Annotated in this window: 78 protein-coding genes, 4 tRNA genes and 3 pseudogenes; 41 read left to right on the forward strand and 44 right to left on the reverse strand. The window is 62.5% G+C overall.

What is annotated here, in order from left to right; all coding sequences use genetic code 11:
• Positions 1–171: 171 nt before the first annotated feature.
• The 3 genes from DU490_RS09860 to DU490_RS09870 form a co-directional block, all read right to left on the reverse strand.
• The gene (locus DU490_RS09860) at positions 172–690 is read right to left on the reverse strand and encodes an Hcp family type VI secretion system effector (protein ID WP_114574130.1); all 519 of its coding nucleotides are present in this window, start codon (positions 688–690) and stop codon (positions 172–174) included.
• A gap of 301 nt (positions 691–991) precedes the next feature.
• Positions 992–2224: an organoarsenical effux MFS transporter ArsJ gene (gene arsJ / locus DU490_RS09865; protein ID WP_114574131.1), complete on the reverse strand. Its 1233-nt coding sequence runs from the start codon at positions 2222–2224 to the stop codon at positions 992–994.
• Positions 2221–3249: an ArsJ-associated glyceraldehyde-3-phosphate dehydrogenase gene (locus DU490_RS09870; RefSeq protein WP_114574132.1), complete on the reverse strand. Its 1029-nt coding sequence runs from the start codon at positions 3247–3249 to the stop codon at positions 2221–2223. The genes arsJ and DU490_RS09870 overlap by 4 nt, the downstream gene beginning before the upstream one ends.
• Before the next feature lie 79 nt (positions 3250–3328).
• Here DU490_RS09870 and hrpB point away from each other — a divergent pair, with 79 nt between their 5' ends.
• A complete protein-coding gene (gene hrpB, locus DU490_RS09875; protein ID WP_114574133.1) occupies positions 3329–5797 on the forward strand; it encodes an ATP-dependent helicase HrpB in 2469 nt (822 codons plus the stop codon).
• A 58-nt stretch (positions 5798–5855) separates the two neighbouring features.
• Here the strand turns inward: hrpB and DU490_RS09880 are convergent, their stop codons facing one another.
• Positions 5856–8630: an HAD-IC family P-type ATPase gene (locus tag DU490_RS09880; RefSeq protein ID WP_114574134.1), complete on the reverse strand. Its 2775-nt coding sequence runs from the start codon at positions 8628–8630 to the stop codon at positions 5856–5858.
• A 365-nt stretch (positions 8631–8995) separates the two neighbouring features.
• On the opposite strand from DU490_RS09880, the gene DU490_RS09885 reads away from it, so the two are divergent.
• Positions 8996–9466 carry a YchJ family protein gene (locus tag DU490_RS09885; RefSeq protein WP_114574203.1) on the forward strand — a complete coding sequence of 157 codons (471 nt, stop codon included), beginning with the start codon at positions 8996–8998 and terminating at the stop codon, positions 9464–9466.
• A gap of 5 nt (positions 9467–9471) precedes the next feature.
• On the opposite strand, the gene hutH is transcribed toward DU490_RS09885, so the two are convergent.
• The 4 genes from hutH to hutI form a co-directional block, all read right to left on the reverse strand.
• Positions 9472–11043 carry a histidine ammonia-lyase gene (gene hutH / locus DU490_RS09890; protein ID WP_114574135.1) on the reverse strand — a complete coding sequence of 524 codons (1572 nt, stop codon included), beginning with the start codon at positions 11041–11043 and terminating at the stop codon, positions 9472–9474.
• Positions 11044–11221: 178 nt separating this feature from the next.
• Positions 11222–12913 carry a urocanate hydratase gene (gene hutU, locus DU490_RS09895; protein WP_114574136.1) on the reverse strand — a complete coding sequence of 564 codons (1692 nt, stop codon included), beginning with the start codon at positions 12911–12913 and terminating at the stop codon, positions 11222–11224.
• A gap of 51 nt (positions 12914–12964) precedes the next feature.
• Positions 12965–13954 (reverse strand): formimidoylglutamase, encoded by a 990-nt coding sequence (gene hutG / locus DU490_RS09900; protein ID WP_114574137.1) that lies wholly within the window; start codon positions 13952–13954, stop codon positions 12965–12967.
• On the reverse strand, positions 13947–15251 hold the full coding sequence (gene hutI / locus DU490_RS09905) for an imidazolonepropionase (RefSeq protein ID WP_114574138.1): 1305 nt from the start codon (positions 15249–15251) through the stop codon (positions 13947–13949). Before hutI ends, hutG begins: the two co-directional genes overlap by 8 nt.
• 348 nt (positions 15252–15599) lie before the next feature.
• On the opposite strand from hutI, the gene DU490_RS17185 reads away from it, so the two are divergent.
• The gene (locus DU490_RS17185) at positions 15600–15770 is read left to right on the forward strand and encodes a hypothetical protein (protein ID WP_181870009.1); all 171 of its coding nucleotides are present in this window, start codon (positions 15600–15602) and stop codon (positions 15768–15770) included.
• Here DU490_RS17185 and hutC read toward each other — a convergent pair whose 3' ends face one another.
• A complete protein-coding gene (gene hutC / locus DU490_RS09910; RefSeq protein ID WP_114574139.1) occupies positions 15771–16487 on the reverse strand; it encodes a histidine utilization repressor in 717 nt (238 codons plus the stop codon). It lies immediately after the preceding gene.
• A gap of 207 nt (positions 16488–16694) precedes the next feature.
• Here hutC and rluF point away from each other — a divergent pair, with 207 nt between their 5' ends.
• On the forward strand, positions 16695–17741 hold the full coding sequence (rluF, locus tag DU490_RS09915; RefSeq protein ID WP_114574140.1) for a 23S rRNA pseudouridine(2604) synthase RluF: 1047 nt from the start codon (positions 16695–16697) through the stop codon (positions 17739–17741).
• Between the two features lie 160 nt (positions 17742–17901).
• A complete protein-coding gene (locus DU490_RS09920; protein WP_114574141.1) occupies positions 17902–18504 on the forward strand; it encodes a DUF938 domain-containing protein in 603 nt (200 codons plus the stop codon).
• Between the two features lie 43 nt (positions 18505–18547).
• Here the strand turns inward: DU490_RS09920 and DU490_RS09925 are convergent, their stop codons facing one another.
• The 12 genes and pseudogenes from DU490_RS09925 to DU490_RS09980 all read right to left on the reverse strand — a co-directional run bounded on the left by DU490_RS09925 (position 18548) and on the right by DU490_RS09980 (position 31366).
• Positions 18548–18769 (reverse strand): hypothetical protein, encoded by a 222-nt coding sequence (locus tag DU490_RS09925; protein ID WP_258801579.1) that lies wholly within the window; start codon positions 18767–18769, stop codon positions 18548–18550.
• Positions 18770–18992: 223 nt separating this feature from the next.
• Complete coding sequence (locus DU490_RS09930; RefSeq protein ID WP_114574142.1) at positions 18993–20252, reverse strand: TRAP transporter large permease; 1260 nt, start codon at positions 20250–20252, stop codon at positions 18993–18995.
• Positions 20249–20794 carry a TRAP transporter small permease gene (locus tag DU490_RS09935; protein ID WP_114574143.1) on the reverse strand — a complete coding sequence of 182 codons (546 nt, stop codon included), beginning with the start codon at positions 20792–20794 and terminating at the stop codon, positions 20249–20251. The genes DU490_RS09930 and DU490_RS09935 overlap by 4 nt, the downstream gene beginning before the upstream one ends.
• Positions 20795–21790, reverse strand: a complete 996-nt coding sequence (locus tag DU490_RS09940; protein ID WP_114574144.1) for a TRAP transporter substrate-binding protein — start codon at positions 21788–21790, stop codon at positions 20795–20797.
• 112 nt (positions 21791–21902) lie between these two features.
• Entirely contained in the window at positions 21903–22391 is a 489-nt protein-coding gene (locus DU490_RS09945) for a GNAT family N-acetyltransferase (protein ID WP_114574145.1), read from the reverse strand.
• Positions 22392–22534: 143 nt separating this feature from the next.
• Complete coding sequence (locus tag DU490_RS09950) at positions 22535–23674, reverse strand: histidinol-phosphate transaminase (RefSeq protein WP_114574146.1); 1140 nt, start codon at positions 23672–23674, stop codon at positions 22535–22537.
• 25 nt (positions 23675–23699) lie between these two features.
• On the reverse strand, positions 23700–24623 hold the full coding sequence (locus tag DU490_RS09955; protein WP_114574147.1) for a DMT family transporter: 924 nt from the start codon (positions 24621–24623) through the stop codon (positions 23700–23702).
• Positions 24624–24628: 5 nt separating this feature from the next.
• The gene (locus tag DU490_RS09960) at positions 24629–26020 is read right to left on the reverse strand and encodes an FAD-binding oxidoreductase (RefSeq protein WP_114574148.1); all 1392 of its coding nucleotides are present in this window, start codon (positions 26018–26020) and stop codon (positions 24629–24631) included.
• Positions 26021–26037: 17 nt separating this feature from the next.
• Positions 26038–27654: an ABC transporter ATP-binding protein gene (locus DU490_RS09965; RefSeq protein ID WP_114574149.1), complete on the reverse strand. Its 1617-nt coding sequence runs from the start codon at positions 27652–27654 to the stop codon at positions 26038–26040.
• Between the two features lie 191 nt (positions 27655–27845).
• Positions 27846–28682 (reverse strand): ABC transporter permease, encoded by an 837-nt coding sequence (locus DU490_RS09970; RefSeq protein WP_114574150.1) that lies wholly within the window; start codon positions 28680–28682, stop codon positions 27846–27848.
• Positions 28679–29655 (reverse strand): annotated as a pseudogene (locus tag DU490_RS09975) (ABC transporter permease). The gene DU490_RS09970 and the pseudogene DU490_RS09975 overlap by 4 nt, the downstream one beginning before the upstream one ends.
• A gap of 153 nt (positions 29656–29808) precedes the next feature.
• Positions 29809–31366, reverse strand: a pseudogene (locus DU490_RS09980) (ABC transporter substrate-binding protein).
• 183 nt (positions 31367–31549) lie between these two features.
• Between DU490_RS09980 and DU490_RS09985 the strand changes: the two are divergent.
• On the forward strand, positions 31550–32236 hold the full coding sequence (locus DU490_RS09985; protein WP_114574151.1) for a GntR family transcriptional regulator: 687 nt from the start codon (positions 31550–31552) through the stop codon (positions 32234–32236).
• Positions 32237–32483: 247 nt separating this feature from the next.
• Here DU490_RS09985 and DU490_RS09990 read toward each other — a convergent pair whose 3' ends face one another.
• Together DU490_RS09990 and DU490_RS09995 are read right to left on the reverse strand one after the other, a co-directional pair.
• Positions 32484–33401 (reverse strand): hydroxymethylglutaryl-CoA lyase, encoded by a 918-nt coding sequence (locus DU490_RS09990; protein WP_114574152.1) that lies wholly within the window; start codon positions 33399–33401, stop codon positions 32484–32486.
• Positions 33402–33420: 19 nt separating this feature from the next.
• Positions 33421–34626 carry a CaiB/BaiF CoA-transferase family protein gene (locus tag DU490_RS09995; protein WP_114574153.1) on the reverse strand — a complete coding sequence of 402 codons (1206 nt, stop codon included), beginning with the start codon at positions 34624–34626 and terminating at the stop codon, positions 33421–33423.
• A gap of 149 nt (positions 34627–34775) precedes the next feature.
• Here DU490_RS09995 and DU490_RS10000 point away from each other — a divergent pair, with 149 nt between their 5' ends.
• Positions 34776–35666: a LysR family transcriptional regulator gene (locus DU490_RS10000; RefSeq protein WP_114574154.1), complete on the forward strand. Its 891-nt coding sequence runs from the start codon at positions 34776–34778 to the stop codon at positions 35664–35666.
• 6 nt (positions 35667–35672) lie between these two features.
• Here the strand turns inward: DU490_RS10000 and DU490_RS10005 are convergent, their stop codons facing one another.
• Positions 35673–36443 (reverse strand): SDR family NAD(P)-dependent oxidoreductase, encoded by a 771-nt coding sequence (locus DU490_RS10005; RefSeq protein WP_114574155.1) that lies wholly within the window; start codon positions 36441–36443, stop codon positions 35673–35675.
• A 261-nt stretch (positions 36444–36704) separates the two neighbouring features.
• Between DU490_RS10005 and DU490_RS10010 the strand changes: the two genes are divergently transcribed.
• The 5 genes from DU490_RS10010 to DU490_RS10030 all read left to right on the forward strand — a co-directional run bounded on the left by DU490_RS10010 (position 36705) and on the right by DU490_RS10030 (position 41579).
• Complete coding sequence (locus DU490_RS10010; protein WP_114574156.1) at positions 36705–37688, forward strand: TRAP transporter substrate-binding protein; 984 nt, start codon at positions 36705–36707, stop codon at positions 37686–37688.
• A 78-nt stretch (positions 37689–37766) separates the two neighbouring features.
• Entirely contained in the window at positions 37767–38306 is a 540-nt protein-coding gene (locus DU490_RS10015) for a TRAP transporter small permease (RefSeq protein ID WP_114574157.1), read from the forward strand.
• On the forward strand, positions 38306–39601 hold the full coding sequence (locus DU490_RS10020) for a TRAP transporter large permease (RefSeq protein WP_114574158.1): 1296 nt from the start codon (positions 38306–38308) through the stop codon (positions 39599–39601). The genes DU490_RS10015 and DU490_RS10020 overlap by 1 nt, the downstream gene beginning before the upstream one ends.
• A gap of 92 nt (positions 39602–39693) precedes the next feature.
• Entirely contained in the window at positions 39694–40161 is a 468-nt protein-coding gene (locus DU490_RS10025; RefSeq protein WP_114574159.1) for a TerB family tellurite resistance protein, read from the forward strand.
• 167 nt (positions 40162–40328) lie between these two features.
• Positions 40329–41579, forward strand: coding sequence for an FAD-binding oxidoreductase (locus tag DU490_RS10030; RefSeq protein ID WP_114574160.1), 1251 nt, complete (start codon positions 40329–40331; stop codon positions 41577–41579).
• A 14-nt stretch (positions 41580–41593) separates the two neighbouring features.
• Here the strand turns inward: DU490_RS10030 and DU490_RS10035 are convergent, their stop codons facing one another.
• The gene (locus DU490_RS10035) at positions 41594–42025 is read right to left on the reverse strand and encodes a hypothetical protein (protein WP_114574161.1); all 432 of its coding nucleotides are present in this window, start codon (positions 42023–42025) and stop codon (positions 41594–41596) included.
• Between the two features lie 131 nt (positions 42026–42156).
• On the opposite strand from DU490_RS10035, the gene pyrC reads away from it, so the two are divergent.
• Positions 42157–43194, forward strand: coding sequence for a dihydroorotase (gene pyrC, locus DU490_RS10040; RefSeq protein WP_114574162.1), 1038 nt, complete (start codon positions 42157–42159; stop codon positions 43192–43194).
• A 56-nt stretch (positions 43195–43250) separates the two neighbouring features.
• Here pyrC and mtnN read toward each other — a convergent pair whose 3' ends face one another.
• The 3 genes from mtnN to folD all read right to left on the reverse strand — a co-directional run bounded on the left by mtnN (position 43251) and on the right by folD (position 45525).
• Complete coding sequence (gene mtnN / locus DU490_RS10045; protein ID WP_114574163.1) at positions 43251–44030, reverse strand: 5'-methylthioadenosine/S-adenosylhomocysteine nucleosidase; 780 nt, start codon at positions 44028–44030, stop codon at positions 43251–43253.
• A gap of 64 nt (positions 44031–44094) precedes the next feature.
• Positions 44095–44568, reverse strand: a complete 474-nt coding sequence (locus tag DU490_RS10050; protein ID WP_114574164.1) for an S-ribosylhomocysteine lyase — start codon at positions 44566–44568, stop codon at positions 44095–44097.
• A 72-nt stretch (positions 44569–44640) separates the two neighbouring features.
• The gene (gene folD, locus DU490_RS10055; RefSeq protein ID WP_114574165.1) at positions 44641–45525 is read right to left on the reverse strand and encodes a bifunctional methylenetetrahydrofolate dehydrogenase/methenyltetrahydrofolate cyclohydrolase FolD; all 885 of its coding nucleotides are present in this window, start codon (positions 45523–45525) and stop codon (positions 44641–44643) included.
• 225 nt (positions 45526–45750) lie between these two features.
• Between folD and DU490_RS10060 the strand changes: the two genes are divergently transcribed.
• From DU490_RS10060 to DU490_RS10105, 10 genes are all read left to right on the forward strand, one after another.
• Positions 45751–45827: transfer RNA gene (locus DU490_RS10060), tRNA-Pro, on the forward strand.
• Between the two features lie 68 nt (positions 45828–45895).
• Positions 45896–45972, forward strand: a tRNA-Arg gene (locus DU490_RS10065).
• 117 nt (positions 45973–46089) lie between these two features.
• Positions 46090–46164: transfer RNA gene (locus DU490_RS10070), tRNA-His, on the forward strand.
• Between the two features lie 55 nt (positions 46165–46219).
• Positions 46220–46294 (forward strand) — tRNA-His (locus tag DU490_RS10075).
• Between the two features lie 296 nt (positions 46295–46590).
• A complete protein-coding gene (gene tig, locus DU490_RS10080) occupies positions 46591–47964 on the forward strand; it encodes a trigger factor (protein ID WP_114574166.1) in 1374 nt (457 codons plus the stop codon).
• Between the two features lie 97 nt (positions 47965–48061).
• A complete protein-coding gene (clpP, locus tag DU490_RS10085) occupies positions 48062–48682 on the forward strand; it encodes an ATP-dependent Clp endopeptidase proteolytic subunit ClpP (protein WP_114574167.1) in 621 nt (206 codons plus the stop codon).
• Positions 48683–48757: 75 nt separating this feature from the next.
• The gene (clpX, locus tag DU490_RS10090; protein ID WP_114574168.1) at positions 48758–50035 is read left to right on the forward strand and encodes an ATP-dependent Clp protease ATP-binding subunit ClpX; all 1278 of its coding nucleotides are present in this window, start codon (positions 48758–48760) and stop codon (positions 50033–50035) included.
• Between the two features lie 155 nt (positions 50036–50190).
• On the forward strand, positions 50191–52590 hold the full coding sequence (lon, locus tag DU490_RS10095; protein WP_114574169.1) for an endopeptidase La: 2400 nt from the start codon (positions 50191–50193) through the stop codon (positions 52588–52590).
• A gap of 175 nt (positions 52591–52765) precedes the next feature.
• Positions 52766–53038, forward strand: coding sequence for an HU family DNA-binding protein (locus DU490_RS10100; protein WP_114574170.1), 273 nt, complete (start codon positions 52766–52768; stop codon positions 53036–53038).
• A gap of 196 nt (positions 53039–53234) precedes the next feature.
• Positions 53235–55052 carry a SurA N-terminal domain-containing protein gene (locus tag DU490_RS10105; RefSeq protein ID WP_114574171.1) on the forward strand — a complete coding sequence of 606 codons (1818 nt, stop codon included), beginning with the start codon at positions 53235–53237 and terminating at the stop codon, positions 55050–55052.
• A 229-nt stretch (positions 55053–55281) separates the two neighbouring features.
• Here DU490_RS10105 and DU490_RS10110 read toward each other — a convergent pair whose 3' ends face one another.
• Positions 55282–56040, reverse strand: a complete 759-nt coding sequence (locus DU490_RS10110) for a UDP-2,3-diacylglucosamine diphosphatase (RefSeq protein ID WP_114574172.1) — start codon at positions 56038–56040, stop codon at positions 55282–55284.
• 79 nt (positions 56041–56119) lie between these two features.
• Entirely contained in the window at positions 56120–56629 is a 510-nt protein-coding gene (locus tag DU490_RS10115; RefSeq protein ID WP_114574173.1) for a peptidylprolyl isomerase, read from the reverse strand.
• Positions 56630–56809: 180 nt separating this feature from the next.
• Between DU490_RS10115 and DU490_RS10120 the strand changes: the two genes are divergently transcribed.
• A complete protein-coding gene (locus tag DU490_RS10120; protein ID WP_114574205.1) occupies positions 56810–58522 on the forward strand; it encodes a glutamine--tRNA ligase/YqeY domain fusion protein in 1713 nt (570 codons plus the stop codon).
• A 1-nt stretch (position 58523) separates the two neighbouring features.
• Entirely contained in the window at positions 58524–59924 is a 1401-nt protein-coding gene (cysS, locus tag DU490_RS10125) for a cysteine--tRNA ligase (RefSeq protein ID WP_114574174.1), read from the forward strand.
• A gap of 52 nt (positions 59925–59976) precedes the next feature.
• Here the strand turns inward: cysS and DU490_RS10130 are convergent, their stop codons facing one another.
• Positions 59977–60972 carry a DUF1853 family protein gene (locus tag DU490_RS10130; protein ID WP_114574175.1) on the reverse strand — a complete coding sequence of 332 codons (996 nt, stop codon included), beginning with the start codon at positions 60970–60972 and terminating at the stop codon, positions 59977–59979.
• A gap of 92 nt (positions 60973–61064) precedes the next feature.
• Between DU490_RS10130 and DU490_RS10135 the strand changes: the two genes are divergently transcribed.
• The 8 genes from DU490_RS10135 to DU490_RS10170 all read left to right on the forward strand — a co-directional run bounded on the left by DU490_RS10135 (position 61065) and on the right by DU490_RS10170 (position 70540).
• The gene (locus tag DU490_RS10135) at positions 61065–61976 is read left to right on the forward strand and encodes an ABC transporter substrate-binding protein (RefSeq protein WP_114574176.1); all 912 of its coding nucleotides are present in this window, start codon (positions 61065–61067) and stop codon (positions 61974–61976) included.
• A 48-nt stretch (positions 61977–62024) separates the two neighbouring features.
• Complete coding sequence (locus tag DU490_RS10140; RefSeq protein ID WP_114574177.1) at positions 62025–63146, forward strand: ABC transporter permease; 1122 nt, start codon at positions 62025–62027, stop codon at positions 63144–63146.
• A complete protein-coding gene (locus tag DU490_RS10145; RefSeq protein ID WP_114574178.1) occupies positions 63143–64084 on the forward strand; it encodes an ABC transporter ATP-binding protein in 942 nt (313 codons plus the stop codon). The genes DU490_RS10140 and DU490_RS10145 overlap by 4 nt, the downstream gene beginning before the upstream one ends.
• Positions 64081–64863, forward strand: a complete 783-nt coding sequence (locus DU490_RS10150; RefSeq protein ID WP_114574179.1) for an ABC transporter permease — start codon at positions 64081–64083, stop codon at positions 64861–64863. The genes DU490_RS10145 and DU490_RS10150 overlap by 4 nt, the downstream gene beginning before the upstream one ends.
• Positions 64864–65082: 219 nt before the next feature.
• Positions 65083–66309, forward strand: a complete 1227-nt coding sequence (locus DU490_RS10155; protein ID WP_114574180.1) for a thiamine pyrophosphate-dependent dehydrogenase E1 component subunit alpha — start codon at positions 65083–65085, stop codon at positions 66307–66309.
• Between the two features lies 1 nt (position 66310).
• Positions 66311–67288 (forward strand): alpha-ketoacid dehydrogenase subunit beta, encoded by a 978-nt coding sequence (locus DU490_RS10160; RefSeq protein ID WP_114574181.1) that lies wholly within the window; start codon positions 66311–66313, stop codon positions 67286–67288.
• 28 nt (positions 67289–67316) lie between these two features.
• Positions 67317–68609, forward strand: coding sequence for a 2-oxo acid dehydrogenase subunit E2 (locus tag DU490_RS10165; RefSeq protein WP_114574182.1), 1293 nt, complete (start codon positions 67317–67319; stop codon positions 68607–68609).
• Between the two features lie 71 nt (positions 68610–68680).
• The gene (locus DU490_RS10170; protein WP_114574183.1) at positions 68681–70540 is read left to right on the forward strand and encodes a protein kinase domain-containing protein; all 1860 of its coding nucleotides are present in this window, start codon (positions 68681–68683) and stop codon (positions 70538–70540) included.
• Between the two features lie 4 nt (positions 70541–70544).
• On the opposite strand, the gene DU490_RS10175 is transcribed toward DU490_RS10170, so the two are convergent.
• From DU490_RS10175 to DU490_RS10190, 4 genes are all read right to left on the reverse strand, one after another.
• Complete coding sequence (locus DU490_RS10175; RefSeq protein WP_114574184.1) at positions 70545–71849, reverse strand: TRAP transporter large permease; 1305 nt, start codon at positions 71847–71849, stop codon at positions 70545–70547.
• 33 nt (positions 71850–71882) lie between these two features.
• A complete protein-coding gene (locus DU490_RS10180; protein WP_114574185.1) occupies positions 71883–72446 on the reverse strand; it encodes a TRAP transporter small permease in 564 nt (187 codons plus the stop codon).
• Positions 72447–72516: 70 nt separating this feature from the next.
• Complete coding sequence (locus DU490_RS10185) at positions 72517–73494, reverse strand: TRAP transporter substrate-binding protein (protein ID WP_114574186.1); 978 nt, start codon at positions 73492–73494, stop codon at positions 72517–72519.
• Between the two features lie 66 nt (positions 73495–73560).
• Entirely contained in the window at positions 73561–73998 is a 438-nt protein-coding gene (locus tag DU490_RS10190) for a VOC family protein (RefSeq protein WP_114574187.1), read from the reverse strand.
• Positions 73999–74216: 218 nt separating this feature from the next.
• On the opposite strand from DU490_RS10190, the gene DU490_RS10195 reads away from it, so the two are divergent.
• The 3 genes from DU490_RS10195 to DU490_RS10205 are packed head-to-tail and all read left to right on the forward strand — an operon-like array spanning position 74217 to position 76626.
• Positions 74217–74969 (forward strand): 5-oxoprolinase subunit PxpA, encoded by a 753-nt coding sequence (locus DU490_RS10195; protein ID WP_114574188.1) that lies wholly within the window; start codon positions 74217–74219, stop codon positions 74967–74969.
• 23 nt (positions 74970–74992) lie between these two features.
• A complete protein-coding gene (gene pxpB, locus DU490_RS10200) occupies positions 74993–75670 on the forward strand; it encodes a 5-oxoprolinase subunit PxpB (protein ID WP_404872844.1) in 678 nt (225 codons plus the stop codon).
• A complete protein-coding gene (locus tag DU490_RS10205; RefSeq protein WP_114574190.1) occupies positions 75667–76626 on the forward strand; it encodes a biotin-dependent carboxyltransferase family protein in 960 nt (319 codons plus the stop codon). Before pxpB ends, DU490_RS10205 begins: the two co-directional genes overlap by 4 nt.
• Before the next feature lie 3 nt (positions 76627–76629).
• On the opposite strand, the gene DU490_RS10210 is transcribed toward DU490_RS10205, so the two are convergent.
• From DU490_RS10210 to DU490_RS10250, 9 genes are all read right to left on the reverse strand, one after another.
• Entirely contained in the window at positions 76630–76851 is a 222-nt protein-coding gene (locus DU490_RS10210) for a hypothetical protein (RefSeq protein WP_114574191.1), read from the reverse strand.
• Between the two features lie 167 nt (positions 76852–77018).
• On the reverse strand, positions 77019–77705 hold the full coding sequence (csiR, locus tag DU490_RS10215; protein ID WP_114574192.1) for a DNA-binding transcriptional regulator CsiR: 687 nt from the start codon (positions 77703–77705) through the stop codon (positions 77019–77021).
• Between the two features lie 124 nt (positions 77706–77829).
• A complete protein-coding gene (locus DU490_RS10220; protein WP_220270481.1) occupies positions 77830–78477 on the reverse strand; it encodes an ABC-type transport auxiliary lipoprotein family protein in 648 nt (215 codons plus the stop codon).
• Complete coding sequence (locus tag DU490_RS10225; protein WP_114574193.1) at positions 78474–79415, reverse strand: MlaD family protein; 942 nt, start codon at positions 79413–79415, stop codon at positions 78474–78476. The genes DU490_RS10220 and DU490_RS10225 overlap by 4 nt, the downstream gene beginning before the upstream one ends.
• Positions 79415–80206 carry an ABC transporter ATP-binding protein gene (locus DU490_RS10230; RefSeq protein WP_114574194.1) on the reverse strand — a complete coding sequence of 264 codons (792 nt, stop codon included), beginning with the start codon at positions 80204–80206 and terminating at the stop codon, positions 79415–79417. The genes DU490_RS10225 and DU490_RS10230 overlap by 1 nt, the downstream gene beginning before the upstream one ends.
• Complete coding sequence (locus DU490_RS10235) at positions 80203–81339, reverse strand: ABC transporter permease (RefSeq protein ID WP_114574195.1); 1137 nt, start codon at positions 81337–81339, stop codon at positions 80203–80205. Before DU490_RS10235 ends, DU490_RS10230 begins: the two co-directional genes overlap by 4 nt.
• A 151-nt stretch (positions 81340–81490) precedes the next feature.
• Positions 81491–82300: an IclR family transcriptional regulator gene (locus tag DU490_RS10240; RefSeq protein ID WP_114574196.1), complete on the reverse strand. Its 810-nt coding sequence runs from the start codon at positions 82298–82300 to the stop codon at positions 81491–81493.
• Between the two features lie 92 nt (positions 82301–82392).
• Positions 82393–83601 carry a 3-oxoadipyl-CoA thiolase gene (locus tag DU490_RS10245; RefSeq protein WP_114574197.1) on the reverse strand — a complete coding sequence of 403 codons (1209 nt, stop codon included), beginning with the start codon at positions 83599–83601 and terminating at the stop codon, positions 82393–82395.
• Positions 83602–83621: 20 nt separating this feature from the next.
• Positions 83622–85145, reverse strand: a complete 1524-nt coding sequence (locus tag DU490_RS10250; protein WP_114574198.1) for a 3-hydroxyacyl-CoA dehydrogenase — start codon at positions 85143–85145, stop codon at positions 83622–83624.
• A gap of 228 nt (positions 85146–85373) precedes the next feature.
• Between DU490_RS10250 and DU490_RS10255 the strand changes: the two genes are divergently transcribed.
• From DU490_RS10255 to DU490_RS10275, 5 genes and pseudogenes are all read left to right on the forward strand, one after another.
• On the forward strand, positions 85374–86525 hold the full coding sequence (locus tag DU490_RS10255; protein ID WP_114574199.1) for an acyl-CoA dehydrogenase family protein: 1152 nt from the start codon (positions 85374–85376) through the stop codon (positions 86523–86525).
• Positions 86525–88126, forward strand: coding sequence for a class I adenylate-forming enzyme family protein (locus tag DU490_RS10260; protein ID WP_114574200.1), 1602 nt, complete (start codon positions 86525–86527; stop codon positions 88124–88126). The genes DU490_RS10255 and DU490_RS10260 overlap by 1 nt, the downstream gene beginning before the upstream one ends.
• Positions 88123–88548 (forward strand): PaaI family thioesterase, encoded by a 426-nt coding sequence (locus tag DU490_RS10265; protein WP_114574201.1) that lies wholly within the window; start codon positions 88123–88125, stop codon positions 88546–88548. Before DU490_RS10260 ends, DU490_RS10265 begins: the two co-directional genes overlap by 4 nt.
• Entirely contained in the window at positions 88545–89933 is a 1389-nt protein-coding gene (locus DU490_RS10270; RefSeq protein WP_114574202.1) for a hypothetical protein, read from the forward strand. The genes DU490_RS10265 and DU490_RS10270 overlap by 4 nt, the downstream gene beginning before the upstream one ends.
• Before the next feature lie 197 nt (positions 89934–90130).
• Positions 90131–90250 (forward strand): annotated as a pseudogene (locus tag DU490_RS10275) (electron transfer flavoprotein subunit beta/FixA family protein); the annotation flags it as partial.

A 90250-nucleotide genomic window follows, 5' to 3' on the forward strand; every position in this document is an offset into this window, starting at 1 on the left:
TGGGTATGGCAAGGGCGAATCGGTCGCTAAGGGCAATGGCTGACAGGACGTGTCAGCGATGTCGTACACGCCGTGATGCCAGCGCTCGATAACAAGCGCTGGCATCACGACGCCGGCTGCGAAACGCCCCGCCCAGGCGGGCGGGACGCTATCGAAGGACTTCGGGCTTCCTTAGCCTTCGATCGGGGCGCGCCAGTCGTCGGAGCCGGAGGTGCCGGCAACGGTATGTTCCCAATCGATCTTGCGGTAGGCCAGGGAGACGTCCATCAGTTGAGTGAATTCAGCCGTGTTCATGTCCTGGGCGTGCGGCATGCGCAGGTTGATGTCGACGATGGTGGCGTCGGTCAGGCTGGTGGTGAAGAAGTGCTCCTGCTTGCCTTCCCCTGAGGTGCGGTACCACTTCAGCTCGACATTGGGCAGCATCTCGCCGGAGGCCAGGGCGTTGTACATCAGCGGTACGGCCTTGTTCAGGGCCACGGTGAAGATCAACGGCTTGTGAGCGCGCTGGCCGGAAGGCTGGCCGGACTGCGGGTCGGTGGGCACGGTGACGACGTGCTTGAATTCCTGAACCAGCATTTCGTCTTCGTGGCCTTCCACGTAGATGTTGCCCACGGAATCCGGGGTAAAGGCGCCAGCGGTGATGTTGCCCTGGGTCTGGCCTTCGATGCTGATATAACAAGGTGTCGGCATGAGTCTGCTCCTTGACGATGTGAGTGAATGTCCGATGGACGGTACTGTAGAAGCAGTAAGCGTGCCGACATTGGATAAACAAAATAAAAACAGATGGTTGCTATGAATTCGCCAACTATGGCTAATCATAATTAGGCAAGATGTTGCCTGAATCGAGCAAGATCTTGCCCGGCGGGCAATAAATTGCCTAATTCAAATTTGGTTTTGGTCGTGGAAATCTTGTCAGAGCAGTAGCTGAGATTGCGTATTCTGATCCTGGCCGTCATCTGTTGGAAAACACAGAGCGCTTTCCTCAATAGAGTCAGGCCTCCTTCGGCAGCGCCAGGCTGATCGCCACCGTGGCTGCCAGCATGGCGCTCGATACCCACAGCGTGGCGGTGAGCCCGCCGGTCATATAAAGCCAGCCAGAGAGCAGCGTGCCGATCAGTCGCCCCATGGCGTTGGCCATGTAGTAGAAGCCGACGTCCAGCGAGACGCCGTCGGCGCGAGCCAGCTTGACGATCAGGAAGCTGTGCAGGCTCGAGTTCACCGCGAACACCGCACCGAACAGCAGCAGCCCACCGAGCAACACGACGTGGGGCTGCCAGCCTCCTCCTGCCATATCCAGGCCCTGTTCTTGAAGACCGAGGGCAATCAGCGCCGGCAGGGTGGCAAGGCCCGCCGCCCACAGGATGGCGGCAGTACGCCCCGCATGACGCCCGGTAATACGAGGCGCCATTGCCTGGACCGCGCCGTAGCCGATCACCCATAGTGCCAGGAAGCCACCCACCCGCCAGCTATCCCAGCCGAACTGGGTGGCCAGGAACACCGGCAGCGCAACCACGAACCAGACGTCGCGAGCGCCGAACAGGAACAGCCTGGCCGCCGAGAGGATGTTGATCGCCGGGCTCTTGGAGAGGATCTCGCGAAATTTCGGCTTGGCCTTGGCGCGGCCCAGGTCGGCATCGAGCCTGACCAGCGAAAGTGCCAGCACGCCGGCGAGCATCACCGCCATCACCAGGATCGCCCCCTGGAAGCCGATCAGAGTGAGCAGCAGCCCGCCGAGGAAGAAGCCCACGCCCTTCAGCGCGTTCTTGGAGCCTGTGAGCAGCGCCACCCAGCGGTAGAGCGCCGGATGGCCGGCGTCGCCGGCAGGCACCAGGGTCTTGATCGCGCTCTTGGCGCTCATCTTGTTGAGGTCCTTGGCGATGCCCGAGAGCGCCTGGGCGGCCATCACCCAGGGCACGCTGAGCCAGGCTACCGGCACCAGCAGCATGGCGAGGGCGAATACCTGCAGCCCCAGGCCCATGTTCATGGTGCGGTTGAGGCCAAGACGCGCGCCCAGCCAGCCGCCCACCAGGTTGGTGACCACGCCGAAGAGCTCGTAGAACAGGAACAGCAGCGCCACTTCCAGCGCCGAGTAGCCGAGCTGGTGGAAGTAGAGCACCACCAGCATGCGTAGGGCACCGTCGGTCAGCGTGAACGCCCAGTAGTTGCCGGTGACCAACAGGTACTGGCGTACTTCGCGGGGCAGGGCGGCTACGCGAGCGATCATGCGTCGGCGTTCCCCACCATGGCGGCCAGCTCCACGGTGCGGCAGGCATAGCCGTACTCGTTGTCGTACCAGGCATAGAGCTTCACCTGGGTGCCGGCTACCACCATGGTGGAGAGCGCATCGACGATGGAGCTGCGTGGGTCGCTGCGATAGTCGATGGAGACCAGGGGGCGTTCTTCATACCCCAGGATGCCGGCAAGCTCACCTTCTGCAGCTTCCTTGAGCATGGCGTTGACCTCTTCCACCGTGGTTTCGCGCTGCACTTCGAACACCATGTCGGTGAGCGAGGCATTGGCCAGCGGTACACGCACCGCGTGGCCGTTGAGCTTGCCCGTCAGCTCAGGGAAGATTGCGGTGATCGCCTTGGCCGAACCGGTGGTGGTAGGTATCAGGCTCATGCCGCAGGCCCGTGAGCGGCGCAGATCCGGCTTTTGTGGAGAGCTGGGAGCATCCAGGATCACCTGGGTGTTGGTGATGTCGTGGATGGTGGTCATGGAGCCGTGGCGGATGCCGAGCTGCTCGTGGATCACCTTGACCACCGGCGCCAGGCAGTTGGTGGTGCAGCTCGCGGCGGTGACGATGCGATGCTCGGTCGGGTCGAACAAGTGGTCGTTCACGCCCATCACCATGTTGAGTACACCCTCTTCCTTGACCGGGGCGCTGACCACCACGCGCTTCACACCCTGATCGAGATAGGCCTGCAGTGTCTCGGTCGTCTTCATCTTGCCCGAGCATTCGATGACCACGTCGCAGTCGGACCAGTCGGTATCGCCGATATCGCGGTTCGCGGTGAAAGCGATGTGCCGGCCGGCCACCGAGATGGCGCCCTCGGTCGCCGTGATATCATCGCCGCCACCGGTCCACTGGCCGTGCACCGAGTCGAACTGCAGCAGGTGGGCGAAGGTGGCACCGTCGCCCCCCGGGTCGTTGATGCGCACGAATTCGTGCTCGGGATTCGACCAGCCGGCGCGCAGCGCCAGGCGGCCGATGCGGCCGAATCCGTTGATACCGATGCGAAGGGTCATGGTGCGCTCCTTGTTGCCTGAGATGTCAGATACTGAGATGTGTCGATGAAATGTGCCTGAAATATATGACAAATCGTATATGAAAAATGATGACAATTCGATGACAGCGTCGGCGGCACTGCCTATCGAGACCCGCCTTGATGATATCCGCCTGGCGCTCGCTGGTCATAACCGGGCGGTACTGGTCGCCGAACCGGGCGCCGGCAAGACCACTCGGGTTCCCCTTGCACTGCTCGAGGCGGCCTGGTGCGGCCAGGGCAAGCTGTTGCTGCTGGAACCCCGCCGCGTGGCTGCCAGGCTTGCCGCCGGTTTCATGGCCGAGCAGTTGGGAGAAGCCGTGGGCGCAACGGTGGGCTATCGCATGCGGGGCGAGAGCCGGGTGGGGGCGAACACCCGCCTCGAGGTCGTCACCCAGGGGGTGCTGACCCGAATGCTGCAGGACGACCCCATGCTCGAGGGGGTGGCGGGCGTCATCTTCGACGAGTTCCACGAACGCAGCCTCGAAGCCGACCTGGGCCTGGCGCTGGTGCTTGATGCCCAGTCGGTGCGCGATGATCTGCGCCTGCTGGTGATGTCGGCGACCCTGGACGTCGATGCCCTGCTCGGCGTACTTGGCGACGACACCCCGGTGATCGACTGCCCGGGCCGCACCCATCCCGTCGTCACGCGGCACCATGCCGTTTGCGGGCGCGGCGATACGGCTCGCCAGCAGGCAATGGCGGTGTCGGCTGCCATGACCGACGAGGTCGGTGACGTCCTGGTGATACTGCCCGGGGTGGCCGAGATTCGCCGCCTGGCCAGGGAACTGAGCGCGCGGCGGCCCGACCTTTCGGTCATGGAGCTGCATGGGCGGCTGCCGCTGGATGCCCAGCGTCGTGCGCTACGCCCGGACCCGCAAGGCCATCGCCGGGTGGTACTGGCCACGGCGATTGCCGAATCCAGCCTGACGGTGGAAGGGGTTCGCATCGTGGTCGACGCCGGCCAGGAGCGGGTGCCGGTTTTTCAGCCACGCAGCGGACTGACCCGGTTGGAGACGCGCCGGGTCAATCGCGCCAGCGCCGATCAGCGCCGTGGCCGGGCAGGGCGCCAGGGCCCGGGTCTCTGTGTCCGCCTGTGGCCCGAGGAGCAGCCTCTGGTTCCCCACGGGGAGCCGGAGATTCGCCAGGCCGACCTGGCTCCACTGGCGTTCGAGCTGGCCCGCTGGGGGGTGACGGATATCGCATCACTCGCCTGGGTTACGTCTCCGCCTGCCGGTGCGCTGGCTGCCGGACGGGACCTGCTCCGGCAGCTCGGCTTGCTCAACGAGGCGTTCCATCTCACCGCGCTGGGACGTCGCTGCGTCCGCTGGCCCACCCATCCGCGCCTGGCGGTGATGCTGGAGCGAGCCCATGAGCTGGAGGCACTGCCTCTGGCCTGTGCGCTGGTGGCGGCACTGGAGGGACATGACCTGGAGGGTGAGAAGGACCTGGAGCGTGCGCTGCAGGTCCGCCTCGCCAACGCCAAGGGCTATCGCCAGTGGCACCATGAGGCCCGTCGCCTGGCGCGTATCGGTGGCTGCGGGTTGGAGGTGGCAAGCCTCGCCCCGCTGGGCGAGTTGCTGGCGCTGGCCTATCCCGAGCGAGTGGCGCAGCGTCTTGAGCCGGGGCGCTTTCGCCTGGCCGGGGGAGGGCTCGCCACCCTGCCCGAGCAGCATCCCCTTGCTCATTCCGAGCTGCTGGTGGCCGCCGAGCTGGATGGCCAGGCCAGTGGAGCGCGCATCTTTCGCGGCGTGTCGATTACCCGCGAGCGCCTCGAGGCGCTCTTTTCGGAAACTGCGGAGTGGCGCGCGAGCCTCGAATGGTCTGACGCCCAGGGCCGCCTGACCGGCGAAGAGGTGCGCGGCCTGGGGGCGGTGGTGCTCGAACGCAGGGCGCTGAAGTCGCTGCCAGCCGAGGCGGTGCACACGGCTCTGCTCGAGGCATTGCGCCGCCGCGGCGTACTGCCTTTCGACGAGGCGGGCGACCAGCTGCGCGGAAGAGTGGCCCTGCTGCGCCGGGAACTGGGTGACGACTGGCCGGACTGGTCGACATCGATGTTGCTCGACGATCTCGAGAACTGGCTTGGCCCGCATCTTGACGGTATCACCCGGCTCGATGCCGTGGATCGCCTGCCCCTGACGCGGATTCTTCTCGACGTGCTTGACTGGTCGCTGCGCTCGCGCCTCGACGCGATGGCACCCGAGCGGGTGGAAGTGCCCAGTGGCTCCCGAGTCCGGCTCGACTATACGCCCTGCCTGGAGCGGGGGGAGCCGGTGTTGGCGGTAAAGCTGCAAGAGGTGTTTGGCTGGCACGGTTCCCCCCTTGTCGCCGATGGCCGGGTCGCGGTACTGCTGCATCTGTTGTCGCCGGCGCGGCGTCCGCTGCAGGTCACCCGGGACCTGGCCAGCTTCTGGGCTAATGGCTACCCGGAGGTGCGCCGCGAGATGCGTGGCCGCTACCCGAAGCACCCCTGGCCGGAGGATCCATTGGAAGCAGAAGCGACGGCACGCGCCAAGCGGCGTAGCAACTAGTTGCCAGGCGCCTCAGCTTGCGCTGTTGGCCATGCCCATGCCAAAAAGCGTCGACCACTCATTGGGTTGGGGCACTGGCCTTGTCATGGTGCCCTGTCGCCGAACTGTCGGATGACTTGCGCAGGCGCAGGACCCGTTTCTCCAGCTCCACGGTCAGGAAGATTGCAACGCTGCCGGCGAGGATCACGAGCCAGTGAAGCGGCCCCAGGCCGGCACTGCCGAAGATGGCCTGCATGAAGGGCAGGTAGGTCCAGCCAAGTTGCAGCAGCACAACCAGCCCGATGGCGAGCCATACCGGACGACTGCCGAAGATGCCCTGCACAGACAGGGCGCTGTTGACCAGGAAACGGCTGTTGATCAGGTAGGCGGCGCTACCCATGACCAACATGTTGACCGCACCGGTCCGCGCCAGCTCGGCGCTGGCTTCCTGAACGAGCAGGATCCAGGTGAACATGCCGAAAACGCCGATCAACAGCAGGAACGATACGAATGCCACCCGCCACAGCAGGAACAGGTCGAGTAAGGCTGCCGACGGATCGCGTGGTTGACGCTGCATGATATCCGGCTCGGCTTCCTCGAAGGCCAGCGCCAGGCCCAGGGTCACCGCCACCACCATGTTGACCCACAGCGCCTGGAGCGGTGTTACCGGTAGCATGGTTCCCCCGAGCACGGCGAGCATTATCGCCAGGCCCTGGCCGCCATTGGTGGGCAGGATGAAGGTTATGGTCTTGCGAATATTGTCGTAGACCTTCCGCCCCTCCTCGATGGCACTGACGATGGTGGCGAAGTTGTCATCGGCCAGCACCATCTCGGCGGCCTCCTTGGCAGCCTCTGTACCCTGGATACCCATCGCCACGCCGACGTCGGCACGCTTGAGGGCCGGACCATCATTGACACCGTCGCCGGTCATGGCGCAGATTCCGCCCTGTGCCTGCATGGCCTTGACCAGGCGTAGCTTGTGCTCCGGTGCGGCCCGCGCGAAGACATCCACCTTGAGTATCTTGTCTTCAAGTTCCTCGTCACTCATGGATTCCAGCTCTCGTCCGCTCACCACATTCTCGGTCTGAGCGAAGCCCAACTGGTTGGCAATGGCGCGGGCAGTCACGGCATGGTCTCCGGTTACCATGACCGGGCGAATGCCGGCTTCCAGGCACCGCTTGACGGCCTCGATGGCAGCTTCCCGGGGCGGGTCGAGCAGGCCCACCAGCCCCAGCAGCACCAGGCCTTGTTCGGCATGCTCGTCGTTCAGTTCGCCGGAGATGCCTTCGCCATCCTTCTCCGCTAGTGCCAGCACCCTGAGGCCACGCGAGGACAGCGCATGGATTCGTTTTTCCCACGCCTGCTGATCCAGCTCGGTATCACCACCGTCAACGCGCACCTTGTGACACATCTCGAGCAGTCGATCCGGCGCGCCCTTGACCAGCAGTCGGCTGCCATCAAAGTCGTTGAGCGTGGCCATGTACTTGCGTTCGGATTCGAAGGGAATGGCGTCGTTGCGGGGGTGATCGTCGCGAAGCTTGCGGGTATCGACATCGCCCTTGGTTGCGGCGACGATCAGCGAACCTTCGGTGGGGTCGCCATGTATCGTCCATCGATCTTCTTCCTTGGCCAGCTCGGCGTCGTTGCACAGCACACCGACCTTGAGGAAATGAGCCAATGCAGGGTAGTCCTTGAGCGCGATTGCCTCGCTCTCTTCGTCACTCTCCTTATCGTCCGCTGTGAGATGGAACTTGCCCTCTGGCTTGAAGCCGATGCCGGATAGGCGGAATTCCCCCTGGGGCAACCAGATGGCTTGCGCCGTCATTTCGTTGCGGGTAAGGGTGCCAGTCTTGTCGGAGAAGATGGTGGAAATCGAGCCCAAGGTCTCGACGGCAGGTAGACGCCGTATGATGGCCTTGCGCTTTGCCATCGCCTGTACTCCTAGGGCGAGGGAAATGGTCACGATGGCGGGCAGGCCCTCGGGGATGGCGGCAACCGCCAGGCCGACAGCCGCCATGAACATGGCGCTGATGGCCTGGTCATGAATGATCACCCCGAACGTGGCGGTGAGTGCAGCCGCCGCGAGGATGAAGATGGCTAGTACGCGCCCGGCCCGGTCGAGTTGACGAAGCAGCGGCGTCTTGAGCTGTTCGACATCACGCAGCATCTCGGAAATGCGGCCGATTTCGGTGTGGGTTCCGGTTTCCACCACGAGACCCACCGCCGTGCCCTGGGCGACGATGGTGCTGGCGTAGGCCATGGCGCTACGCTCGGCGAGGTCGGCTTTTTCCTCCACCGGTTCGGTCTGCTTGTCGACCGGCGTGGACTCGCCGGTCAACGCTGCTTCTTCGGTCCGCAGGCGCTTTGCCTTGATCAGGCGCAGGTCCGCCGGTATCCGGTCGCCGCTCTCGACCATCACGATGTCGCCGGGTACCAGCTCCTCGGCATCGATGGTCTGTCGCTTTCCACCGCGCAGCACACTTGCCTGGGGTGAGAGCATGTCCCGTATACTCTCCAGCGCCTGTTCGGCCTTGCCCTCCTGGATGAAGCCGATCAGTGCGATTATGATGACGACGCCAAGAATTGCCAGGGCATCCAGCGTCTGGCCAAGACCCAGGCTGGCCACCGCCGCGACGATCAGGATCAGCATCAGGATATTGTTGAACTGCTCGAGCAGGCGCTTCCACCAGGGGCGACCCTGCTGCTGCTTGAGCTTGTTGCGTCCATATTCGTCCAGCCGTTTCCTGGCGGCATCATCCGAAAGCCCTTCGCGGGAGCCTTCGGCTCTTTGCAGGGCGTCGTCAGCCGACATGGCGTGCCAGGCGGTACGGGGGGACTCTTGGCGTTCGGGCATTCCCTTATCTCCGAAGGCGAATAATGGATGTAGCCATGTGTAGCATAAACCGTGTTGCACTGCAGTGATGCAGGGCAAGTAATGGAATACAACCGGCTGTGCTGCCTTGGGAAGGTGTCCCGCCAGTCACCGATGCATTATGGGTGTTGCCTCCTATAGAAGGCCTTGATGCGTGCAGCGGCTGTAATAGTTAACGATCGTCGAGTTACGTGTATCAGTCACCTGCGACAGGAAGTCGGATGCCGTCAGGGTGGCGATTATCCCGTGACTGGCTCGCAAGTTGTCTTGCAGTGTAGGAGAGGAGAGTCATGAGTAACAACAGCACCCTGGATGCCGAACTTTCTGGACAAGCCGGTGCCGAGCGAATGCAAGGCAAGCGATGCCCGTGTGGCAGTGGCAGTGTCTTGGCCGAGTGCTGTGGCCGTTACCACCGCGGAGCGCCGGCACCCAGTCCCGAGGACTTGATGCGATCGCGCTATAGTGCCTTCGCCCTCGATCTGACCGAGTACTTGCTGGCGTCCTGGCATACGTCGACGCGCCCGCAACAACTCGAGCCGGGTAGCACGACCCGCTGGGTTCGCCTCGAGGTGGTGGCCGCCAGCGAGCAGGGTGAGGGCGACTCGGCCCGCGGCCGGGTACACTTTCGCGCCACATTCCACGAAGGTCGACGTTGGGCGGTGCTGGAGGAGAATTCTCGTTTCGTGCAGGAGGCTGGGCGCTGGGTCTACCTAGACGGCAGTCCCAGCGTGACCCGCCTGAAGCCGGGCCGCAACGATCCCTGTCCTTGCGGTAGCGGTCGCAAGTTCAAGAGCTGCTGTGGCCAGGGCTCACGCTGACGCCCTTATATGTCCCGGTTGGGCTCGGTGCCGTGGCTGGGCAGCAGCGTCACCGGAATCAGCTCATTGAGGGTCCGAGTCTTCAGCAGCTCTGTCGCGGCTTCGATATCCGGGGCGAAGAAGCGATCCTTGTCGTAGTAGGCGACCTGTTCACGCAGGGCCCGGCGGGCCTGTTCCAGTGGCTCGGTGGTGGCCAGGCGTTGACCGTCTGCCGGCTTGCGGAAGTCGAGCCCCTGGCAGGCGGCGAGCCACTCGATGGCGAGAATGCCGCGTACGTTGTCGGCCATTTCCCACAGACGCTTGCCGGCGGCCGGTGCCATGGAGACATGATCCTCCTGATTGGCCGAGGTGGGCAGGCTGTCGACGCTGTGGGGGTGGGCCAGCGCCTTGTTTTCACTGGCCAGGGCTGCGGCGGTGACCTGGGCGATCATGAAGCCGGAGTTGATTCCGCCGTTTTCCACCAGGAAGGGCGGCAGCTGGGACATGTGCTTGTCCATCATCAACGAGACACGGCGCTCGGTCAGTGACCCGATTTCGGCAATGGCCAGGGCCAGGTTATCGGCGGCCATGGCCACCGGCTCGGCGTGGAAATTGCCGCCGGAGAGGATGTTCCCGCCGTCGACGAACACCAGCGGATTGTCCGAGACCGCGTTGATCTCAACCGCCAGCACCTCGGCGGCCTGGCGTAGCTGGGTCAGGCAAGCGCCCATTACCTGGGGCTGGCAGCGCAGCGAATAGGGGTCCTGGACCTTGTCGCAATCGGCATGTGTGTCGCTGATGGCGCTGCGATTGCCGAGCAGGTGGCGATAGGCCGCGGCGGCATCGATCTGGCCGCGCTGGCCGCGGGCGTCGTGGATCCTGGCATCGAAGGGCGAGCGTGAACTGAGGGTCGCTTCCACCGTCAGCGAACCGCACACCGTGGCGGCGGCGAACAGGTCCTCGGCCTCGAACAGCCCCTTGAGCGCATAGGCCGTGGAGACCTGGGTGCCGTTGAGCAGTGCCAGGCCTTCCTTGGGAGCGAGCTTGAGTGGCTCGAGGCCGGCAATGTTCAGTGCTTCCCCGGCCGAAACCCACTCGCCACGGTGACGCGCCTTGCCCTCGCCGAGCAGCACAACGCTCATATGCGCCAAAGGGGCCAGGTCGCCCGAGGCGCCCACCGAGCCCTTGAGCGGAATATGCGGGTAGACCTCGGCATTGACCATGGCCAGCAGGGCCTCGAGCACCTTTCGGCGAATGCCGGAGAAGCCGCGGGCGAGGCTGTTGACCTTGAGCACCATGATCAGCCGTACCAGGGCATCCTCCATGGGCTCGTCGACACCGGTGGCATGTGACAGCACCAGCGAGCGCTGCAGTTCCTCCAGATGATCGTGTTCGATTCGGGTCTGGGCCAGCAGGCCAAAACCGGTGTTGATGCCGTAGACGGTACGGTCTTCCGCCACCACCTGGTTGACGCAATCAACGGCTTTTTGGATGGCCTTGTCGGCACTGGCTGGCAGGCTGACCGTGAGCGGCGCCTCGAACACCTGGCGGGCCTGGGCCAGTGTCATCTTGCCGGATTGGATCTCGAGATGGGGCATGGGATGGTTCTCTTGAAAAATGGCGTTTGCGGTCAAAGCGATGAGCTGTTCCGGCGACAATACATCGTGAGGGCGCTGTGAACCCGTCCCTGGGCGCTACATTCGCCTTCCCTGGCGAATGACCCTCACTACGTCTTGTCCCCGGCGCTCATCGCCGCAAGTATTTGTCGAGCCACGCTTACTTATCGAGCATCGGCAGGTCGAGGCCGTTATCTCGGGCGCAGCTCTTGGCGATCTCGTAACCGGCATCGGCGTGGCGCATTACCCCGGTGCCCGGGTCGTTGCGCAGCACCCGGCCGAGGCGGGCGTGGGCGTCGTCCGTGCCGTCGGCGACGATCACCACCCCGGCATGCTGTGAATAGCCCATGCCCACGCCGCCGCCGTGGTGCAACGAGACCCAGGTCGCTCCGCCGGCAGTATTGAGCAGGGCGTTGAGCAGCGGCCAGTCGGATACGGCATCGCTGCCGTCCATCATTGATTCGGTCTCGCGGTTGGGGCTGGCCACCGAGCCGGAGTCGAGGTGATCGCGGCCGATGACGATGGGCGCCTTGAGTTCGCCGTTGGCGACCATCTCGTTGAAGGCCTGGCCCAGGCGGGCGCGATCCTTGAGGCCGACCCAGCAGATCCGCGCCGGCAAGCCCTGGAAGGAGATCCGCTCGCGGGCCATGTCGAGCCAGTTGTGCAGGTGCGGGTCGTCGGGGATCAGCTCCTTGACCTTCTGGTCGGTCTTGTAGATGTCCTCCGGGTCGCCGGACAGCGCCACCCAGCGGAACGGGCCGATGCCCTGGCAGAACAGCGGGCGGATATAGGCCGGCACGAAGCCGGGGAAGTCGAAGGCGTTGGCCACGCCCTCTTCCTGGGCCATTTGGCGAATATTGTTGCCGTAGTCGAAGGTGGGCACGCCCATCGCCTGGAAGTCGAGCATGGCACGCACGTGCACCGCCATGGACTGCTTGGCGGCCTTGGTCACCGCCGCGGGTTCGGTCTTGCCGCATGCCACGTACTTGTCCCAGCTCCAGCCGGACGGCAAGTAGCCGTGGAGCGGGTCGTGGGCGCTGGTCTGGTCGGTGACCATGTCGGGTTTCACCCCACGTTTGACCAGCTCGGGCAGGATATCGGCAGCGTTGGCACACAGGCCGATGGAAACCGCCTTGCCCTCGGCGGTGTAGCGCTCGATGCGCGCCAGGGCATCGTCCAGGTCGCTGGCTTGCTCGTCGAGATAGCGGGTACGCAGGCGGAAGTCGATGCTGTTCTGCTGGCATTCGATATTGAGCGAGCAGGCACCGGCCAGGGTCGCGGCCAGGGGCTGGGCACCGCCCATGCCGCCGAGGCCGGCGGTGAGGATCCAGCGCCCGGCCAACTTGCCATCGTAGTGCTGGCGCCCGGCCTCGACGAAGGTCTCGTAGGTCCCCTGGACGATGCCCTGGGAACCGATGTAGATCCATGAGCCGGCTGTCATCTGGCCGTACATCATCAGGCCTTGCTTATCCAGCTCGTTGAAGTGCTCCCAGTTGGCCCAGGCCGGTACCAGGTTGGAGTTGGCGATGAGCACCCTCGGGGCGTCCCTGTGGGTCTCGAACACGCCCACCGGCTTGCCCGACTGGATCAGCAGCGACTGGTTGTCCTCCAGGCGCTTGAGGGTGTCGACGATGGCGTCGAAGCACTGCCAGTCCCGGGCGGCGCGGCCAATGCCGCCGTAGACTACCAGGTCCTCGGGACGCTCGGCGACGTCCGGGTGGAGGTTGTTCATCAGCATGCGCATGGGCGCTTCGGTCAGCCAGCTCTTACAGCTGAGTTCGGTGCCGGTTGGGGCGGCGATCCGGCGGCTGGGGTCGTGACGGGGATCGGCAAGGGTAGTATGGCTGTTCATCGGTGTGCTCTCTTATCGTGTTTCGTGTTTCGTGTTTCGATTCGTGTCGGTTCAGGCATCCAGCGTCAGCTGGTGGATCAGGCGCGCCGCTGATTTCGCGGTCCGGCCATCGACATCGAAGCTCGGGTTCAGCTCGGCCAGGTCGACCAGTGCCAGCTTTTGGCTATCACGCAGGCGGACGACCAAGGGCTCGAGCAGTGCCAGCGATACGCCATGGGCGGCTGGGGCGCTGACACCGGGCGCTTCGCTTGCCGGCAGCACGTCCAGGTCGATGGTCAGGTAGATCCGGTCGCAGCCGGCAATAAAGGCGTCGAGCTCGTCGCCGATGGCATCGAGGCTCGCTGCGGTGATCTCGTGATCCTCGCGCACCAGCACGCCGAGCTCGGCGGCGCGCTCGAACAGGGCCGCAGTGTTGTTGGCCCTGCTCACGCCGAGGCAGGCGTAGCGGAACGGCCAGCCGCGGCGCTCGCATTCGTCGGCGATCTGGGCGAAGGGCGTGCCCGAGGAGCCGCGCTGGCCTGGGGTGAGAAGCGGGGCGCGAAGATCGAAGTGCGCGTCGAGGTTGATGATGCCGATGACCGGCGCCGTCTTGCCGGACGCCGCGTTTTCCAGGTGACGAGCCAGGCCCGACCAGCTGCCATAGGCCACTTCATGACCGCCACCGAGCACCACCGGCAGATGGCCGGCGTCGAGCAGCGCGGCGGCCCTCCCGGCGAGCCGCGACTGAGCGCTTTCCATGCCGTCGTCGCTGCCATGGGGGTGGCAGGCGACATCGCCGGCATCGAAGGCGGGCGAGCGCTGGTGCCAGGCCAGGTTGGCCAGTGCCTTGCGTATGGCGCGCGGGCCAGCAGCGGCGCCGACGCGTCCGTGATTGCGGGCCACTCCGGCGTCACAGGCGAAACCGAGCAGAGCGATACCGGCAGGCGTGTTCGTAGCCTTGCCGGCAGCGGGCAGGGGTTCGATCATCTGATGCCAGCGCAGGCTATTCGGTTCCGGGTCCTCGCGACCGGCCCAGGTCGACATATCGATCCACTCAGTCATGGCGGCGTTCTCCTGTATATCGTTCCCCTTGGAACCCTTCCGTGACGCTACCCGCGAACACCCGCTGGCGCAGGCGTCCCGACTGCACGGCGTACGCCAGGGCGGCCGGGGTGTCGGCATGCCACAGGCAGAGATCGGCTGGGGCGCCTTCCACGATTCGACCCAGCCCGTGGCCATGCGGGTGCTGTTCGTGAAGCCGCTCTTCGTGAAGTCGCTCTTCATGAAACCCTATGGCCCGGGCGCCATGGGCGGTCATGCCGGCGAGCGCCTCCCGCGGCGTGAGCCGGAATAGCGTGCAGGCGAAATTGAGCATCAGGGTGGGGTTGAAGATCGGCGAGCTGCCCGGGTTGGCGTCGGTAGCGACGGCCATGGGTACGGCGGCGGCTCGCAGTGCCTCGATGGGCGGCTGCTGCGTTTCGCGCAGGGTGTAAAAGGCGCCGGGCAGCAGCACGGCGACGCTGCCGGCCTCGCGCAGACTTTCTACGCCAGCCTCGTCGAGAAATTCGATATGGTCGGCGGACAGCGCCCCGAAGCGCGCCGCGGCGACACTGCCCCCCAGGTTGGATAGCTGTTCGGCATGGGCCTTGATCGGCAGGCCGTGGGCTCGGGCGGCCTCGAACACCCGCTCGCACTGGGCAACCGAGAAAGCGATTTTCTCGCAGAAGACATCCACCGCGTCGGCCAGCCGTTCGCCAGCTGCGGCAGGGATCATCTCGTTGCATACCAGGCTGATATAGCCGTCGCTGTCGTCCTTGAATTCCGGGGGCAGGGCATGGGCGCCGAGCAGGGTGGTCACCACCCTTATCGGCAGCTCCCGGCCCAGGCGCCGGGCCACGCGCAGCATCTTGAGTTCGTCGGCAACAGTGAGCCCGTAGCCGGACTTGATCTCCACGGTGGTGACGCCGTCCCGCATCAGCACTTCGAGGCGCGGCCGGGCGGCCTCGAACAGCTCCGCTTCCGTGGCCGCCCGGGTGGCGTTCACCGTGCTGAGGATGCCGCCGCCGGTTCGTGCGATTTCCTCGTAGCTGACCCCTTCCAGGCGCTTCTCGAACTCGTCGGCCCGGGAGCCGCCGAACACCAGGTGGGTATGGCAATCGACCAGTCCGGGTGTCATCACGCCACCACGGCCCATTTCCTCGCAGCCGGCTGCGGTGGCCTCGTCGAATTCGGTCATCGGCACGACACGACCGATACGGTCGCCTTCGACCACGACCGCCATCGGCTCGGGCAGGGTGTCCAGGCCATCGAAGAGGATGACGTCTCGCCAGAGTTTGCGCTTCTGCGGGGTGCCGGTCATGGGGCCTCCTGCTGATGATAGTCGACGAAATGTATATACATTTAAACGGCGGCCGCCTTCGCGTCAAGCATGGCGGCGCTATTCCAGGGTGTTGCCGGTGGCCGGCGCACGACTTCTCTTTGCGTATTTTCTATATAGATCTGTTATTTAAGTTTTTATCGGCTTGGCGTGCTCGGGATTCTATTGGCATTCGTCAATGCTGCGACGAAAGTATAGGCGTAATTCCACGGGTTGTCCTGGCTGGGCGATTCATCTTATTGTATATACATTAATGGCAGGCCGTATCGACACCAGACCGGGACCGTGGCGTGTCACGACATTCCGACGACAACAAGAGGAGGGGATTCCATGACGATCCCTCAGCAGACGGCACAGAGTCGCCGTCGACCATCGCTGATGACCGTACTCAAGCTGTTCATACCCAGTGCGCTGGGTATCCTGATCTTCTTCGTGCCGGTGACCATCGGCGAGCGCACGACCATAATGTGCGCCTCGAAGGCGCTGCCGGGCAGGGGATAATCAGGAGCCATGACGATGCACCGACGAGCGCAGCTTGTAGCGTTCGCCGGGGTGGATCAGCCGGGCGTAGCTGATCAGGTGATCGTCGGACCAGGTGCGGCGGATCATGCTCAGGCAAGGGCGGGTCGTGTCAGTGTCCAGGTGGCGTGCGGTGGTCTCATCCACCAGTACTGCTTCGACCACGTGCTCGATATCGCTGATCGGGCAGGCTGCGACCAGCACCTCGTTGGGGGTGTGGCGAGTGAAGTCGGTAGCGAGATAGTCCGGCACCCAGCGAGGGTTGACGTAGCGGTTCTCCAGTTGAATCGGTACGTCGTTTTCACGATGCACGATCAGGGTGTGGAAGACCCGGGTGCCCAGGCGTACGCCGAGGCGAAGGGCCACCTCGTCGTCGGCGTCGATCGCTTCACTGCACAGCACGTCGTTACTGTAGCCGTGGCCACGGCTGCGCACTTCCTCGGCGATATTGTGTACTTCGACCAGCGATGACTCCGCCTTGCGGTCGGTGACGAAGGTGCCGAGTCCCGGCTGACGAATCAGGTAGCCTTGCTGTACCAGGTCGCGTATCGCCTTGTTGGCGGTCATGCGGCTGACTCCGAAGTCCCGTGCCAGCTGCTCTTCCGGTGGTATCTGGTGATGTGCCGGCCAGTCACCGCCGTTGATCTTCTCCAGCAGGTGCTGCTGAATCTGCAGGTAGAGTGGAAGCGTGCTACCCATGCTGCGCTGAGTCCTTCTGGCTGGAAAAGAAATGTCTATACGGCCAGTTTAGCTGCATGCTGCACACAAGGCACCTGCAGCCAACTGCGATGAATAACCGCCGATACGGGCTACCAGTTTCGATTGCTACAGACTGGGACTTTCGCCGATCAGGCGTGGCATGCTTGAATGCCTGCCAATCACCCTATTTCTTCCGGTAAGAGTGCCATGGCCTTCGGTTCTTCGACACGTATCAACAAGTACATCAGCGAAAGTGGCCTGTGTTCCAGGCGGGAGGCCGACCGCTATGTCGAGCAGGGCAACGTGCTCCTCAACGGCAAGCGCGCCAAGACGGGGGATCAGGTATTTCCGGGGGATGAGGTCAAGGTCAATGGTCAGCTCATCGAGCCCCAGGAAGCCGAGGACCTGGTCTTCATCGCCCTGAACAAGCCGGTAGGCATTGTCAGCACCACCGAGCCGAGCGAGAAGGACAATATCGTCGACTTCGTCAAACACGGGGTTCGTATCTTTCCCATCGGTCGGCTGGACAAGGATTCCCAGGGGCTCATCTTCCTGACCAACAATGGTGATCTGGTCAACAAGATTCTGCGGGCCAGCAACAATCATGAAAAGGAATATCGGGTCACCGTCAACAAGCCGATCACCGATGAATTCATCACGGGGATGAGCTCCGGTGTACGTATCCTTGGCGAGGTGACGAAGCCGTGTAAAGTCGTCAAGGAGTCGACCTTCGTTTTCAACATAACGCTGGTGCAGGGGCTGAATCGACAGATCCGTCGAATGGCGGAAAAATTCGGTTACGATATCACCAGGCTCGAGCGAATCCGGATCATGAACGTGTCGCTCAAGGGGCTGGCACTGGGAGACTGGCGCGACCTCACCGCGAAGGAGGTTGGCACCATCATTGCCTTGACCGAGAGTTCCAGGTCTGACGCCACGGCGGAAGGCAGGAAGGCTTCTCCATCCAGGGCGCCGGGCAAGCGCAAGACGGCCAAGGCCGCAGGAGGGGGCGCGGCCGCGGGCAGGCGGGACAATCAGGGCAAGGCGTCTTCGAGCAGGCGTTCCAAGGGTAAGACGTCCACGGCCAAGTCATCCGCAGCCAAGACCTCCAGGGGTGGAATCGCCGGCAAGGGGGCTGGACCGAAGCCGGCGGTCAATGCCAGAAACAAGAAGTCACTGCATGGGAAGCCCAAACCGACCGGCGGCCAGACCGGAAGGGGAGGCAAACCCCGCCGGACGAAGCCGGGGCGGTAGGCCCTCTGCGTAAACAGAGTGAGCAAGGGAGGGCTCTCAGTGCAGCTAACCACGGAAGCGGGAGAGGCAGCGCCGTCGATGGCATCGGGCGATCTGCGTGCTGCACGCGGTTGTTAAAGGCTGCTATCGTGAGCAAAACTGATGACCTCGCTGAGGTGCCATGAGCAACGCCTGCCTACACAGCCCTTCAACAGCACGCAATCGACAGCCGATCCTGGCTGTGTTGCAGGACGTGCTGCCCGTGAAAGCGAACATCCTGGAAGTGGCAAGCGGTAGTGGCGAACACGGCGTCTATTGCGCCACTGCCATGCCGGGGTGGGAGTGGCAGCCCAGCGAGCCGAATCCCCATGCCCGCCGCTCCATCGAGGCGTGGCGGGAGCACGCCGGGCTGCCCAACCTGCGTTCGCCACTGGCGCTGGACGTGACGACGCTCTGTCCGGCGGGGCCGTTCGACGCTATTCTCGCGATCAACCTGATCCATATTTCGCCCTGGGAGGTCACCGAGGCGCTGACAGCCTGTGCCGGGAGACGATTGAGCGAGGGCGGCGTGCTTTATCTTTATGGGCCTTACCGACGGAAAGGGCGCCATACGGCGCCCAGCAATGAAGCCTTCGATGCTGACCTCAAGTCCCGCGACCCCAGTTGGGGTGTGCGCGAACTGGAAGCGGTAGTTGCGCAAGCCGAGCAGCATGGCCTGGTTCTTGAGCGCGTGGTCGATATGCCGGCCAACAATCTCAGCGTGGTGCTGCGCCTGTTGCATTGAGCCAATTGACTATAATGGTGCTCGTCGCGCTGCTCACCTTGGCTTACTCGGCGGCTTCGGGCCTTTCCTCGATCTGGCCCGGGATGCGATAACGCACGCCTTCGGCCTGGCGGTCGTCTTCAAAGCGCCGGGTTTCCTCCTCGGTCGGCACGCCCCAAAGGGTCTCCCGACTGCCGTCCTGGAAGGTATAGGTGGTGCAACCGGTGAGTAGGGTGATAGCCAGCAGAGCGGCAGAGGCTGGTAGTAGGCGAGTGGCTCGAATCACGATGAATCCTTTCAACTGTAGGCTGATTTTCGGCAAGCCTGAGGCCATGAGGGGCGGGCGTCAAGCGCCTGGCTCGGTTAGGTAAGCACTGCATAAATGCCTACACGAGCGAATCGCTGCGTTGCGCGGTGCTCGGAATCCTCACATATACCGCATATGCTCCGGTTCCTGTGCTCCGTGCGCCTTGTACTTCATCTCGCTCGGCCATCTATTCAGTGTTTACCTAGCCCGAGATGCCCAGCATGATCGGCACGTAGACCACCAGCAGCAGCACCGCGATCAGACCCAGGAGATAGGGAATGATGGCACGGGTGATGCGCTCCAGCGACAGTTGGGTCACCGACGAGGCGACATAGAGATTGATCGCCACGGGTGGGGTGATCATGCCAATGGCCAGCCCCACCACGATGATCAGGCCGAAGTGGATGGGGTCGATACCCAACTGGAGCACCAGCGGCAGCAGCACCGGGGTCAGGATGATCAGGGCGCTCGCCGTTTCGATGAACACGCCGGTAAGCAGGATCACCGCCACGACCAGCAGCATGATCACGTAGGGGTTGGTGGAGATCGACAGCACTGCCTGGGCGATGGCGCCGGGCACCTGCCAGCTCGACAGCGTCCAACTGAGTACCGCCGAGGTGGCGATGACCAGCATGATCACTGAGGTGGTGATGGCCGAGCGGATCAGGATGCGGTAGACGTCGGCCACCTTCAGGTCGCGATAGACGAAGAGCGACACCAACAGTGCGTAGTTGACCGCCACCACTGCCGCCTCGCTGGGCGTGAAGATGCCGGAGAAGATGCCGCCGAGAATGATCACCGGGGTCATCAGCCCCCAGCTGGCGCTCTTCAGCGTGCGCCAGATAGTGGCCAGGGAGAGCGCCGTACCGCGTGGGTAGTTGCGCCGGTAGGCCTGAGTGATGGCAATCGCCATCAGCCCCAGCCCCATGACCAGGCCGGGTATGAAGCCGTTGAGGAACAGCTTCGAGACCGATTGCTGGGCGATTACTGCATAGATGATCATCGGTACCGAGGGCGGTATCACCACGCCGATGGTGCCGCTGGCGGCGATCAGGCTGGCCGCCGACGCGGGGTCATAGCCCTTCTTGCGCAGTTCCGGCACCAGGCTCGAGCCCACCGCGGCGGTGGTGGCGGCGCCGGAGCCGGAAATGGCGGCGAAGAACATCCCTGCCAATACCGAAACGATCGACAGCCCCCCCTTGAGGAAGCCGAACAGCGAATCGGCAAAATCGACCAGCTTCTCGCTCACCTTGCCCTGTGCCATCAGGTCGCCGGCGAGAATGAACATGGGGACCGCCACCAGGGCGAAGGAGTTGATGCCCTGGAACATTTGCTGGGTGACCACCATCAGCGGCACACCCTGGGCATTGAGGGCCAGCAGCGTGCTGGCGCCGATGGCCAGGGCGATGGGCACCCCGGCCAGCATGAAGAGGAAGAACAGCGCGAACAGCAGGCCCGTCATGAAGGCGGCTCCTCGGAGGTTCCGCTGCCGATACCGCTGGACGTATCGGGTCCCTTGACGATCAGTTCGACGAGGTCGACAAGAGCGTACCAGGCCATGATGGCGGCGCTGATGGGAATAACGGCATAGACATAGGTCATGGAAAGGCGCAGTGATGCGGACTTCTGGAAGCTCTGCACCTGCATGTAGCGATGGCCGATGATGATCAGCGCGACCATGAAGCCGAGAACGACCAGCACTGCCGCCACGCGCAATAGCTGCTGAAGTCGGCCGGGCAACGCCTCGACCACAAAGGTGACGGCGATATGGCGACCACGCTGGAAGGCCAGCGTGGCGCCAAGGAAGGTGATCCAGATCAGCAGGAATCGCGCGACCTCTTCGGTCCAGCCGACGGCGGAGAAGAAGACGCGCGAGACGACCTGCAGGGTGATCACGCCGATCAATGCAGCCATGCCCGCAAAGACCACGGGTTGGAGGGTGGCATCGAGGACGTGTTCAATGCGCTGCAGCTGTGTGAGCAGCGCACGGGACCGGTTCGACACTTACTCCAGCGCCTCCCGGATGCGCTGCAGGTAGTCGCCGAACTGGTCGCCGTACTTCTCGTAGACCGGTGCCACGGCAGCCTGGAAGGCGTCGAGGTCCGCATCGTCGACGATCTGCATGCCGGCGGCGCGTAGCTCTTCGAGCTGTTCGGCTTCCATTTCGGCGTTGTAGCGACGTTCATGCTCGGCGGCTTCCTGGGCGGCCTGGCGCAGCACGTCCTGGGCAGCCTCCGGTAGGCCGTTCCAGACCGGCATGCCCATGACGAAAATCGCCGGCGCGTAGGTGTGCCGCGACAGGGTCATATGGGTCTGAGTCTCGTTGAGCTTGAACGAGTGGATGACGTTGACTGGATTCTCCTGGCCGTCGATGGTGCCCTGCTGCATGGCGGTGAGGGCTTCGGTCCAGGCCATGGGAATGGCGTTGGCGCCTAGCTCTGTGAAGGTGTCGGTATAGACCGGGTTTTCCATCACGCGGATGCGCAGGCCATCGATATCGGCGGGAGTGCGGACCGCTCGCTCGCTGTTGGTCAGGTTGCGGAAACCGCGCTCGGCGTAGGCCAGACCCTTGAGGTTCACCTCGCTCAGCTTGTCTAGCAGCTCCTGGCCGATGGGGCCATCGAGCACCTCATAGGCGGCTTCGGGCGAGGGGAAGAGGAAGGGAAGCTCGAATACCGCCATCTCCTCGACGAAATTGGCCACCGGACCGTTGGTGATGACGCCCATGTCCACGGTGCCGATCTGCATGCCTTCGAGTAGGGTGCGTTCGTCACCCAGCGAGGCATTGGGATAGATGTCGATGGTGACCGCACCCTCGGTGCGCTCGGCGACCAGTTCCTGGAATTTCACCGCAGCGATATGGAAGCCGTCCTGTTCGTTGACCACGTGGGCCAGGCGCAGGGTGACCGGGTCCATGTCATCGAATTCGGAAGCTTGAGCGGTGGAGACCAGGGCGAGAGAAAGGCCGAGTACCAGCGTGCTGCGTGCAAACGTTTTCATTGTTGGTTTTCCTTTGTCGGGTCAATCCGTCACCGAGCATGCCCCAGGGCGCCCGAGAGGGTCAACGCCAATGACACCGGATGGTTACAAGAGCCTGTTACTCGAGCTGGCCTCACAGGAGGCGGTACATGATATGGGCATCCACCAGCCCCTGTTCGGGATGGCGAAAGGCGCTGGGAAGGGTGCCGACGATGGAGAACCCATGCTTCTGCCACTGCCGGATGGCGATCTCGTTGGTTGCCACTACGATGTTGTATTGCATGGCGGTGAAACCCAGCGCGCGGGCGAGGCCAAGTGAATCCTGGCACATCATGCCGGCGATGCCCTGGCCGCGAGCCTTTTCGTCGACCAGGTAGCCGCAGTTGCAGACATGGTCACCGGGACCCGGCTGGTTGGGCTTGAGATAATAGGTACCGAGGACATTGCCTGCGGCATCCTCGGCCACCCTGACTGCACGGGGCAGCTCCACCCACATGCGGTAGGCGTCTGACTCGCCGATTCCTCGTGGCACGGCATAGGTGGTGCCGGCATGCAGGACCGGCGCCATGAATTCCCAAATGTCGGGCCAGTCGTTGGGCTGATAGGGGCGGATGCGGATCATGTGGTGTCCTCCTTGAACAGTCGGAGCCTGTCGGACTTGACGCTGAGCTGCGAGATCCGGTCTTTCGGCCATCGGTCAAGAATCCGACAGGCTCCTGAGCATCGATCCAAGATTTTACGCCATGTCGATCAGCAAAGGGTAATTCACCTGCCGGCAGCCCCGTCGCCAGCCCCATCCTTCACATTGGCCAACGCCTGCTCCAGGATATCGAATCGACCCGGCTGCAGGGCGTCTTCCACCGCGGTGATGCGCAGGATGTGGCCCAGGTCCGGGTGGGCGGGCCGGGCGATGAGTCGACCGGCCTCCAGCAGCTCGCGGTTGAGTCGCTCCCCCAACTCGGCGCTCGGCAGGCGCAGGGCGATGAAGTTGGTGGCGCTAGGCAGCACCTCGGCCCCGATTGCTGCGAAATGATTGGCGAGCCGCTGGCGACGTGCCTTGACCTCGCAGACGTGTTGACGCACTTCATCGTTGTGATCCAGCACCGTCTCGGCCGCGGCCAGGGTCAGGGTCGACACCGCATAATGGATGCGCACCTTCATCATCATTGCCAGGGTGTCGGGTTCGGCGATGGCATAACCGATCCGCAGTCCGGCCAGGCCATGGGCTTTGGACAGCGTACGTAGCCTGATTACCCCCGGCAGAACCTCGCGACTGAAGGCGGCGTCGGCGTCGTCACGAAAGTCGTGGTAGGCCTCGTCGAGCAGCAGCCAGCAGTCGTCGGGCAGCTCGGCCCGCAGCCGACGGATGGTGTCGTCACTATGCAGATGGCCGCTGGGGTTGTCGGGATTGGCGAGATACACAAGGCGCGCCTGGTTTTCACGGGCGGTGCGCAGCAGGGCGTCCACGTCCGGGGCGAGAATCCCCGGACGCTCTTCGTAGGGTTTTTCGATCAGGTGGCAGCCCTGACCCCGGGCGAAATAGCCAAAAGTGGGGTAGGTGCCGCTGGCACTGACTACCGTACAGCCCGGCGTGGTGGTGGTGCGCAGGGCGAGTGCGATCAGGCTGTCGGCGCCAGCGTCCACCAGGGTCGCCTCCAGCGGGAAGCCATGCAGGGCGCAGAGCCGTTGCCGTACCCCCAGCGCCTCCGAATCACCGTAGCAGTAGACATGCTCGACCATGGCGTCACCGAAACGCTCGCGCAGGGCACGGTGTGGCATGTCCAGGCCTTCGTTGGAACCCAGCCGGTGAGGAATCTCACGGCCGATGCGCCGCTCGAGCACCTTGATGCCGGGAAAGGGGTTGCTGGGGCCGGAGCCGGTCAGGTGGTCGGGGAAGCGAGGCATTCGGGTCTCCCGTTGGAAAATGAACTCATCGTATTGCCCTCTTTCGCTGTGTCATGACGATCGCCACGGCTGACAGGGTAAGGGTGAGGGCCATCGCGATCTGCAGTGTGAAGGGCTCGCCCAGCAGTACGACGGCGCTGCCGACCCCCACCACCGGGATGATCAGCGTACTGATGGTGGATTGGCTGATGGACAGCCGATTGACGTTACGAAACCACAGCATCTGGGCCAGACAGATCGCGAAGACAAGATGATAACCCAACCCCAGCCAGGTGGTGGTTCGCCACTCGGTGGGCGACGGTGGCGACTCGAGGGCTGTTGCAAGCACCAGCATCGGTACTGCACAGATGGCGAATTGCCAGCCGGTGATGACGACCGGATGGCCCTGCCAGCCGCCGCGGCGCTTGATCAGCACGGTGCCCAGGGCCCATGACAGGGCGGCGCAGAGTACGAAGAGGGGGCCGACAAGTCCACCAAAGCCGGCCTGCCAGGCGGCCGGCCCCAGCAGTATCAGCAGGCCCGCCTGGCCAAGCCCCAGGCCCAGCCACTGTCGCAGGGTGACCCGCTCGCCGAGCAGGCCTATCGCCATCAGTAGCGCCCAGCACGGCATGGTGAAGGCGATGATGGCGGCCTGGGAGGTGGGCATGTGCAGCTGGCCGAAGGCGGTACCTACGTTGAAACCGAGGATGGTGAACAGGCCGGCAACCGCCAGCCAGGGCCACTCGTCGATGCCGATGGCAAGCGACAGCTTCCGTATCCAGGCCCAGCCGAGCAGCATCACGGCGCCGGTTGTAAAGCCGATGGCCCTGAGGCTGAACGGGGGAATATCCATCAGGCTGAAGCGCACCGCCGGCCAGTTGCCACCCCAGAACAGGCCGATGGCAGTAATGAGCAGCGCCGTGGAGATGCCGGTGCGCTGAAGCAGAGCGGGGGTGACGGGAGCCGACATGCCGCCTAGGTCTCCGGGGCCAGCACCTTGTGGCGATTGAGCAGGTCCTTGGGGTCAAGCGCCTGCTTCAGCGTGCGCATCAAGGCAATCTCCTCGGGGGTTCGCGATAGCGCCAGGTAGTTACGTTTCTCCAGTCCTACGCCATGCTCTGCGGAAATCGAGCCGCCGAGCTCTGCCAGTGGGGTGTAGACAAGTCGCTCCACGGCCCGACGCGTATCTGGCGCGTCGCTCCCCACGCTGATCGAGACGTGCAGATTGCCATCGCCCAGGTGGCCGAACACCACCATGCGTCCCTGGGGCCAGTCCCGGCGCAGGTCGGCTTCCAGCCGATCCGTGTAGGCCTGCATCTCGGGGATGGGCAGACTCACGTCGAAGGTGAGCAGTGGCGCCAGGTTAAGGATCAACCCCTCGATGTCCTCGCGGATATCCCAGATGCTGCGACGCTGGTTGTCGGACTGAGCCAACACGGCGTCAACGATCAGGCCGGCCTCGAAGGCGGACTCCAACGCCTGGCCGAAGCGGGCGCTGCTGGCCTCGTCGTCGACGCCGAGAGATTCGACGATGGCGTAGAAGGGAGCCTCGGTGGATAGGGGCGGCGTGTGCCGGCCGCTCTCCACGGTAAGCAGGGCATAGTGGTTGCGCCACATGACCTCGAAGGTGCCCAGGCTGCCTCCCAGGGCATGCCGCATCTGCTGCAACAGTCCGGTGAGTGCCTCGAAGGAAGGGCAGGCCACTAGTGCTGTCTGCTCGCTGCTCATTTTTGGCTGAAGCCTGAGTACGGCCCGGGTCACGATGCCCAAGGTGCCTTCGCTGCCGATGAACAGCTGCTTGAGGTCGTAGCCGGCGTTATTCTTGAGCATATGGTTCATGGAACTGACCACGGTGCCGTCGGCCAGCACGGCTTCCAGCCCCAGCACTTGCTGACGCATCATCCCATAGCGAATGACACGCACGCCGCCGGCATTGGTGGCGATATTGCCGCCGATGGTGCAGGAGCCACGCGCTCCCAGGTCCAATGGAAACTGCAGGTCGTATTGTTCGGCCAGTTCCTGTACCCGCTGGAGCGGCACGCCGCCCTGTACGGTCATGGTGCCACTCACCGGGTCAATGGCTTCGATGGCAGTCAGCCGCTCCAGCGAGATGGCCAGTTCGTCGGATGAGGTTACGCTGCCGTGCACGAGGCCGGTTAGCCCGCCATGGACCACCACCGGCTGATCGGCGGCATGGCACAGGCGCATCACGTCGGAGAGTTCGCGGGTATCGCCGGGGCGCACGATAGCCTCCGCCTGGCAGGTGGCGCCGGTCATCCAGTCGACCCGACGTTGGGTGACGTCGCTCCCGGTCAGCACGTTGCCGGGGCCGACCAGGGCTTGGATCTCCTTGAGCAGGGCTTTCATTCGGTTTCCTTGTGCGTTCATGCGCTTTCCAACTCATGGGCGCGGCCGGGAATGGCGTCGAGCAGTTCGCGGGTATAGGCCTCCTTGGGCGCGAGAAAAACGTCCTGGGCGGTGCCCTGCTCGACGATGCGGCCATTCTGCATGACGATGATGTAGTCGCATATCTGGGCCGCCACCCGCAGGTCGTGGGTGATGAAGAGCAGCGACAAGGAGAGCTTCTGCTTGAGGTCCTCCAGCAGTTCCAGGATCTGGGCCTGGATCGAGACATCCAGCGCGGATACGGCTTCATCGGCAACGATCAGTTCGGGATTGAGGGCCAGGGCGCGGGCGATACCGATGCGTTGGCGCTGGCCCCCGGAGAACTCATGGGGGAAGCGATCCACGGCCACGGCGCCGAGGCCCACGAGGTCCAGCAGTTCTCCCGCCTGCTTCATTGCCTTCTCTCGAGACACCCCGTTGGCCATGGGTCCCTGCGCAATGGCATAGCCGACGCGGGTTCTCGGGTTCAACGATGCGTAGGGGTCCTGGAAAATCATCTGCACGCGCCAGCGTTGGCGACGCAGATCCTCGCCGGTGAGCGTGGTGAAGTCGGTGCCGGCGAGCGAAAGGGTGCCGCTGTCGGGGCGTTCGAGGCGTACCACGCAGCGACCCAGGGTCGACTTGCCGGAGCCCGACTCGCCGACGATACCGACGGTTTCGCCAGGTGCCAGGGTGAAAGAGACATCGTCCAGGGCGCGGACCTCGCGCGCCGCCTTGAACAGGCCACCCTTGGAGCGGAATACCTTGTTGAGCCCCTTCACTTCCAGCAGCGGGGCGGGTCGCTCGCCGCCGCGGGCTTCGGGGATGATGTTGCTGGGTATCGCCTCGATCAGGGCTCGGGTGTAGTCGTGCTGCGGGTTTTCCAGCACCTCCTTGGCCGGGCCGAGTTCGACGATCTGGCCGTAGCGCATGACGCAGACCCGACTGGCGACCTCGGCCACCACACCGAAGTCGTGGGTGATGAACATGACGGACATGCCGCGGCGCTGCTGCAGGTCGCGGATCAGCTCGAGGATCTGCGCCTGTGTCGTCACGTCGAGGGCCGTGGTGGGCTCATCGGCGATCAACAGTTCCGGCTCCAGCGCCAGGGCCATGGCGATCATGACCCGCTGACGCTGGCCGCCGGAGAGCTGGAAGGGGTAGGCGCGGATGGCCTTGTCGGGCTGGGGAATGCCGACCTCCTCCAGCAGAGCCAGCGCTTGCTCCTGACGCTCCTTGGCGCTGTACTTGCCGTGGGCCTCGAAGACCTCGGCAATCTGGGCACCGACCCGCATCAAGGGGTTGAGGGCGGTCATGGGTTCCTGGAAGATCATGCCGATGCGCAGGCCGCGGAGCTTGCGATGCTGTTTCTCGGTCAGCGTCAGCAGATCCTGACCATCGAAGATTACTTCGCCGGCAGTGGGGCGCACGCCCTTGGGCAACAGGCCCATCAGGGCGTTGGCCGCCATGGACTTGCCCGAGCCGGATTCACCCACCACGCACATGATCTCGCCGCGCTCCACGTCATAACTGACGTCCTCCACGGCATAGGCGCGGTCTGCGCCCTTGGGCAGGGCGAGGGTCAGGCCGCGAATGCTCAGTACTGGTTCACTCATGGGACTCTCCTTATGAAACACTGCACAAATGCCTGCACGAGCGAATCGCTGCGTTGCGCGGTGCTGGTGCGCCAGCCCGGTCGAAATCCTCACATATACCCCATATGCTCCGGTTCCTGTGCTCCGTGCGCCTTGCGCTTCATCTCGCTCGGCAATTTGTTCAGCGCTTCCCTTAATGACCGTTCCGGCGCTCATGAGCGTTCGCGGGAAAGTTTCGGGTTAAGTGCATCATCGAGCCCTTCACCCACCAGGTTCAGTGCCAGTACCGTCAGCAGGATGGCGAAACCGGGGAAGAAGCTCAGCCACCAGGCCTGACGAATCACGGTGCGGGCGGCGCCGATCATGTAACCCCAGGACATCACGTTGGGATCGCCGAGTCCCAGGAAGGAAAGCGCCGACTCGAGCAGGATGGCGGTGGCCACCATCAAGGAGGCAAGCACGATGATCGGCGACAGGGTATTGGGCAGAATCTGGCGCAGGATGATGGTGCGGTTTGTCTGGCCGACGAGTCGGGCCGCTTCCACGTATTCGCGGTGTCGCAGCGACATGAACTCCGCACGTACCAGGCGGGCCACCGGCGGCCAGCTGACGATGGCGATGGCCAGCACAATGGAGGTCACGCTGGGCTGCATGATCGCGACCAGCACGATGGCCAGGGCGAAGTTGGGAATGGTCTGGAAGAACTCGGTGAAGCGCATCAGGCCATCGTCGATCAAGCCGCCATAGTAGCCAGCGATGGCACCCAAGGGCACGCCGATCGCCAGCGCTACTGTGGTCGAGACCAGGCCGATCAGCAGCGATACCCAGGCGCCGTGCATAATGCCGGCGGCAACGTCGCGGCCCATGGTATCGGTACCCAGCAGGTAGCCTTCCACTTCCATGGGCGCCAGGAAGGGGCGCTGGACCATGCGCCAGGGAGAGTCGGGATAGAGGAAGGGCGCGAGTATGGCCATCAGGATGATCGTCAACAGGATGACCAGGCCGATCAGGGCACCCCGGTTCTGGGCGAAACGGGCGAAGAAGCTCATGAGCCCTCCTTGATACGCGGATCCGCCAGGCGATAGACCAGGTCGGTAATGATGTTAAAGACGATGACCAGGGCGGCCGAGAAGAAGAAGATGCCCAGCAGCAGGTTGTAGTCACGCTGCATCAGCGCCTCGTACATCAGGCGGCCGATGCCGGGCCAGGCGAACACGGTCTCTGTGAGGATGGCACCGCCCACCATCTGGCCTGCCTGCAGGCCGGCCAGGGTGATGATCGGCAGCAGGGCATTGCGTAGGATATGTCGTCGCTGGATGACCCGCGCGCTGAGGCCCTTGGCGCGGGCGGTCTTGACGTAGTCCTGCTGGCTGGCCTCGAGCATGGAAGCGCGGGTCATACGGGTATAGATGGCCATGAAGAACAGCGCCAGGGTGGTGGCGGGCAGCACCAGGTGCTTGGCCACGTCAAGTGCCAGGGCAAAGCCCTCGAGGCCTGCTCCCACGGTGTACATGCCGTAGGCGGGCAGCCAGTCGAGATAGACCGAGAACAGCACCACCGCCATCAGTGCGACCCAGAACAGCGGGGTGGCGTAGAAGATCAGGGCCAGCGCCATGATCAGCGAGCCGGAGGGCTTCTTGACCCGCGCGGCGGCCATGGATCCGGCGACGATGCGAGCGCCAACGACAGCACGAAGGCCGTGCCGGTGAGCAACAGGGTGGCGGGGAGGCGGGCCAGGATCAGGTCGAGGACCGGCATCTGCTGTCGATAGGAGTAACCGAAGTCGAGCATGGCGATGCCGGAGACATAGCGCCATAGCTGTACATAAAGGGGCTGGTCGAGGCCGAAACGCTCGCGCAGCTGGCGCAGGAATTCCTGATCGGTGGCACCGGCCTCGCCGGCCAGAATCGCCGCGGGGTCGCCGGGTGCCATCTGGATCAGGAAGAAATTGAAGATGACGATCATGAACAGGACGACGACGGCCTTGAGCAGCCGCATCAGGATCAAGCGTGCATAGAGCATGCGGGAGCCTCAACAATCGGGATGAAAGCCCTGATCCATGTCGCGCTAGGACACCGCCCATTGATCAGTGCTTTCGATCAGTGCTTTCGATAAGTGCTTACCGGGAACAGCGGGGGCGGCCAGGCCGCCCCCGTCACGCTGCGTTCTAGCGGCCTAGCGGTCTAGCCAGGCATCCTTGAAGCCGTCGTTGACCCCGACGCCGGAAGTGACCAGGTTCTTCACGTCGCAGCGGTAGATGGTCGGGAAGCCGAGTTCCATCAGCCAGCCGACGGGAACATCCTCATGGAGAATTTCCTGGGCTTCGTGGTAAAGCGCTTCACGCTCTTCATCGGGAAAGGCGGTGGCGGCCTCGTTGAACAGCTCGTCGACCCGCTCGTTTTCGTAGCCCCCGACGTTGTTCCAGGGTGAGCCCTTCTCGATGTTATCCGAGAGGTAGGAGCGCGTGATGCCCAGTGCCGGATCCCCGTACTGGTAGAGGAAGGTGAAGGCCAAGTCGTAGTCCCACTCCGAGAGGCGCTGGTTCCAGCCGCCAACATCGGTGGACTGGGTGCGCACGTTGACGCCGACTTCGCGCAGGTTCTGCTGCACGGCTTCGGCCCAGCGGGTCCAGGTCTCGCCGTAGGGTAGCGGCAACAGGCGCACTTCCTCGCCGTCATAGCCCATCTCGTCGAGCAGCTCACGGGCCCGCTCAGGGTTGTGATCGTAGGGATCCAGTTCGTCGTTCTGGAAACGCGCATTGGAACCGAAGGCGGAAAGCGGAACGTTACCGAGTTCGTTCCACAGCACCTCATGAGCGAACTCACGATCCATGGCGTACATCACTGCCTGGCGGAAGCGCTTATCGGCGGTTGGCCCCTCGCGGTTGTTCATCCACAGCATGGCGAAGGGGCTGAAGTACTCGTGGCCCTCGTCGGTGATGCAGGTGTTGTCCATGGCAGACAGACGCGGGATGTCGAAGTTTTCCACCGTGCCGTTGGGCAGGACGTCGACGGTGCCGTTCTCGTAGGCCACAGCGCGGGAGGCGCCATCTGGGATGATGTGCCAGTTGATGCCGTCCAGGTAAGGCAAGTCATCCTCGTAGTAGTCATCGTTGCGGACCAGTTGGATGACGGTGCCGCGGTCCCAGTTCTCGAACTTGAAGGCCCCGGTTCCGATGGGATGGTTGTTGTGCTCGTTGTCACGGAAGTCGGTGCCTTCATAGAGATGCTTGGGCACCATGCATGGTGAAGGTGCCGGCCTCGAAGGAGAGCAGGAAAGGGCCGAAGGGGTCGGAGAGTGTGAAGACTACCGTATGGTCGTCGGTCGCCTCGATGCTCTCCACATGCTGAAGGACGGCACGGGCGCTGGGGTTCAGCTCACGGTGAAAGACATCGGCCGAGAAGACCACGTCGGCGGAGGTGAACGGCTCGCCGTCGTGCCACAGCACGCCTTCGCGCAGATGGAACGTCCAGGTCAGGCCGTCGTCGCTGACATTCCAGGATTCGGCCAACTGCGGCACCGGCTCGAGGTCGGTACTGTAGCGCAACAGCCCCTCATAGATATTGCCGGCCACCACGCGGGTCGGAGCGTTCTGCACCATGCCCAGCACCAGGCCCGGGGGCTCGGGTTGGATGATGGTGTTGATGGTACCGCCGGACCTGGGCTCCTCGGCAATAGCGAACGTGGAGGTCAAGGCCAAGGCGGCGATGGCGGTGGCCAATGGTGTCTTCATCATCATTATCGCGTTCCTTCTTGTTTTGTCGTTGCTGTCGTGAATTATCGATGTTGATTTATTGATGACATTCTTGAGCAATCTTAATGACCATAGCAGCGGTTCCACAAACTGTCGACAGTCGACAGATGGAGCGCTTGCGCCATACTCTAGGTTCAATCCTCCATCAAGAGCCTAGTCAGCATGTCGTCATCCAACGCTATTGGTGATTCCACGGTCATTCAGCAGCGCAACCTGGTTGAGCAGGTCGCGGACTACCTGACTCAGGCGATCATCAGCCAGAAATTCGCGCCCGGTGAGCGCTTGTCCGAGGTGCAACTGGCGCGCGATCTGGGCGTCAGTCGCGCACCGGTTCGCGAGGCGGCACGCCTGCTGGAGAGCCGTGGCCTTCTGGTTTCCCAGCCCCGTCGAGGCTTCTTCGTCCGCGGGCTTGACGCCGCCGAGCTGAACGACATATTCGACCTGCGGCTGTGCCTGGAACGACACGCCATGCTGCGCTTGGTGGACGATTTCGATGCAGACAAGGAGCAGGCGCTTCGATGCCAGGTCGAGGTGATGTGCGAGGTGGCCACCGGCGACAGCGAGAGCCACAAGATTGAGGAGGATCTGGTCTTTCACCGCATGGTGATCGCTTTTGCCGGCAACCGACGCCTGCTCAAGGCCTTCGACGACATTTCCCACGAACTGCGGCTCTGTCTCGCGCTGATTGGCAAGACCCATGCCGATCCCGACACTATCTCCACCTCCCACTGGCTGCTGCTCGATGCTCTGGCCAGCGGGGATCCCGGTTGTTGCCGTGAGGCCATCGACTACCACATCGGCGTGGCGCGGGACTATGTCGTTCAGGGGATCGGCGAGAGTACGTCTTAACGTTTCCTGATTACGTATAAGCCTCAGCAGGCGCCTGGTGGAGGCCGCCGCGGTGGCGGTGACCGTTGGCGTTGGCAATACTGCCAGGAGGCCTGCGGCCTCCCGTCGTGAGCTGAAGCTACTCATACAGCGGCGTGGCAACGTTGGTGGAGACAATCGCTAAGGGAGAACGATGTATAACGTCTTGACCATCCGGGCTCTTTCAGTGTGGCTCAAGATTGGCCCGATGGCTGATCAAGGTGAGTAATCAGGTAACGTTTTGCATGGAATAGCGGCGATCGGCCTTGCCGGCCTTGACCACCTGTCCGGGGGTGTCGTGTCCGACCAATGCGGGCAGGGCGGCCGAGACGGCCAGCAGCGCATCCAGATCGACACCTGTGTTCACCCCCATCTGCTCGAACATGTGTACTAAGTCCTCGGTGCAGACGTTGCCGGTGGCCCCGGGTGCATAGGGACAGCCGCCCAACCCGCCCAGCGAGGCATCGAAACGAGTGATTCCAGCCTGCCAAGCGGAGAGCGCGTTGGCCAGGCCCATGCCGCGGGTATTGTGAAAATGCAGCGTGAAGGGCGTTCCGGGCCAGCCAATCAGGGCCGCCTCGCATAGCCTGCCGACTTGCGCAGGGTTGGCCATGCCGGTGGTGTCGCACAGCGTAATGCCGTCGACGCCGATATCGACCAGCTCGCCAATCAGTTCCATGACCCGTGCCTGAGGCACGTCGCCCTCGAACGGACAGCCGAAGGCGGTGGAGAGCGAGGCGTTGACGAAAACGCCGCTTCCGGCCGTCACTTCGAGAATGGCGGCGAATCGCTCCAGCGACTGGCTCGGCGTCATGCGCAGGTTGGCAAGGCCGTGGGAGTCGCTCGACGACATCACCAGGTTGAGCTCATCTACTCCGCAGGCGAGCGCTCGTTCGCAGCCGCGCAGGTTGGGAACGAGTACGGTAATGCCAACCGCCTTGCGGCGCTGGATGCCGCGAACGACCTCCTCGGCATCCTTCAACTGGGGAATGGCTTTCGGCGAGGTGAACGACGTTGCCTCGATGCGTGCCAGGCCGGTGGCCGACAGGGCATCGATCAGCCGGATCTTATCAGCCGTTGGCACGAAGGCAGCTTCGATCTGCAAGCCGTCGCGGGGTGCTACCTCGTTGATCTGCAAGCGTGTCATGGGGCTCTCCTGGGATTCTTCAGATGATGCCTGCCTGGCGTAGCTTGGCCCGGGTCTCGTCATCGATACCCAGCTCGTCCAGTACCTCGTCGGTATGCTGCCCGAGGGACGGGCCGCCGTTTCCGAGCCTTCCGGGAGTGGCGCTCAGCCTGGGGAGGACACCGGGAACCTTGAGCGGTTTGCCATTGGGCCGGACGAAGGTCTGGATCATCTCCCGGGCCAGGTAGTGGGGGTCGCTGGCAATATCGGCGGCGGTATAGGGATAGCCGACGGGGACTCGGGCGGCTTCGAGGCTCTCGATGATCTCGTCGCGGGAGCGCGCCTGGGTCCAGGCTTCGATCGCGCCGTCGATGTGTTCGGCCTGCCGACTGCGTCCGTCGTTATGGGCGAGAGCCGGCTCCTGGGCCAGGTCGTCCCGGCCGATTACCCCCATCAGGCGCTTGAAGATGCTGTCGCCGTTGCCGGCGATGAGCACATAGTCGCCCCCTCGGCAGCGGTAGGCGTTTGACGGGGTGATGCCGGGTAGGGCGCTGCCGCTGGGCTCGCGGATCTCGCCGCTGGCGTCATATTCCGGCAGCAGGCTCTCCATCATGGCGAAGACCGATTCGTAGAGCGCGACGTCGATGACCTGGCCCTGCCCGCTGCGGGCGCGCTCCTGTAGCGCAAGCAGGGTGCCGATAACGGCATAGAGGGCGGAGAGCGAGTCGCCGATGCTGACGCCCACCCGAACCGAGGGCTCGCCGGGGTGGCCGGTGAGGTAGCGCAGCCCGCCCATGGCTTCGCCGATGACGCCGAAGCCGGGCTTGTCCCGGTAGGGGCCGGTCTGGCCGTAGCCGGAGACGCGCACCATGATCAATGCCGGATTGAGGGTCGAGAGCTCCTCCCAGCCCAGCCCCCAGTTCTCCAGGGTCCCGGGGCGGAAGTTTTCCACCAGTACGTCGGCTTCTGCAGCGAGTCGACGGACCAGGGCCTGGCCTTCCTGGCTACGCAGGTCCAGCGAGAGTGAGCGCTTGTTGCGCGTCTGAACGTGCCACCAGAGCGAGGTACCATCTTCTATCATTCGCCATTTGCGAAGAGGATCGCCGGTTTTCGGCGGTTCGATCTTGATCACGTCGGCGCCGAACTCACCGAGCAGCTTGGTGGCAAAGGGGCCGGCTATCAGCTGACCGAGTTCCAGAACCTTCAAGCCGTCGAGCGGCAGGCACCGGTCTTTCGGGTTCGTCATAGTGAGCACTCCGTGCGCGGATGCCCTTCAGGTTGCGGGACGCAAAGGGCGGCAACAATTCAGGAAAGAGGAAGTCAGGGTTCGTCCATGACGAAGACATGGCGTAAGATTATCTGGCTGCCCAGTAACCGGCCGGAGGATGCCAAGCCGTGCGACGCTTTGATTTCATGACGCTCAAGCTCTTCGTGTCGATTGCCGATGAAGGCCGGCTGACCGCAGCGGCGGAGCGGGAGCACATGGCGCTGGCAGCAGTCAGCAAGCGCATCAGCGATCTCGAGTCGCTGGTCGGTACCTCGCTGCTGTATCGCCGGCCTCGCGGAGTGGAGCTGACCCCGGCAGGGCATGCCTTCCTGCATCACGCCCGTCGCATCCTCGAAGACATCGAACGCCTTCATGCGGAGCTGAGCGAATATGGCGAAGGTGTCAGGGGGCATGTGCGTATCCATTCCAATACCTCGGCGATCATTGCTTTTCTGCCTCAGGACCTGAGCGCCTTCTCGCGACTCTACCCCGAGATCAAGATTGACCTTCAGGAGCGTATCAGCTCGGAGGTGATCGCCGCCGTCCGCGATGGCTTGACCGATGTCGGCATATTCGCCGGGCACGTGGCCTGCGATGCCCTTCAACTGATGCCCTATCGCAGCGACCGCCTGGTCTTGATGACGCCACGAGATCATCCACTGGCGGAGCGGCAGTCGATCTATCTGCACGAGGCCACCGAGCACGATTTCATCGGCCTTCAGCAGGACACTTCCCTGCAGTCCCTGCTGCATGAGCAGGCAGGCCGTGCCGGCAAGACGCTGCGCATGCGCATCCAGGTGCGCAGTTTCGATGCCATCAGTCGCATGATCCATCACGGCATGGGTGTCGGCGTATTGCCGGAGCAGACCATCTATCGTGAGCTTGGGGATCTGCAGCTGAGCAGCATTCCCCTGAGCGACGAGTGGGCCAGGCGAGAACTGGTGATCGGAGTCCGGCAGTACGATGCCCTGCCGGTGATCGCGCGACATCTGGTGGACCATCTCACGGCGCCCGCCTGAGCCGGCTCAGTTGTCACGCACGATGGTAAAGGGCGACCACTGCTGACACAGCGGGGTGACCTCGAGGCGCGTGATGTTGACGTATGGGGGGAGTTCGGCGATATGCAGCGCTTGCTCGGCGACGTCGGACGGCTGGAGCGAGCGGGTGCCTCTGTAATAGTTGGAGGCCTTGTCCTGGTCGCCCTTCATGCGCACCAGAGTGAATTCGCTCTCGGTCATGCCGGGAGCCAGGTCGGTGACGCGCACCCCGGTACCGCTCAGGTCACAGCGCAGGTTGTAGCTGAACTGCTCGACGAAGGCCTTCGAGGCGCCGTAGACGTGGCCGCCGGGGTAGGGCGTGTGGCCGGCGATGGAGCCGATGTTGATCACCGTGCCGCCCACGCCGTGAGCGATCAGCCGGGGCAGAAGCAGCCGGGTCACACTGACCAGCCCCTTGATGTTGGTGTCGATCATGGCATGCCAGTCTTCCAGGCTGGCCTCCTGGGCCGGGTCCTTGCCCAGTGCTACCCCGGCGTTGTTGAGCAACAGGCGGATATTGTCGAAAGGGGGCGGAAGGTCGCTCACCACTTTTTCTATCGCTCGATGATCGGTGACGTCCAGTGGGGCAACATGCACCGGTACCGTATCGCCGAGTGCCTGGCACAGCGCATCCAGGCGTGATTCGCGCCGCCCGGTGAGAACCAGCCCCCACCCGGCAGCGGCAAAGCGGTGGGCACAGGCCTGGCCGATTCCCGAGGTCGCACCGGTGATGAAAGCGATGGGCGTGACTTCGTGCATGATGAATGCTCCGTATGGCGAAATGGACAATCGCGAGACTTCCCTATGTCATTGGCAGCCCATGGAGGGCCTTCTGATATTAGCCTTTGGTCGTATTTGTAGGGCCTGGATAGGGTGGGCGTGGCATGGTGTGGCATTGAGAAGCCATCGCGATTGACGAAGCCTGCCTTCATCAAAGCCGATTTGAGCCAACCCTGCGGTTGTTTCAAGATCAAACCACGACGAAAAGCCCTCAATAACGATAATTGTCAGGAGAGCACGATGCGAAAGTCACTGCTTGGCTCATTGGCCGCTCTGGGAATACTTAGTGCCGCCCCCTTTGCCGCCGCCAGCACCATCGAGATTCAGGTCAACAACACCATGAGCGAGGGCGGTTCGGAAAGTGCCGCCGTCGAACGATTCGCCGAATATCTGGAAGAGCAGGCCCCAGGGCGTTTCAACGTTCGCCCATTCCTGGCCGGCTCCCTGGGGGGCGAAAATGCCGTCCTCGAACTGCTCAATCTGGGGCAGACCCAGATTTCCATCACCGGCGGCAACTGGCGTCAGCAATATGCCCCGGAGTATGACGCCGTCACCGTTCCCTTTGTGTTCTCGACCTGGGACGAGGTCGATGCTTACATGGAGAGCCCTTCCGGCCAGCGGTTGGTCGAGATTGCCGAGGAGAAGGGCGGCATCAAGTTTTTCGGCACCCAGCATCGCGGGCCGCGGCAGATGACCGCCAACAAGGCGATTCATAGCCCCGACGATCTTTCCGGCTTCCGGCTGCGTTTGCCGTCGCTGCCGGTTTGGCTCGAGGTCTGGGAGGAGATCGGTGCCCAAGTGGTCAACGTGCCCGCCCCCGAGATATATCTTGCCATGCAGACCGGCCAGGTCGATGGTCACGAGAACTCGCTCGCTTCGCCCTATACGCGCCGCCTGTGGGAAGTGCAGGACCATATCATCATGACCAGCCATGTGATGTTCCCGTGGAACTGGGTGGCCAGCAAGCGTTGGTGGGAGGGCTTGGATGCCGAGGATCAGGAAGTTATCACCGAGGCCATCCATGTCGCACGTCAGCATGGCACCGAGGTGGAGCGTGAGCTCGACGAGTACTATCTCGAGCAGCTTCAAGCCAACGGCATGACCATCATCGAACCCGATGTCCAGCCTTTCCGAGAGGCGGCCCTTCCTGCCATCGAGCGCATTCTCTCCGAGATGGCCGACGGAGTGATGGACGATGCCCTGGGCGATGCCAACGACGACTGATCGCTCTCGTCACTGACCGAGCCAGCCAGCGGCGCCCTGCGGGACGCCGCTGTCGTTTCTAGCCTGGAGGACCCCAACTTGACGACATCCCCACCCCCCGCCAGCGGTGTCGACCGGCTGGCCTATCACCTGCTCCGGGTCATCACGCGAGCCTGCGACGCCCTGGGCGTGTTGCTGTTGGCCGGGGTATTGGTGTTGATCGTTGCCGCTATCGTGGTGCGTGACATCATCGGGCTCAGCATGCCCTGGACGGAAGAGGTCGCGACCCTGCTGGCGATCTACGCGGTGGGCTTCGGTTCACTCTCGGCCTGGGTGAGAGGCGAGCACCTGCTGGTCGATCTGTTCAGCTATCGAATGGGGGCCCTGGCCCGGCATATCCAGTACCGGCTCGTGGCTCTGCTCTCGGCAGGTTTCTTCGGCCTGGCGGCCTACGGCTCCCTGACTATGTCACTGGCCAGTGCCCATAATCGTACCGTCTCCCTGGGTATCAGCTTCACCTACCTCTATTACGGCATCTTCATCGGCTTCGCCGGCATGACGCTGCTGGCGACCTGGCAGGCCCTGCGTGGCCCGGTGGAATGGAACGCCGTGGCGAGTTCATCCCAGGAGGCGGACTGATGCAGGAACTGATGATTTTCGTGGGCGGGCTGCTGTTGCTGATGGCCATCGGCCTGCCGGTGGTGGTAGCGATCGGTATCACCTCCTTCATCGCACTGGGTGTCACTGGCGCCAGTGGCCTGCCGGTTGAGCTGCTCTCGCTGCGCATGGTGCAGACGCTGAACAACTTCACCCTGCTGGCGATTCCGCTGTTCATCCTGGCGGCCAACATCATGAACACTGGCTCGACCACCACTCGTATCTTCGATTTCGCCACGGCGCTGGTCGGCTTTACCAAGGGTGGCCTGGGGCATGCCAATGTGGTGGCCAGCTCGATCTTCGCCACCATGTCCGGCACGGCGGTAGCCGATGCGGCCGGCCTCGGCAGCATCGAGATCAAGGCCATGAAGGAGCGTGGCTACGACCTGGGCTATTCGGCCGGCATCACGGCGGCATCGAGCGTGATCGGCCCTATCCTGCCGCCGAGCATTGCGCTGGTGGTCTATGGCTGGCTGGCCAATGTCAGTATCGGTGCCCTGTTCATGGCGGGCCTGGTGCCCGGGATCCTGATGGCACTGTTGCTGATGGGCATGACGCTGGTGCTGGGTGCCGGCAAGCGGGTGGCCATGCCGCCGGCGATACCCTTCGATGGCAAGGAGGTCTTGCGCACCGGCAAGCGCGCCATATTGCCGCTGATGATGCCGGCGATCATCGTCGGCGGGATCTGGACCGGTTTCTTCACGCCCACCGAGGCGGGGGCCGTAGCATCGCTCTATGCGATCATCCTGGGCACGCTGGTCTATCGTGATCTCAAGCTTGGCGATCTGTATGCCTCCTTCGTTCGTACCCTGATGTTCAGCGCCGCCATTCTGCTGATCATCGCCGTCTCCAGCTTCTATGGCTGGATTCTGGTGCGCATCGGTATTCCCCAGGCGCTGGCCGGCCAGGTGGCGGGCATCGACATGCCGACGATCATGCTGCTGCTCGCCTTTGCACTGTTCTTCCTGGTGGTGGGCTGCTTCATGTCGGTGATCGAGAGCATCCTCATCTTCACGCCGATCGTCGTGCCAGCGGCGCTGGCCGCCGGCCTGGATCCGATCCACTTCGGCATCGTCATGGTCATCACCCTCTCGGTGGGGGTCATTACGCCGCCGTTCGGCACGGTGCTGTTCCTGATGGTGGGTATCACGCGACTTCGCTACTCCCAGATCGTGATCTCGATCTTGCCGTTCCTGATCCCGATACTTGCAACCATCCTGATCCTGATTGCCCTGCCCGGGCTGGTTACCTGGCTGCCGAGGGTGATGGGGTACTGACTCGCGGGATATCGAGAAGAAAAGGTGGTGATCGGACTGAACGCTGGTAGTCCAGCGCATGTCTGATGTCCGAATACAGCCGGGAGATCGATATGCTTGCCAGCATCACGCGGTTCTTTCAGGAAGCCCTTGCCGAGCCGGAGTCCAGCTCCGATCCTGCGCCGACCCTGGAGCTGGCCACCGCCGCGCTGCTGTGCGAGGTGATGCGCGCCGACTACCACACCGACCAGGCGCAGCTCGATGCCCTGCGACAGCTGCTGCAGCATCATTTCCACCTGCAGGACGCTGCCGTCGAAGAGCTGATGGAGATGGCCAGGGAAGAGGTCGAGACGTCGGTGGATCACTATCAGTTCGTCAGTCTGGTCAAGCAGCACTACTCCTATGCCCAGCGCCGTGAACTGGTCCGGATGATGTGGGTACTGGCCTATGCGGATGCGGAAGAGGGGCATAATGCCCTGGAAGAGCACCGCATCCGCGGGCTGGCCGACCTATTGCATGTGAGCCACTCCGACTTCATCCGTACCAAGCTCCAGGTCCAGAATGTTAAAGGCCCCTCCTGAGTTGCGTTTGCGTGGCACTCTGTCCACGTCTCACCGTTTTATCGATAGCTTGATCCGGGTCAGCCGATGCGGGAAACCGTCGGCGTCATGCAGAAAGCGCTGATAGAATGGAGCCTCGACGTTGGTCGGAAGTCGGGGACACCATTTGCGCAACCTGGAGGAGAGGCATGTCTCGCGAAACCATCGTACTGGGGGCCGGGATGGTCGGGGTTTCCATTGCCTGGCATCTCGCCCGCCGTGGCCGCTCAGTGTTGCTGGTCGACCGCCGCCCGCCGGGCAGGGAGACCTCGTTCGGCAACGGTGGCTTGATTCAGCGTGAAGCCGTGCGTCCCTATCCCTTCCCCCAGGGGGTGGGCAAGCTGTTGTCCGTTCTGCCCAATCGCCGGGTGGATATCCGCTATAACCTTCGCGGCATGCTGCAAGCCGCAGGGCCACTGTTCGGCTATTGGCGTCACTCCATGCCCCGCAGCCATGCCCGCATCATTCCCGAATATGCCTCGCTGATCATGCTGTCGACCCAGGAGCACGAGCCGATGATCGAGGCTGCGGATGCCGGTGCGATGATCAGCAAGGACGGCTGGCTCGAGGTCTATCGTAGCCAGGCCGGGCTGGACGCACGTGTGCAAGAGGCGCGTGACGCCGCCGAGCGCTTCGGCGTTACCCATGAGGCGCTTGACCGGCCGGGTTTGAAACAGCGCGAACCCCTGCTCTCTGACAGGGTTCTCGGTGCGATTCACTGGACGAATTCCTGGGGTGTGGACGATCCTGGCGGGCTCGTGGCGGCCTACGCCGGCAGCTTTGAACGCGAGGGTGGCCGCTTTCTACAGTCCGAGATCCAGGATGTGAGCCGAATAGGCCGGGGCTGGCGGGTGGAAACTGACGGGGGGACCCATGACGCGCAGGATGTGGTCATGGCGCTGGGACCCTGGGCCGGTGGCTGGATGAAGCGCCTTGGCTACCGTATGCCGACCTTCGTCAAGCGCGGCTATCACATGCACTACGCTGCCGATGAGCCCCGGCGGCTGCATTACTGGCTGGCCGATGCCGAGACCGGCTATATCCTGGCGCCGATGCGCGCGGGTATCCGCCTGACAACCGGTGCTGAGCTCAAGCCTCTTGATGCACCGCCCGACTACGGCCAACTCGACGCTGCCGAGCGAGAGGCTAGAAGGATCTATCCTTCCTTGGGCGAGCGCCTTGATCCTGAGCCCTGGAAGGGCGCGCGCCCCTGCCTTTCGGACATGAAACCGGTCATTGGAGCGGCTCCGAGGCACGACGGTCTGTGGTTCGCTTTCGGCCACGGCCACCAGGGCTTTACGCTGGGGCCGGTCACTGGTCGTGTGATGGCTGAAATGATGGAGGGTGAGGTGCCTGCGGTGGAGATGTCGCCTTTCCGCGCCGACCGGTTCGGCAGCTGAAGGCATGCATTCTGTCAAGTGATGCCTGAGCGCTGGCGGCGTTTCCTGAGCAGGTGGTGGATGAACTTGATCACCAGGGTCATGACGTAGACGACCCAGCCGGCCGTGGCGAGTACGTTGAACAGCAGCATTTTCTGCTGTGCGCTGGGCGGGGCGAACAGCGATTCGATCAGGCCGCCGAGCAGCAGAGCCAGAACCATGGGTAGTGCCAGGATATGCATCCACATTTCGGTACGCCGCTTGCGCACGTGATAGCGACTGAGGTGTACGCGAAAGGGACGGTGGACGAAGCTGACCAGTATTATGGCGCCCAGGGCAAGCAGTGCGGCCAGAGTGGGCTCGATGCTGTCGAGGCGAGCGGAAATGCTGATCGACCAGAAGACCAGAAGCCACATCAGTCCGGCCAGGATGGCGACGATATCGGCGTAGTGGCGAACCCTGGGCATGGCAACGTCTCTCGCGGTGAAAACGGCGTCGATGATACGGCAATTCGGATCGGCTTGCTGTGGTTTGCGGTACTTCCGGTATAATGTCGCCCGCGATGCCCTGCCGATCACAGCCGACTACAGGATATGCCTTGAACGCTATTACCCTGACCCGACCCGACGACTGGCACCTTCACCTGCGCGATGGTGACGCGTTGGAGGCCGTGGTGCCAGCGACTGCCCGGCAAATGGGTCGTGCCATCATCATGCCCAACCTGAAACCCCCGGTGACCACCACGGCTCAAGCACAGGCCTACCGTGAGCGCATCCTCGCGGCCCGACCCTCAGGCTCCAGTTTCGAACCATTGATGACTCTCTACCTCACCGACGATACGCCGGCTGAAGAGATAGAGCGCGCCCACGCGAGCGGTATGATTCATGCGGTAAAACTCTATCCGGCCGGGGCGACAACCAATTCGGCTTCCGGCGTAACGGACCTGGCGCATTGCGACCAGGCGGTCGAAGCCTTGGCACGGCTCGGCATGCCGCTGCTGGTTCATGGCGAAGTTACCGATAGCGAGATCGATATCTTCGATCGCGAGGCGGTCTTCATCGAGCGGGTCATGAAGCCGCTGCTGGAACGGCACCCAACACTCAAGGTGGTTTTCGAGCACATAACCACCGCTGATGCTGCCGCCTTCGTGGCCCAGGCCCCCGACAGCGTGGCGGCCACCATTACCGCGCACCACTTGCTGTTCAACCGCAACCATATGTTGGTGGGCGGAATCCGGCCCCATTATTATTGCCTGCCGATTCTCAAGCGCGAGCGCCATCGCGAAGCGCTGCTGGCAGCGGCGACGTCAGGCAGCGCCAAGTTCTTCCTGGGAACCGACAGCGCGCCTCATGCCCAGGATGACAAGGAGTCTGCCTGCGGTTGTGCAGGCGCCTACACGGCACCGGCCGCCATCGAGTTGTACGCCACGGCGTTCGAGCAGGCTGGTGCCCTAGACAGGCTGGAAGGGTTTGCGAGTCATCACGGACCCGAATTCTATGGCCTGCCACGCAATGCGGACACGGTCACCCTGGAACGGAAAACATGGCAGTTGCCTCCTTCGCTGCCTTATGTCTCGGGCCGGCGGATCGTTCCCCTCATGGCGGGCGAAACGTTGGAATGGAAACTGCGCGACTGATGCGACGCAAACGGCCGCCTCGAGAGGCGGCCGTTTCGCAGGGAGAGGTAGAAGCTTTAGTCGACGATGGCTGTCTCGGACTCCCCCTCGCCTTTATTTTTCTGTTTCCGCTGCTGTTCTCCCGGGAGCGATTGATCAGCCAGGCGTGCCACCATGGCCTCGACCATACGCGCGGAGTGGGCTGCCGCCTTAACCAGAAACTCCTCGAAGGAGAGGTGATTGTCGCCTCCACCGGCGATGTCCGACAGCGAACGGATGACCACGAAGGGGCATCCATAGAGGTGGCAGGTCTGGGCAATAGCTGCAGCCTCCATCTCGGCAGCCAACATCGTCGGAAAGCGGGTGCGGGTCTTCAGGACCAGTTCGGGGCAGGCCATGAAGACATCGCCGGTGGCAATGAGGCCTTCCACGACGCGTACCTCACCAAGTGCCTCGACGGACTCCCGGGCGACCTTTATCAGACGTTCATCGGGTATGTACGCCGCGGGCATCATGGGGACTTGGCCATGCTCGTAACCAAATACCACGGCATCGACATCGTGATGGCGTACCTCGCTGGACACTACAACATCGCCGATCTTCAGGCCTTCGCCGAAGCCGCCCGCTGAGCCGGTATTGATGATAGCTTCCGGCTTGTAGGCATCCAGCAGCAAGGTGGTACCAATGGCGGCGTTTACCTTGCCGATGCCGGACTGAAGGATCACAACATCGACCCCATGCAGCATTCCATGGTGAAAGGTGCAGCCTGCGTGAGTGCGGCTGCGGCGTCCTTCCAGCAACGAGGCGAGATACGCGACCTCCTGGGCCATGGCGCCGATGATGCCGATGCGTTTCATTTGAGGGGGTGTCTCCCGAATCGCTGAGCAGAGGTATTGCATGGCCGGAGTAGGCGAGTCGGGTTCACGCCTCGGCTGCAAAGACCTGGGTCCATTCGTCACGCTTGGAAAGAAAGCTGCGTGCGACCTGCTTGGCGCCTTCCAGGCTGTGGCTTGCTGCCCAGCCGCACTGCAACTCATTGCAGGCGGGTACCTCGTCGGCTTCCAGCACGTCCTCCAGTGTCTTCTGCAACAGACTCAGCACGTCGTCATAGTCATCGTGGTTAATCAGTGCCACATAGAAACCGGTCTGGCAGCCCATGGGGCTTATGTCGACGATACGGTCCGAATGATTGCGCGACAGTTCCGCCATCAGGTGTTCCAGGGAGTGCAGCGAAGGCATTTCCATGTGTTCCTGGTTGGGTTGGCAAATGCGCATGTCGTACTTGTGGATAGTGTCGCCGTTGAGCCCCGTCTTGATATCGGCCAGGCGCACGTAGGGAGCCTTCACCTTGGTGTGGTCCAGGTTGAAGCTTTCGACGTTCATTTTGTCGCTCATGGGCGGCCTCGGGGCTGGGTAAATGGAAAGGGGCGTATTTTACCCGAGACGCGAGTCCCTGTCAGGCGCTGGTTAGTCTCGGACAGATAGCCCCTCATGCTCCATGGCGTCATGTATTTCGGCGGCGAGCAGCGTGTTCTCCAGCAGCGAGGCTATGGTCATGGGGCCGACGCCGCCGGGTACGGGTGTGATCCAGGCGGCACGTTCGGCGGCACTGGTGAAGTCGACGTCGCCGACCAGGCTGCCGTCTTCCGCGCGGTTGATGCCCACATCGATGACGATGGCGCCGTCGCGCACCCATTCGCCCTTGACCAGGCCGGGTTTACCTACCGCCACCACCAGCAGTTCGGCACGCCTGACGTGCTCTTCGAGGTTGCGGGTGAAGCGGTGACATACTGTCGTAGTGCAGCCGGCCAGCATCAGTTCCAGTGCCATGGGCCGACCGACGATGTTGGAGGCGCCGACGACGGTGGCATCGAGTCCGCGGACATTGAGGCCGCTGGCCTGTAGTAGGGTCATGACTCCCTTGGGTGTACAGGGGCGCAGCATCGGCAGCCGCTGGGCAAGACGACCCAGGTTATAGGGGTGGAAGCCGTCGACATCCTTGTGAGGCAGGATGTGTTCGAGTATGGGTCGGGCATCGAGGTGCTCGGGCAGTGGCAGTTGCACGAGAATGCCATCAACTCGAGGGTCGGCATTCAGGTCGTCCACCAGCGCCTCCAGTACTTGCTGTGTTGTCTCGGTAGGCAGGACATGCAGGAATGAGCGGATGCCGGCCTGTTCGCAGTCGCGATGCTTGTTGTTCACGTAGATGCGGGAGGCCGGGTCGTCGCCCACCAGTACGACGGACAGGCCTGGGCTCCGCTTGCCATGCGCATGGCGTGTCTCGACCTGGCGAGCAACCTGCTGGCGGACCTGGGCGGCAATGGCCTTGCCATCGATGAGTTGGGCGTTCATCGTTTCTTCCTCGTGCTTGGGTGGTGGGCTGGCCGGCGGCAGCTTCACCCCTTGAAGGCAGCTGGCCGGTGCAGGAAGGGGGCTGATTTTCGCATGGAGGGGCCGTCAGGCAAAGCGCAAATAGGTCCGGCATGTCAGACTGCTATTGACCCCGAAGGATTCTCGCGTAGAATACGCAGCGCTCGATGAGGCCTTGTGGCGGCATCGGGGCCGTGCGAAGACCGGCGGGGTGTAGCGCAGTCTGGTAGCGCGCCTGCTTTGGGAGCAGGATGTCGGGGGTTCGAATCCCTCCACCCCGACCACAACTTCTTGTTTGCGCGAAGGAATCTGCTCAAACAGGGTTGCGGTCAGACGCCATGGAACGTAGAATGCGCCCATAGCTCAACCGGATAGAGCAACGGCCTTCTAAGCCGTAGGTTGCAGGTTCGAGTCCTGCTGGGCGTGCCATGCGGCATGTTATGGCAGTGGCTGGTCCTGATTGCCTGGACAAGGTTGTCTGGGTAACATTGACCGGGTAAGAAAGGTGCCGGAAACGCGGTACCGGTAGTTCGAGTCGTCGTTATGGTGGATGTAGCTCAGTGGTAGAGCCCCGGATTGTGGTTCCGGCTGTCGTGGGTTCGATCCCCATCATCCACCCCAAATCGATGCTCAAGAAATTATCGATCCTCAAGATAGTTAATTAGTGCTTGCAGTGGTGGATGTAGCTCAGTGGTAGAGCCCCGGATTGTGGTTCCGGCTGTCGTGGGTTCGATCCCCATCATCCACCCCATTGCAGCCTGGCCTGATCGCCACTCCTTTCGCTCTTTTCGTTTCTCGTTCTTTATCGTTTCTCGCTCTTTGTTTTCGCTCCCCTGCTGTTGTGCCGGCGCTTGCGCCAGCTTTGTTTGGTGTATCTGTTGCTTGGGGCATCACCTCCGGATCGTTTGCCTCAGGCCCCTTGTAATTTATCCCGATGCCCCAATCCTATGGGCATGGTGCTTGCCAGCGCAGGCCGGGATTCTTAGAATCTCTCTTTTGACCTTCCACGCTTTCAACTGAACGCCCCCAGTCGGTAGAGGACTATTCATGCAAGTTTCCGTCGAAACGCCTTCCCAGATCGAGCGCCGTGTCACGTTTCAGGTGCCAGCGGCCGAGGTCGACGAAGCCGTCGAGGCTCGCCTCAAGGACACTGCGAAGAACGTGCGCTTGAACGGCTTCCGCAAGGGGCGTGTGCCCATGGCGGTGGTGCGTCAGCGGTACGGTCGCGACGTGCGCGATGAAGTGGTGGGCGAAGTGATGCGCGAGCGTTACGTCAAGGCCATCTCGGAAGAGAACCTCAATCCCGCTGGTTTCCCCAGCATCGAACCTAAGGTAAATGAGGCGGGCAAGGACCTGGAGTTCGTGGCCAATCTTGAGGTCTATCCCGAGATCGAGCTGGCCTCTATCGGTGACACCGAGGTCGAGCGGCCGGTTGTTGAGGTGACCGATGCCGACCTTGAAGAGATGGTCGAGACGCTGCGCAAGCAGAACGCATCCTGGGAAGAGGTCGACCGTGTCGCCGTGGACGGCGATCAGGTCAAGATCGACTTCCAGGGCTTCCTGGGCGATGAGCCCTTCGAAGGCGGCAGCGCCGAAGGTCACGACCTGGTGCTGGGTTCCGGCAATTTCATCCCCGGCTTCGAAGTGCAGTTGGAGGGTGCCAAGGCTGGCGATGAGAAGGAGATCAATGTCACCTTCCCCGAAGATTACCAGGCAGAGCAGCTGGCGGGTAAGGAGGCCACCTTCAAACTCAAGGTCCATGCGGTCAAGGGCCAGGCTCTGCCCGAGATCGACGAGGAATTCATAAAGCGCTTCGGCGTGGAAGATGGCGATATCGAGAAGTTTCGCGCGGAAGTGCGCAAGAACATGTCCCGCGAAGCGAAGCAGGCCGTCGACAATCGTGTCAAGCAACAGGTGCTCGAGGCTCTCAAGAAAGCCAATGACGTGCCGGTGCCCCAGTCGCTGGTTCAGCAGGAGACCGATGCGCTCAAGCGCCAGGCGGCCCAGCAGTTCGGCCTGGGTGAAGATTTCGATGTCTCCCAACTACCCAACGAGCTCTTTGCCGAGCAGGCCAAGGGGCGCGTCCAGGTCGGCCTGCTGCTGGCCGAAGTGATCAAGTCCAGTGAGCTCGATGCCACCGATGACGAGATTCGCGCCAAGGTCGAAGAGCTGGCCGAGCAGTACCAGGACCCGCAACAGGTGGTCGATTACTACATGAGTAACGAGCAGCTGAAGACTCAGGTCAAGTCAGCCATTCTTGAAGAGAAGGCCGTCGATAAGCTGCTGGAGCAGGCGACCGTCAATGACGTCGAAATGAGCTACCAGCAGGCGCTGGCCGCTGCCCAGCAGCAGGCCGAGCAGGATGATGATGAAGCCGCCAGCGAGGCCGAGACCGAAGAAGACCAGGAAGCCAAGAGCTGATCCCGAGGCCGGTTGCCCCTTCCGGATCTTTCGATGCTGGCAGGTTTCGGAAGGGGGGATTACGCTTCCATTCATCGGATGCAAGGACATCACACAGATGAGCAACGAGTTCGAGATTCAAAACGCCGGCGGCTTGGTGCCGATGGTGGTAGAGCAGAGCGCGCGCGGTGAGCGGGCCTACGACATCTACTCTCGCCTGCTGAAGGAGCGTGTGATCTTCCTGGTGGGGCCGGTTGAAGATCATATGGCCAACCTGGTGGTGGCACAGATGCTTTTCCTCGAGTCCGAGAATCCGGACAAGGACATTCATCTCTATATCAATTCACCGGGCGGGGCGGTCACCGCCGGCATGGCAATCTACGACACCATGCAGTTCATCAAGCCGGATGTGTCCACGGTCTGTATTGGCCAGGCGGCCAGCATGGGCGCTCTGCTGCTGGCTGCCGGTGCGGCTGGCAAGCGCTACTGCCTGGGCAATTCACGGGTGATGATCCACCAGCCGCTGGGTGGCTACCAGGGGCAGGCCTCCGATATCGAGATTCATACTCGTGAGATACTCGGCATCCGCGACAAGCTCAACCGGATTCTTGCGCACCACACCGGCCAGGATTTCGAGACGATTGCGCGTGATACCGATCGCGACAATTTCATGGATGGCAGTCAAGCGGCCGAATATGGTCTGATCGATGCTGTGCTGGATAAGCGGCCCGCATCCTGATAGCGTGATTCGATACACGCCCTTAACACGTGACAACCGGCGGCTTCAGGCCGCCGAAGCGACAGAGGTACGCGAATGGCCGACGGCAAAGGCAAGGACGAGGGTGGCAAGTTGCTGTACTGCTCGTTCTGTGGCAAGAACCAGAATGAAGTACGCAAGCTGATTGCAGGCCCGTCCGTGTATATCTGCGACGAGTGTGTCGATCTCTGTAACGACATCATTCGCGAAGAAGTTCTCGATGCCGACGCCGAGAGCGATGAGGAGCGGCTGCCCGTTCCCCGCGAGATTCGTCGCACCCTGGACGATTACGTCATCGGCCAGGACCGCGCCAAGACGGTGCTGTCCGTAGCCGTCTACAATCACTACAAGCGCCTTCGTGCCGGGGTGAAGGGCGATGATGTGGAATTGGGAAAATCCAATATCCTGCTCATCGGTCCCACCGGTAGTGGCAAGACCCTGCTGGCGGAAACCATGGCGCGGCTGCTCAATGTGCCGTTCACCATCGCTGACGCCACCACGCTTACCGAGGCGGGTTACGTCGGCGAGGACGTCGAAAACATCATCCAGAAGCTGCTGCAGAAGTGCGACTACGACGTGGAAAAGGCCCAGCGAGGCATCGTCTACATCGACGAGATCGACAAGATCTCGCGCAAATCGGACAACCCCTCCATCACCCGGGATGTATCGGGCGAGGGCGTGCAGCAGGCGCTGCTGAAGCTGATTGAGGGCACGACTGCCTCCGTTCCGCCCCAAGGTGGCCGCAAGCATCCTCAGCAGGAGTTCCTGCAGGTCGATACCGGTAATATCTTGTTCATCGTCGGCGGCGCATTTGCCGGCCTGGACAAAGTGATCCGCGATCGCGCCGAGAAGGGTGGTATCGGTTTCAATGCCACGGTGAAGAGCAAGGATGAGGCGAAAGGTGTTGGCGCCCTGCTCGCCGATGTCGAGCCGGAAGATCTGGTCAAGTTCGGCCTCATCCCCGAGTTCGTAGGGCGGCTGCCGGTTATTGCCACCTTGACCGAGCTGAGTGAGGATGCGCTGATCCAGATCCTCACCGAGCCTAAGAACTCGCTGGTCAAGCAGTATGCGCGACTGTTCGACATGGAAGGGGTGGAGCTGGAATTCCGTGAGGATGCCCTGCGTGCCGTGGCAGTGAAGGCCATGACCCGAAAGACGGGTGCCCGGGGGCTGCGCTCCATACTTGAGTCGGTACTGCTGGACACCATGTATGAGATACCCTCCATGGAAGGGGTGACCAAGGTGGTGATAGATGCCACGGTCATTGCTGGTGAGAGTGAGCCGCTGCTGATCTATTCGCAGCAGGACCAGCGGGTCGACGGCACCGACGGCTGATGTGCGGCGGGTTCTCCCGACGATGCTCATGCCAGTGCAAGGGGTCGCCTGAGCGACCCCTTTTCCTGTCTGTTCCCCGCTCTTTCCCTTGCAATGGGGGCGTTGCGCCCCCATTCCCTTCCGTATCCACCCGATTCGTTTGAGGAACGTCTGCGATGCAGCAGAACGCCGATCAGACCCTGAGTCTGCCCCTCCTTCCACTGCGCGATGTCGTTGTCTATCCGCAGATGGTGATACCGCTGTTCGTTGGACGGGAGAAATCCATCCAGGCACTGGATGCAGCCATGGCGGCCGACAAGCGTGTTCTGCTTGTTGCCCAGCGCGAAGCCGGCCAGGATGATCCTGGCACTGAGGATCTCTTCGATATCGGCACTATCGCCGAGATCATGCAGCTCCTCAAGTTGCCCGACGGCACCGTCAAGGTGCTGATCGAGGGTACCTCCCGTGCCGATCTCCGTGAGGTGCACCATACCGATAAGGGCTACAGCCTGGCGGAGGCCGTTATGCGTGACAGCGAGCCGCTCTCGGAGCGTGAGCAGGAGGCCCTGGTACGGGTGCTGCTCAACCAGTTCGAGCAGTACGTCAAGCTTTCCAAGAAGGTCCCCAACGAGGTGCTCAACTCGCTGTCCGGGATCGAGGATCCGAGTCGCCTGGTCGATACCATCTGTGCTCATCTGTCGCTGAAGATCGGCGACAAGCAGCAACTGCTGGAAATGGACCGGGTTCGTGACCGCATCGAACACCTGATGGCGCTGATTGAGTCGGAAATCGACCTGCTGCAGGTCGAGAAGCGCATCCGCTCCCGGGTCAAGGATCAGATGGAGAAATCCCAGCGCGAGTACTATCTCAATGAGCAGATGAAGGCCATCCAGAAGGAGATGGGCGAGCTCGAGAACGTGCCCAACGAGGCCGAAAAGTACGAGGCGGCCATCGATGAGGCGGGCATGCCCCAGGACGCCCGCGAGAAGGCGCTGCAGGAGTTGGGCAAGCTCAAGATGATGTCCTCCAACTCGGCAGAGGCCACGGTGGTGCGCTCCTATCTCGATTGGCTGGTTGCCGTGCCCTGGAAGAAGCGTACTCGGGTCAAGCATGATCTGGTGCATGCTCACAAGGTGCTGGACGAAGACCACTATGGCCTGGACGAGGTGAAGGAACGCATTCTTGAATATCTCGCCGTACAGAAGCGGGTCAAGAAGCTCAAGGGCCCGGTGCTCTGCCTGGTCGGTCCGCCCGGGGTGGGCAAGACCTCGCTGGGGCAGTCGATCGCCCGTGCCACCAACCGCAAGTACGTGCGACTGGCACTGGGTGGTGTGCGTGACGAGTCCGAAATTCGCGGCCACCGTCGTACCTACATTGGCTCGCTGCCGGGCAAGATGGTCCAGCGCATGAGCAAGGCCGGCGTTAGAAACCCGCTGTTCCTGTTGGACGAAGTCGACAAGATCGGCATGGATCATCGTGGTGATCCATCATCCGCCCTGCTTGAGGTGCTCGATCCTGAGCAGAACGACAAGTTCAACGATCACTACCTCGAGCTAGACTACGATCTTTCCGATGTGATGTTCATCTGTACTGCCAACTCCATGAACATCCCGGGCCCGCTACTGGACCGCATGGAGATCATACGTCTGCCTGGCTACACCGAGGACGAGAAACTCGCCATCGCGCGTCGCTACCTGGTTGCCAAGCAGCTCAAGGCCAATGGCTTCAAGGAGGGCGAGCTCAGTTTTGCTGACGACGCGCTGCTCGAGCTGATTCGCTACTTTTCTCGCGAGGCTGGCGTGCGCGAGCTGGAGCGACAGATTGCCAAGGTGTGCCGTAAAGTGCTGCGTGAAAGGCTAGAGCAGCAGGGCCAGGGGGCTCATGTGACGCTGAGCGCGGCCGATATCGAGCAGTATGCGGGTGTACGCCGCTACAGCTATGGTCTTGCCGACAAGGAGGACCAGGTGGGGCGAGTCACTGGCCTGGCTTGGACATCGGTCGGCGGGGAGCTGTTGAATATTGAGTCAGTGGTTACCCCGGGCAAGGGGCGCATCAACAAGACTGGATCGCTGGGTGATGTGATGAAGGAGTCGGTGAGTGCCGCTCACACCGTCGTGCGTGCCCGTGCCGATGCATTGGGTATCGACCCGGAGCGCTTCGAGAAGGAGGATCTCCACATCCACGTTCCCGAGGGTGCCACCCCCAAGGATGGCCCGAGTGCCGGCATTGCCATGGTGACCGCGATGGTGTCCGCCTATACTGCGCGACCAATCCGTTGCGACCTGGCGATGACGGGAGAGGTCAACCTGCGGGGCGAGGTGATGCCGATTGGCGGGTTGAAGGAGAAATTGCTGGCTGCGCGGCGCGGTGGTATAAAGATCGTGCTCATTCCGGAAGAGAATCGACGGGATCTCAAAGAGGTGCCGGATAATATCAAGGATGCACTGGATATCCGGCCCGTCCGCTGGATCGATGAGGTGCTTGAGGCGGCTCTGGCTGAAAGGTCTGGCCCTGAAAGTGATGATTCCCGAACGGATGATTCTGCATCATCCACCTCAATGATCAGCACGCATTAACGATATTTTTGCGTCATGCCGGGACAAAAATCCCGGTATGACGCGGTTTGGCGCCGTAAGTTACTTGACACGTCTTTTGCTGCATTGCTATAAACTGCTGCCATGCTGTGATCGTGTTGCCAGGCGAAAGGTGCGCCGATTAGAGCCATTTACTGAAACAGTCAAGGGGTGAAGTGTGAACAAATCCGAGCTGATCGAAGCCATCGCCGCGTCTGCCGATATTCCCAAGGCCGCCGCGACTCGTGCATTGGATGCCATGGTCGACACCGTCACAGAAAGTCTGAAGAGCGGTGAGACCGTCTCGCTGGTGGGCTTTGGTACTTTTTCCGTTAAGGAGCGCGCCGCCCGGACCGGGCGTAATCCTCAGACCGGCGAGCCGATCCAGATCAGCGCAGCCAAGGTGCCGAATTTCAAGGCCGGCAAGGCGCTCAAGGACTCTGTGAACTGAGTCAGCGGCATATTTGCGCCGCAGGTCGTCGGCTCACGCAGGCCATCATCGGCAGCAAAAAAACAGGCGCATCGCCATCGCGATGCGCCTTCTTTATGGGCTGACTATTTGCCGCTGGCGGGGCCATGGTGGGATTGCCTCTGTCACCGTATAATGTGGCGCGTCAGCCAGCCAACAATCATCATCCGAGGCCTCCATGCTGCAAAGTATACGTGACCGCTCCAGAAGTTGGGGTGCGAAGATCATCGTCGGCGCCGTGGTCGTGACCATGGCCCTGTTCGGGGTCGAGTCCCTGGTGGGGCTGCTTGGTGGAAGCGGCGACGAGGTAGCCAAGGTCAATGGCCAGTCGATTACCCGTCAAGAACTCGAGATGGAGGTTCAGCGGGCCATCCGCTCGGGCCAGGTGCCACCTGAGCAGGAGAGGGCGTTGCGCGGACAGGTTCTCGATGAACTGATCGGCGAACGGCTGCTGACGGCTTTCGCCGAACATGGCGGCATGCATCTCTCCGATGAGCAACTCGATCAGGTAATCGTCACGCTGCCGGAATTCCAGAACCAGAATGGACGCTTCGATGCCGACCTGTTCCGCAACCGCCTGGCCAGTTCCGGTTTCACGCCGACATCGTTTCGCGCCGCACTACGGGTAGATCTCAAGCGGCAGCAGCTTCAGCAAGGCCTCGTCATGAGTGACTTTTCGCTGGAAAGCGAGCAGCAAACCCTGGCGGCACTGCAGCGTCAGGTTCGCAGCTTTCGCTACCATGTGCTGAGCGCCGACGACCTGGCCGAGCCCGTAGAGGTTACCGAGCACGACCTGCTTGCCTACTACGATGAGAATGCCGATCGCTACCGGCGTCCCGAGCAGGTTCGGCTTGAATATGTCGTTATCGACCGGCAGGAGATGGCCGATGCCATCGAGATCTCCGACGAGGAGGTTCGCCGCGCCTGGGGAGCGCGTAGCCGCGATGTCGACCGGCGCGTGTCTCATATCATGGTTGGCTTCAATGCAGAGCGTAGCCGTGCGGAAGCCGTTTCACACCTGGAGAGCGTCCGATCCCGGCTCGCCGAGGGTGAGGATTTTTCCGCCCTGGCGCTTCAGTATTCAGACGATCCGACGACCGCCGAACAAGGAGGTGATCTTGGCATGATCAGTCGTGGCTTCTTCGGCGATGCGTTCGACGAGGCCGCCTTTGCGCTCGATCCCGGTCAAGTATCTGATATTGTCGAGACTAGCAGCGGCCTGCATCTTCTGAAGGTGACTGAGCTTGATCAGCCGCCGCTTGAAGAGATGCGTGAAGAGGTCGAGCGCGAGCTGGCGCTGGCCGAGGTCAGCGATACCTTTAATCGCCAGGTGCAGACCCTGATCGATGAAAGTTTTGCTGCCGACGACCTGGCCAGCGTGGCCGATCAGCTCGAGCTTGACCTGTACCAGAGCGACTGGGTCGCCCGGGATGGTGTGTCGGGCGTGCTCTCCGAGCCGGGCGTTATGCAGCAAGCCTTCAGTGACGATGTCCTGGTGGAGGGCTTCAATAGCGAGGTGATCGAACTGGATGAGGATCGCAGGATGGTGTTGCGGATCACTGATCACCGCGAGCCCACTGTGCTTCCGCTCGATGAGGTCCGCGATCGGATAATGCAGGCGGTTGAGCTTCGCAAGCAGCGCGAGGCGCTGCTCGAGGTGGCGCGCACCCAAGTGGAACTACTGCAGGAAAGCGAGGCGTTGGATATCGACTGGCGACATGTCGAGAGTGCCGTGCGGCAGCAGGATAATGTTCCGCGTTCGGTACTGCAGGCGGCATTCCGGCTTCCCCATCCTGGGGATGAAGAAACCGTCTACGGTCAGGCCACCGACGAGGATCGAGTGGTCCTCATTGCCCTGGAGCGTGTCGAGCAGGGTGAAGTGGATGCCCAGGTGGAGACCTTCGTGGCGCGCATGACTGAGCAACTGCGTGGACAGGCTGCGATTCAGGGGCTCCAGTCCTATCTGCGAGAGACCGCCGATATCGATCGCCGCTGATACCAAGGTGGGATCGGCAAACAGGAGGCACAGTGTGCCTCCTGTTTTTTTGGTTCATCGAAATTATACCGTTATCATGATTGCTCGTTCAATACAGGTAACTGACAAGGTGCTTGTCAACGCTGCATGCGTGATGGTGCTCTAAGCGTTACTGTATGACATAAAGGAAAATCTACAACCGTGGCGATGGCGCTGCCAGGCTGGAGTCGAGTATGTGGCTGCCTGGGGCTCAGAAATCGATTCGTTGCAGGGTGGGGCGGCCGACGTTCTTGATGACCACTTCCCAGCCCTGGCCGGGCCGCCAGTCGCCCAGCACGACGCGCTGGGCGGGTGTGCCGTCGATGTCGAGATCATGCACCGCCGGGCGGTGGGTGTGGCCATGGATCAGGGTCGTGACGCCATGGTCGCGCATCGTCTGGACGACTTCGTCGGGGGTCACGTCCATGATGTCATCGGCCTTGTTGGAAGTGGCCTCGCCCGACTGCTGGCGTAGCGAGGCCGCCAGTGTGATACGGTCGGTAATCGGCATGGCCAGTACCTGCTGCTGCCATTCGGGCTGCCGTGCCTGGGCGCGGAAAGCCATGTAGGCCTCGTCCCGGGTGCAGAGGCTATCGCCATGCATCAGCAGTATTGGCGCGTCGTGGAAGACGACCAGAGCAGGGTCGGCCAACAGCTTCGCGCCGGCAGCGGTGGCGAAGCGCTGGCCGAGCAGGAAGTCACGATTGCCGTGCATCAGGTAGATGGCTGTACCATCGTCTGCGAGTTGGTGCAGGGCGGTGGCGATATCCACGGCGAGTGCTGCATTGCCGCTGGTATCGACATCGACCAGGTCGAGTAGGTCGTCACCGACCCAGGCCTCGAAGAAATCGCCGAGTATGTAGAGCGCATCTGCCCCCTGGGCCCGTGTCTGGAGCCAGCCGAGAAAGCTGTCGGTCACCTCGGGGGCTTCAGGGTGCAGATGCAGGTCGGAAACTATCAGTGTGGTCATGGGCCGTCTCGCAGGGCTGAATCATGAGGGGCCAGCGCAATACGGCCGAACTGGGCAGTCTTGTTGCGCTTCGATCCTGTCAGGTATCGGCAGGGCCATCCTTCATGTAGGCACGCTGGATGATCACATCCTCGGCCGGGACATCGGCATGCATGCCGCGTCGGCTGGTTCCCATGGCGGTGATCTTCTCGACCACGTCCATGCCTTCGACCACCTCACCGAAGACGCAATAGCCCCAGCCCTGGATGTTCTTGCCGCTGTGGTTGAGGAAGTCATTATCGGCCACGTTGATGAAGAATTGCGCCGTGGCAGAGTGGGGGTCCTGGGTGCGCGCCATGGCCAGGGTGCCGATGGTATTCTTGAGGCCGTTATCGGCTTCGTTCTCGACCGGCTCGCGGGTTGGTTTCTGATTGAACTCCTGGTCGAAGCCGCCGCCCTGTACCATGAAACCAGGGATCACCCGATGAAACAGTGTGCCGTCGAAATGGCCGTCGTGAACGTACTGCTCGAAATTGGCGGCGGTTTTCGGGGCTTTGTCGTGATTCACGGCGACCGTGATATCACCGAGGTTGGTCTCTAGAACGATCATCGCTTTTTCCTGTGAGCTGTGACTTGGGCAATAGCAGGCGCGCCTTGGCGCCGTGCAGGGGCGTGGCGCTATAATAGCGGTTTTGCATCGATGCGCGAAGCGCGTCGGGTTGTTCCTTTCTCCAAGACAGCCCCACGAACGGGCTTCGCGCCCATTCAACCAGAGGTTTACCGCATCAACATGTCCACCGATACCGCCAGCGCGCCGAATTTCATCCGCAACCAGATCCGCGACGAGATCGAAGCCGGCAAGGCCGACAGGGTCGTGACTCGCTTTCCGCCGGAGCCCAACGGCTTTTTGCACGTGGGTCATGCCAAGTCGATCTGTCTCAATTTCGGCCTGGCCGAGCAGTTCGGTGGCGATTGTCATCTGCGCTTCGACGATACCAATCCGGCCAAGGAGGAGCAGGCCTATATCGATGCCATCAAGGAGGACGTGGCCTGGCTGGGTTTCCAGTGGGCGGGCGAGGTGCGCTATGCCTCCGACTACTTCGACCAGCTCTATGCCTGGGCTCAGCACCTGATTCGCGAGGGCAAGGCCTATGTGGACGATCTCTCCCCCGAAGAGATCCGCGAGTATCGCGGCAGCCTGACTGAGCCCGGCAGGCCGAGCCCCTACTGCTCGCGCAGCGTGGAGGAGAACCTTGACCTGCTCGAGCGCATGCGTACCGGCGAGTTCGCCGAGGGCGAGAAGGTGCTGCGCGCTAGGATCGATATGGCCGCACCGAATATCAACCTGCGCGACCCGATCCTCTATCGCATTCGCCACGCCCATCACCACCAGACCGGCGACAAGTGGAAGATCTACCCCTCATACGACTTCACCCACGGCCAGTCGGATGCGCTCGAAGGCGTTACCCACTCCATCTGCACCCTGGAGTTCGAGGATCATCGCCCGCTCTACGAGTGGTTCCTGGAGAACCTTCCGGTGCCGGCCAAGCCGCGCCAGATCGAGTTTGCCCGGCTCAACCTCAACTACACCCTGACCTCCAAGCGCAAGCTCAAGCTGCTGGTGGACGAGGGTATCGTCGACGGCTGGGACGACCCGCGAATGCCGACCATCTCCGGCATGCGTCGCCGCGGTTATACGCCGGGGTCGATCCGCAAGTTCTGCGACATGATCGGTGTGACCCGTGCCGACGGCGGCCTGGTGGACATTGCCATGCTCTATCACGCCATTCGATCGGACCTCGAGGACAACGCCCCGCGTGCCATGTGCGTGCTCAAGCCGCTCAAGGTGGTGCTGACCAATGTGGCCAACGACCACGAAGAGGTCTTTGATGTGCCGGGCCACCCCGCTCGCGAGGACATGGGTGTGCGCCAGATTCCCTTCACCCGCGAGCTGTGGATCGACCAGGACGACTTCATGGAGGAGCCACCGAAGAAGTTCTTCCGGTTGGCACCGGGCCAAGAGGTGCGGCTGCGCAATTCCTATGTGATTCGCTGCGACGAGGTGGTGAAAGACGCTGCCGGCGCGATCACCGAGCTGCGCTGTTCGGTGGATCTCGACACCCTGGGCAAGAACCCGGAAGGGCGCAAGGTGAAGGGCGTGATTCACTGGGTCAGCGCTGTCCACGCGGTACCCATGGAGGTACGCCTCTACGACAACCTGTTCCAGGTCGAACAGCCCGACCGGGACAAGGACGCCGACTTCCTCGATCACCTCAATCCCGATTCCCTGCAGGTGCATCAGGCCATGGGCGAGCCGAGCCTGGCCGAGGCGCCGCCCGAGTCGCGCTTCCAGTTTGAGCGCGTCGGCTACTTCTGTGCCGACCGCCACGCCTGTCGCGACGGCAAGCGCGTGTTCAATCGTACCGTCGGGCTGAAGGATGGCTGGGCCAAGGTTCAGAAGCAGGAAACCCGGAAAAAAGAGCAAGGACAGAAGAAGGGCTGACATGCAGATCTACAATACGCTGACGCGCCGCAAGGAAACGTTCGTACCCATCGAGCCGGGCAGGGTACGCATGTACGTCTGCGGCATGACCGTCTACGACTACTGCCACCTGGGCCATGCCCGGGTGATGGTGGCGTTCGATGTGGTGACCCGATACCTGCGCTGGCGCGGTCTTGACGTCACCTACGTGCGCAACATCACCGATATCGACGACAAGATCCTCAAGCGTGCCGACGAGAACGGCGAGAGTATCGGTGCGTTGACTGAGCGCATGATCGGCGCCATGCACGAGGACGAGGCGCGGCTGTTCGTGTTGCGTCCGGATCATGAGCCTCGTGCCACTGGGCATGTGGCCGAGATCATCGCCATGATCGAGACCCTGATCGACAAGGGTTACGCCTATGCGGCGAGCAATGGCGACGTCTACTACCGGGTGCGCAAGTTCGAGGGCTACGGCAAGCTCAATAACCGCGACCTGGACGAGATGCGCTCCGGGGCCCGGGTCGAGGTCGACGAGCACAAGGAGGACCCGCTCGACTTCGTGCTGTGGAAAGCGGCCAAGCCCGGCGAGGCGAGCTGGTCGTCGCCCTGGGGCGAGGGGCGCCCCGGTTGGCACATCGAGTGCTCGGCCATGTCGACCTGCTGCCTGGGGGAGACCTTCGACATTCATGGCGGCGGGCCGGACCTGACCTTCCCTCACCATGAAAATGAGATCGCCCAGAGCGAGGCGGCCACCGGCAAGCCCTACGTCAACACCTGGATGCATGCGGGAGCGGTGAGGGTGGACCAGGAGAAGATGTCCAAGTCGCTGGGCAACTTCTTCACCATCCGCGAGGTGCTCGAATCGCACGACCCGGAAGTGGTGCGCTACCTGCTGGTGGCCAGCCACTATCGCAGTGCCATCAACTACGCCCCGGAGTCCCTGGCGGATGCCCGCAAGTCCCTCGAGCGGTTCTACAACGCCCTCGAAGGGCTGGCGTTCGAGGGTGATGAACCACGGGGCGAGGTGGATGCACGATTCGCTGAGCGCTTCATCGCCGCCATGGACGACGACTTCAATACCGCCGAGGCGCTGTCGGTGCTCTTCGAGCTGGTCCGCGAACTGAACCGGGCCAAGAAGGAAGCTCCCGAGTGGGCGCCGCTACTGGCCGCCGAGCTCAAGCGCCTGGGCGACGTACTTGGCCTGCTGCAGCAGGACCCCGAGGCGTTCCTCAAGGGCGGTGCCAGCGAACTGCCGCTGAGTGAAGCCGAGATCGAAGCGAAGATCGTTGCCCGTGCAAACGCCAAGAAGGCGATGAACTTTGACGCCGCCGACGGTATTCGTGACGAGTTGGCAGCGCTTGGCATCATTCTCAAGGATTCCCGCGAGGGGACTACCTGGGTAATGGAACAGATGGATTAGGTCGACTGCAATTACATGCATTGCGCCAGGCCTATGGCCGGGCGCAATACGTTCAGCCCCGGGCTTTGGCCGGAGGAAGAGGGATCTGGCGCGGCCAGGCATCCTCCACCACGAACAGTCGTCGATAGCCGCCGCCCGGACGACAGTCGCCATCAGCCGTCAGGGCGATCTGGACCGGTGGGCCGTGGCCCCGAATGTGCTGCGCCAGTCGAGTTTCCACGTCGCGCAGGCTGGTGAATGCCTCGTCTCTTGGCAGTGCCAGCCAGTGTGGCTTGGCCAGCCACGCTGCACGGGTCCCGCGGGGCAGGCCGTCGCGGAAGTTGCGCCACTCACTCCATTGCAGCCACTCCCCCCTGAGGTGCTCCTGGGTCGCCTCTCGGGGCGACGGCAGGGCCTGATGCCAGGGGTAGAACAGCACGCCGGGCATTGCCAACTGGGGCTGGATGAACGGCTCCGGAGTAGGGCCGACATCCCTGGGGCGAGTGTGGAGCCGGATCGCCAGGCGTGTCTCGGCTCGCTCCGTCAGGCGTAATTGATGGCGATGAAGATGCTCGCGCTTGGTCGCCAGGCTGTCGGCGCCACCGGGGCCGATCCAGCGCGCCTGGTCGCTGGGGTCCCCAGGTCCTTCCGGGAGGCCGAGATAGAACTTGATGGCCACTTCCAGGTGGATGGGCATCGGGTCGCAGCGGCGGCGATAGAGCAGGTCGAGTTCGCCCAGGGTGCGCTTGCCCTGGTGGACGCGCAGGTTGTGTGCCAGCAATCGCGTACCGGGAGCGGCGTCGAGCAGGAATTGCCATAGCGTTTCATGGTAGTGCCCCATGCGGCCTTCAACGGTGCTGCCGACACGCTGTTCGAGTATTTGCGGCGCGGCTTCCAGTCCCCGGAAGAAGTTTGTAAGCTGCCCATCGTCTGCCAGCCCCAGAACCTCACGTGAAGGACGCCCCGGCCACTCGGCGTGGATCAGATCCGGCGCCATGAGGATCCAGGCCAGGTCGCGGACCAGGGGGTGATGGCAGTGGACGAGTCGTGGGTCGCCGCTTGCAAGCATGTTGAAAATCATTCCGCGTTGAGATCAGGTCTGACAGCCAAACTGTACACCCCTTATACTCTGGGAACATTCACAACCTATGGGTGGTGGCGATGAAGCGCTCCCTGACCGGCCTGGCAGTCCTTGCGACTGCCTCTGTGCTGACCCCGTCCGTGGCCCAGGCTAGCGACCCCGTGGTGGTTTCCTCCAAGATCGATACTGAAGGCTCGGTGCTGGGCCAGTTGATCATGCAAAGACTCGAGCAGGCCGGCATCGAGGTCGAGGATCGACTGCAGCTGGGTGGCACTAGTATCGTGCGCAGCGCCTTGAAGGCTGGCGAGATCGACCTTTACCCCGAATATACCGGCAATGGCGCCTTTTTCTTCGACATGGCCGACAGTGATGTGTGGAATGATCCCGGTGAAGCCTACGCCACGGTGCGGGACCTGGATGCCGAGGATGGGCTGATCTGGCTGACGCCGGCCGACGCCAACAATACCTGGGCCATGAGTGTCCGTGGCGACCTGGCGCGTGAACACGACCTGGCTACCCTGGAAGACTTGGCGGACTATCTGTCGGAGGGGGGCGAGTTCAAGTTCGCTGCCAGTGCCGAGTTCGTCGAATCCGAGCAGGCCCTGCCGGCATTCCAGCAGGCCTACGGCTTCGAGCTGTCGTCGGATCAGCTGTTGGTGCTGTCGGGCGGGAACACTGCCGCCACCATGCGGGCCGCCGCCCAGCAGACCAGTGGCGTCAACGCGGCCATGACCTACGGTACCGACGGTGGTCTCGGCGCTCTGGACCTGGTGGTGCTCAAGGATACGCTTGGCGTTCAGCCAGTTTATCAGCCGGCGCCGGTGGTGCGTGAAGCCGTGCTGGAGGCACACCCCGAGATCGAATCGCTGTTGGCGGCGGTCTTTCAGGCGCTGGATCTCGAGACACTGCAGCGGCTCAACGGGCAGGTCGCCGTCGACGGGCTGGCTCCCCGCCAAGTTGCCGAGGATTTCCTCGCCGACCTCGCGGAATGATACGTGACGGCTGCTAGGTCTACGCCCAACTGGGTATTGCTGTGTCTCATGCTCGTCGGGCTGATGGCTTGGCTTGTGCTCGACGCGGTGAACGTCACGCCCAACCGCATCGTTTCAGGCACGCCCTATCGCGCCTACGAGGTGCATGGCTGGTGGGCAGCGCTGCTGGCCGGTGTACCCATGCTGGCGGTAATGGTGCTGGCCTGGCGCCCCGATGTTCGGCGACTGCAAGCCGCCTTGGTCGTGGTAGTGGGGTTGCTGTCGGCGATGCCTCTTTGGCTGGCAACAGCCGTTGCGGCCCTGGCCGATCCCGACATGCCCCAGGCGCGTCTGGGAGTCGGATCGTCGCTCTGGCTGTTGCTGTTCCTGTGGCTGCTGGTGGTGATCGAGTTGCGTACCCGCCTGGGTCTGCCACGCGCGTTCGGCTGGCTGCTGTTGCTGCCGATACTCATCGGCTGGTGGCTGTCGCTATCGTTCTGGCTCGAGCCGCTGGCGCTCTTCCGGGAGTACCAGGTGCGTAGCGAGCAGTTTGCCTCGGCCATCGTCTACCATCTGGCCCTGGTTGGCGCGGCGGTCGGTGCGAGCCTGGTGCTGGGAATCGTGCTGGCGCTGGGCATGCGTCGCTATCCCGGCATGCGCAAGGCCGGCTTCAGCGTGCTCAATGTTGTACAGACCATCCCCAGTCTGGCTCTCTTCGGCCTGCTGCTGGCCCCCCTGGCCTGGCTGTCGTCGCGTTTCGACTGGCTGGCGTCCATGGGGGTGAGCGGCATTGGCTGGGCGCCGGCTTGGCTGGCACTGGTTGGCTATAGTCTGCTGCCCATGGTGCGCAACACCTATGTCGCCCTTGAAGGCGTCGAGCCGGCAGTGATCGAGTCGGCCCGCGGGATGGGCATGAGTCGTCGTCAGGCCTTCTTGCAGGTACGGCTTCCGCTGGCGTTGCCGGTCGTGCTGGAAGGGGTGCGAATCACCACGGTACAGGCGATCGGCCTCACAGCCGTGGCGGCGCTGATCGGCGCCGGCGGCCTGGGAACCTTTATCTTCCAGGGCCTGGGCCAGGCAGCGATGGACCTGGTGCTGCTCGGAGCACTGCCCATCATCGCCCTGGCACTGGTGGCCGATGCCCTGCTGGGGGCGTTGGCCGAGCGATTTCGCCACGGAGGGACCCCATGATCGAACTCTTCGACGTCACCAAGCGTTTCGGCAGCGAGACCGCTGTCGACGCTATTTCGCTGCGGGTCGAGAAGGGGGAGTTCTGTGCCTTGGTCGGCTCCTCCGGCTGCGGCAAGTCGACCACGCTGCGCATGATCAACCGTTTGATCGAGCACAGCGAAGGGGAGATCCATCTCGACGGCCAGCCGGTTCGCTCGTTCAATGAGGAGCTGTTGCGGCGTCGCATCGGCTACGTGATCCAGAACACCGGGCTCTTCCCGCACTGGACGGTGGCACGCAACATCGGTCTGGTCCCGCGTCTGCTCAAATGGCCGCGTGGCAAGATACGTGCTCGGACCGAAGAGCTGCTGGGGCTCCTCGGGCTGCCGCGTGAGGAGTTTGCCGACAAGTACCCCCACCAGCTGTCGGGCGGGCAGGCGCAGCGAGTCGGCGTGGCCCGGGCCCTTGCCGCCGACCCCGAGATCCTGCTCATGGATGAGCCCTTCGGAGCTCTGGATCCGATTACCCGGGAAGCGCTGCAGCGCGAGTTGCAGGATATTCAGGCGCGCCTCAACAAGACCGTGGTCTTCGTGACCCATGACATGGATGAAGCCCTGGCCCTGGCCGATCGACTGGTGGTGATGCACCAGGGGCGGATCATTCAGCAGGGGCGTCCCATCGACCTGCTGCATGATCCGGTCGATGCGTTCGTCGAGTCCCTGCTCGGTGGCTTGGATCGGGGGCTCAAGGAGGCGGCACTGACCCGCGTCAGCGAGCGCATGGCGCCCTTCGGGCCACGGCTGCTGGCAAGCGAGCGCATTCCCTACCGGGCATCGTTGAGCCAGGCGCTGTCGGTCATGCTGTGGCACCGGGTGGAGCGCTTGACGGTAGTCGACGACGAGGACATCCCCATCGGTGAGCTATCGCTGCGCCGACTGTTGGGGGCCAAGTCATCATGAGCGAAAGCCTGGCCCCGCTCGCACCAAACAGTGAAGGTGGCCGCGGGGTGGCGCAATGGCGCCACTGGGGCGTGCCGCTGATCTGGCTGACGTTACTGCTGGTGTTCACCTTTGGCATGGCGCAGCTGGAGGTGTTCTTGCGGCTGATCGAGCCCGATACTCGGCAAGTCCTGTATCACCGTTCGAGTCTTGCCTCCCTACTGGGCCAGCATGTGTTCGTGGTGGCCGTGGCGTCGGTGCTGGCCATTGTGCTGGGGGTGAGTGCCGCCATTGCCGTCACACGGCCAGCCGGTCGCGATTTCCTGCCATTGGTTGCCCAGCTCGCCTCCATCGGGCAGACCTTTCCCCCTGTGGCCGTGCTGGCGCTGGCGGTGCCGGTGCTCGGGTTCGGCACATTGCCGATCATCGTGGCGCTGCTGCTGTACGGCCTGCTGCCTATCGTTCGCAATACACTGGCGGGCCTCTCGGGCATCGACCCTGGTGTCCACGAGGCGGCGAGGGGCATGGGCATGACCGACGGCCAAATTCTGCGCCAGGTCGAACTGCCGCTGGCGGCGCCGGTGATTCTGGCCGGCATCCGCACCGCCGTCACCATCAATATCGCTACGGCTGCCATCGGTGCCACAGTCGGCGCGAGCAACCTGGGCGACCCCATCATCTCCGGTATCGTCAACGGCAATACCGCCTATATCGTGCAGGGGGCCCTGCTGATCGGGCTGCTGGCGATCACCGTCGACAGTACGTTCGAGCGTCTGCTGCGTCGACCGGCGGCCCGTTAGCGCGATATCCAACAGACACGACAGTGCAGGCAGTGGATTCATCAGGTCGAGTGCAGGAGGACTAGCAAAATAGATGCTTTTGATGGCATCTTACGTTAACGTCAACTAGCCAGCGTTGGCGGTACGCTGGAGACAACCTCTGGCAGCCGACTACATTACAGTCAACACTGCCCTCACAAGGGGCGGCTTTCCTCCTGCCACCACCCAAGGAACAGGATGATGACAACAACATACGACGTCCATTCGCCGAGCTTCATGACCGGCGACGAATTCCAGATACCCACCTTCCGGCTCCTGCAGCAGGACGGCACCCTGTTCGAAGGCGCCGAGGCCCCCGAGCTCGACAAGGAGAAGGCGCTCAGGATCTACCGCGCCATGCTGGTGACCCGCGTGCTCGACGAGCGCATGTTGGCAGCCCAGCGCCAGGGGCGGCTCTCCTTCTACATGCAGTGCACGGGTGAAGAGGCGGCGGTGATCGGCGCCACGGCGGCGCTGGACGATGCCGACATGATCATGGCCCAGTACCGCGAGCAGGGCGCACTCGCCTATCGCGGCTTCACCTACGACGAGTTCATGAACCAGCTGTTCGGCAACGAACTCGACTACGGCAAGGGCCGGCAGATGCCGATTCACTATGGATCGCGCAAGCTACACTACATGACCATCTCCTCGCCGCTGGCCACGCAGATTCCCCAGGCGACCGGCTATGCCTACGGTCAGAAGATGGCCGGGGAGGGGCACTGCACGATCACCTTCTTCGGTGAAGGGGCGGCCTCCGAGGGCGATTTCCACGCGGCGCTGAACATGGCCTCGGTGCACAAGGTGCCGGTGATCTTCTTTTGCCGCAACAACGGCTATGCGATCTCGACCCCGGCCACCGAACAGTTTGCCGCCGACGGCATCGCGCCGCGCGCCTTCGGCTATCGCATGCATGTCATCCGGGTCGACGGCAACGATATCCTGGCGGTCTATCGCGCCACCCAGGAGGCCCGCGCCATTGCCGTGGAGCAGAACGAACCGGTGCTGATCGAGGCCATGACCTACCGGCTGGCGGCCCACTCCTCTTCGGACGACCCTTCCGGCTATCGTTCGCGCAAGGAGGAGGAGGCCTGGCGGGAGAAGGACCCGATTCTGCGCATGCAGCGCTGGCTCATCGACCGTGAGTGGTGGAGTGAAGAGGAGGAGAAGGCCCTTCAGGAGAGCCTGCGCCGTGAGGTGTTGGAGACCATGAAGCGTGCCGAGAAGCGTCCTCCACCTCCGCTGGAAAGCCTTGTCACCGATGTCTATGCCGACGTGACACCGGCGCTGCAGCGTCAGCTCGATGCGCTCAAGACCCATATTCGCAAGTACCCGGATGCCTATCCGAAAGGTGCGCGCTCACTCGACCCCGATGTCAGCGTGTCCAGCGATGCCGCCAAAGCCAGTGACGACCAGGAAGGAGCCTGAGATGCCAAAGATGAACATGCTGCAGGCGATCAACAATGCCCTGGACATCGCCATGGCCGAGGATGACAAGGTTCTCTGTTTTGGCGAAGACGTGGGCGTGTTCGGCGGTGTATTCCGTGCCACCAGCCACCTTCAGGAGAAGTACGGCCGCGCCAGGTGTTTCAATACCCCGCTGGTGGAGCAGGGCATCATCGGCTTTGCCAATGGCCTGGCGGCACAGGGCTCGGTTCCGGTGGCCGAGATTCAGTTCGCCGACTACATCTTTCCGGCCTTCGACCAGATCGTCAACGAGACAGCCAAGTTCCGCTACCGCTCCGGCGACCTTTTCAACGTGGGTGGCCTGACGATTCGCACGCCTTACGGTGGTGGGATTTCCGGGGGGCTCTATCACTCCCAGTCGCCGGAGGCATACTTCGCCCATACGCCGGGGCTGAAGGTCGTGGTGCCGCGTAACCCCTACCAGGCGAAGGGACTGCTGCTGGCCGCCATCCGCGACCCCGACCCGGTGATCTTCTTCGAGCCCAAGCGGCTCTATCGCGCCTCCACCGGCGAGGTGCCGGAGGACGATTACCAGTTGCCGATCGGCGAGGCGGAGGTGATCAAGGAGGGCACCGATGTCACGGTGCTGGGCTGGGGGGCCCAGATGGAACTGATCGAGAAGGCGGTCGAAATGGCCGAGAAGGCTGGCATCTCCTGCGAGATCATCGACCTGCGCTCTATCCTGCCCTGGGATGAGGACTCGGTTGCCGAGTCGGTACTCAAGACCGGGCGACTGGTCATCAGTCACGAGGCGACGCGTACCGGCGGTTTTGCCAGTGAAATCGCCGCTACCATACAGGAGCGTTGTTTCCTGTACCTGGAATCGCCCATCGAACGGGTGACCGGAATGGATACCCCTTTCCCGCTGACGCTGGAGAAGGAGTACATGCCGGACCACCTCAAGATCTACGAGGCCATCCGGGCCAGTGTGGATTTCTGACGATCGATATCAGGACAGGAGATGCAAGATGAGTGACTTCATGCTGCCCGATATCGGTGAAGGTATCGTGGAATGCGAGATCGTGGAATGGCGTGTCAACGAAGGCGACGTCATCGAGGAAGACCAGCCGGTGGTCGAGGTGATGACCGACAAGGCGCTGGTCGAGATCACCGCGCCGGAAGCCGGGCGAGTGACCAAGCTGTACGTGCCAAAGGGGGAGATTGCCAAGGTTCACTCACCGCTGTTTGCCTATGAGCCAACCCATGTGGCAGAGAGTCCGCAGCCAGTGCCTTCGGTGGCCGAGCAGTCCGCGGCGGTGAAACCGCCTTCGAACCAACATGCCGCTTCCGAGATGGATTCTTCGTCGGGCCTGGGTGTGGCGACGACGGGACGAGGCCCCTATGGGCGTATTCCGGCGAGTCCCGCCGTGCGTCGATTGATTCGAGAGAACGCCCTGACGCTGGAGGCCATTACCGGCTCCGGCAAGGACGGGCGGGTACTCAAGGAGGATGTGCTGCGTCACCTCGAGCAGGACGCCGAACCCGCGGTGGCGGCGGATAACCGGGGGGTATCCACACCGGAGAGGGCTCCGGCGTCTGCGCTCTCCGCCGAGGGCGAGGTCGTCGTCGAGCCGATTCGCGGCGTACGCGCGGTCATGGCGCGTCGGATGGTCGAGTCCGCGAGCACTATCCCGCACTTTCAGTACGGCGAGGAGATCGATGTCACCGACCTGTTGGCCTTGCGAGCCCGTCTCAAGCCCCAGGCCGAGGCACAGGGAACACGCATCACTTTGATGCCGTTCTTCATGAAGGCCATGGCGCTGGCGGTGAAGGAGTACCCCATTCTCAATGCCCGGCTCAATGACGAGGTCAGCGAGATCCACTACCTGCCCTCCTGCAACGTGGGCATGGCGGTGGATAGCCGGGCGGGTCTCCTGGTGCCCAACGTTAAGCAGGTCGAACGGCGTACCTTGCTCGACGTGGCCCGGGAGATCGAGCGACTGACCGCTGCGGCGCGAGAAGGCCGGGTGGATCAGGTCGACCTCAAGGGCGGCACCATCAGCATCTCCAACATCGGTGCGCTCGGGGGAACTTATGCGGCCCCGATCATCAACGCACCTGAGCTTGCCATCGTCGCCATCGGCAAGACCCAGTGGCTGCCACGCTTCGATGACAATGGCGATGTGGTGCGTCGGGCGATCATGACCATTACCTGGGCAGGGGATCATCGAGTCATCGATGGCGGCACCATCGCACGCTTCTGTAATGCCTGGAAAGGGTACCTGGAGAGCCCGGAAACGATGCTTCTTCACCTGGGGTGAAAGACACTGATTTATCCCGTATCGCTTCGGTGGCGGCATGGATCAGCGTATTCCTGACGAGAAGGTGACGTATGTCCCAGGCACCGCTGCAGCAGTTCTATATTCCCGAAGAGCAGTCGATCTATCTGCTCAGCCACGACGATGCCCGCAAGCTCAAGGAGTGGGTGGCGCTGTGTCAGGCCCAGCTGGCCCAACTGGGTTACCGGGATATCGCACTGATCGGCAAGGGCGCCTACGGTTTCGTCTTCGCCGGGGTGACCGCCCACGATGAGGAGTACGTCTTCAAGTTCACCCGGGTCAACCTGCCCCAGCACCTTCAGGACCGCCTGGAGGAGGAAGCCTTCATGCTGGAACAGGTCGACCATCCGCGAGTGCCCAGGCTGGTGGCCTACCAGCGGGTGCGCAATCAGTCGATACTCGTCATGCAACGAGCACCGGGACTCAACCTTGAGGAGGTCTCGCTGCGCGAGGGCAGGCTTTCGCCTCGCCTGGTCGTGCGTATTGCCGGGCAGCTGGCGGATATCCTGAGCACGCTGCGTCGCGAGGCAGGGCCGGCAGGCCGCCCCATCGTGCATGGCGACATCAAGCCCTCGAACCTCGTCTTCGACGCACGCCGGGAGGAGGTGGCCCTCATAGACTGGGGCTCCTCGGTATTCACCCAGCTCGATGCCAACCAGCAGTTCGTGGCGGCCAACGTCATGGAGCTGATGTCGGATAATCTCCAGCAGACCAATGCTCGCCTGGGCGATGTCTATTTCATCGGTGAAGAGCAGCTCAACGGGGCGCTCTCCTCACCGCGTTTCGACGAGCAGGGCACGGCGGGCACTCTTTACGCCCTGGCATCCGCCCAATCCTGCCGCTTCGGTCACCGTGCCATTCCCGCCACCTCGCTGGGCCTGCCCATGGAGTTTGCTCGCATGCTCGACGGCATGCTCGACCCAGACCCCCGGGTGCGCCTGCGTGCCGGCGACCATTTTATTCGCGAGATGCCAAGGCTTGCCCGCCTGGTCATGATCGATCTTCCCGAGCCACCGGAAGCGGCACTGGTACCCACCTGGGTGCGTCCAGCCAGCCGTGAGATCGACACGGTCGTCTACAGTTCGCGCAAGGCCTTCCTCCGCGAGGAAGGCGCTCCTGAAACCCTCAGTGACGTCAACGACGTCCAGCTTGACCGCTATTACAAGAATTTCATGCAGGGCATGGGAGAGACGGAAAAGGCGTTTCTCGCCGCCGTCAGCCGGCTGGGCAAGTATCCGGTGGTGGGCGGGCTGGCGGTGCGCTGGGAAGCAGAGGGCGTCTATATCGACACCTCGCTCAATCTGCACGACGGCGAGCTGAAGTCCGCCTTCGTGGCGGCCGTCAACAACATGGTCAATCTCGCCCGGGCGATCTATCGGCAGGGTATATTCAAAAGCTGCCTGTTCAATGCCCGCGATACGCTTCACCTGGACCGGGAGGGGCCGGACCGCCCCTTCACGGTGGAGCCGGGCATGGCGCTGCGCTATGAAGTCAGCGCCATGCCCGAACTGGAAGATAGAAGCCGGTTGCACAGCTACTTCGAGGATGGACCAGACCCGGAGGAGTTCCTGGTGCTGCCCGAGGAAATCATCGTTTCGCTGGAGGCGCTCAACGACATCCACCATACCGGCATGATCATCTTCGAAGCACTGCCGCAACACCTGAAGATCCATAGCTACTACCGGTTGCTGGATCCATCCCGGGAGACGGAATTTCGTCAGCGGCTCGACGATATACTGACGGCAGTGGGCCTGATTGAAGGGCTGGGAGTTTCCGGTTTCATGAAAATGCCCTACAAGGACACCCGATTCTTTGCCCATGTGCAGCGCCAGCCCGAGCGCTACTATCCCCGTGACCCGCGGATGGCACAACGCGACGCAAGCGCCGCAATGCGCCAGAGCCCGGGCGTCTGATCCCTCAGCGAGTCATCGCCTGGGGCAGGTAGAGAGCGATCTCGGGGAAGATGTGCAGCAACGCGATGGAAGCCAGCATCAGCAGGAAGAAGGGCAGGGTCGCCTTGGTGATGGTCACGATATCCTTGCCGGTCAGCCCCTGGATGACGAACAGGTTGAAGCCGACCGGCGGTGTGATCTGCGACATCTCCACCACAACGACCAGATAGATGCCGAACCAGATCAGGTCGAAACCCGCGGAACTGACCAGGGGCATCAGAATGGCCGTTACCAGCAATATTAGCGATATGCCATCGAGGAAGCAGCCCATCACCAGCAGTAGCAGGGTCAGTGCCACCAGCAGCATGGTGGGCGACAGTCCCATTTCACCGATGGCCCGGGCCAACTGCATGGGAACTTGAGTAAAGCCCATGGCCGAGGTGAGAAACGACGCCCCGGCAATGATGAAGGCGATCATGCAGGCGGTACGTACCGCCGCAAACAGCGATGCCTTGAAGGTGGCAATGCCGAAGCTGCCGGTCAAACGTGCGATGACGATCGAGAGTACCACTCCGACTGCTGCCGCCTCGGTGGGCGAGGCCAGGCCACCGTAGATCGATACGATGATCCCGCCGATCAGCAGCAGGACCGGTATCAGTGACAGCGTGTGGCGAAGCTTCTCGGCCAGCGGCATCGACGACTCATCTTTTCCGGTAAGGCCCAGGCGATTGCCCTTGAGCAGTGACCAAAGAATCAGGTAGGTCATGAAAAGGGTCAGAATCAAGAGTCCCGGGCCGATTCCGGCCATGAACAGCCGCGAGATCGACTGTTCTGTCACTACGCCGTAGACGATCAATACGATGGAGGGTGGGATCAGCAGGCCAAGCGTCGAGGCGCTGGCCAACGTGCCGATCGCCATGCCGCTATCATAGCCCCGACGCTCCAGCTCGGGCAGGGTCATCTTGCCCACCGTGGCACAGGTGGCCGCCGAGGAGCCGCAGACCGCTGCAAACATGCCGCTGCCGATGATGTTGGTATGCAGCAGCCGGCCGGGCAGCCGGTTGAGCCATGGCGAGAGGCCGCGGAACATGCTGTCGGCAAGCCCCGAACGGAACAGGATCTCGCCCATCCAGATGAACATCGGCAGGGCGGTAAGGTCCCAGCCGTAGCTGGCGCCCCAGAAATCCGACGCCAGGATCGGCCCCGGAGCAAACGGGCTGAAGAAGGCCAGCGCTACCCAGGCGGTGCCGATCAGCGCGAAGGCGATCCATACGCCGCTGCCCAGAAGCAGAGCCAGCGTGAAGATGGTGGCCAGACTCAATGTCAGCACAAGTAATTCTCCGAGAGAAAATAGAGTACGGGCTCAGCGGATCTCGCTGTCGTCGGCGGCCGTCGCTTCGCGAAAGCTCGCGGGATCGCGGATGGCGATACGCAGGGCAAAGAGAAGTGCTTCGAGTAGGGCCAGGCAAAGCAGAGCGACGCCTATCGCCAGAACGCTTTGTGGAATCCACAGGGGAATGGCCAGGAAGCCGGATGACACGTCGTTGAAGTGCCGGCTTTCGAGGGCGAGCCCGACCAGCCCGTAGCCGAGTAGCAGGCTGAGGGTCAGAGCCACCAGTAGGCAAAAGACTTCGAACCACACGCGAGTCGACGACGGCAGGCGCGTTATCAGCAGCGTCACACGAATATGCGCATGATGGACGAAGGTATAGGCCAGTCCGAGAAACGTCGCACCAACGAGCAGATAGGAGGCGATTTCCGATACCCCGGTGATGCTCAGGCCAAGGCGCCGTATCCCGATCAGGACCAGCATGGCGTCTAATAGTCGAAATGTGACCTGTGTCGCGACCAGGGTGCAGATGAGGATCATGCAGAAGGCCGCCCCCCACGCACCGAGTCGATAGAGTCGGTCAAGCTTGAAGATCATGTCCTTGCCTCGCGACATGCTTTTACATAGGAGGCGCGGCGGGGTTTGCCGCGCCGTGTACATAAAGCGATCAACGTTGCTGGCGGTACTCCTCCAGGACCTGCTTGGCCTGGTCGTCGGCGCGCGTTTCCCAGTCGCTGAACAATTCATCGCCAGCCGCCTGCAGGGCTGCTGCCACCTCCTCGTTCGGTGTGGATATGGTCATGCCATTTTCCTGCAGGGCCTCTGCGCTGGCGTCGTTGTCTTCACGGCTCATCTGCCAGCCACGCTCTTCGGCACGGGCGGCTGCGTCGAGCAGGGCCTCCTGGGTGGCCTCGTCGAGGCGGTCGAAGGCGCGCTGGTTGATAAAGACGATATTCTTGGGCAGCCACAGGTTGGCGTCGGTGTAATGGGAAACATAGTCCCAGGCTGTCATGGCATTACCGGTAGAGGTCGAAGTGATCATGGCATCGACCCGGCCGGTGCTGAAGGCGGTGGGAATGTCCGACTCTTCGGTTTCGGTGGGGTTGCCGCCGAGATTGTCGACGAAGCGCTGAGTGTTGATATTCGGCGCCCGTACCCGCAGGCCCTCAAACCGCTCAGGATCGTTCAGCTCGAAATCGGTATAGATGCCCTGGGAGGGCCAGGCAACGGCGTATAGTGGCATCATGCCCTGGCTGGCGAACTGCTCGGAGATGATGGGTTTGGTGGCTTCCCACAGGGCGAAGGCTTCTTCATAACTGCCTGCAACCCCAGGCAGGGTATCGACCTCGAAGATCGGGTCGTCGTTGGATAGAACCGAGAGGAAGACCTCGCCCGCCTCGATGGTACCGCGACGGACTGATGGCTTGATCTCGCCGTGAGCGACCAGGGAGCCGCCGCTGTGCACGTTGATACGTAATTCACCATTGGTGGCTTCTGCCACGTCCTCGGCGAACTGCTTGACGTTCTTGGTATGGAAGCTGGCATCACCATAGGGAGTCGCCATGGTCCATTCCGCTGCTTGGGCGCCCGCAGCAACGCTGATGGCAGCTGCCAGTATCACGGGAGTGGCTAGTGTCTTTTGCATGGTAGAGACCTCTTGTTGATGTTGATGGTCGTGCTGTTGCCTGGGGGTGAGATTGGATGCGCCTCGTTACTGCTTCTTGAACAGCTGGCTCTCCCGATCCTTGAACGCCTTGAATTCAAGGGCATTGCCGGAGGGGTCGTAGAAGAACATCGTGGCCTGCTCGCCGGGCTGACCCTTGAAGCGAAGATAGGGCTCAATCTCGAAGCTCACGCCATGGGCTTTCAGCTTCCCGGCGAGCGCCTCCCAGGCCGGCATCTCCAGCACCACACCGAAGTGAGGGACCGGCACGCCGTGACCGTCGACAGGATTGGTATGGCTGGTGACGGGCTTGTCCTTGAGGGCTGGATTGAGGTGACAGACGAACTGATGGCCGAATAGATTGAAGTCGACCCAGCTTTCCGATGAGCGACCTTCGGGACAGCCCAGGAAGTCGCCATAAAAGGCCCGAGCCTCATCGATATCCCGGACCTGAACGGCAAGGTGGAAAGGATCGGAAACGGACATTTGGCCTCCAGGGCTGTTGTCATCGTGAATAGCAGATTTTCTTAATTGATAAACCTCGCAGAGGCCATCGTCAACCGTTTTTATAAATAATATCAGTTTGATAGAAGCGTCCGGTAAGGAATATCGGAAAAAACGATTGGCACCTTCAAAGCCCTATCCATATAGTTAGAGAGAAAATATGCAGTAAAGCTTCATTTGCCATAACAAAAGGAATCGCCATGGTCATACCCTTGCTCAATTGCGATATGGGAGAGAGCTTCGGCAATTACACACTGGGGTTGGACAGCGAAGTAATGCCCTTTGTCGACTGTGCCAATATCGCCTGTGGCTTTCACGCCTCTGACCCTCATGTGATGCGTCAGACAGTGCGGCTTGCGATAGAGCATGGGGTCAAGATCGGAGCACATCCGGCGTATCTCGATCTGATGGGTTTCGGGCGTCGTTCAATGGCGTACTCCCCCGAGGAGATCGAGGACCTTGTGCTCTATCAGATTGGTGCTCTGGCTGGGCTCTGTCAGGCGGAAGGTACAGCCATTCGCTACGTCAAGCCCCACGGCGCCCTATACAACGACATGGCCCGGGATCCTGACCTGCTCAAGGGTGTAATGCGAGCTGTTCGCGCCTATGACGACAGCCTGCCGTTGATGGTAATGGCAACGGCGGATCCAGAGCCATTCCGAACACTGGCCGCCGACATGGGGCTCTCGATCTGGTTCGAGACGTTTGCCGATCGCGCCTACGATGCTCAGGGACACCTGGTCTCCCGCCGGCTGCCCGACGCCGTTCACCACGACGAAGCCACCATCGTGGCCCAGGCGGTGACGCTGGCCAGGGGGGGCGCCTTGACAGCCAGCGATGGTTCGGCACTGACACTGCCCTGCGATACGCTTTGCGTGCACGGCGACAATCCCGAGTCGGTGGCGGCGGTGAGAGCCATTCGCGAGGCGTTTGGCAACCTGGAGTCAGCGTGAGGGCCGGCATCGAAACGACGGCCATGGATGTGTTGATGATCAGGCTCTTCGACACCATCGAAGAGACCAATATGGCATGGATCATTGCCGCCGACCGGGCCCTGCGCGAGGCCTTCGGCGAGACACTGATCGACCTGGTGCCGTCATACACCACTCTGATGCTTCACTATGACTGCCTTGAGCTGGAGCATCGTGAAGCTCATCGGCGTATTCGGGAGGCGCTGGACGATCTACAGCCCGCCGACACACAGGCGGGAAAACGTCACGAGATCCCGGTGTGGTATGACCTGAGTGTCGGGCCCGAACTCCAGCGAGTGGCCGAGCGGGCGGGCGTCACTGTCGAAACGGTGATTCAGCGGCATTGCGACCACGACTACTGCGTCTTCGCCCTGGGGTTCGCTCCCGGTTACGGTTTCATGGGGCTTGTCGAGGAGGCGCTGGCTACGCCGCGCCTGGAGACGCCACGGCACAAGGTCGCCGCGGGCAGCGTTGGCATCGCGGGTCGCCAGACCGCCATCTACCCGCTGCCTTCGCCCGGCGGCTGGAATATCCTGGGGCGCACGGCGGTGCCGTTGTTCGAGCATGCTCGGCGCGGCGATCCCCTGCTCAAGCCGGGAGACCGGGTGCGCTTCAAGGCTGTGTCGCGTGATGAGTTCGAGGCGCAGGGCGGCGATATCACGCCGCTGGAGGAGCGCCCATGAAGGACACGATTGCTGCTGGGATGCGCGTCGTCCAGGCCGGCCCCCTTGCCATGATCGAGGATGGCGGGCGCGTGGGCGTACGCCATCTCGGCGTTACCCAGAGCGGTGCCGCTGACTGGGTCTCGCACTACTGGGCCAATTGGTTGCTGGGCAATTCCCCCGATAGCGCTGCCCTGGAAATCGTGGTGGGTGGTGGCCTGACCCTTGAGGTCGAGCGTGCCACCAGGTTGGCCCTGGTCGGGGCCGATCTCGATGCGCGACTCGATGACGAACCGCTTGTCCCCGGCACCAGTTTTGCGGTGCGAGAAGGGCAGCGGCTAGTTTTCAGGCAGCCCTGCGATGGGCTACGTGTCTATCTCGCTTTTCCCGGTGGGCTGGAAGCGCCGGAGGTGTTGGGTAGCCGCAGCACCACACCACGGGAGCAACTCGGCGGGTTACACGGCGACGGCCAGCCGCTCAAGGCTGGTGACCGACTTGCCTGGCGGGGAGAGCCAAATGATGAGCGTAGCATTCCGGAGCGATTGCTACCCCCCATGCCTCGGCCGGGCTGCCGACTGGCAATGGTACCCGGCGCCCAGATCGCCGAATTCACCGGTTCAAGCCTTTATGCCGCTTTCAATACCGACTGGCGGGTCGATGATCGCGCCGACCGTATGGGGGCGCGGTTACGCGGTCCGACATTGCAATGTCGCCTGGGGAGCATGATTTCGGAGGGAATTCCACTTGGGGCCGTTCAGGTGCCGCCGGACGGCCAGCCTATCGTCCTGCTTAATGATCGACAGACCATCGGGGGATACCCTCGGCTGGGAGCCCTGACACCCATCGCCGCGGCCAGGCTGGCCCAGTGTCTACCGGGACAGGAGGTCAAGCTGGTGGCGGTGTCGCGGGAGCGTGCGGTAGCCGACTATCGACGGATGCTGCAAAATTTCAGTGACGGCGTGCCCATGACACGTTGACACTCAAGCGCCAAGTCCGCTTTCCCGCAGCAACTGATCAAGGCTCGTCTCGCTGGACCTGGCCGGCCGGTTGTCGGCGCCCTCCATATGGAGCTGGGTTTCCAGGTCGTCCATCCCGATGCCGAGACAGCGCCCGATCAGCTCTGCCTTGCTCACCCCGGTTTGCCGGCAGAGATGGTCTAGACGGGACTCGGTTTCGCGGGAAAATCGCAGCAGGTGTGGCATGGCATCATCTCTCCATTCACCCGTCAGTCAGCATCGCGCTGCGACAGGTCGATAGCTCGGTTATTCCTTCAAGATAAAAGCTGCGTGCTGCCTTGTCATCTCTTCAGCACCTCGCTTGATGATGCTGGCCTCCGGTTACTGCTTCATGACAGTGCTGTCGAGGTAGCTCATGCCAGACCTCGACGCTGCATGACCTCGGTAATGATCGGTACCGGTGTCATCAGGTGTTCGCGCATCATGTCGGCGGCACGCTCGGCCTTGCGCTCCAGAATGACATCGACCAGCGCCGCATGCTCTCGGCGCTTGCGCTCCAGGGCCGCTTCCGAAAAGACCGTCTCGCACAGCCAGAGATGGCGATAACGCTCTACCTGGTCGAACAGGCTCTCGCGGACCTGCAGCAGGTGGGGAGAGCTGCAGCCGCTGGCAATGGCAGTATGAAAGGCCTGGTGGCGGGTATCCCAGATATCGAGCAGCTCATCGGGGGTATTGACCTCCATGACCTTGGATAGCGTATGGCCCTTGGCCAGGATATCGGCCTCCCAACTGTCGTCGCCACGCTCGATGGCCAGTCTCAGGATAAGTCCCTCGAGTTGGGCACGTGCATCGTAGAGGTCGGCAAGCTCGGCCAGTGACATCGGTGCGACTCGGTAGCCACGTTGGCTGATGGCCACCACCAGGCGTTCCGCCACGAGTTGGGACAGGGCCTCGCGAAGCGGACCGATGCCCAGGTCGTAACGCTCCTTGAGGCGACTCATCAGCAGTTTTTCGCCGGGTTTGAACACCCCGCGCGTGATGTCATGCTTCAGCCAGCTGTAGGCGCTGATACCAAGGTTCTGTCGTGGGCTGCTGTCCATTGTCGGTCATCCTTGCTTTTGTAGAGCATGATAACCAATTGGCGCCAGAACGGTAATGGCAGGACATTCAATCCAAGTGTCCTTCATTGAAGTGATTGTCCGTTATTGCAATAAGACGTGGACATTACCGGCTTTGAGGTTGCCGTTCTTGTTGACTGGCCATCTGTTCCACTGACCAGTCAACCAGATCCTGGGCGAGACGGTCCGCCGCCAGTCCGAACGCATCGACCACCGCAGCAATGTCCGTGCCATCTGCGGGTTGTTGCTGGGTGAAACGCTGGCTGGCCACCAACTGACGGGTTCGGGTATCGATCAGGCGTGCATCCAGTCGAATGACGGCTTCCGGGCGACCGTCACGGTATTCGCTCTGGAATGCTCGAAGATCACTGGTGAGTTCCAGGTCGGCCGAAAGCGGCGTGTCTGCATGGATCAGCCGGGTTATTCGACCATCCGCCTGGAAGGCATCGATGAAGCGATTGCGCATCAACACGGGGGTGGCATCTGCCCAGCGAGCGCCTTGGTAGACTTGAGGCTGATTGGGGGTCGGTACCACTACGATACGAGTCCCGTCCAGCAGTCCTCCGGCGCTGGGCGTCGCCAGGCGCAACGTAGGACCGCCTGATGCCAGCGCGTTGTGTAGCGGGCTCTCCCGGGACTGGGCGGGGAGGTCATAGAGTGTGACGGGATCGCTTTGGGGCATGAGGGTGCAGGCCGAAAGCAGCCCCAGGGCGGCGATCGACAGCAGTCTGGTGAAACGTTGTCTTGTCCTCACGGGGTGAACTCCTCGACGCCGTCACGCCCCATCAGGAAGTCGGCTGGATTCTCCTCCAGGCGACGGATGACGCGGTTGAGGGTGTTGAGTGTATTGCGCAGCTCAACCGTCGCAGGCCCCAGCCCCTCGATGCCTCGTATACCGCTTTCCAGAGCGCCTTGGTTGGCACCAAGCAGCGCCTCTATCTGCTCGGCGGTGCGGGCCAGGCTCGTGGTGGTCTGGCGAGCACCATCCATGATCTCTTCGCCCTGGCCACCGAGCATGCCGCCGGCCCGCTCGATGAACGAGCGCAATTCCCCGAGGGCCTCGGCACCTTCGGCGGACAGCGCTTCTGCCCGCGCCATCAATCGGCTGGGGCCGTCACCGATGCGTGCCAGGCTGTCGCTGGTTCGCTCCAGGTTGGCCAGAATATTGTGCACGCTATCGGTATTCTCCTCAGACAGTAGCGCTTCGAGTCGATCGAGTACGCGGTTGACGTTGCCGAGGATTTCCTCGCCGTCTCCGAGCAGGGCACTCAACGGTGAAGGGTCGGCGACAATACGCGGCGGAGAATCTCCTGCGGTGGCAACCAGCAGCAGGCTCTCGGGTGTGCCGCCATGCAGCTGAATCGACATGCTGCCGGTGATATTGGCCAACGCCAGGCGGGCACGGGTATCGCGGCGAATGGGTATATGGCTTTCGACGCGAATTCGGGCCAGTACGTTGCGTGGATCTTGTGGGTCGAGGCGCAGGTCGGTGACCTCACCCACCCTGACCCCGCTGTACTCAACGGTGCTGCCTTCTGCCAAACCACTGACGCTGCGGTCGAAGAAGACCTCGTAGTGGTTGAATTGCCTGTCGCTGGTGCTCTGGGTCATCCACAGGGCGAACAGTAGTCCACCGGCCAGGGCCAGCACGGCGAACAGGCCGATCACGACATGGTGCGCTCGTGTTTCCATCACCGATCCTCCGTATGCTGTGCGGCCAGGCTTGCCGCGCGGCCCCTGGGGCCATGAAAGTACTCACGTATCCAGTCATCGTCGGTGGCTTCCACGGTCGCCAGGTCAGCGGCGACGAGGATCCGTTTGTCGGCAATCACCGCTACCCTGTCGCAGGTGGTGTACAGCGTATCCAGGTCATGCGTGACCAGAAATACGCTGAAACCCAGGGCATCGCGTAGGGTCATCAGTAGCTGGTCGAAGGCCGCCGCTCCGATCGGGTCGAGGCCGGCAGTGGGCTCGTCGAGGAACAGTACTTCGGGATCCAGGGCGAGTGCCCGCGCCAGTGCCGCCCGCTTGGTCATGCCTCCGGAAAGCGCGTCGGGATACAGCAAGGCCGCATCTGGCGGCAGGCCCGCCAGTGCCAGCTTGACCCGAGCGAGGTGCTCGGCATCGGCTCGCGCCAGGCCGGCATGCTCGATCAGGGGTAGGGCCACGTTCTCCTGCAGATTGAGAGAGGTGAACAGGGCGCCGCGCTGAAACATCACTCCGAAGCGTCGCTCCAGAAGAGAACGCTGATTGGGGGGCAGGCGCTGCAGGTCCTCGCCGAAGACCCGGATAGTGCCGCCGTCCGGGTGCTTGAGGCCAATGACACTGCGCAGCAGCACCGACTTGCCGGTACCCGAGCCGCCGACGACGCCGAGTATCTCACCGCGCCGAATGTCGAGGTCGAGATCCTCATGCACTACATTAGGTCCGAATCGATTGATCAGTCCGCGTACTTCGATGACCGCCGCTTCGGATCTGCTCACCAGCCCATCCCCATGAAGAACATGGCCGCCAGGGCATCGATCAGGATTACCATGAAGATAGACTGTACCACGCTCGATGTGGTGTGCTCGCCGACCGATTGTGCGCTGCCACTGGCCTTGAACCCCTCCAGGCAACCGATGACCGCGATCAGAAAGGCAAAGATCGGTGCCTTGGCGAGCCCCACCAGGAAGTGTCGCAGGGGGATGTCGCGTTGCAGGATGTCGAGGAACTGGATCAGCGAGATGTCCAGCGCCAGGAGACAAACCATGGCGCCTCCCGCGATACCGCTGAGCATGCCGATGAAGGCGAGTATCGGCAGGCTGATCATCATGGCCAGGACCCGTGGCAGTACCAGTAGTTCCATAGTGCTGAGACCCAGGGCGCGCAGGGCATCGATTTCCTCGTTGGCCTTCATCGAACCGATCTGGGCGGTGAAGGCGCTGGCCGTACGTCCGGCCAGCATGATGGCGGCAAGCAGCACGCCGAATTCGCGAAGGAAAGAGTAGGTCACCAGGTTGACGGTGAAGATGGTAGCACCGAAGTCACGCAGGACCGTGGCCCCAAGGAAGGCAACGACAGCGCCAACCAGGAAGGTCAGCAGGGCAACGATGGGGATGGCGTTGAGCCCTGTCTGCTGGATATGGGCGACCAGGGCCGTGAGCCGCCAGCGCCGGGGTTTCAGGAGCGATGATGCCAGGCTGGCCAGGGTAAGGCCAATGAATCCGAGTAGCTGGGTCTGTTGCCTTCCCAAATTCTCGATGTTGCGACCGATATCTCCCAGTGCACCCAGGGCGGCAAAGCGGGTGCGATGAGGGAGTAGTGTTGAATCAGGCATGGCACGGGCCACAGCCACCAGCAATGCATGGCGTTCGGGAGGCTGTTCGGGGGCCCATGTGGCGACGTCGAGTATTCGCTCCGGTCCCATCAACTCAACCAGCAGCACTGCTCCCGAGGTGTCCAGTTCACCGAGTTCTTCCAGGTCCAGCTCCCTGGTATCCGGGCCATGCCCGTGACGCTGGTGGCCAATGGTCTTTCGGAGCCGGTTGTGGTGCAGTAATGTCCAGTCACCAGTGGCGCGAAGCCCGCTTGCATACTGTACGAGGTTGCCGGGGCATGAGGCGGTCTGTGGCATCGCGTATCGCCTTTCTTTCCCTGAATTTGGCTGCAATGACGCTGGGATATCACTATACCCTTATGCTGCAGGGCGTGACAGTTCACCCAGACCAGAACCGCAATTCGATTGGCGTGGCAGGCGCTCACGAAAGGGTACTGGCAGGGAGGCTTCAGCCACCGTGTTGCAGTTCACCCAGTATCTGCTTTGCCAACTGCTTCAGTCGTGGCCCCAGGTTCTCGACCATGACCTGATGGCTTAGGCGGTGCGAGGCGCCCCCGCAGTTGATTGCCATTACCTCTGCGCCATCCTCCAGGATCAGCGGTGTGGCCACCGCGCTGATCTGCGACTGCCAGTCACCTTCCGAGAGGCAGAAACCGTAGCGTTGGTAATCCTCCTGGCTGCGCTTGAAGCCGGCTTCCAATGCTGGCCATGCGCTGCCATGTGCCTCGGCAAGCTCGGCCAGCACGGCATTGCGACGATCCGAGGGTATACCACAAAGCCAGGCACGACCGATGGCCGTGGTTGCCAACGGCAAGCGTGAACCCACGTCGAGGCGCATGATTAGTGGGCCGCTGCCGTGGCAGCTTTCGATGTACACCATGGAAGTCTTGTCAGAGGCGCCCAGGCTAACATTGCAGTCTGTGGCTTCGGCGAGCTGCTGCATGAAGGGGCGAGCGATCTCGCGTATTCCCTGGTTCGCCAGGAAGCGATATCCCAATGCGAGAATGCCCGGGCCGAGTCGATACTTCTCCAGCCGGGTGTTGTGCTTCAGGTAGCCGAGTTGGGTCAGCGTATAGGTCAAACGCGAGACCGTCGGCCGCGGAATGCCGGTACGGCTGGAAAGCTCGGCATTGCCGAGGTACTCCTCCCCAGCGCCGAAGGCACGCAGCAGCTCGAGCCCGCGGGCCAGGGCGGTGACGAAGTTGCGGTCCTTGGCTGGGTGGACCTGTTCTTCATCCAGAGGGGCTGGTTTGTTCATGGGGGGTCCCCGTGGCGAGATGGTTTCGCGGAGTATCGCATATTGCCCAGGGCGGGGTCCGTTGCGGCACTTGCCCGGGGCAGCTTGGATGATCAGGTATCCATGCGCTCGATGATACAGGCGATTCCCTGCCCGACGCCGATGCACATGGTGACGAGGGCATAACGCCCCCCTGTGGCCTCCAGTTGGCGCAATGCCGTCAGCGCCAGGCGAGCGCCGGAAGCACCGAGTGGATGGCCGATGGCGATGGCGCCGCCGTTGGCGTTCAGACGGCTGTCGCCGGGGTCGAGGCCAAGCTGCTTGACGCAACCGAGAACCTGGACAGCGAACGCCTCGTTGATCTCGATCACGTCCATCTGATCGAGCGTCAAGCCGGCCCGCTCCAGTGCCTTGCGGCTGGCCGGAACCGGCCCCAGTCCCATCACTCGCGGCGGCACGCCCGCTACGGCGCTGGCAACGATGCGTGCCCGCGGAGCGATTCCAGCCCGCTCGCCGGCGCCAAGACTACCAACGATCAATGCGGCGGCGCCGTCGTTGAGGCCGGAGGCGTTGCCGGCGGTGACAACGCCGCCCTCGAACAGAGGGCCAAGCCGGGCCAGCTTGTCGGCATCGGTGCCCGGTCGCGGGTGTTCGTCTCTATCCACCAGTAGAGGTGGCTGCTTGCGTCCCTGAGGTACCTCCACGGCGAGCAGCTCATCGTCGTAGAAGCCACTGGCCTGAGCCTCGGCGTAGCGCGCCTGCGAGCGAGCCGCGAAGGCGTCGCTTGCCTCTCGGCCGATGTCGAGATCGCCAGCTACGTTGTCAGCGGTTTCGGGCATGCTGTGGCTGCCATGCTCACGGGCGATCCACGGGTTGGGAAAGCGCGAGCCGATTACGGTGTCGTACATCGGTTGATTACGGGCGAAGGGTGAATCGGCCTTGCCCAGCACATAGGGCGCGCGGGACATCGACTCAACGCCACCGGCGAGAAACAGCTCCCCTTCGACGAGGCGTGTGGCGCGGGCGGCATCGATCACTGCGGCGAGGCCACTACCGCACAGGCGGTTGACTGTCTGGGCCGCTACCTCGACAGGCAGCCCGGCCAGCAGGCTCGCATGGCGGGCCACGTTGCGCGAGTCCTCGCCGGCCTGGTTGGTACAGCCGGCCAGAACCTCTTCATAGGCATCGGCGGCGAAGGCGTTGCGCTCGACCAGAGCCTTCAGCACGTGGCCGAGGAGATCGTCTGGGCGCACTGCGGCGAGGCCGCCGCCGTGGCGACCGAAAGGGGTGCGAAGGCCATCGAAGATATAAGCGTGTTGCATGGGGAAGCTCCTTGGGGACATCAAGCCGCTGTCAGCGGCAGGCCGAGGGTGGCGCGACGACGCAGCCAGGGGCTGGCCCGGTAGCGGGGGTCGCCGGTGGCGGCCAGTATGTTGTCGAGGATGACGAGTATTCGGCGGCTGCCGTAGTGGTCTCCCATGGCCAAGGGGCCGTGAGGATAACCGAGGCCGAGTTCAACGGCTCGGTCGATGGTCTCTGGCTCGGCCACGCCCTGCTGGGCAATCTCGCAGCCGACGTTGACGATGCAAGCCACCACACGCTGGAGCACGAAGCCGTTGCTGTCGTTGAAGGCGCTGACCGGTGTGCCATCGTGACCGAGCAGGGTCATGGCGGCTGCTCGATAGTCTGCGCGAGTCGCCGGGGTGATCATAAGGCTGCGGCGCTTGTCGAGGCCGGCCAGCATATCCACGGCTACACAGTGGTCTGCCGGCAGTCCCAGGCGCAGGACGCAGGCAGTGGCATCCTCGCCCAGCGGAGCGAGCAGACAAAGCGCTTCCTCAGAAGGTGTCTTGCCGCTCTCTAGTGTCCAGCCCGCGCTGTTCACCAGTTCGGCGAGATGCTCTCGGGTGTCACCATCTTCGGCGCCGATCCATACCGGGCGCGACTCGGCGTCGGGCAGTGGCGGCTCCTCGGCTATTTGGGGTTTGCCGTCGGCGTAACGGTAGAAGCCCTCGCCGCTCTTGCGACCCAGCAGGCCGGCGGTCAAACGCTGGCGTGTCAGCGGAGAGGGACGAAAGCGCGGTTCCTCGTAGTACTGGTGGTAGATCGACTCCATCACTGCATGGGAGACATCAAGCCCGGTGAGGTCGAGCAGCGAGAACGGGCCCATGCGAAAGCCGCCCTGGTCGACCAGGATTCGATCGATGGTGGCATGATCGGTTACGCTCTCACCGAGGATACGCAGTGCCTCGGTGCCGAAGGCTCGCCCGGCATGGTTGACCAGAAAACCTGGGGTATCGGTGGCACGAGCCGTGAAATGACCCATGGCCTTGCCTAGCGCATCGACTTTGTCGGCCACGTCGTCTGCAGTGCGCAGCCCCGGGATCACCTCGACAACCTTCATCAACGGCACGGGGTTGAAGAAGTGGAAGCCGATCACGCGCTCAGGTCGACGGCAGGATGAGGCAATGGCGGTCACCGAGAGCGATGAGGTATTGGTGGCCAGCACCGCGTGCGCGCCGAGAATTTCCTCGAGCTCGGTAAACAAGGATTGCTTGGCTTCCAGCGTCTCGACGATGGCTTCGACGACGATATCGCAGCCGGCCAGGTCGGCAAGGGTCGGGGCCTCCTTGAGGCAAGCGAGATAGCGTTCGGCGTCGGTTTCGCTCAAGCGTTGCTTCTGTACGCCTCTTTCCCACATGCCACCGATGTACACGAGCGCCTCTTCGACGGCGCCTTCTCGCAAGTCATGTAGGTAAACAGTTAGTCCGGCTTGGGCGGCGATCTGGGCGATGCCGCGGCCCATGGCCCCTGTGCCGACGATACCCAATGTCAGGAAGGGAGGGTGCGGAGTGTCGCTCGACATCTCTTTCGACATTCCTTTCGACATAGTGTCGTCCTCTCGAATCATGTTTGTGATTTCGCTTTGCGGAACTACGTTTCGTTTATTGACTGCTATCCTAGGCTATGCAAGAGTGCCTGACAACCAAGTGCGGTCTTTCGTTCTGCTTGGCGAAACAAGGACAGCTGAGCCCGGTGAGTTCAAGGGTAGCTCGTCCAGACCCGCTGCCATTTTTCTTCGTGAGGACATGCCATGATTCGCGACCCCGAACTGCTCGATCAGCTGATCGATACTATTTCACGCTTCGTTCGCGAGCGCCTGATTCCCAATGAGGCGCGGCTGGCCGAGGAAGATGCCGTGCCACCCGAGCTGCTCGAAGAAATGAAGGAGATGGGGCTATTTGGCCTGTCGATCCCGGAAGAGTACGGCGGCCTGGGCCTGACCATGGAGGAGGAGGCGCTGGTGGCGATGGAAATCGGCAAGACGTCTCCGGCCTTTCGCTCGGTATTTGGTACCAACAACGGCATCGGCGCCCAGGGCATCCTGATCGATGGAACGCCGGAGCAAAAGGTGAAGTATGTGCCTCGCCTGGCCACCGGCGAGCTGCTCAGTTCTTTCTGCCTCACCGAGCCGGACTCCGGTTCAGACGCTGCCAGCCTGCGCACGACAGCGGTTCGTGACGGCGACCACTACGTGCTCAATGGCACCAAACGCTACATTACCAACGGCCCTGAAGCCGATGTCTTTACCGTGATGGCTCGTACCGATCCGAGCAACAAGGGGGCGGGCGGAATTACTGCCTTCATCGTCGATGGCAATGCGCCGGGACTCAAGCGCGGTCCATCGGACAAGAAGATGGGTCAGAAGGGTGCCCACACCTGCGATATCATTTTCGAGGACTGCCGGGTGCCGGCCGAGAACATCATTGGCGGCGAAGAGGGAAAAGGCTTCAAGACCGCCATGAAGGTGCTCGATCGTGGCCGGCTGCACATCTCGGCGGTGTGCGTTGGCGTGGCCGAGCGACTGGTCGAGGAGTCGCTGAACTATGCCATCGAGCGCAAGCAGTTCGGCGTACCGCTGGCCGAACACCAGCTGATTCAGGCAATGCTCGCTGACAGCAAGACCGAAGCCTACGCCGGTCGTACCATGGTGCTAGACGCCGCGCGGCGCAAGGACGCGGGAGAGAACGTATCGACGCTGGCCTCCTGCTGCAAGCTGTTCTGCGCCGAGATGGTCGGCCGCGTGGCCGATCGGGCGGTGCAGGTGCACGGTGGTGCCGGCTATATGGCCGAGTATGCGGTGGAGCGCTTCTACCGTGATGTGCGCCTTTTCCGTATCTACGAGGGCACCACCCAAATTCAGCAGGTGGTGATTGCGCGCAACATGGTGCGGGAGGTGAGCTGATGAGCCTCCCGGTGACTGGCCAGGCACCCGACGAGGCGATATTCGGTCGTAAGGCAAGCGACTTGGTGGCCGAGCTGCCTGAGCGGCTGAGTACTCGCGTACTGGAAAACGCCGAACGGCTTGCCGATGAGCCGGCAGTGGTAGATGGCGAGGTTCGCTGGAGCTACGCAGAGCTGGGCCGCGAGATTCATGCCACTGCCGAATGGCTCGATTCACTGGGCGTTCGCCCGGGCGACCGCATCATGACGGTGAGCGAGAATTGCCGAGCGCTGGTGGTGCTGCTCTTGGCGGCCAGCGAGCGTGATGTCTGGGTGGCCATTGTCAACTCGCGCCTCTCGGACCAGGAAATCGACGCGATCCGCGACAACTGCCAGCCACGACGGATCTTCTACACCAGCGAGTCCTCACCGGAAGCCGAGGCCCACGGCGTGCGCCATGGTGCCGAGACCTATGAGCACTCCACCCTGGGTCAGTTGATGCTCTCCCCTCAGGCCGAGGTCAAGCCGGAGCCTGTCGCCGCAGGCGGTGCCGACCAGGTCGCAGCGATGATTTACACCTCGGGTACCACTGGTACGCCCAAGGGTGTGATGCTGACCCATCGGGGTATCCTGTTCATTGCCACGCTCTCGGGGGGTATGCGTCATCTCTGCCAAGGCGAGCGTGTCTATGGCGTGCTACCGATGTCCCACGTATTCGGCCTGTCGTCAGTCTGCATGGGGTCGCTCTATAACGGCGCCTGCCTATATACCGTGCCACGTTTCGACGCCGCCACCATGCTCGCGGCACTGGTGCATGAGCGCATCACCGTATTGCAGGGGGTACCGGCCATGTTCGCGCGTACGCTGGAGTTTCTGCGTCGAGAAGAGCGTGCGTTGGAGGCTCCCGAGCTGCGTTATATATCCGCTGGCGGGTCTCCACTTGATGGCGACCTTAAGGGTCGGGTCCAGGAGCTGTTCGACTTGACGCTGCACAATGGCTACGGCCTCACTGAGGCGAGCCCGACGATCAGCCAGACCCGCATCAACGACCAATTCGACAACAATACCGTGGGTCGCGTGCTGCCACTGCTGGAATATCGCCTGGAGCCGCTGGGCGATAGCGGTGAGGATGAGCCCGATCACACAGGTGCCGGTGAGCTATGGGTGCGTGGCCCGAACGTGATGAAGGGCTATTTTCGCCAACCCGCTGCCACTCGTGCTTGCCTCACCGAGGACGGTTGGCTCAATACCGGTGATATCGCTCGTTTTGACGAGGACGATCAACTTTACATCGTCGGTCGCAGCAAGGAGCTGATTATTCGCTCCGGCTTCAATATCTATCCACCCGATGTGGAGGCAGTGATCAACGAGCATCCGGACGTGACCCTGTCGGCCGTGGTGGGGCGCCAGGTGGAGGGCAACGAAGAAGTCGTCGCCTTCGTCCAGTGCGAACCCGGCACCACACTCAGCGAGGCGGAGCTGCGCGATTTCATCGGCCCGCGGTTGGCACCTTACAAGCGGCCCACGCGCTTGATCATGATGGACACACTGCCGGCTACCGCTAGCGGCAAGATTCTCAAAGGTCGCCTGCGCGACATGGCCGGCCAGGAGGGTGCGATATGAGCGAAGCCGGCCAAACAGCGTTGATGGGCTACCACGAACTGCTCGGCATGCGTGTGGTGGAATGGTCGGATGGGCTCGCCGTGGTCGAGTTGGTGGCCGACAATACCCATCTCAATCGCAGCGGCATCGTCCATGGCGGGGTGCTCACCTCGATGCTGGACAGTGCCTTGAGTCTTGCCGGGCTCTACTGCGAGGCTCCTGGGCGAGTGCGCCGCGGCATGACGCTATCGCTGACAACTACCTTCGTGGGCCCTGCCACTACCGGCATGTTGCGAGCCACCGGCAGGGTGCGCGGCGGTGGACGCAAGGTCTACATGTCCAACGGTGAGGTCACTGGCGCCAACGGCGAGCTGTTGGCCATCGCCGAGGGCGCGTTCCGGCGCCGTAGCGGCAGCGAGTCATTGGAGGGCATACCCGAGTGACGTCGGCGCGTCTGCGCGCCGCCCTGCTGATAGTGGTCACGCTGACCACTTTGAGCCACCTCGTTATTGGCAGCACGATAATGCAGGCTGTCGGCGTCCTCGCATTGATAACCTACCTGGTTACGCTGCGCGGCAGGCTTTCGCCTATGGCGCGCGGGCTGTTGCTCGCAGCCGGCATCTTAACCGTGGTTGCTCTGTGGCTCGCCGAGGCGCCGTGGCGACTGCTGTTCGAAGCGGCTGGTCGTTTCGCCTTCTTTGCCACCTTTGTCTTGGCACTCAGCCTCTTGCGTCTGCCTGCCTACCGTTCGCGGCTGGTGAGGCGTTGTGGCGAGGCCATGCTGCTGCAACCACCCGGGCGGCGCTACCCCATCCTTTCTGCGGGCTCTGCCCTGTTTGGTATCATCCTCAACATTGGCGTGCTCAACCTGTTTGCCGGCATGATCGAGAAGAGCAACACCCTGGCGGCGGCTCAGGGGCGTGCCTGGGTACAACAGGCGCGCCAGCGACGGATGATGTTGGCGCTTCTGCGTGGGTTTTCATTGGCACCGCTGATTTCACCCATGGGGATTGGCGTGGCTGTCGTACTCTCGAATCTGCATGAACTGCGATGGATCGATCTGGCGCCCTACGTGATCGGCGCGGCATTGGTTATCTTTCTGGTGGGGTGGGCCGTCGATCACCTGACCGGCCCGCATCCTGCCGCAGGTGGTGTCAAGCATCCGGTGCCTTCGCTGGCACCATTAGGGCAGTTCTGCTTGCTGCTGCTGAGTATCGTCTCGCTGGTGTTCCTGCTCTCCTGGGTGTTCGACGTGCGACTTCCGATTGCTGCCTTGGTAGGTGCGCCGCTTGGTGCGCTTGGTTGGCTTGCTTGTCAACGGCGCCGGCTCGGCATGTGGGGTTTACCGGCGGCGCTGGCAAGCCTGCGGCGACAGTTACCATGGCTTGTGGCACCCATAGGCAACGAAGTGGTTGTCCTGGGGGCGGCGGGCTATCTCGGCCATCTCTGCGTGGCACTGGTTCCGGTAGCAAGCCTGGGGCCTCTGCAGGGCCTTATCGAGCCCCTTGGGGCGGCCAACGCGGTGCTGGCGATGTTGGTAGTGGTAGGGCTAGCCCAGGTAGGGATCAATCCCATCGTTACCGTGACGCTGCTTGTTGGCCTACTACCCTCACTGCCCATCGAGGGGCTTTCGCCGGCGCTGGTCGGTGCCTCGCTGATGGTGGGCTGGGCGCTGGCATTGATGTCATCGCCGATGACAGCCTCGATGCTGATCCTGTCGCGCTTTACCGGTGTTGCTTCGACGTGCATTGGCTACCGTTGGAATGCGCGCTTCTTGCTGGCCTGCATTCCGCTGCTTTCCGGCTGGTTCCTGTTCATCTCCTGGTGAGCTTGGTCTGATGGATAGGGCTTGACCTTGAGGATGCATTTTTTTATCGTTGCCTGAATAAAAAGTGAAATACAATTCCGCCTAGCAGAATAGCGCTAGGCAACACATAAGCTAGGCAACACATAAGCTAGGCAACACATAAGCTAGGCAACACATAAGCTTTAGTTGAGCTAGCGGAATGTATCGGGAGAGCACACATGAAAGTACTCGTCGCGGTCAAACGCGTCATCGACTACAACGTCAAGATCCGCGTCAAGGCGGACCACACGGACGTCGACCTCACCAACGTCAAGATGGCCATGAACCCCTTCTGCGAA

The organism is Halomonas sp. DQ26W (genome assembly GCF_003339685.1).
Lineage (GTDB): Bacteria > Pseudomonadota > Gammaproteobacteria > Pseudomonadales > Halomonadaceae > Halomonas.

Coding starts and splice junctions, on each gene's coding strand:
- DU490_RS09860 (WP_114574130.1), bottom strand. CDS start 690: ATGCCGACACCTTGTTATATCAGCATCGAAGGCCAGACCCAGGGCAAC.
- arsJ (WP_114574131.1), bottom strand. CDS start 2,224: ATGATCGCTCGCGTAGCCGCCCTGCCCCGCGAAGTACGCCAGTACCTG.
- DU490_RS09870 (WP_114574132.1), bottom strand. CDS start 3,249: ATGACCCTTCGCATCGGTATCAACGGATTCGGCCGCATCGGCCGCCTG.
- hrpB (WP_114574133.1), top strand. CDS start 3,329: ATGAAAAATGATGACAATTCGATGACAGCGTCGGCGGCACTGCCTATC.
- DU490_RS09880 (WP_114574134.1), bottom strand. CDS start 8,630: ATGCCCGAACGCCAAGAGTCCCCCCGTACCGCCTGGCACGCCATGTCG.
- DU490_RS09885 (WP_114574203.1), top strand. CDS start 8,996: ATGCAAGGCAAGCGATGCCCGTGTGGCAGTGGCAGTGTCTTGGCCGAG.
- hutH (WP_114574135.1), bottom strand. CDS start 11,043: ATGCCCCATCTCGAGATCCAATCCGGCAAGATGACACTGGCCCAGGCC.
- hutU (WP_114574136.1), bottom strand. CDS start 12,913: ATGAACAGCCATACTACCCTTGCCGATCCCCGTCACGACCCCAGCCGC.
- hutG (WP_114574137.1), bottom strand. CDS start 13,954: ATGACTGAGTGGATCGATATGTCGACCTGGGCCGGTCGCGAGGACCCG.
- hutI (WP_114574138.1), bottom strand. CDS start 15,251: ATGACCGGCACCCCGCAGAAGCGCAAACTCTGGCGAGACGTCATCCTC.
- DU490_RS17185 (WP_181870009.1), top strand. CDS start 15,600: ATGACGATCCCTCAGCAGACGGCACAGAGTCGCCGTCGACCATCGCTG.
- hutC (WP_114574139.1), bottom strand. CDS start 16,487: ATGGGTAGCACGCTTCCACTCTACCTGCAGATTCAGCAGCACCTGCTG.
- rluF (WP_114574140.1), top strand. CDS start 16,695: ATGGCCTTCGGTTCTTCGACACGTATCAACAAGTACATCAGCGAAAGT.
- DU490_RS09920 (WP_114574141.1), top strand. CDS start 17,902: ATGAGCAACGCCTGCCTACACAGCCCTTCAACAGCACGCAATCGACAG.
- DU490_RS09930 (WP_114574142.1), bottom strand. CDS start 20,252: ATGACGGGCCTGCTGTTCGCGCTGTTCTTCCTCTTCATGCTGGCCGGG.
- DU490_RS09940 (WP_114574144.1), bottom strand. CDS start 21,790: ATGAAAACGTTTGCACGCAGCACGCTGGTACTCGGCCTTTCTCTCGCC.
- DU490_RS09945 (WP_114574145.1), bottom strand. CDS start 22,391: ATGATCCGCATCCGCCCCTATCAGCCCAACGACTGGCCCGACATTTGG.
- DU490_RS09950 (WP_114574146.1), bottom strand. CDS start 23,674: ATGCCTCGCTTCCCCGACCACCTGACCGGCTCCGGCCCCAGCAACCCC.
- DU490_RS09955 (WP_114574147.1), bottom strand. CDS start 24,623: ATGTCGGCTCCCGTCACCCCCGCTCTGCTTCAGCGCACCGGCATCTCC.
- DU490_RS09960 (WP_114574148.1), bottom strand. CDS start 26,020: ATGAAAGCCCTGCTCAAGGAGATCCAAGCCCTGGTCGGCCCCGGCAAC.
- DU490_RS09965 (WP_114574149.1), bottom strand. CDS start 27,654: ATGAGTGAACCAGTACTGAGCATTCGCGGCCTGACCCTCGCCCTGCCC.
- DU490_RS09970 (WP_114574150.1), bottom strand. CDS start 28,682: ATGAGCTTCTTCGCCCGTTTCGCCCAGAACCGGGGTGCCCTGATCGGC.
- DU490_RS09985 (WP_114574151.1), top strand. CDS start 31,550: ATGTCGTCATCCAACGCTATTGGTGATTCCACGGTCATTCAGCAGCGC.
- DU490_RS09990 (WP_114574152.1), bottom strand. CDS start 33,401: ATGACACGCTTGCAGATCAACGAGGTAGCACCCCGCGACGGCTTGCAG.
- DU490_RS09995 (WP_114574153.1), bottom strand. CDS start 34,626: ATGACGAACCCGAAAGACCGGTGCCTGCCGCTCGACGGCTTGAAGGTT.
- DU490_RS10005 (WP_114574155.1), bottom strand. CDS start 36,443: ATGCACGAAGTCACGCCCATCGCTTTCATCACCGGTGCGACCTCGGGA.
- DU490_RS10010 (WP_114574156.1), top strand. CDS start 36,705: ATGCGAAAGTCACTGCTTGGCTCATTGGCCGCTCTGGGAATACTTAGT.
- DU490_RS10020 (WP_114574158.1), top strand. CDS start 38,306: ATGCAGGAACTGATGATTTTCGTGGGCGGGCTGCTGTTGCTGATGGCC.
- DU490_RS10025 (WP_114574159.1), top strand. CDS start 39,694: ATGCTTGCCAGCATCACGCGGTTCTTTCAGGAAGCCCTTGCCGAGCCG.
- DU490_RS10030 (WP_114574160.1), top strand. CDS start 40,329: ATGTCTCGCGAAACCATCGTACTGGGGGCCGGGATGGTCGGGGTTTCC.
- DU490_RS10035 (WP_114574161.1), bottom strand. CDS start 42,025: ATGCCCAGGGTTCGCCACTACGCCGATATCGTCGCCATCCTGGCCGGA.
- mtnN (WP_114574163.1), bottom strand. CDS start 44,030: ATGAAACGCATCGGCATCATCGGCGCCATGGCCCAGGAGGTCGCGTAT.
- DU490_RS10050 (WP_114574164.1), bottom strand. CDS start 44,568: ATGAGCGACAAAATGAACGTCGAAAGCTTCAACCTGGACCACACCAAG.
- folD (WP_114574165.1), bottom strand. CDS start 45,525: ATGAACGCCCAACTCATCGATGGCAAGGCCATTGCCGCCCAGGTCCGC.
- tig (WP_114574166.1), top strand. CDS start 46,591: ATGCAAGTTTCCGTCGAAACGCCTTCCCAGATCGAGCGCCGTGTCACG.
- clpP (WP_114574167.1), top strand. CDS start 48,062: ATGAGCAACGAGTTCGAGATTCAAAACGCCGGCGGCTTGGTGCCGATG.
- clpX (WP_114574168.1), top strand. CDS start 48,758: ATGGCCGACGGCAAAGGCAAGGACGAGGGTGGCAAGTTGCTGTACTGC.
- lon (WP_114574169.1), top strand. CDS start 50,191: ATGCAGCAGAACGCCGATCAGACCCTGAGTCTGCCCCTCCTTCCACTG.
- DU490_RS10105 (WP_114574171.1), top strand. CDS start 53,235: ATGCTGCAAAGTATACGTGACCGCTCCAGAAGTTGGGGTGCGAAGATC.
- DU490_RS10110 (WP_114574172.1), bottom strand. CDS start 56,040: ATGACCACACTGATAGTTTCCGACCTGCATCTGCACCCTGAAGCCCCC.
- DU490_RS10115 (WP_114574173.1), bottom strand. CDS start 56,629: ATGATCGTTCTAGAGACCAACCTCGGTGATATCACGGTCGCCGTGAAT.
- DU490_RS10120 (WP_114574205.1), top strand. CDS start 56,810: ATGTCCACCGATACCGCCAGCGCGCCGAATTTCATCCGCAACCAGATC.
- cysS (WP_114574174.1), top strand. CDS start 58,524: ATGCAGATCTACAATACGCTGACGCGCCGCAAGGAAACGTTCGTACCC.
- DU490_RS10130 (WP_114574175.1), bottom strand. CDS start 60,972: ATGCTTGCAAGCGGCGACCCACGACTCGTCCACTGCCATCACCCCCTG.
- DU490_RS10135 (WP_114574176.1), top strand. CDS start 61,065: ATGAAGCGCTCCCTGACCGGCCTGGCAGTCCTTGCGACTGCCTCTGTG.
- DU490_RS10140 (WP_114574177.1), top strand. CDS start 62,025: ATGCTCGTCGGGCTGATGGCTTGGCTTGTGCTCGACGCGGTGAACGTC.
- DU490_RS10145 (WP_114574178.1), top strand. CDS start 63,143: ATGATCGAACTCTTCGACGTCACCAAGCGTTTCGGCAGCGAGACCGCT.
- DU490_RS10150 (WP_114574179.1), top strand. CDS start 64,081: ATGAGCGAAAGCCTGGCCCCGCTCGCACCAAACAGTGAAGGTGGCCGC.
- DU490_RS10155 (WP_114574180.1), top strand. CDS start 65,083: ATGACAACAACATACGACGTCCATTCGCCGAGCTTCATGACCGGCGAC.
- DU490_RS10160 (WP_114574181.1), top strand. CDS start 66,311: ATGCCAAAGATGAACATGCTGCAGGCGATCAACAATGCCCTGGACATC.
- DU490_RS10165 (WP_114574182.1), top strand. CDS start 67,317: ATGAGTGACTTCATGCTGCCCGATATCGGTGAAGGTATCGTGGAATGC.
- DU490_RS10170 (WP_114574183.1), top strand. CDS start 68,681: ATGTCCCAGGCACCGCTGCAGCAGTTCTATATTCCCGAAGAGCAGTCG.
- DU490_RS10180 (WP_114574185.1), bottom strand. CDS start 72,446: ATGATCTTCAAGCTTGACCGACTCTATCGACTCGGTGCGTGGGGGGCG.
- DU490_RS10185 (WP_114574186.1), bottom strand. CDS start 73,494: ATGCAAAAGACACTAGCCACTCCCGTGATACTGGCAGCTGCCATCAGC.
- DU490_RS10190 (WP_114574187.1), bottom strand. CDS start 73,998: ATGTCCGTTTCCGATCCTTTCCACCTTGCCGTTCAGGTCCGGGATATC.
- DU490_RS10195 (WP_114574188.1), top strand. CDS start 74,217: ATGGTCATACCCTTGCTCAATTGCGATATGGGAGAGAGCTTCGGCAAT.
- pxpB (WP_404872844.1), top strand. CDS start 74,993: ATGGATGTGTTGATGATCAGGCTCTTCGACACCATCGAAGAGACCAAT.
- DU490_RS10205 (WP_114574190.1), top strand. CDS start 75,667: ATGAAGGACACGATTGCTGCTGGGATGCGCGTCGTCCAGGCCGGCCCC.
- DU490_RS10210 (WP_114574191.1), bottom strand. CDS start 76,851: ATGCCACACCTGCTGCGATTTTCCCGCGAAACCGAGTCCCGTCTAGAC.
- csiR (WP_114574192.1), bottom strand. CDS start 77,705: ATGGACAGCAGCCCACGACAGAACCTTGGTATCAGCGCCTACAGCTGG.
- DU490_RS10225 (WP_114574193.1), bottom strand. CDS start 79,415: ATGGAAACACGAGCGCACCATGTCGTGATCGGCCTGTTCGCCGTGCTG.
- DU490_RS10235 (WP_114574195.1), bottom strand. CDS start 81,339: ATGCCACAGACCGCCTCATGCCCCGGCAACCTCGTACAGTATGCAAGC.
- DU490_RS10240 (WP_114574196.1), bottom strand. CDS start 82,300: ATGAACAAACCAGCCCCTCTGGATGAAGAACAGGTCCACCCAGCCAAG.
- DU490_RS10245 (WP_114574197.1), bottom strand. CDS start 83,601: ATGCAACACGCTTATATCTTCGATGGCCTTCGCACCCCTTTCGGTCGC.
- DU490_RS10250 (WP_114574198.1), bottom strand. CDS start 85,145: ATGTCGAGCGACACTCCGCACCCTCCCTTCCTGACATTGGGTATCGTC.
- DU490_RS10255 (WP_114574199.1), top strand. CDS start 85,374: ATGATTCGCGACCCCGAACTGCTCGATCAGCTGATCGATACTATTTCA.
- DU490_RS10260 (WP_114574200.1), top strand. CDS start 86,525: ATGAGCCTCCCGGTGACTGGCCAGGCACCCGACGAGGCGATATTCGGT.
- DU490_RS10265 (WP_114574201.1), top strand. CDS start 88,123: ATGAGCGAAGCCGGCCAAACAGCGTTGATGGGCTACCACGAACTGCTC.